We start from the raw sequence: 113549 nt of genomic DNA on the forward strand, positions 1-113549 counted from the left end.
CTGTCGGTGCCGCTGGACCGGGTCGCTTTCGCCAACTCGGTGTTCTGGCAGGCGCTCCAGTTGTCCCTGGCGGTGCTCGGTATCGGACTTGCCTTTGTGATTCTCGCCGCGGCCATTGCTGACGTGATCGATGACCTGCGTCGCGAACGCGATTTTGACCCGTTGACCGGTGTCTTGAACCGGCGCGGCTTCGAAGAACGGGTGTCGATGCTGCTGATGAAGAGGCAGGGCGGCACGACAGCGCTGGCACTGTGCGATATCGACAACTTCAAGAACATCAACGATAGCCATGGCCATGACGTGGGCGATAACGTCTTGCGCGAAGTTGGCCAACTGCTGCGTACTTCGGCGCGCAAACGGGACATCGTCGGGCGCCTCGGTGGTGAAGAGTTCGCTGTGCTCCTGCCGGATACCGATGCCCGGGAAGCTTACGAATGTGCCGAGCGCTTGCGGGCGGCTATCGAGAACGGTACGCCTGTCACGCGCGATACGGTCGGGCCGGTCACCGCGAGTTTCGGTGTCGGCAGTCTAGGCCCCAGGGAAACCTGGCAGGATCTCTACAAGCGCGTAGATACCTTGCTTTACCAGGCGAAGCGAACCGGGCGCAATCGCACGGTGGCCGATGAAGTTCCGGGTCGGATCGATAGGCCCGCCGAGGTCCAGTCATAGGCGGCGAGCGCGAGCCGGGGTTGCTAGCGTGAAATGATCCCGTGATCGATGGCGTATTTCACCAGGGCCGCGGGCTTGTCGATGTTGAGCTTGCGGCGGATGCTCAGGCGATGGGTTTCGACGGTGCGCACGCTGATGTCCAGTTCCCGGGCCATTTCCTTGTTGTTCAGCCCCTGGACCATTTTGTACAACACCTGACTCTCGCGCGGCGTCAGCTCGTTGTCGGTGGTTGGGTCGGTGGCCAGCCGTTGGGCGATCTCGGCACTGTAGAAGGTGCCACCGCTGATGATGGCTTCAATGGCCGCGATGATTTCCCGCGAAGGGGCATTCTTGAGCACGTAGCCACTGGCGCCGCAGCGCACGGACTCACTCACATACTCATAATTGTCGTACATGCTCAGGATGAGGATCTTGAGGTTGGGGTATTGCTTGCCCAGCAGGCGGGTCAGTTCAAGTCCGTTCATGTCCTTGAGACTGATGTCCATCAGCAACAGGTCCGGTTGGCAGCGCCCGACCATCTCGATTGCCTGTGCACCATTCTCGGCTTCGCCCACCACGTCCAGTTGGGGCATGACGGACAACAGGGCCCTGATGCCATCGCGGACCAGGGAATGATCATCGACCAGCGCGACGCGGATCACAGAGGGCAGGTTCATCGGCAGGTGCTCTTGTCAGGTTGGGCGCGCATCAGCTTTGTGTCGCCATCATGTTCATGGGCAGCAGGATATCCAGCTCGCTTCGTCCCGGCACCGAGGTCATTTCCAGCCGTCCGCCGAAATGCTCGACCCGCTCACGGATATTGCGCAGGCCGATGCCGGCGTGGCCACGTTCGACCTGCGGTACGTTGAAACCCATCCCGTCGTCCACCACCGTCAGGCGCAAGGACTGGCCGGACCCGAACAGGGTGATGCCGACACTTTTCGCCCCGGCGTGACGCTCGATATTGGTCAAGGCTTCCTGAGCAATGCGAAACAGCGAAACCGGTGCTCCATTTTCCAGGCGGCAATCGAATTCGTTGCTTTTGTACGACACTTCAAGCCCGCTGCGTTGCTGGAATTCGGCCGCGAGCTGGCCGATGGCGGCGGACAGGCCCAGGGTGTCGAGCAGGGAGGAGCGCAAGTCGTGGGAGATGTTGCGGATCTCGCCAATGGCTTCCCCCAGCCGGTCTGTCGCGTTCTTCAGGATGCCCAGGCCGTTTTCCTGCCCCTTTTCGAGGACGTGACTGGCCAGTTCAAACTGGAATTTTATCGACACCAGTAATTGGCTGATGCCGTCGTGCAGCTCGCGTGAAACTCGCGCGCGTTCCTCTTCCTGCAAGCTGACGATGCGCTGGTTCAGTCGTTGCAGCTTTTTGTCGGCCAAGCGATGTTCGCTGACGTTGAGGGTCATGCCGCCGGCAAACACCAGCAGGACCGCCACCAGCGCAATGGCTGCGATGGCCTGCATGGTGGTGTGGATGCCCTGGGCCACTTCAGCGCGGGCTTGCTGGGTGGCGCGCTCGACATCCTCCAGGTAAATCCCGGTCCCGAGCATCCAACCCCAGCGATCCAGCATCACCACATAGGCCAGCTTGTCGGTCACCTGGCCGGAGGAGGGCTTGTTCCATGCGTAGCGCTGGAAACCTTCGCCGGATTCAGCGCTCTTGAGCAATGCCTGGATCACCGGCAGCCCCTGGGGATCTTTCATGTCCCAGAGGTATTGGCCCACCAGTTCGGACTGCCGGGCATGCATCAGGCTGCGCCCCTGGCGGTCGTAGACGAAGAAATAGCCATTGATGCCAAAACTGAGCTTGCGCAGCTCCTCCAGCACCTGCTGCTGCGCGCGTGCGTCGCCCTGGCCGTTGTTATACAGCGGGGCGATCAGGCTTTGCGCCATTTCGACGTAGTTTTTCAGCTCCGCGCGCTTGCTGGCCAGGATGCTGTCTTCGATCAGTTGCGCCTGTTGATCACCCAACTGGCGATTAAGCGAGATCACCAAGGCGCAGATGACGGCAATCGCCAGGACCAGGGGCAGAATTCCCAAGGCGACGATTTTGTGTTTGAGCAGCATGTGTACTCCTGTCCGGACTCAACGGGGGGAGGCGAATGGTCGGCATCATAACGCTGTGGGAGCAAAGCTTGCTCGCGATCGCGACGGATCAGCCTGGACTGTTGCCAACAGACCCAGCGTTATCGCGAGCAAGCTTTGCTCCCACAGTCGTTAGCCTGCATTGGCTTTGCATGGGCTCACACAGAGGGATTCCACGAGAGTCTACGTAGAACTACGTAGATGGCCCGTACGTAGTACTGCGGATTTATTTATTGACGGCTTCCACGGATATTGGGCCGGCTCCGAATAGTCGGGGCACACTATAAAAACAATCGCCGCAATCCACTGGATATCGGCAGGAGACACGCAATGACAACCCGTCTGGTTAAACACCTTGCCTGGTTTGCCGTGGCTGTTCTGGGAGCTTGTGCGTTGAGTGTCGTGGCCTTGCGCCGCGGCGAACCGATCAACGCCCTCTGGATCGTCGTCGCAGCCGTGGCCATCTACCTGGTCGCCTACCGCTACTACAGCCTGTTCATCGCCAATAACGTGATGCAACTCGATGCGCGCCGGGCCACCCCCGCCGTGCTCAACAACGATGGCCTGGACTATGTCCCGACCAACAAACACATCCTGTTCGGCCACCACTTCGCGGCCATTGCCGGTGCGGGGCCGCTGGTCGGGCCGGTACTGGCGGCGCAGATGGGCTACCTGCCCGGTACGCTCTGGCTGATCGCCGGGGTGGTGCTGGCCGGTGCCGTGCAGGACTTCATGGTCCTGTTCCTGTCCACCCGTCGCAACGGTCGCTCCCTGGGCGACATGGTCCGCGAAGAGATGGGCCGCGTTCCCGGCACCATCGCGCTGTTCGGCTGCTTCCTGATCATGATCATCATCCTCGCGGTGCTGGCGCTGATCGTGGTCAAGGCCCTGGCCGAGAGCCCGTGGGGGATCTTCACGGTGATGGCGACCATCCCGATCGCGATGTTCATGGGCATCTACATGCGCTACATCCGCCCGGGCCGCATCGGTGAAATTTCCCTCATCGGCGTGCTGTTGCTGCTGGGCTCGATCTGGCTCGGCGGGCAAGTGGCCGCAGACCCGGTCTGGGCCGAGGCCTTCACCTTCACCGGCGTGCAAATCACCTGGATGCTGATCGGCTACGGTTTTGTTGCCGCGGTGTTGCCGATCTGGCTGATCCTGGCGCCGCGCGACTACCTGTCCACCTTCTTGAAGATTGGCACCATCGTCGCCCTGGCGATCGGCATCCTGGTCACCATGCCCGAGCTGAAAATGCCGGCACTGACCCAGTTCACCGACGGCACGGGCCCGGTGTGGAAGGGCGGATTGTTCCCGTTCCTGTTCATCACCATCGCCTGTGGCGCGGTTTCGGGTTTCCACGCGCTGATCTCTTCGGGCACCACGCCGAAGATGCTCGATAACGAAGTCAACGCCCGCTACATCGGTTACGGCGGCATGCTGATGGAGTCGTTCGTGGCCATCATGGCAATGGTCGCCGCTTCGGTGATCGAGCCGGGCGTGTACTTCGCCATGAACAGCCCGGCGGCGATCGTCGGCGGTGATGTGGTGAGCGTGGCGCAGACTGTCAGCAGTTGGGGCTTTGCAATCACCCCCGAAGCGCTGCAGGCGGTGGCCAATGACATCGGCGAGACCACCATCCTGGCCCGTGCCGGCGGTGCGCCGACGCTGGCGGTGGGGATCGCGCAGATCCTGCACTCGGTGTTGCCGGGTGAGAACACCATGGCGTTCTGGTACCACTTCGCAATCCTGTTCGAGGCGCTGTTCATCCTCACGGCGGTAGACGCCGGCACCCGTGCCGGGCGCTTCATGCTGCAGGACCTGTTGGGCTCGTTCGTACCAGCCCTCAAGCGGACTGAATCCTGGGTCGCCAACCTGATCGCCACCGCCGGCTGTGTGGCGCTGTGGGGCTACCTGTTGTACCAGGGCGTGATCGATCCGCTGGGCGGCATCAACACCTTGTGGCCGCTGTTCGGCATCTCCAACCAGATGCTGGCCGGTATCGCCCTGATGCTCGGCACCGTGGTACTGATCAAGATGAAGCGCCAGCGCTACGTCTGGGTGACCATGCTGCCGGCGGTCTGGTTGCTGATCTGCACCACCACGGCGGGCCTGATCAAGCTGTTCGACGCCAACCCGGCGATCGGCTTCCTGGCCCTGGCGCGCAAATACAACGATGCCCTGGCCGCCGGCCAGATCCTGGCCCCGGCCAAGAGCATCGAGCAGATGCAGCACGTGGTGTACAACGCTTACACCAACGCAACGCTGACGGTGTTGTTCCTGCTGGTGGTCTTCAGCATCCTGTTCTACGCGCTCAAGGTCGGCATCGCTGCCTGGGGTCACAAGGAACGCACGGATAAAGAAGCGCCCTTCCAGGCCGTGCCGGACGCCTGAATCGAGGATTGCAACGATGTTCAATGACTTGAGTCGCCTCGGTAAATACCTCGGTCAGGCCGCCCGCCTGATGGTCGGCATGCCCGACTACGACAACTACGTCGAGCACATGCAAAGCAAACACCCGGACAAACCGCTGATGGACTACGAGGCGTTCTTCCGCGAACGCCAGGAAGCCCGATACGGTGGCAAGGCGGGACCCAAGTGCTGTTGATCAACTGATTTCAGGTTGATGAGGTAACCCTGTGGGAGCGGGCTTGTTCGCGAAGGCGTAGGGTCAGTTACGATGATGTTGACTGACCCACCGCCATCGCGAGCAAGCTCGCTCGCACAGTTGTTTTGGGGTGGCCTCGGGATTTGCATACACCACCGATCCCCTTGTGGGAGCGAGCCTGCTCGCGATGGCGTCGGGTCAGTTACGATGATGTTGACTGACCCACCGCCATCGCGAGCAAGCTCGCTCCCACAGTTGTTTTGGGGTGGCCTTGGGTTCGCATACACCACAGACCCCTTGTGGGAGCGAGCCTGCTCGCGATGGCATCAGGTCAGCAGCATTGATGTTTGCTGATCTACCGCTTTCGCGGGCAGGCTTGCTCCCACCGTTGTTTTGGGGTGGCCTCGGGATGTGCATCAGCACCGAACCAGGTGCAATGCATCACTCTGCCAACAGCACCGCTGCATCGAACCCGACCCGCAAATTGCCCCAATGGCGGCCGCCGAAGAAGAACGGTACGTCGATCTCGGTCATGATTTCCCCGGTATCGCGCAGGTAGGTCTGGAGCAGGAAGCGTTGGGTGTTGCCCGCCGCGCGCAGGCCGATCGGGTCGTTGAAGATGCGCTTGTTGCGGCAAACGGGCAGGTCGACGGTGCGGTCACCGGTCGGTTGTTTCGAAACCCAGCTGTTGTTCACTGGGCAATAACCCTTGGTGTCGACGATGAATGAGACTTTGCCGCCCGGGGTGCTGCGGGTGAGTTTGTCGCATTCTTCCTGGCAGACTTGGGCAAAACGCTCGGTGTAGCTGGTCATGTATTGCTTGGGATCGGTGCCGGGGATCAGTTGGTAGTTCTGATCGAACAGGTTGAGGCCATCCTGCTGCAGCGCCTCCAATTGGACCTGGAGGCCGTCGCGGCACTGGCTGGCCCGGGTGATGGCGGCATCCAGCTTGCCATGGCCGAGCACGAACCGGCCCAACAATGCCTGGACCTTTTCAGCGACACCGGACAAGTCACGGGTAGCCGTTGCCGAATGCTGCATGCGCTGGTCAATCGACTGGCTGTCGGCATGGATCTGCGTAACCCGTTCGTTGATGCCCGTGTTGGATTCGGCGAAAAGCTGGATATGGGACGCGATATCGGCCAACTTGCCATTGGTGGATTCGAAGTCGCCGATCATGCTTTCGAAATGGCCCGAGGCACGCTCCACGACTTTCTGGGTTTCCCGGGCGCTGTGGCTGATCTGGTTGGTCTGTTCATGTGTGGAACTGACTTCTTCGAGCATGGCGTCGATGTTTCGTGAGATGTCGTCGGTAGCCCGGCTGACATTCTGCGCCAAGGTGCGCACCTCATCGGCCACCACGGCAAACCCCCGACCGCTTTCACCGGCCCGGGCGGCTTCGATGGCCGCGTTGAGGGCCAGCAGGTTGGTTTGGGCAGAGATCTGCTGGATCAGCCCAACGATGGACTTGATGCTCGAAGAACGTTGGTTCAGGGCGCCTACCAGCGTGGCGAATTCATTGAGGCTGCTGGAGATTTCACTGATGTTGCCCGTCACTTCCAGCAGTTCTGCATAGGAGTCGCGGGCCATGCTCAGGTTCTGCGCAGTGGTGCTGGAAATGCCCTGAGTCTGGCGCGAGACTTCTTCGATGCGACCTACGGCGGTGTTGCTCTGGTCCATCACTTCCTTGGCGAAGCGGGCCTGGTGAGTAGCGCTGTCGCTGGAGTCGCTGATGTTTTTCAACGAACGCGCCGATTCGACCGCAATGTGCACGGTCAGCGCCTGGACATTACTGATGATCTCCCGCTGCTTGGCCAGGAAGCGGTTGCAAGTGTCGGCCAGCACGCGGATTTCGTCGTGGGTCACCAGAGGCAGGTCTTTGGACAGGTCGCCTTCGCCGCTGGCGATCTCCTCGAGCGCCTTGGTCATGGCCGTGACGGGGCGCACGATGAGGTGGCGAAAGTACCAGACCATGAAGCTGATCATGCACAGCGTCAGCAGCGCGCCGAAGAGCAGGGCATGGGTGAGGCTGTCGAGCCGGCCTTCGACTTGCCCCAGCAGCGCGGGGTCCAGTTGCGCAGTGTGCAACTGCAGCACAATGTCGGCGCGGGCACTGACTGCCACCCAGTAAAGCAAGCCACTGACCACGACCAGCAGGAAAAGGCTCGACAGCTTTTTGGTGAGCGTATCGAAAAACTGCATCTCGATAGACTCGTACAAGGCCTTTAGCGTCTGCATCCGTTGCTCCCGGGTAAAAAATCACTTTGATTGCATACATTCGACCGCGCACGGCAAAGCTTTAGGGAAATGGGCGATTTGATATCACTGCGGCGGTTTCCGCGATCTTTAACCCGTCCCAGTAGGTGAGGGAACGCGGATGTCAATATCCAGAGTGGCGAAGGTAGACGAAAGTCGTACTAGCGCTCTGCCCAGCGACTGCTACGGTTTGAGTGGAAAACAATAAAAACAACGGGAGTTGATTTCCATGTCCACTCAAAAGCAACAGGCTGCGCGTGCCTACTGGACGGAGAACCTGCGCTGGATGCTGGTATTGCTGGCAATCTGGTTCTTGGTGTCGTTCGGCTTTGGCATTTTGCTGGTTGACCAGCTCAACACCATCAGCTTCTTCGGTACGCCCCTGGGATTCTGGTTTGCCCAGCAGGGGTCCATCTATGTCTTTGTGCTCGAGATCTTCTTCTATGTCTGGAAGATGAATCAGCTCGATCGCAAATATGACGTCCACGAAGACTGAGGCCGACGAGCATGGATACCCAAACCCTGATCTACCTGTTCGTCGGTGCGTCCTTTGCGCTCTATATCGCCATTGCCATCTGGACGCGCGCCGGCTCCACCAGCGAGTACTACGTCGCCAGCAAAGGCGTGCACCCGGTACTCAACGGCATGGCCACCGGGGCCGACTGGATGTCGGCCGCCTCGTTCATCTCCATGGCCGGGATCATCGCCTTCGCCGGCTATGACGGCTCGGTCTACCTGATGGGCTGGACCGGCGGCTATGTGCTGCTGGCGATGTGTCTGGCGCCGTATCTGCGCAAGTTCGGCAAGTTCACCGTCCCAGAGTTCGTCGGCGCGCGTTACTACTCGCAGACGGCGCGGGTGGTGGCGGTGATCTGCGTGATCTTCATTTCCTTCACGTATGTGGCAGGGCAGATGCGCGGTGTGGGCATCGTGTTCTCCCGTTACCTGGAAGTGGATATCAATACCGGCGTGATGATCGGTATGGCCATCGTGTTCTTCTATTCCGTACTGGGCGGCATGAAGGGCATCACCTACACGCAGGTGGCGCAGTACTGCGTGATGATTTTTGCCTACATGGTGCCGGCGATCTACATCTCGATCATGATCACCGGTAATCCGATCCCGCAACTGGGCTTCATCAGCGAGGTCACCGGCTCCGGCCAGAGTGTGATCGAGCGGCTCAACGGGCTGGGTGCGGAACTCGGTTTCACGGCCTATACCGACGGCACCAAATCGACCACCGACGTGTTTTTCATCACCATGGCGCTGATGGTCGGTACTGCGGGCCTGCCTCATGTGATCGTGCGTTTCTTCACCACCCCGACAGTGCGTGATGCGCGCAAGTCAGCAGGTTACGCACTGCTGTTCATCGCCATCCTCTACACCACCGCACCGGCCGTGGCGGCTTTCGCGCGCACCAACCTGCTGACCTCGATCCCCAACGTCAGCTACGCCACCGCGCCAGCCTGGTTCAAGACCTGGGAAAATTCGGGGCTGATCGCCTGGGCGGACAAAAACAATGACGGCATCATCCAGTATGGCCCGGGGGCAGCCCTGGTCGGCGCGCCGAGCTTCACGGGTGAACGCGGAGCGAACGAGCAGCGGCTGCTGAGCAACCAGGTTTCACCAGTGGCCAACGAACTGTATGTCGACAACGACATCATGGTTCTGGCCAACCCGGAGATTGCCGGGTTGCCAGGCTGGGTCATCGCCCTGATTGCCGCCGGTGGCCTGGCGGCGGCGCTGTCGACGGCAGCGGGGTTGCTGCTGGTGATTTCCACATCGGTCTCCCATGACCTGCTCAAAAGCAACATCATGCCCAGGATCACTGAAAAGCAAGAGTTGCTGGCCGCCCGGATCGCCGCTGGCGTGGCGGTACTGATCGCCGGGTTGTTCGGCATCTACCCGCCGGCATTCGTGGCCCAGGTGGTGGCGTTCGCCTTTGGACTGGCGGCGTCCTCGTTCTTCCCGGTGATTGTCATGGGGATCTTCTCCAAACGCATGAACCGCGAAGGCGCGATCGCCGGGATGATTGTGGGGCTGACGTTTACATTCACCTACATCGTCTACTTCAAATTCATCAATCCGGCGATGAACACTGCCGAGCACTGGTGGCTGGGCGTATCGCCGGAAGGCATCGGCACCCTGGGGATGCTCTTCAACTTTGCGGCCGCGGTAGTGGTGTCACGCTTTACCGCGCCGCCGCCGGAGCACATTCAGCACCTGGTGGAAGATATCCGGGTTCCAAGGGGGGCGGGTGCGGCCATCGATCATTGATGTGCGGTAAGCCCTGATAACAGGGGTGGGAAACGAACAAAGGCGCCGGAGTGATCCGGCGTCTTTTTTTTGCGCGGGTCAAGCGGGAAAGCGTTAGAAATATTTACTGGGAATCATTCTCAAAGTATATTCTCTCTCATTAACATCCCTCTGTGAGTGCTGCGTCTTGAATCGTTCCACCCCTCTCGCTACCCGCAACGCCTTTTTCAAAGGCGTGTTGCCAACGCTGTCCTGCTGTTTCATCGCAAGCCCTTTGTGGGCGCAGGACATTCTCGAACTGCCAACCACGGACATCCAGGGCAGTCGCATCACTCAGGACGAAGGGTACACGGCGTCGCAAGCCAGCACCGCGAGCAAAAGCGATGTACCGATCAAGGAAGAGGCGCAGTCGATCAACGTGGTGACCCGGCAGACCCTGGCGGACTATCAGGTGCGCTCGCTGGGCGATGCGATGAAATTTGTCAGCGGCGTCAGCCAGGGCAATACCCTGGGCGGTTCGCGGGATTCGTTGGTCAAGCGCGGTTTCGGCACCAACGATGACGGCTCGATCCTGCGCGATGGTGTGCGTTCGAACCTGGGACGCAACTTCAGCGCCACCACCGAGCGGGTCGAAGTGCTCAAGGGCCCGGCCTCGATGTTATACGGCGCGCTGGAGCCCGGCGGCCTGGTCAACATCATCAGCAAGAAACCCGAATACACCCAGAGCACGACGCTGAGCGGCTCGGCCTACAGCGAAGGTGGCGGCACCATGGCCCTGGATACCACCGGACCGCTGGGCGATACCAGCCTGGCGTATCGGTTGATTGCCGAGCGTGGGCATGAGGATTATTGGCGCAACTATGGCGTCAACGAGAGCACGCTGGTGGCGCCGTCCCTGGCCTGGACGGGTGAGCGGGCCTCGTTGAACCTCAGTTATGAGTACAACGAATATTCCAATCCCTTCGACCGCGGCACCGTATTCACCGACGGGCATCCGGCCGACATTGACTACAACAAGCGCCTTGATGAGCCTTGGGCCAAAAGCGTGGGGATTCGCGAAACGGCGACAGCGCGGTTTGAGTATGAGCTGAGTGAAGCGTGGAAGACCCGCGTGACCTATGGCTGGAACAATGATCGGTATAGTCTTTCGATTGCGCAGCCCAATTCGCTGACGGGTAATAATTTGCGCCGTGCCGCCAACGGTGCTCACTATGACGATGAAACCCGCTACGCCAGCTGGGATTTCATCGGCAGGCAGCAATTGTTTGGTCAGCGTCATGACCTGCTGGTTGGGGCTGACAATCAAGTGTCTGACCAATTTCGTGGCAAGACCTACCGCAATACTGCTCAGGGTGGTTTCGACATCACTTCGCCGACCTACGGCAACCTGCCAGAGCCAAGCCAGATCAGTGCTCCCCAAAGCGACCTGAGTAACCAGTTGACCTCCAGCTCCGTTTATCTCAAGGACAACTGGCACCTCGACGACCACTGGATTCTAGTCTTGGGTGGCCGCTACCAGCATTACGATCAATACAGCGACCAAGGTTTGGGCAGCCGTTATGTGGTCAACCGCGATGACAACGGCGACGCTTTTGTACCGTTCCTGGGACTGGTCTACAAAGCCACCGACAACCTGTCGCTGTATGGCAACTACAGTCGCTCCTTCAAGCCCAACGATGACGTGGACGATGCCGGCAACACCTTCGATCCAGAGGAGGGCCGCAGTTATGAAATCGGCGCCAAATACGACCCGCTACCGGGCCTGAACATCAACCTTGCGCTGTATGACATCGTGAAGAAGAACGTCGTAACGTCCTCCACGGTCAATGGCGTCACGTTGGCAGAAGCCGCCGGCAAAGTCGGCTCCCAAGGTCTGGAACTCGACGTCACCGGTCGTCTGGCCGAGCGTTGGGATCTGATCGGCACCTACGCCTACACCCACACGGAAATCCTCGACGATCCGGATGACGAAGGCCACCGCCTGGCCAACGCACCCAAGCACACCGCCAGCCTGTACCTGACCCACCACCTGAACGTGCCTGCCGAATTCGGCGCCTGGCACGCCGGCGCCGGTGCCCGTTACGTCGGCGAGCGCGCCGCCAACAACGCCAACGATTTCTGGCTCAGCAGCTACACCGTGGCTGATGCCTTCCTGCGCTGGGAGTCACCGGTATTGGGGCACAAGACCTCGTTGCAGTTGAACGTGGACAACCTGTTCGATAAACATTACTACCCGTCTTCCACCGGCAGCCAATTGCAGGTCAATGTCGGCGAACCGCGTACCGCCCGCCTGAGTGCCAGCGTGACGTTCTGAGTGCGCTGTACTGAAAACAAAAAATGCCCGGAACCGAGTTCCGGGCATTTTTTTATTCGGGGCCAGCGGCTAAGCCAGTGTGCGGCCAACGGGTACCTGCGTGATGTCACGTTTAGCGCCCGCCCTCAACGCGTGGCGCAGCTTCAGCGCCGGTCGCTCAACGCAGTAATACGACAAGCCACTCAATGCCAGCGACAACACCAGCACCAGTGTAATCATCAGGGCGCTGTACTCAACCGGCCAGAACGCCCGCAATACGTACATCACCACAAAATGGTTGAGGAACACGCCATAGCTGATATTCCCCAGAAACTCATCCATCCAGTGATGCTTGAGCCTGCTGAGCACATGCACCGCCGGCACACCCAAGACTATGCCCAAGGTTACTTCTGCGTTGAAGGGGCGGCGGGGAATGAACCCGACAACAATGGCCAGGAACATTATCGCTGCCACGACCGTGGTGATGGAGGCGACCCATAGTCCTTTGGGCTGGGCGTGGTACAGGTAGCTGCCGCACAGGAAGATGAACAACACGCCCGGCAGTAGACGGTAGCCGTAGATGTCGGTGTTGACGTAGCCCAGCGAGGCGACCAGGAAAACCGTTACGGACACCGCGAACGCAATGCCTCGGGCCTTATAAAGGATCAGAAACGGGATCAGCAGGTAAAAGCACATCTCCAGCCCCAGAGACCAGCCAGGTGGCAGGATCTCCGGCACAGTGATGCCGAACATATAGAAACCCAGCGGCACGATGGGCAGGCTGGTGGCGATGTTTTCGATTGTCAGCGCCGCCGCCTGTGGCGTGCCCGGCAGCAGGAAATGAATCACCGCGCAGGAGAGGACGAAATACAGAAGGAACTGCGGGTAAAGTCTCAACAATCGGTCAAGGTAGAACAGGCCGATTTTCCCTGGGACGTTGTAGCTCCTGTCGATCAAGGGCGTCATCACAAAACCGCTGATAATCAGAAACGACACCACGGCAACAACGCCGGGGTTGAAGCCTACGAACATCACGCCCATGTGGGAAATCGCCACGAGCATGGCCAGCAGCAACCGATAACTCCCCACGCCCATCATCCTTAATCAGAGTTGATCCGTTGAACGGTTAAGTTATTGGGGTTTATCGGCGCTGAACAGAGGTTTGCGGGGCGGCGACGGGGAAGTGGGGGAATTTGGCAGATATGACATCGTTGTCTCAGTCAGGCCGCCATCGCGAGCAGGCTCGCTCCCACATTGGCCGCGGGTGTTCACTCATTATGTGAACGCCATAGCCCCCCTGTGGGAGCGAGCCTGCTCGCGATGACGGTGGAACTGACCCCGTGGGTTCCAGGGTTGGATATCAATTGAAGGCCGGCACCACCTGCTGGATAAACAGCTCCAGGGACTTCTTCTTCTCGGCATGGGACAGGCTGTTGTCGCACCAGAAGCTGAACTCATCCACGCCCAGTTCCTGGTAATACTTGATCCGTTCGATGATCTGCTGCGGGGTGCCGATCATGGTGTTCTTGCGAATGTTCTCCAGCTGGAACTCCGGACGCTCGGCGAATTTTTCTTCCGGGCTTGGTGCCAGAAAGCCGTTGACCGGAACTTGCTTGTTGCCGAACCAGGCATCGAAGGTGCGGTAGAACTTGGAGATTGCCTGGGCGCCGATTTTCCAGCCTTCGGGATCGTCGGCGGCATGCACGTGGGTGTGACGCAGCACCATCAGTTGTGGACGCGGCACGTCAGGGTTGTTGTCCAGGGCAGCCTGGAACTTGTTCTTCAGGTCCAGGACTTCTTCATCACCCTTCATCAGCGGCGTAACCATGACGTTGCAGCCATTGGCGACGGCAAAGTTGTGGGAATCCGGGTCGCGGGCGGCGATCCACATCGGTGGATGGGGTTTGCGAATCGGCTTGGGCACGCTGGTGGAGGTGGGGAATTTCCAGATTTCGCCGTCATGGGCGTAGTCGCCTTGCCACAGGGCACGCACCACCGGGACCATTTCCCGCAGAGCCTGGCCGCCGGAGGAGGCGGGCATGCCGCCCGCCATGCGGTCGAATTCCACTTGATAGGCGCCCCGGGCCAGACCGACTTCCATGCGGCCATTGCTGATCACATCCAGCAGCGCACATTCGCCGGCCACCCGCAGCGGGTGCCAGAACGGCGCGATGATGGTGCCTGCGCCCAGGTGAATCGTGGTGGTCTTGCCGGCCAGGTACGCCAGCAATGGCATCGGGCTTGGCGAAATGGTGTACTCCATGGCGTGGTGCTCGCCGATCCACACGGTGCTGAAACCGCCGGCCTCGGCCATCAGGGTCAGCTCGCTCAGGTTTTCGAACAACTGGCGATGGCTGACGCTTTCGTCCCAGCGCTCCATGTGTACGAACAGGGAAAATTTCATGGCGCTTTCTCTTATGGTTGGCGATCGGTTCAGGCGAGGACGGGCAGGGCGCCCATCTTGCCGTGGCAGTAAACCAGCGGCCCTGGTGTGTGTTGCGGCACGATCAGGTTCTTCACGGCCCCGACCATAATGGCGTGGTCGCCGCCTTCGTATTCGCGCCACAGTTCACATTCGATGATGGCGGTGGCGTTGCTCAGCAGCGGGTTACCCAACTCGCTCAGGGTCCATTCGATGCCCTGGGCCTTGTCCTTGCCTTTGCGGGCGAATGCGTAGGCTTCGTTCTGTTGTCCACCGGAGAGCAGGTGAATGGCGAAGCGCTTGTTCTTGATCAGCACCGGATAGGAATCGGAGCTGTAGTTGGGGCAAAACAGCACCAGGGCCGGCTCCATCGACAATGAGCTGAAGGCACTGGCGGTGAGGCCCACGATGTGCCCGTCGTCATCGAGTGTGGTGATCACTGTCACACCGGACGGAAACGAGCCCATGACTTGTTTGTAAACGCTGGCATCGATCATTTAGCAGTCCTCGTACGCAATTCGGTTATGACGCGGTTCCTCAATGAGCCCCGGCGGCCTTGTTGAGGTCGCTTTCGGCCCATTGGGTGTAGACGCACGCATCGGTCGTGGCCCAGCGCACGCGCACCGGGTCGCCGGTCTTGAGGGGCATGCCGGCGGCGGAAAGCGCTTTGACCGTCATGGCAGTGCCGCCCGAAGTCACCACGCTGCAGGTCTGGCTCTCACCGAGAAACAGCACCTCGACGACCTTGGCCGAGACCTCATTCCAGCCGGCCGCCAAGGGCTCCTGGGCGGCTTGTTCGACGCTCAGGGCCAAGGCTTTTTCCGGGCGCACCATCAGCAATACAGCCTGATCGCTTTGCAGACCGGCGGTCAGGCGAATAGACAAGGACTGGTCTTCAAACGTCGCCACCGCGTTGCCCTGGGCCTTGAGCTTGAGAAAGTTGGAATTGCCTAGAAACGAGGCGACAAAGGCATTCGGTGGGTTCTGATAGAGGTCGTAGCCGCTGCCCAGGCCGACGATCTTGCCGTGGCTGAAGATGGCAATGCGTTGGGACAGGCGCATGGCTTCTTCCTGGTCGTGCGTGACGTAGACGATGGTGATGCCCAGGCGACGATGCAACTGACGCAGTTCATCCTGCAGGTCTTCGCGAAGCTTTTTGTCCAAGGCGCCGAGAGGCTCGTCCATCAACAAAATGCGTGGTTCGTAGACCAGCGCCCGGGCAATCGCCACGCGCTGCTGCTGGCCGCCGGACAGTTGCGAAGGGCGGCGGTGGGCAAATTGCTCAAGCTGCACCAGCTTGAGCATGGCGTCGACGCGACGATCACGTTCAGCAGCGGCCAGTTTGCGGATCGCCAGCGGGAAGGCAATGTTGTCACGCACCGACAAATGCGGGAACAGCGAATACCGTTGGAACACCATGCCGATGTCGCGTTTGTGGGGTGGAACGTTTACCAGGGATTTGCCGTCCACCAGGATCTCGCCACTGCTGGGGGTCTCGAACCCGGCCAGCATCGACAGCGTGGTACTTTTGCCCGAGCCGCTGGAGCCCAGAAAAGTCAGGAATTCACCGTCCTGGATGTCCAGGGAGATGTCGTCCACGGCAGCAAAGTCGCCGTAGTGCTTGTTCAGGTTGCGCAGGCTGACCAGAGTCTTGTTGTTCTGTTGTGCGGGGTCTTTGACGGCACTCATCGTGTTCTCCTAGGCGCTCAGGCGCTGATTTCATTGCGCCGGCGCAGGGCGGCGGCGATCACCATCACCAAAACCGAGAGGCCGATCAGCAGCGTCGAAGCGACGGCGATCACAGGCGTCAGGTCCTGGCGCAGGGTGGTCCACATCTTTACTGGCAGGGTTTGTAAGGTCGGGCTGGCCATCATGACGCTCAGCACCACCTCGTCCCACGACACCAGGAACGCGAACAGGGCACCGGCGACCATGCCTGGGCGGATCGCCGGGAAGGTCACCTTGAACACCGCTTGCAGGCGTGAGGCGCCGCAGATCACCGCAGCGTCCTCAATGGACTGGTCGAACAGCTTCAACGAATTGATGATCGAAATGATGGTGAACGGCAGCGCGACGATGACGTGGCTGACCACGAACGCGAACATCGTGCCGGTGTAGCCGAGTTTGAGAAACAGCGCGTACACCGCCACTGCGATGATCACCAGTGGCACGATCATCGGCAGGGTGAACAGGCCGTAGAGCATTTCCCGGCCGGGGAAGCGTCCACGTACAAGGGCAAATGCGGTCGGCAGGCCCAGGGCGACAGCGCAGACGGTGGTCAGTACCGCGACCTTGAGGCTGGTCAATGCCGCGCTCATCCAGTCGGGATTGGAGAAAAACTGGCCGTACCATTTCAATGTCCAGCCCGGTGGCGGGAAGACCAGCCACTGGGACGAACCGAACGACAGCAGCACGATGAACACGATCGGCAACAGCAGGAACAGCGCAATCAGGCCAGTGGTGAAGTACAGACCGAACCGCATGCGCCGGCTCATGGCATTGGGGGTCAGGAGCATGACGGCTTACCTCGCGTTGCTGGCACCCACCGGGGATTCCGGCTGGAGCTTCAGGTAGAAGTAGAACAACACCAGGGTGATCACCACCAACAAGGCAGCGCCGGCACTGGCCAGGCCCCAGTTGAGGAACGACTGCACCTGCTGGATGATGAATTCGGGCAGCATCATGTTCTGCGCACCGCCCAGCAACGCCGGGGTCACGTAGTAACCGAGCGACATCACGAACACCATCAACCCGCCGGAGAACAGACCCGGCCGGCACAGCGGCAGGAACACCCGGAAGAAGTTGGTCCACGGGCTAGCGCCGCAGATGGAGCCGGCTTGCAGGATCATCGGGTCGATGGCCTGCATGGTCGCCTGCAACGGCAGGACAATGAATGGGATCATGATGTAGCTCATGCCGATGACCACGCCGGTGAGGTTGTGCACCATCTCCAGCGGTTGGTCGATGATGCCCAGCGCCATCAGCGTCTTGTTGATCACCCCGGAGGCTTGCAGCAGCACCAGCCAGGAATAAGTACGGGCCAGCAGGCTGGTCCACATCGACAGCAAGACAATGTTCAGCATCCAGCGGCCCCAGCCTCGAGGCACCAGGGTGATGGCCCAGGCCAGGGGGAAGCCCAGCAACAGGCTGAACAGCGTCACCAGCCCGGCTACCGAAAAGGTGTTGAACAACACCCTTGCATAGGCCGAATTGGCGAACAATTGCTCGTAGTTGCCCAGCCCGGGCACCGGTTCCAGCACGCCACGCAGCAGCAACCCAATCAACGGCGCCAGGAAGAACAGGCCCAGGAACAGCAGGGCGGGGAGCAGATTGCCGGCCCCGCGCCAGCGCTGTGCCAGCGACGGCGTTTGCGCGACCATCGCTGCCTTGGCGGTTGCCGCGCCGGCAGCGCCAGGGGCGCTCCCGGTGCGAGGAGTTGCCGTTGCCGAAATTTTCATTTCACCAGCCATTCGTTCCACCGTGTCGCGATGTCCTGACCGTTCTTGGCCCAGTACGCGTAATCAAGTGTGATCTGATCCTTGGCGTGGGCGGTCGGCAAGTTGGGAGCGAGCACCGAATCCAGGCGTGCGATGCTGTCGACGTTGACCGGCGCGTAAGCGGTCAGGTTGGAAAAGTCCGCCTGGCCCTTGGCGCTGCTGGCGTTGGCCAGGAACTTCATGGCCGCGGCCTTGTTTTTCGAGCCTTTTGGAATGACCAGGATGTCGGCCATGACCAGGTTTTGTTTCCAGCTTACGCCGACGGGGGCGTCGTCCTGCTGCAGCGCATAGATACGGCCATTCCAGAACTGCCCGATGCTGGCTTCGCCGGAGGCAAGCAGTTGCTGGGACTGGGCACCGCCGCCCCACCAGACGATGTCTTTTTTGATGGTGTCGAGTTTTTTGAAGGCGCGGTCCAGGTCCAGTGGGTAAAGCTTGTCCGCTGCAACGCCGTCGGCCAGCAGAGCCAGTTCAAGCACGCCAGGGCTTGGCCACTTGTACAGGGCGCGTTTGCCAGGGTAGGTCTTGGTGTCGAACAGCGCGGACCAGTCCTCAGGTTTACCGGAACCGAGCTTGTCTTCGTTGTAGCCGAGGACGAACGAGAAGTAGAACGAGCCGACGCCGTGATCGGACACGAAGCGTGGATCGATCTTGTCGCGTTCGATGACCGAGAAGTCCAGGGGTTCGAGCAAACCCTCAGCGGCGGCGCGCAAGGCAAAGTCCGCTTCGACATCTACCACGTCCCACTGCACGTTACCGCTTTCGACCATGGCCTTGAGTTTGCCGTAGTCGGTCGGACCATCCTGGACCACGGTGATGCCGCTGGCCTTGCTGAACGGGGCGGCCCAAGCCTGCTTCTGGGCGTCCTGGGTGCTGCCGCCCCAACTGACGAAGTTGATGCTTTCGGCCGCCATCGATGCCTGGCTGGTAACGCTCAGCAGACCTGCAAAAAAAATTGCGGCTGCACTTTTCTTCAACACCATTTTCACGCCCTCATTGTTGTGTTTATTGAGCGGGCTTGTGTTTACCCGCTTATCGGGAGCTTCAGGTCCATCTGGCCTTGCAGGCGACCGGGCCAAGGGCTGGTTTCGCGTGCTTGCCCGGTTGGGTGCACTTAGCTGGAGTGGCCGGTCTATGGAATATCATATTATGGTATTCCAAACTTTCTGCAAGCATTTTGCCGTACCGGCTATCTGTCTTGCCGGGATTTCTGCAATCTCTGTGGGAGCGAGCCTGCTCGCGATAGCGGTAGACCTATCGGTCTCAAATGTTGACTGACACACCGCTATCGCGAGCAGGCTCGCTCCCACAGAGGACGGTGGTGCCTCATGCTTATCCGGTAAAGGGAATACTCTCCACCACCTCCAGGTCATACCCCGTCAACCCCGCGTATTTGAGCGGCGGCCCCAGGTGCCGCAACTTGCCGACGCCCAGGTCCTGGAGAATCTGCGCACCGGTGCCTACTTCAGAATAGATGCGCGATTGCGACCGGCTGAACTGGCGTGGCGGCTGAGTCAGCTGCGGGACGCGCTCGAGCAACGCCTGGGACGATTCGTGATTGGCCAGTACGACCACCACGCCGCAGCCTTCTTCGGCGACCCGTTGCAGGGCCGCCCACAGCGTCCAATTGGAAGGCCCGTTGTATTCGGCACCCACCAGGTCCCGCAGCGGGTCGATCACGTGCACTCGCACCAAGGTCGGTTCTTCCCGGCGAATATCGCCCATCACCATCGCCATGTGCACACCGCCTTCGATGCGGTCTTCGAAGGTGAATAAGCGAAAGGTACCGTGCACCGTGGGCAATTCGCGTTCACCGATGCGCACCACGGTGTGCTCGGTGCTCAAGCGGTAGTGGATCAGGTCGGCGATGGTGCCGATCTTGATCCCGTGCCTGTGGGCAAAAATCTCAAGGTCAGGACGGCGGGCCATGGTGCCGTCGTCGTTCATCACTTCGACGATCACCGACGCCGGTGTGAAGCCTGCCAGGCGCGCCAGGTCGCAACCGGCTTCGGTGTGACCGGCGCGGGTCAGCACGCCACCTTCCTTGGCGCGCAACGGAAAGATATGGCCCGGCTGCACCAGGTCTGCGGGACCGGCGCCGACAGCGACCGCCGCGGCAACGGTGCGCGCGCGGTCGGCAGCGGATATGCCGGTGGTCACGCCAACGGCCGCCTCGATGGATATGGTGAAGGCGGTGCTGAAGACACTGCCATTGCTGGGCACCATTTGCTCCAGGCCCAAGCGCTGACAGTGTTCGTCGGTCAAGGTCAGGCAGATCAATCCGCGCGCTTCGCGAGCCATGAAGCTGATGGCTTCGGCGCTGCAGCGGTCGGCGGCCAGCAACAGGTCGCCTTCGTTCTCCCGATCCTCGTCGTCAACCAGGAGCACCATCTTGCCTTGTCGGTAGTCTTCGATGATTTCTTCGATGCTGTTGAAGGCCATGCTGGAATTCTCGGTGTCAGGTTAAAATACCTGTGGTATACCATAATACAGAATAAACCGAGAGGTCACTATGAAGGCGTACTGGATTGCTCATGTAGATGTCACCGACCCCGATCAATACAGCCAATACACCCAGCGGGCGCCAGCGGCGTTTGCTCTGTATGGCGGACGGATGCTGGCCCGGGGCGGGCGTAGCAAGGCGATGGAAGGCCGGGCCACGCCGCAACGCAGCGTGGTGATCGAGTTCGATTCTTACGAGCAGGCGCTGGCCTGTTATCACTCGCAGCAGTATCAGGCGGCCAAGCGCTATCGCCTGGACGTAGCCAAGGCTGAGGTGATCATCGTCGAGGGTATTGCGCCCTGAGGCCTGTCAGCGGATGAAATGAATCTTGCCGCTGTCGTCGTTGCCAATGTAGATGCCGTAGACCCCGGCCTGGCGTTCCTCGATGTAGCGTTCGAGGATCTGGCGGATGGCCGGGTAGTAAATACTGTCCCACGGAATATCTTCAGGGGCGAAGAACTGGCAAGCGAGGGTTTCCGGGCCGAACTGGCCAGTGATCTCCAGCGCGATGGCGCGAAAGATGATGTACACCTCGCTGATTTTCGGCACGCTGAAGATCGAGTAGGGCGAGAGAATGTCCGCGCGAACGCCGGTCTCTTCCCAGACTTCGCGCAGTGCCGCCTGCTCGGTGGTCTCACCGCCCTCCATGAAGCCCGCCGGCAGCGTCCAGGTGCCGGGGCGCGGAGGAATTGCGCGCTGGCACAGCAGGTACTTACCGTCCTGCTCGATGATGCAGCCGGCAATGATCTTCGGATTCACATAATGGATATAGCCACAGCCACCGCACATCAGGCGTTCGTGGGTATCGCCCGCTGGAAGGCGGTGACTCAAGTCGCTGCCGCCGCACCTTGGACAAAAGCTGGGGCTGAACATGATCAGCGACCTATGCGAGGTTCTTTGAGGGCGATGGGCGCCGTGATTTCAGGGATGTCGCCGGTTTCTTCCTGCTGGCGCTTGAGGTACTCCAGGGCGACCTTGGCGGCGGCGCGCACATGGTCGACACAAGCCTGGTGGGCGGCCAGGGGATCGCCACTCTTGATTGCCTCGACCATGCGTTCCATTTCCTGGTTGCTGCTACCGCGACGGTTCTGCTGGGACACCGAGGTCGCCCGCAGATAGCTGATCCGGGCCTGCAACTGGCGCAACTGAGTGGCGGCAACATGGTTGCCGGAGCCTTCCAGCAGCACATCGTAGAAACCCTGTACTGAATCGATGACCTGTTGCAGTTCGCCGTCCTTGAGGGCCTTGCGGTTCTCCTCCAGGGCTTTTTCCAGCGCTTTGATGTCCTTGTCCTTGGCCCGCAGGGTGAACAGCTGAACGATCAAACCCTCGAGTACACAGCGCAGTTCATAGATGTCGCCGGCATCGGCCAACGTGATGATCGCGACTCGTGGGCCCTTGGCATCGGCGAATTCCACCAGCCCTTCGGATTCGAGGTGACGCAAGGCTTCGCGCACCGACGTGCGGCTCACGCCCAGGCGATCGCACAGATCGCGTTCGACCAGACGATCTCCCGGCAGAAGCTGGAAATTCATGATGGCGCTTCGCAGTTTATCCAGCACGATTTCGCGCAGGGTAACGGGGTTGCGATTGACCTTGAAGCTGTCGTCGAGTGGCAGGCGTTTCATCGGGTCCGCTCTGTAATGTGGCTGTCCATGCAGAAGGGGCAAGAGGCTTGCCCGCTCAGATCAAACAGCCGAGGGTTAACTGGAGGCCTCGGCATCGGCTTCGGCGAAGGCTTCACGGGCGAGCCGGAAACTGTCTACGGCAGCAGGGACGCCGCAATAGATGCCGACCTGAAGCAGAATTTCGCGTATTTGCTCACGACTCAGGCCGTTACGCAAGGCGCCACGCACATGCAGCTTGAGTTCGTGCGGACGATTGAGCGCCGAGATCATGGCCAGATTAATCATGCTGCGTTCCTTGAGCGATAAACCCTCACGGCCCCAGACATGGCCCCAGCAGTATTCGGTGACCATTTCCTGCAAGGGGCGAGTGAAATCGTCGGCGTTCTCGATGGAGCGGTTGACGTAGTCCTCGCCCAGCACTTGGGTGCGGATCTTCAGGCCTTGTTCATATTTGTCGTTGCTCATCGTGGTGTGCTCTCAACATCGTCGATAGAGGTTGGTTGTGCAGTTGCACGTCTGCTTGGCTCATGCCGGCTCCTGAGAAAATGGGGCGCTCCCACATTGGATCTGCGCCCGGAAGACTCAGGCCAGCACCGGCAGTGGGCCGAGCTTGCCTTTGTGGTAGATCATCGGCGTCACCGGCTGCTCGGGCAGGATCAGGTTTTTCACCGCGCCGACGATGATCGCGTGGTCACCACCATCGTATTCGCGCCACAGTTCACACTCGATGATCGCTGTGGCTTTGCTCAGCAGCGGGTTACCGCGCTCGCTCAGGTGCCAGTCGATACCCTTGGCCTTGTCCTTGCCTTTTCCGGCGAAGGCATAGGCTTCGGCGGTCTGGTCGGCGGACAGCAGGTGGATCGCGAACTGTTTGCTGTCACGCAGGATCGGGTAGGTGTCGGAGGCGTAGTTGGGGCAAAACAGCACCAGCGCCGGGTCGATCGACAGCGCGCTGAAGGCGCTGGCGGTGATGCCGACGATATTGCCGTCTGGGTCCAGGGTGGTCACCACCGTGACGCCGGATGGGAACGAACTCATGACTTCTTTGTAAATGCCGGGCTCGATCATTTCTCAGGACTCCTAGCGCATCACGAACGGGTCAGGCATGGGCGCCTGAGAGAGATTGATCCACACCGTTTTGAGTTCGGTATAAGCGAGCACCGAATCGATGCCGCTCTCGCGTCCGTAGCCGCTGTTCTTGAAGCCGCCAATGGGCGCCATGGCCGAGACCGCGCGGTAAGTGTTGACCCAAATGATCCCCGAACGCACGTCCCGGGCCAGGCGATGGGCGCGGCCCAGGTCGCGGGTCCAGATACCGGCGGCGAGGCCGAACTGCGAGTCGTTGGCAATCGCCAATGCCTCGGCTTCATCCTTGAAACGAATGACCGACGCCACCGGGCCGAACACTTCTTCCTGCATGATCTTCATGGAGTTGCGGTCGCATTCGAACAGGGTCGGCTCGTAGAACCAGCCTTCGCCCAGGTTCGCTGGGCGCTTGCCGCCCAAGCGAAGACGAGCGCCCTCAGCGATAGCGTCGGCCACCAGACCTTCGACCACTGCCAGTTGCTGCGCGGTGGCCATCGGGCCCATCTCACTGGCATCTTCCTGAGGGTTGCCGATGCGGATGCGCTGGGCCCGCTCTACCAGGCGCGAGACGAACTCATCGTAGATTTCATCCTGCACCAGCAGTCGCGAACCAGAGACGCAACTCTGTCCCGATGCGGCGTAGATCCCGGCTATCGCGCCATTGATGGCGCTGTCCAGGTCGGCGTCGGCGAAGATGATATTGGGTGATTTTCCGCCCAGCTCCAGCGACAGCTTGGCGAAGTTTTCAGCACTGCTGCGCACCACATGCCGGGCCGTGGCGGCGCCACCGGTGAAGGCGATCTTGCGCACCAGCGGATGACGGGTGAGGGCGGCGCCGGTGCTCGGGCCGTAGCCGGTGACGACATTGACCACTCCCGGCGGTATTCCGGCTTCCAAGGCCAGGCGAGCCAGCTCCAGGATGGTGGCCGAAGCGTGCTCGGAGGGTTTGATCACGATGGTGTTGCCGGCCGCCAGCGCCGGGGCTAGCTTGATCGCGGTCAGGTACAGCGGACTGTTCCAGGGAATGATCGCTGCAACGACGCCCATCGCTTCGTGCACGGTGTAGGCAAACAGGTCCGGTTTGTCGAGGGGCAGGGTGCCGCCCTCAAGTTTGTCGGCCAGACCCGCGGTGTAATGGAAAAACTCCGGCAGGTAACCGACCTGCCCGCGGGTTTCACGGATCAGCTTGCCGTTGTCGCGGCTTTCCAGTTGGGCCAGTTGTTCTTTGTTTTCAGCGATCAGGTCGCCCAGACGCCGCAGCAGTTTGCCGCGAGCGGTGGCGGTCAAGCCACGCCAGGCAGGACTTTCGAACGCCGTCTGTGCAGCCTGCACGGCGCGCTCGACATCGGCTTCGTCGGCATCGGGCAACTCGGCCCAGGGCTTGGCCAGGGCCGGGTTCAGGCTTTCGAAAGTCTTGCCGGACAGGGCATCGACCCATTCACCGCCGATGCACATCGAAAAGCGTGCGAGTGTCATGCAACGATCCCCTTTATTGGATTTTGTCGGGTATTTGCGCTGTCGAGAAATTCCAGCAGCAACTGGTTGACCAGGCGCGGCGATTCTACCGGCATCATATGCCGCTGCTCGTCAAGCACGGCAACCGTTGCACCGGGAATTCGCTCGGCCAGTTCACGGGCCATTTCCGGCGTCGAGCCCGGGTCCAGTTCGCCGGTGGCAATCAACGTTGGCACCGTGATGCTGCCCAGGTCGTCGGCGCGGTACATATCCTGGGTGGCAAACAGTTCATAGGTGGTCAGGTAACCCTGAGGATCATTTCCTGCCAGGGTCTGGCGCAGGGCGGCAATCTGCGCCGGGTTGGCGGCCTGATACTCGCGGCTGAACCAGCGTGACAGCGCGGCCTCGGCGTTAGCGTCCGGGCCATGTTCGGCGGCCTGGGCGGTGCGGGCGATGACCCCGGCACGCTGCTCGGCGCTGCGGTTGAATACGCTGTTAAGGACCACCAGGCCTTGCAGGCGTTGCGGATAATGCAAGGCAAACGCACGGGCCACCAGGCCGCCCATGGAGAAACCGATCACTGTCGACTGGGGCACTTGCAGGTGGTCGAGCAGCTCCACTAACTGGTCGGCGTAACCCAGCAGGCCGGTGCCGCTTTCGGGACGCGGACTGGCCCCGTGACCAAGCATGTCATAGGCAATCACGCGGTATTTTGTGGCCAGGCCAACGATCTGGCCGCCCCACATTTCTTTGTTCAGGCCCACGCCGTGGATCAAGACCACGGGCTGGCCTTGGCCGGTCGCCAGATAACTGGTGCCGGCCGGGGTGAGTTCAGCGGTGAGCCGAATCATGGAGCGCTCCTGCATGCCTTTTTTATAGTGGTTGCCCAGGCTGGATCACTGCGCCTTCTCGGCGGCCAGTTCTTCCAGATCGATGTAGCGATTGCCGATGCGCGGGTGCAGGCGACCGCCATCGGCGCAACCCAGCACCACAACAATTTCGTCGGCGCGTGGTGCATCCTCGATCTGCATTTCCAGGGTGATGTAGTGCGAGCGCAGACCTTCGTCGTCCTTGTGCATCATCGGGATCTGGATCGAGGTGCCGGGGCCGCCACGTTTATTGGTGAAGCTCAGGTAGCTCTTGGCTTTCACCGCTTCACGGTAATGGTTGCCAAAGCGCAGGGTGTGGATCACGGCCGAGGCGTGCTCGATTTCACCGTCGGCACCCACCACCGCGGCCTTGCCATAGGCTTCGATTTTTTCCGCGCCACCGATGATGCCCACCAGACGCTCGACCATCAGCGCACCGAGGTCGGAGCAGTTGGCGCGGATTTCCGGTTTCAGGTCTTCAACGAAGCCACGGCCCAGCCAAGGGTTTTTCATCACCACCGCCAACCCGACCATGGTCACCGGCTTGTCGGTGGCCTTGCCGCCTTCGATAAAGGTTTCTTCGACATAGCTGACGATCTTGCGAATTTCGAAACTCATGAGCTGCTCCGTAGGAGGGTGGAATTGGTCTGTGCGTATGATGGTATACCATAATACTACTGGCGCAAGTGTCTGCTTTGAGTTTGTTCGCAGGGAGGCGACAAATGGCCGAGCCGGATAGTGAGGGGCGTGGGGGGGGGCTGTGATCGCTGAGCGCTCTGCCTGATGAGTGCTTTAATCCTGAGTGCGGGATAAGTCTCTTGCTTAAAAAGGAGAGTCGCTTTTGAGCGCTCTGAAGGGCGGTGAGTATAAATTTCCCTCTTTCGGGGCATTACCGACCTGTTACCTGACTTATTGCACCGATTCGACTCGTTCGGGCGCATGTAGGAAAAAGCTGAAATAAACGTTTCAGCGTATAAAGGAGCGTATGTCGCAAAAATGAAACTAAATATCGCGGGGGCGTACATCTACGACGGTTTCTCCAGCAATGTCCTGGTGCACCGGGCTTAGGCACAGCCTTTGCTAGAGCTCAAGAAAGTAGGCCACTACAGCGCGGGGTTATCAGAGGAGCATTCACGGCGCAGATTTAATCAGGGGGCGCACGTCATCCAGACGCAAAGGCCAGATCAGAGACCGGTGCAATCGAGGTACTCAGAAAAACAGGGCTCATTAAAACAAAGCAAGGCCGGACCATTGGAATGACGAAGTGATAAAAAATGCCGTGTAGAACGCGGCTGGGAGTTGGCTATGCCCCAAGCTTTTTTTAATGAAATGTATGATGCAAAGGGTGACTGCCGCCCGCACTATCAAGCCTTCTCGCGCTGGCTGGCGGACACGCCGCTGGAGCTGCTGGAACAGCGGCGTCGCGAAGCCGATCTGCTGTTTCATCGAGCCGGTATCACCTTCACCCTTTACGGTGACGAGCAGGGTACCGAACGATTGATTCCGTTCGACATTATTCCTCGCAGCATCAAGGCCAGCGAATGGAAGATGGTCGAGCGTGGCTGCATTCAGCGGGTCCAGGCCCTGAACATGTTTCTGGCCGACATCTACCATGGGCAGCGGATCCTCAAGGAAAAAATCATTCCGGCCGAGCAGGTGCTCGCCAATGAGGGTTATCAAATCGCGATGCAAGGCCTGGACTTGCACCGAGGCATTTATGCCCACATCGCCGGTGTTGACCTGGTTCGCGACGGTGATGGCAGTTATTACGTGCTGGAGGACAACCTGCGTACGCCCAGCGGCGTGAGCTACATGCTCGAAGACCGCAAGATGATGATGCGCCTGTTCCCCGAGCTCTTCGCCGCCCAGCGCGTGGCGCCCATTGATCACTACCCGAATCTGTTGCTCGACACCCTCAAGAGTTCAAGCCCCCTGGACAACCCGACCGCCGTGGTGCTGACCCCCGGTCGTTTCAACAGTGCCTATTTCGAACATGCGTTCCTGGCTCGTGAAATGGGGGTGGAACTGGTGGAGGGCGCCGATCTGTTCGTGCGCGACGACCATGTCTACATGCGCACCACCGCAGGCCCCCAGCAGGTGGATGTGATCTATCGCCGCCTTGACGATGATTACCTCGATCCGCTGTCGTTCAACCCCGACTCCATGTTGGGCGTCCCCGGACTGATCGCCGTTTACCGGTCAGGCAACGTGGTGCTGGCGAATGCGGTGGGCACGGGCGTGGCCGATGACAAATCGATCTACCCTTACGTCGACGAGATGATCCGCTTTTACCTCACCGAAGAGCCGATTCTGAAGAACGTGCCGACCTGGCAGTGCCGCAAGCCCCAGGATCTGTCCCACGTGCTGGCCAACCTGCCTGACCTGGTGGTCAAGGAAACCCAGGGTTCCGGCGGTTACGGCATGCTGGTAGGGCCGGCAGCTACAGCGGCGCAGATCGAAGACTTCCGCGCACGCCTCAAGGCCCGCCCCGAAGCCTACATCGCCCAACCGACGTTGAGCCTTTCCACCTGCCCGACCTTCGTCGAGAGCGGTATCGCCCCGCGCCACATCGATCTGCGTCCGTTCGTGTTGTCGGGCAAGGAAACTCGCCTGGTGCCCGGCGGGCTGACCCGCGTGGCACTTCGCGACGGCTCGCTGGTGGTCAATTCGTCCCAGGGTGGCGGCACCAAAGACACTTGGGTAGTGGAGGACTAAGACATGCTTTCAAGAACCGCTTCGGACCTCTACTGGATGTCCCGCTACCTGGAGCGCGCCGAGAACCTGGCGCGCATGCTCGAAGTCAGTTACTCGCTGTCGCTCATGCCCCAGGCCGGGCGCAGCGACGGGCATGCCGAGCTGGCGATGTCGTTGCTGGCGGCCGGCACGCTGGACGATTACAACGCCCGTTATGACGCGCTGAACACCGAACGCATGTTGCATTTTTTCGCACTGGACGAAACCAACCCCGGAAGCATCTACAGCTGTCTGCGGGCGGCGCGGACCAATGCCCATGCGGTGCGTGGACGCATCACCGCCGATATGTGGGAGAACATCAACGCCACCTGGCTGGAGATGCGCAACATTGCCAGCAATGGTCTGGGCCGCTACGGCATCAGCCACTTCTGTGAATGGGTCAAGGAGCGCTCGCACCTGTTCCGTGGCGCGACGTCGGGCACCATCATGCGCAACGATGCCTATAGATTCATTCGTCTGGGAACCTTTATCGAGCGGGCGGACAACACCCTGCGTCTGCTGGACGCCCGCTACGAAATGTTTGGTGAGGAGTCGGAAGAGGTCAGCGACAACTCGGCACGCGGTTATTACCAGTGGAGCGCCTTGCTGCGGGCGTTGTCTTCGTTTGAAGCGTTCAACGAGATCTACCGCAATGCGCCCAACGCCGAGCAGGTCTCGGAAATGTTGCTGCTGCGCGCCGACGTTCCGCGCTCGTTGCATGCCTGTATCGAGGAGCTGGACCAGATCCTCTCCAGCCTGCCGGGCAACAATGGCCGCCCGGCCCAACGCCTGGCCGCTGAACTGAACGCGCGGCTGCGTTACTCCGGCATCGACGAGATCCTGGCATCGGGCCTGCATCAATGGCTGACCGACCTCATTGGCCAGATTCGCCACCTGGGCCAGACCGTTCACGAGTCTTATCTGGAGGTGGTATGAAACTTTCCATACGCCACGACACGACCTATAGCTATGCCGATGAAGTGTGCACCAGCATCCAGTTCCTGCGCTTGACTCCCAAGGACACTCAGCGCCAACGCATCCTGCAATGGCATCTGGAATTGCCACGTCTGGTGCGCAGCCAGCTCGACCCCTACGGCAACATCCTGCATGTGATGACCATGGACGAGCCCCATGGCGCTCTGGTGCTCACGGCTTATGGCGAGGTGGAAATCCATCAGGCGGTGCAGATGGAGCCGGACAGCCAGTCACCGCTGCCATTTCTGCGCCCCAGCCGCCTCACCCAGGCCGATGATGCTCTCGCGGCCTTTGCTGTGGAGCAATGCGCAGCCCGACGTGATCGCTCGGCGCTGACCGATTTGATGAACGGCCTGGCTGCCCGCATGCCCTACAGCCCGGGCACGACCGAGGTCAGCAGTACCGCCGCCGAAGCCTTCGCCGGGGGCGTGGGGGTTTGTCAGGATCATACCCACGCATTTCTGGCCTGCGCGCGTAGCCTGGGGGTTCCGGCGCGCTATGTCTCCGGTTACCTGTGCACCGAAGATGAAAGTCATCTGGCGAGCCACGCCTGGGCTGAAGCCTGGCTGGAGGACGGCTGGTACAGCTTCGACGTGACCAATCGCCTGACCTGTCCGGATCGGCATTTGAAACTGGCGGTCGGCCTGGACTACCTCGACGCCTGTCCGGTACGCGGCATGCGCCGCGGTGGCGGGGCAGAGCAGATGCACGCGCGGGTGCAGGTGAACTCAATGGTTCAGGTGCAGCATCAGTAGGCGAGGAGAGCACTGAGACCCAAGCCCATGTGGGAGCAAAGCTTGCTCGCGAAGACGGCGGCACAGTCAGTATCGATACAAGCGGGTCACCGCAATCGCGAGCAAGCTTTGCTCCCACAGGTTTGACCCTGGTTACCTGAATGTTCGCTGGCTTATAGTGAACGGCCTTTTCACGTCTCCAGGGAGGAGCCGCATGTCCGAGCCTTCGATCAGCCTCACTCGCTTCAATGAAGCTCATATCGGTGGGGTCACCGCGCTCTACAACGACCCGGCGGTCGCCCGTCAGATGTTGCAGATGCCTTTCCAGTCCCCTGAAATCTGGCGCAAGCGTCTGGGTGGGGATGACGAGCGTCAGGTAAAACTGGTGGCGCTGCATCAAGACCAAGTCATCGGGCATCTGGGGCTGGAGCAGTACTCGCGCATCCGTCGGGCCCATTGCGGCAGCCTCGGCATGGGCGTGGCTGTCGCCTGGCAGGGCAAAGGCGTGGGGTCGATGCTGCTGGCCGCCGCGCTGGACGTCGCCGACAACTGGATGAACCTGCGCCGGGTCGAGCTGACGGTGTACGCCGACAATGAAGCGGCCATCGGCCTGTACCGCAAGTTCGGCTTCGAAACCGAAGGCCTGCTGCGCGACTACGCCGTGCGTGACGGGCGATGGGTGGATACCCAGGCCATGGCGCGGCTGCGCTGAAGGATCCGTCTGCTCAGGCATGTTGGCATTTGCGTACGCCCGGGTCTTTAACCTGTCATCATCGTGCTTTGCAGCATCCCTTATACAGAGGAACAGCGCATGGACGATGTACAGCAGCTAGGCGAGATGCTTCGTCATTACGCAGACAGCGAAGCGCACAAGAAGCAACAGCACGAAGCGCAATCGGCGGTGTGGGCCGCGCAGATCGAGGCGTTGTACGGGCAGATCGAGCAATGGCTGGCGCCGGTCCTGGCCCCCGGCCTTCTGACGCTGACCCGTGAGGCGTATGTGGCCCACGGGCCGAGTGTTCCGGCAGAAACCTCCGGCTTCAAGACAGAAAAGCTGACACTGTCCATCACTGGCAAGCCGGTGGAATTCATACCCGATGTAATGGGGGCCGGCGGGCAGATTTCCCTGGCGATCATGGGGCTGACTGCAACGCGTTACGGCAGCATCTCGCTGGTTTGCCTGCCGCCTTCGTTGCAGTGGCAATGGCGTCGAACCAACGGGTTGAAGGATCCGGATACTTTTACCTTCGACGCGGACTTTCTCGCGCAGCAATTGCAGAGCCTGATACCCCGCGAGCGCGGCTGAAGGCGGTGGCGAGCAAAGGGCTTGCCCAGTGACTTGTTCCTGTCGGAGCAGGCAAAACCGCGCCCATTGGCTATACCTGTAATTCCCGGCCCCGTTTCGTGTGGCTTACAGGAGTGACAGCATGAAGTTTGCGTCAATGATTGGCACCGTGTGCATGGCCTCGCTTGCCCTGGCGGGTTGCTCCAGCAAGATCACCCAACCGGATGAGTACTCCGGCTTTCTGGGTGATTACAGCCGGCTCAAGGAGGAGAAATCGCCGTCGGGGGCCGAAGTGATGCGCTGGGTTGATCCCACGGCAGACCTGAGCAAATACACCAGCCTTTACGTCGAGCCGACACAGCTTTACCCCAAGCCGCAGCCGACCGTGAAGATCCCCCAGGCCACCTTGTCCGGCATTACCGGTTACTACGATCAGGCGCTCAAGCGGGAAGCGGGCAAATCCCTGCCCCTGGCGACCGGCCCTGGGCCCGGAGTACTGGTGATGCGCGCGGCCATCACCGCCGTAAGCAGCAAGACCGAGGGCCTGAAGCCTTATGAAGTGATTCCGATCGCGCTGGTGGCGGCCGCGGTCAGTACCGCCAGCGGTATTCGCGACCAGGAAACCACCTTGGGCACTGAAGCGGTATTTCTCGACGGCGGCAACAATGCAGTGGTCGCCCAGGTGGTGCGCAAGGGCACGGGTAAGCCGTTGTCCAACGAAGCCCAGGTGATGAAGCCCGATGATGTCAAAGGTGTGATCGATGGTTGGGCAGCGGACTTGCATCAGTCGTTTCTGAAGCTCAAGGCTAAATAGCGCACAGGCGTCGCTGTAGGCGCTGGCGAAGCCTGCGATCTTTCGCTCTAGACTCAATTGGCAGGGCAAAGATCGCAGACTCGTTGCACTCGATAGCTCCTACACCGCCAAGCCATGACTTTTTATGTCCAACCATAGGTCGCAGAACCATTTCATGGTTAACTCCGGCCTCACCATTTTCAAACCTGTCAGAAGGAATCCGTTCATGGCTCAAGTCACCCTCAAAGGCAACCCGGTTCAAGTCAACGGCCAGTTGCCACAAGCCGGTTCCAAGGCGCCAGCCTTTTCCCTGGTAGCCGGCAATCTGTCCGACGTTTCCCTGAAGGATTTCGCCGGCAAGCGCAAAGTGCTGAACATTTTCCCAAGCGTCGATACCCCGACCTGCGCCACCTCCGTGCGCAAGTTCAACGCCCAGGCCAACGAACTGAGCAACACCGTGGTGCTGTGCATCTCGGCTGACCTGCCGTTCGCCCAGGCGCGTTTCTGCGGTGCCGAAGGCCTGGAAAATGTCCAGAACCTGTCCACCCTGCGCGGCAGTGAGTTCATCGAGAATTATGGCGTGGCGATTGCTGATGGCCCGCTCAAAGGCTTGACCGCCCGTGCCGTGGTGGTGCTCGACGAAAACGACAATGTGCTGCACAGCGAGCTGGTCAAGGAAATCGCTGAAGAGCCCAACTACGACGCTGCTCTAGCTGTACTGAAATAAAGTATTTATTACAATTGTTAACGGCCTGGCCTTGTCCAGGCCGTTTTCATTTGTGCTTCAAGACCTTAGCCAACTACGCGATAGGTAAGCCCAAGGTAAATTGCCGGTAAAGGCGCTTTTCTAAATACCCGCCAGTGCTTATCGTTCAGCCTCCCGTAAAAGAAGCCCACGCGCCCAATGGTTGATCATTCCATGCAATCCTCTGTTTCCCACAAATCCCGTCGCTGGCTGTTTGGCCTGGTCGTCGTATTGATCGTCGCGGCGCTGGCCTGGAAGTTCTGGCCCGCCGGCACGGACCAAAAGCCCGGAGCAGGGCAAAAAGCGCCTGCTGAACAGGCGGGGCGGTCGGGCGGGATGCGGCCAGGGTTTGGGGGGGCGACAGGGCCGGTACCGGTTCGGGTAGCGCCGGCAGTCACCGGTGATTTTCCGCTTTACTACAAGGCGTTGGGCACCGTCACGGCCCTCAATACCATCAACGTGCGCAGCCGGGTGGGTGGCGAGCTGGTCAAGATCGCCTTTGAAGAAGGGCAAATGGTCAAGGCTGGAGACCTGCTGGCTGAAATCGATCCGCGGCCATACCAGAACGCCTTGCTCCAGGCCGAAGGCACGCTGCTGCAGAATCAGGCCCAACTGAAAAATGCCCAGGTAGACCTCGAGCGTTATCGTGGCCTGTATGCCGAGGACAGCATCGCCAAACAGACCCTTGATACCGCCGCCGCCTTGGTGGGCCAGTACCAGGGCACGGTCAAGACCAACCAGGCGGCGGTCAACGACGCCAAGCTCAATCTGGAATTCACCAGGATCCGGGCGCCGATCTCCGGTCGGGTCGGTTTGCGGCAACTGGATGTTGGCAATCTGGTGGCCGCCAACGACACTACCGCGCTGGCGGTCATCACCCAGACGCAACCCATCAGCGTCGTGTTTACGCTGCCGGAAACCAACCTTGATACCGTGCTTGCCCGCTATCGCAGCGGGGCGAAGCTGCCAGTGGAAGCCTGGGACCGTAGTGACCTGAAGCTGCAGGCCAGCGGTGTACTGCAAAGCCTGGACAACCAGATCGATATCACCACCGGCACCCTGAAGTTCAAGGCTCGCTACGATAACCGCGACCAGTCGCTGTTCCCCAACCAGTTCGTCAATGTGCACCTGTTGGCCGACACCCTCAAAAATGTAGTCCTGGCGCCGACCGCTGCGATTCAGTTCGGCACCAACGGCACCTTCGTCTACGCCCTGGATGGCGATAAAAAAGTCACCATCAGAAAGCTGAAGATCGGCGCCAGCGACGGCGAACACACCGTAGTCACCGAAGGCCTGGCCGCAGGTGATCGAGTAGTGCTAGAAGGCACCGATCGCCTGAAGGAAGGCAGTGAGGTGGATGTGGTCAACGACAGCCAGGACGTGCCCACCACGCCGACCGAACACCTGCAGGGCAAAACGGCGGCGGCCCCGGCTGAACCGGCCGTGGCCGACAAGGCGAAAAAGGGCGGCGCATGAACCTCTCGCGTCTGTTCATCCTTCGCCCGGTCGCCACCACCCTGAGCATGCTGGCCATCGTGCTGGCCGGTCTGATCGCCTATCGGTTGCTGCCGGTGTCGGCATTGCCCCAGGTCGATTACCCGACCATCCGCGTGATGACCCTGTACCCGGGCGCCAGTCCCGACGTGATGACCAGCGCCGTGACCGCCCCTCTGGAACGGCAGTTCGGGCAGATGCCGGGCCTGACGCAAATGGCGTCCACCAGCTCCGGCGGCGCGTCGGTGATTACCCTGCGTTTCAGCCTCGACATCAACATGGATGTCGCCGAGCAACAGGTGCAGGCGGCGATCAATGCGGCCACCAACCTGCTGCCCAACGATCTGCCGGCCCCGCCGGTGTACAACAAGGTCAACCCGGCCGACACCCCGGTGCTGACCCTGGCGATCACCTCCAAGACCATGTTGCTGCCCAAGCTCAATGATCTGGTGGACACCCGCATGGCGCAGAAAATCGCCCAGATCAGCGGGGTCGGCATGGTTTCGATCGCCGGCGGCCAGCGCCAGGCCGTGAGGATCAAGGTCAATCCCGAGGCCCTGGCAGCCGCAGGTCTGAACCTGGCGGATGTGCGTTCCCTGGTCGGCGCCTCCAACGTCAACCAGCCCAAGGGCAACTTCGACGGACCGACCCGGGTCTCGATGCTCGATGCCAACGATCAGTTGACCTCGCCCAAGGACTACGCCGAGCTGATCCTCGCCTATGCCAACGGCGCTCCGTTGCGCCTCAAGGATGTCGCGCAGATCGTCGATGGCGCCGAGAATGAACGCCTTGCCGCCTGGGCCAACGAAAATCAGGCTGTGTTGTTGAACATCCAGCGCCAGCCGGGGGCCAACGTCATCGAGGTGGTAGACCGGATCAAGGCCTTGCTGCCGAGCATTACCGACAACCTGCCGGCCGGCCTGGACGTTACGGTGCTGACTGACCGCACCCAGACCATTCGCGCTTCGGTCACCGACGTACAGCATGAACTGCTGATCGCCATCGCCCTGGTGGTCATGGTGACGTTCCTGTTCCTGCGTCGGGTCAGTGCCACGATCATTCCGTCGGTGGCTGTACCGTTGTCGCTGATCGGCACGTTCGGCGTGATGTACCTGGCCGGTTTTTCCATCAACAACCTGACGCTGATGGCTCTGACCATTGCCACCGGTTTTGTGGTGGACGATGCCATCGTCATGCTGGAAAACATTGCCCGCTACATCGAGGAGGGCGAAAGCCCCATGCAGGCCGCGCTCAAGGGCGCGAAGCAGATTGGCTTCACTTTGATTTCGCTGACGCTGTCGCTGATCGCGGTGCTGATCCCGTTGCTATTCATGGCCGACGTGGTTGGGCGCTTGTTCCGCGAGTTCGCCATCACCCTGGCGGTGGCGATCCTGATCTCTCTTGTGGTGTCGCTGACCCTGACGCCGATGATGTGTGCCCGGTTGCTCAAGCGCGAGCCCAAGGAGCAAGAGCAGGGGCGTTTCTACCGCGCCAGCGGCGCCTGGATCGACTGGATGATCGCCGCCTACGGTCGCAAGTTGCAGTGGGTGCTCAAGCATCAGCCGCTGACCCTGCTGGTTGCCGTGGGCAGCCTGGTGTTGACGGTGGTGTTGTACCTGGCCGTGCCCAAGGGGTTTTTCCCGGTGCAGGACACCGGGGTGATCCAGGGTATTTCCCAGGCGCCACAGTCGATTTCCTTCGCCGCCATGAGCGAGCGCCAACAGCAGCTGGCCAAGGTGATCCTGGCCGACCCTGCGGTGCAGAGCCTGTCTTCCTACATCGGCGTGGACGGTGACAACGCCACGCTCAACAGTGGTCGCTTGCTGATCAATCTCAAGCCCCACAGCGAACGGGATGACAGCGCCACCGAAATCATCGCCCGCTTGCAGCCGCAACTGGACCGGCTGGTGGGCATCCGCCTGTTCATGCAACCGGTGCAGGACCTGACCATCGAAGACCGGGTCAGCCGCACCCAGTACCAGTTCAGCCTGTCTTCGCCGGATGCCGAGTTGCTCAGCCTCTGGAGCGATCGCCTTGTCGAAGCCTTGGCCCGGCAGCCGGAGTTGACCGACGTCGCCAGCGACTTGCAGGACAAAGGCCTGCAGGTCTACCTGGTGATCGACCGCGACGCCGCGTCTCGCCTGGGCGTATCGGTGGCGGACATCACCGATGCACTGTATGACGCTTTCGGCCAGCGGCAGATTTCCACCATCTACACCCAGGCCAGCCAGTATCGGGTGGTGTTGCAGGCCCAGGCTGGGGAGCGTATCGGGCCGCAGGCGCTGGATCAGATTCACGTCAAGACCACCGATGGTGGCCAGGTGCGACTGTCGAGCCTGGCCCGCGTCGAGGAGCGTCAGGCCCAGTTGGCCATTGCTCACATCGGCCAGTTCCCGGCGGTGATGATGTCGTTCAACCTGGCGCCCGATGTAGCCCTCGGGCACGCGGTGGACGTGATCGAGAAGGTCCAGCAGAACATTGGCATGCCGGTCGGGGTGCAGACCCAATTCCAGGGCGCGGCCCAGGCGTTCCAGGCCTCGCTGTCGAGTACCTTGCTGCTGATCCTGGCGGCGGTGGTGACCATGTACATAGTGCTCGGCGTTCTGTACGAGAGCTACATCCACCCGATCACGATTCTCTCCACATTGCCCTCGGCGGCCATCGGCGCCTTGCTGGCGCTGATCATCAGCGGCAATGACCTGGGCATGATCGCGATCATCGGCATCATCCTGCTGATCGGCATCGTCAAGAAAAACGCGATCATGATGATCGACTTCGCCCTCGACGCCGAACGCAACCAGGGCATGGACCCGCAGACGGCCATCTACCAGGCCGCGCTGCTGCGTTTCAGGCCGATCCTGATGACCACACTGGCGGCCCTGTTCGGTGCGGTGCCATTGATGCTCGCCACGGGCTCCGGCGCCGAACTGCGCCAGCCTTTGGGGCTGGTGATGGTGGGTGGGTTGTTGGTGAGCCAGGTGCTGACGTTGTTCACCACGCCGGTGATTTACCTGTATTTCGACCGCCTGGGGCGCCGCTTTGCCAAGCCTGATGGGGAAGAGGTGCGGGTATGACGGTATCTAGCGGCAAGCTAAAGCCTGTGCACGACTTGCTTTTCTCTTGCAGCTTGCAGCTTGAAGCTTGGAGCTGTCACCCATGAACCTCTCCGGCCCTTTCATCCGTCGCCCCGTAGCGACCATGCTGCTGAGCTTTGCAATCATGCTGCTCGGTGGCGTGAGCTTTGGCTTGCTGCCGGTTGCACCGTTGCCGCAGATGGATTTTCCGGTGATCGTGGTCCAGGCCAACTTGCCGGGGGCCAGCCCCGAGGTGATGGCGTCGACGGTGGCAACGCCGCTTGAGCGTTCCTTTGGCGCCATCGCCGGGGTCAACACCATGAGCAGCCGCTCCAGCCAGGGCTCTACCCGGGTGATCCTGCAATTCGACCTGGACCGCGACATCAACGGCGCGGCGCGGGAAGTGCAGGCGGCCATCAATGCCTCGCGCAACCTGTTGCCCAGCGGCATGCGCAGCATGCCGACGTACAAGAAGGTCAACCCGTCCCAGGCGCCGATCATGGTGCTGTCGCTGACCTCGGATGTGCTGGAGAAGGGTCAGCTCTACGATTTGGCTTCAACCATCCTTTCCCAGAGCCTGTCCCAAGTGTCGGGCGTGGGCGAGGTACAGATTGGTGGCAGTTCCTTGCCGGCGGTGCGCATCGAACTGGAGCCGCAACTGCTCAACCAGTACGGCGTAGCCCTGGATGATGTGCGCAGCGCCATTGCCGACAGCAACGTGCGCCGGCCCAAGGGTTCGGTCGAGGACGCACAGCGCATGTGGCAAATCCAGGCCAACGATCAGTTGGAGAAGGCCAAGGACTACGAAACGCTGATCATCCGTTACCAGGACGGCTCGGTGCTGCGCCTCAAGGACGTAGCAAAAGTCACCGACGGCGTCGAAGACCGCTACAACAGCGGTTTCTTCAACGATGACGCAGCCGTGCTGCTGGTGATTAACCGTCAGGCTGGCGCCAACATCATCGAGACGGTCAATGAGATCAAGAACCAGCTGCCGGCGTTGCAGGCCGTGCTGCCGGCCAGCGTCAAGCTGAACCTGGCCATGGACCGCTCACCGGTGATCAAGGCCACGCTGCACGAGGCGGAAATGACCCTGCTGATTGCCGTGGCCCTGGTGGTGCTGGTGGTGTTCCTGTTCCTGGGCAACTTTCGCGCCTCACTGATCCCGACCCTGGCGGTGCCGGTGTCCCTGGTGGGCACGTTTGCGGTGATGTACCTCTACGGCTTCTCCCTGAACAACCTGTCGTTGATGGCGTTGATCCTCGCCACCGGCCTGGTGGTGGACGACGCCATCGTGGTGCTGGAGAACATTTCCCGGCACATCGACGAAGGCGTCCCGCCGATGAAGGCGGCCTACCTGGGCGCCGAAGAGGTGGGCTTTACGCTGCTGTCGATGAACGTCTCACTGGTGGCGGTGTTTCTCTCGATCCTGTTCATGGGCGGGATTATCGAGAGCCTGTTTCGCGAGTTCTCCATCACCCTGGCGGCGGCCATCGTGGTCTCGCTGGTGGTGTCGCTGACCCTCACGCCGATGCTCTGCGCTCGCTGGCTCAAGCCCCACGTGCCGGGGCAGGAGAATCGCTTGCAGCGCTGGAGCCGGCGCCTCAACGAGCGGATGGTCCGTGGTTACGCGCGCAGCCTGGACTGGGTGCTGCGCCATCGGCGCCTGACCTTGCTGAGCCTGCTGGTGACCATAGGGGTGAACATCGCGCTCTACGTGGTGGTGCCGAAAACCTTCATGCCTCAGCAGGACACCGGCCAGTTGATCGGTTTCGTGCGCGGCGACGACGGACTCTCGTTCAACGTCATGCAGCCGAAGATGGAAATCTTTCGTCGCGCCGTGCTGAAGGATGAAGCCGTAGAAAGCGTGGCGGGGTTCATCGGCGGCAACAACGGCACCAACAATGCCTTCATGCTGGTACGCCTCAAACCGATCAACGAGCGTGGTATCTCCGCGCAGAAAGTCATCGAGCGCTTGCGCAAGGAGATGCCCCTGGTGCCGGGTGGTCGCTTGATGCTGATGGCCGACCAGGATCTGCAGTTTGGTGGTGGACGTGAGCAGACCACCTCGCAGTATTCCTACATCCTGCAGAGCGGTGATCTGGCGTCGCTACGCCAGTGGTACCCCAAAGTCGCGGCGGCCTTCAGGGCCTTGCCGGAGCTGACCGCTATCGACGCTCGCGACGGCGGCGGCGCCCAGCAGATCACGCTGGTGGTGGACCGTGACCAGGCCAAGCGCCTGGGCATCGACATGGATATGGTCACCTCGGTGTTGAACAACGCCTACAGCCAGCGGCAGATATCCACCATCTATGACAGCCTCAACCAGTATCAGGTGGTGATGGAGGTCAACCCCAAGTACGCCCAAGACCCGAGCACCCTCGATCAGGTCCAGGTCATTACCGCTGACAGCGCGCGGGTGCCCCTGTCGACCATCGCGCATTATGAGAGCAGCCTGGAGGATGATCGGGTCAGCCATGAGGGTCAGTTCGCCTCCGAGGACATATCGTTCGATTTGGCCGAGGGGGTGACGGTGGAGCAGGGCACGGCCGCCATCGAGCGGGCAATTGCCAGGCTCGGGATGCCTGAAGACATCATCGCAAAAATGGCCGGCACCGCCGATGCGTTCGCGGCAACCCAGAAAAGCCAGCCGTTCATGATCCTGGGTGCATTGCTGGCGGTGTACCTGGTGTTGGGTGTGTTGTACGAGAGCTACATTCATCCGCTGACCATCCTGTCCACCTTGCCGTCGGCCGGTGTCGGCGCACTGCTGTCGATCTACTTGTTGGGCGGCGAGTTCAGCCTGATCTCGTTGTTGGGGTTGTTCCTGCTGATTGGCGTGGTGAAGAAAAACGCGATCCTGATGATCGACCTGGCGTTGCAACTGGAGCGCGGCGGGCAGTCGCCGCAGGACTCGATCCGCAACGCCTGCCTGCTGCGCTTGCGGCCGATTCTCATGACTACGCTGGCGGCGATCCTCGGTGCCTTGCCGCTATTGCTTGGCGGTGCCGAAGGCTCTGAGATGCGCCAGCCGCTGGGCCTGACCATCATCGGCGGACTGGTGTTCAGCCAGATCCTGACCCTCTATACCACGCCTGTGGTTTACCTTTATCTCGACAAACTGCGCCATCGCTTCAACCGCTGGCGCGGCGTGCGCACTGATGCTGCCCTGGAAACTCCGCTATGACCGACCGTTCGCTTTTCAATCTTGTCGCACCGCTGGCGACCGCCCGTGGCTCGCGGCTGCTGAGCCTGACGCTGTGCGTGGCGATGCTCAGCGCCTGCGCCATCGGCCCGGATTACCAGCGCCCGGTGGCCGCGGCGCCCGTGCAGTACAAGGAGGCTGAGGGTTGGCGCCAGGCCAATCCTAGCGACGCCTTGGCTCGGGGTGCCTGGTGGGAGTTGTACGGCGATGCCCGGCTCAATGGCCTGGTGGAGAAACTCAACACCTCCAACCAGACCGTGGCCCAGGCCGAAGCCCAGTACCGTCAGGCCCAGGCCTTGGTTCGCAGTGCCCGGGGCGCGTTCTTCCCCTCCGTTGAACTGACCGTCGGCAAGAACCGCTCCAGCCAGGGCACCGGCAGCAGTAATTCGAGCCTGAGCAGTTCGGCCAGTGGCATCCGCGACACCTACAGCGCCCAGGCCGGTGTCAGTTGGGAGGCGGACGTCTGGGGCAAGTTGCGTCGCACTCTGCAAGCCAATGAAGCCAGCGCCGAAGCCAGCTTCGCCGATCTGGCCGCCATGCGCCTGAGCCAGCAATCGGAACTGGTGCAAAACTACCTGCAATTGCGGGTGATCGACGAGCAGAAGCGCTTGTTGCAGACCACCGTGGACAACTATCAGCGTTCGCTGAAGATGACCGAAAACCAATACCGCGCGGGCGTATCCGGCAGGGATGCGGTGGCCCAGGCGCAGACTCAGCTCAAGACTACCCAGGCCGAGTTGATCGACCTGATCTGGCAACGTGCTCAATTCGAAAACGCCATCGCTGTGCTGATCGGCCTGCCGCCGGCCGAATTCAGCCTGGCAGAAACCCAGGACATCCCGACCCTTCCGCAAATCCCCGTGGCGCTACCCTCGCAGTTGCTTGAGCGCCGGCCGGACATTGCCTCGGCGGAGCGTTCGGTGATGGCCGCCAACGCCAACATCGGCGTGGCCAAGGCCGCCTATTACCCGGACCTGACCCTGAGCTTGAGCGGCGGTTACAGCAGCAGTACCTACGATAACTGGGTGAGTGTGCCGAATCGCTTCTGGTCGGTGGGACCGCAGCTGGCGATGACGCTGTTCGATGGCGGCCAGCGTTCGGCGGAAGTCGACCGCACCGTTGCGGCCTACGACCAGACGGTCGCCACCTATCGCCAGACGGTGCTCGACGGTTTTCGCGAAGTGGAAAACTACATGATCCAGCTCAAAGTCCTGGAAGACGAAGCCCGCGTGCGCCAGGAGGCCCTGGATGCCGCCCGCGAATCCTTGCGCCTGACCCAGAACCAGTACAGGGCAGGGCTGATCGCCTACCTGGATGTCGTCACGGTCCAGGCCACCGCGCTGAGTAATGAACGCAGTGTGCTGACCTTGCAGCAGAGCCGGTTGATCGCGAGTGTGCAACTGATCGCCGCATTGGGTGGTGGGTGGGATGGGCAGATGCAGGTGAGTGAGAACCCCGATTGAGTCGGCAACGCTGTCTTTTTAAGGGACAAAGATGAATGTGTGGCGAGGGAGCTTGCTCCCGCTTGAGTGCGAAGCACTCATAAAAATGGGGCCGCTACGCAGCCCAGCGGGAGCAAGCTCCCTCGCCACAGGGTGGATTTTCATTGCAGGCAGCCAGGTCCCGCTTTTGGCCGATGCACTGTCTACGACCCGGTGCGTTGACTTGTTATAGTTCAGGCCTCTTTTTCAGCCGGTAAAGGATCACTGCCATGTCGCAATACCAAGCGTTCACCGTCGAACTTGCAGACAATATCGCCCATGTGCAGATCAATCGACCGGACAAGATCAATGCAATGAACGCCGCGTTCTGGAGCGAGATCGTCGAAATCTTCCAATGGATCGACGACACCGACGAAGCGCGCGTGGTGGTATTGAGCGGTGCCGGCAAACACTTCTCCTCGGGCATCGACCTGATGATGCTGGCCGCCGTGGCCAATGAGCTGGGCAAGGACGTGGGCCGCAACGCACGCCTGTTGCGCCGCAAGATCCTGCAACTGCAAGCCTCGTTCAACGCCGTGGACAACTGTCGCAAACCGGTGCTTGCAGCGATCCAGGGTTATTGCCTGGGCGGCGCCATCGACCTGATTTCAGCCTGCGACATGCGATATGCCGCCGAGGATGCGCAGTTCTCCATCAAGGAAATCGATATCGGCATGGCGGCCGATGTTGGCACATTGCAACGCTTGCCCCGGATCATCGGGGACGGCATGCTGCGTGAACTCGCTTATACGGGGCGTACCTTTGGTGCCGACGAAGCGCGCAGCATCGGCCTGGTCAATCGTGTCTACAGTGATACCGCCAGCCTGCTTGACGGTGTCATGGGCATCGCTCGAGAAATCGCCGCCAAGTCGCCGATCGCCGTGACCGGTACCAAGGAAATGATCAGCTACATGCGCGACCACCGCATCGACGACGGGCTGGAATACGTCGCCACCTGGAACGCCGCCATGCTGCAATCGACCGACCTGCGCGTGGCCATGGCCGCCCATATGAGCAAACAGAAACCTGAATTTCAGGATTGATTGATCATGATTTCACGCTGGACCACCGCAGTACTCGATACCGATCTCCCGGGGGGCTGGGCCGTGGCCCGCAGCCCGGAAGGCTTTCTGTTCGATGACAACGGCGCGCTGTTTCCCCGCGACTGGCTCAAGCGCCAGGACCTGTCGATCCTCGCCGAGCATGGCATTGGCCACCTGGATGGCGAGCCGGTCTATCTGCTGGAACTGCACAGCGCACAGGACATCCCCGGCTGCAGTTGGAAGGGGCTGCGGGCCTTCATGCTCGAGGATGACCACACGCTGTACAAGGTCCTGGGCTATGCCGCGCAGATCGGCACCTGGGCTCGGGAGTGCCGTTTCTGTGGCAGCTGTGGCAAACGCATGGGCCAGATTGCCCGGGAACGGGCGATGTATTGCGATGCCTGCGATTTGCGGCATTACCCGCGAATCTCACCAAGCATGATCGTGCTGATCACCCGTGGCGATGAAGTCCTGCTGGCCCGTTCGCCTCGCTTCGTCACGGGGGTCTACAGCACGCTTGCCGGGTTCGCCGAGCCAGGTGAGTCCGCCGAGGATTGCCTGGTTCGTGAGGTGCGCGAAGAAGTCAGCATCGAGGTGAAGAACATTCAGTATGTCGGCAGTCAATGCTGGCCGTTTCCCCATTCGATGATGCTCGGCTTCCACGCCGAATATGCCGGTGGCGACATCGTCAGGCAGGAAGATGAAATCGAAGATGCCCAGTGGTTCAACGTGCACAACCTGCCGCCGCTGCCGGCCTCGCGTTCCATCGCCCGCTACCTGATCGACCTCTATGTGGCGCGGCGCTTAGGCCACGCTGAACCAGTGCTGCCAGGCTAGACGCACGGTCAAGCCCAGTACCACGGTGATAAATACAGGTCGGATGAATTTCGCGCCGCCGGTGATGGCGGTGCGCGCGCCGAAGAATGCCCCTACCATCACCGACAGCCCCATGCTCAGGCCGATGATCCACTCCACTTGCCCCGAAAAAATGAACACCGACAGCGCCGCGATGTTGCTGACGAAATTCATGCTGCGGGCCACACCACTGGCCTTGACCAGATCGATGGGATAGAGCAGCAGGCTGCTGACAGTCCAGAATGCACCCGTCCCAGGACCGGCCACGCCGTCGTAGAAGCCCAGGCTGAACCCCTGGGGCGCTTGCCAGGTCTTCTTGATCGGCGCATCGCTGTCCAGCGGCGCCTTGGGCGTGCCACCGAACAACAGGTACAGGCCACAGGCGAAGACGATCACCGGCAGCATCTTGTTCAGCCACTCGGCGGGCAGGTAATGGGCGACGATGGCGCCGGCCAAGGCACCGACCAGCGTGCCGACGAGGGCATGGGTCCACTGCCTTGGATGGAACAGCTTGCGCTTGTAGAACGTGAAACTGGCCGTGGCCGAACCAAAGGTCGAGCTGAGTTTGTTGGTGCCCAGGACCAGATGGGGAGGCAAGCCGGCGGTCAGCAGGGCCGGGGTGGTCAACAGGCCACCTCCGCCGGCAATGGCATCGATGAAACCGGCAATGAATGCGACGACGATCAGGATAGCGAGGGTGGTAAGGTCAACGCTGAGTTCGAAAGGCATGAAATGGGCTTATTTGGCAGGGCGCAGGTGACTGCGGGGAAGGCCGGTATGTTACCCATAAATGGGGCAGGGCTGCGACTGCCTCCATGGGTCCCTGAAGTCTCCGTGGCGAGGGAGCTGGCTCCGCTGGGTTGCGACGCAGGCCCAGAAGCCTTCGCACACCTATGTGGTTGTCGGGCGGAAGCTGGCCTTTGGACGAATTTTTTTTGAAATCAAGGGGTTGTCAGCCTAGGCAAATGAGTACATAATTGCGCCCATCGAACGCACTGGGACGTAAAAAATCTCAATGTTTTCAAGGAGATAGAGCTTCGTAAGCGTCTTGTTTCCTGATCAGGTTTGTACGCGGTTGATGTAGCTTTCTTGCATCAAACGTCTTGAGGCCGAATAGCAAAATGGTTATGCAGTGGATTGCAAATCCACCTACGCCGGTTCGATTCCGACTTCGGCCTCCACTTTAAAACAGCTCCGTAGATCCATGATTTACGGAGCTTTTTTATTTTCGGAGCAGCGACAGGTTTTGTCTTGAAAAGGACAGAAGCTACCTTGCTTCGCCGGGAAGGGATGTATATATTCCCCCCTCTTGCTGCACCAGCCTCGACTGGCATATCTGCTCCACGCTGATGTCCATAAGGTTGACCGCGCTACCGCCCGAATGGCGAAACTGGTAGACGCATGGGACTTAAAATCCCCCGCTCGTAAGGGCGTGCCGGTTCGATTCCGGCTTCGGGCACCATGAATATCAAGGGCTTGCATGACATACCTCATGCAAGCCCTTTTTTTTCCGAACATACTGCCTCCAATCAGGGCCGCTCCTACAATGGCGCCCATAAAATCGCTTCTTCCCAGGCTCATGCCGGTTCCCTATCGATTCACATTGAAGTGCGCACAGGGCGCGCGAACATAGCATTGAAAATACGCTGACCATAGAGGCCGACGGCCAGGCCGAGTACGATCAGGACCACCGCCAGTACTTTGCTCACCGGCACACTTTCGTTGAACACCACTACCGAGCCGAGCATGCCGAAGATCGGCACCAGCAGAGAGAGCGGCGCCACTGTGGAGACCGGATAGGTTTTGAGCAGCGAGTTCCAGATCCAGTAAGCGAACAGCGTATTGGGATAGACCTGGAACAGGATCGACAACACGGCAGTCGTGTTCACCTGACTGACAAGCGCGGTGTAGCCGGCGCTGCCGTTCACCGCGTAATCGAGGGCGAACAGCGGAATCGGTGCAAACGCACTGGACCAGACCAGAAAGCCGAAGACATCCTTGGTGCTGGCCTTCTTGTTGATGATGTTGGCAACGCTCCAAGACGCCGCGCCCACCAGTACCAGCAATACGCCGGTCAGGCTCACCGAACCGTCACTGATCTTGATGATGCACAACAGCCCCGCGAGGGCGATCAACATTCCCAGCACCTGGAAGCGGGTCAGCGCTTCCTTGACCACCCAACCGCCGAGCAGGATGGTGAAGAACGCGCTGAATTGCAGCACCAGCGACGCGATGCCCGCCGACAGCCCGGCCTTGATACCCAGATTGACCACGCCCCACAGACCAATGCCGAACACCAGGCCATAGCCGATGATGTAGCGCCACGGCACTTCGGGTTTACGGATGAAGAAAATCGCCGGTAACGCACAGAGACTGAAGCGGATACCCGCCAGGATGAACGGGTCGACGGTGGCCAGTCCCAGTTTGATCACAGAGAAATTCACACCCCAGATTGCCGTTATCAATACAGCCAACACTACGTGCAGTGGTTTCATGGATTATTTGCCTTGATGAAGGAGGTCGGTGTCACGCCGCGGAGGTTCAATTCGTACGTCGCCAACGTCAGCCTGTCATTAACCATGGTGCGGATTTCGCCCTGTTCGATCACGTCGAGCGTCATGTCCTCGGGTACGCCGAACATCACCGTGGCGGCGCTGCAGGTTGCCGGTGACAGCTCCTGTGGCACCGACGCGCGGAACGCCGAATCGTTGGAAAGTTACTTGGAAGTCAGTCCCAGGTAGAACCAGTACAGCAGGGCGACTGCGCTGATAGCGGCACCCAATATACAAACGGCGACCCAGCCAAAGTGTGCATAAGTATAAGTAGCGGCTATTGCACCCAGACCACTGCCCACCGAATAGAAGCACATGTAAGCGGCCACCAGTCGGCTTTGTGCATCGGGTCGTGCGGCAAAGATCAGGCTCTGATTGGTGACATGGACGGCTTGCACGGCGAAATCCAATAGCACCACACCTACCGCCATGGCGAACAATGAGTGTTCAACGAACGCCGTAGGCAGCCAGGACAAGGTCAACAGTGCCAACGCGACGCCCGTGGTGCGATTGCCGAGCCCTTGGTCGGCGAGCCGTCCGGCCCGTGCCGCTGCCAGCGCACCGGCCACACCGGCGAGTCCGAACAAACCAATCTGCGTGTGTGTCAGCGACAACGGCGGCGCGCTGAGTGGCAGTACCATCGACGTCCACAACACACTGAACGCGGCGAAGATCAGCAGGGCGAAGGTGCCCCGGACACGCAATGTGCGCTCGGTCAGGTACAACTGGAACACCGATCGCAGTAATTGCCAGTAGCCGCCTTTCGCCGGTGGCGTGGTGGAGGCAGGCATGGTGCGCATCAGCACCAGTGCCATGCCGATCATCAGGGCGGCTGAGACAAAATAAACACCGCGCCAGCCGGCCAGATCAGCCACTGCACCGGAGACGAAACGGGCCAGCAGAATTCCCAGCACCACGCCACTGGTCACGGTGCCGACGGCTTCGCCACGCTGCTCGGGACTCGCCAGCGAAGCGGCGTAGGCAACCACCACTTGCACCACGACCGCCATCATGCCCACCAGCACCATCGCGCCGAGCAACATGCCCCAATCCTGCGACACGCCAACTGCGCATAGGGCCAGAGCCGACAGCAGCATTTGTGTAAGGATAAGTTTCTTGCGATTGAGCAAATCACCCAGCGGAACGATGAACAACAATCCGACAGCATAACCGGCTTGTGTCGCGGTCACTACGACACCAATCGTGCCCGACGAAACCGACAGGCTGGCAGCCATCGACTCCAGCAAAGGCTGGGCGAAGTAGACGTTTGCGACCGCCATGGCGCAGGTAATTGCAAAAAGAAAAGTCTGATAGCGACTGAGCTTGGAGGTGTCCCGGGTTTGGGGTGCTCGCGTGTGCCCACCGCTGTATTTTTCGGCTTCGATGTCCATCTTTACCGGGGCATGAGACTTGAGCGGCATCACTCCTTCCTTGGAATATGTGGTTTCGAAAGGAAACCGATTCGTTGATTTCTATCAAATGAAGTTGTTAAATGCAACCAAATTTATAAAACATTTTCGTCTGACGTTAGAAACTTTCCCCCCCTTCCTACTGACTCGCCTCCAGGAGACCCATGGCCAGACAGGAATTACTGGCGCAGAGCGAATGCCCGGTCGCTCGCACGCTTGAAGCGATCGGAGATCGCTGGGTATTAATGATTATTCGCGACGCGTTCGACGACGTTCGCCGCTTCAGTGAGTTTCAGAAACGTCTTGGTCTCGCCAAGAACATCCTCACGGTCAAGCTCAAAATGCTCGTCGAGTTGGGCGTATTCAACATCCAGCCGGCATCCGACGGCAGTGCCTACAAAGAATATGTGCTGACTGAAATGGGGCGCGCGGTGTTTCCCATCGTCGTCAGCATGCGCCAGTGGGGGGAGCGCTACTTGTTCAACACAGGGGAGAGCTATTCAGTGCTGCTCGACAATGAATTGTCGGAGCCGGTAGAAACCATCGCCGTACGTTCCAAGGCGGGCAAGGTGTTAACCCCGGCCGATTGTCATCGACGGGTCGTCAAGCGCTGGGGTTGACGCGAGTCGAAACGACTGGTCGACAGCAACGGATCGCCGATCAAGTGGTCCGAGGCGCCGAAGAGTTGGCTGAATCGAACGAAGACCTGACCGACCATCTAAAATCAAGGGTTTGCGAGCGAAAGCTAATGCAAACCCTTGTTTGTTTCTGCTCCGTGAAACCATCTTATCCAAGCTGCGCTCACAACCTGCGCCGAAATGCCTCGAGAATCTCCCGCGTGCCCTTTTTCATTTGCAGTTGCGCGATAGCGTCCAGCGGATGCCAGAGGCAGTCGCTGATTTCATTCTGTGGCCGGGCGGTCTTTGAATCGGTGACCGCGGCTTCGAACACGTGGTGTTCGGTTTCACCGTCGCTGATGCGCATCAGATAAAGCAGGTTGTGCGCGTCCAGCCCGGTCTCTTCTGCCAACTCGCGTAGTGCCGCCCCAGCATGGGTTTCGCCGCGCTCAACGGTTCCACCAGGCAATGTCCAGCGGCTGTTGGCCTTGCGCACGAGCAAGATGTGGCGATCTTCCTCGCAGATGACGGTCGCTCGAATTTTCATGGCCTTGCTCAATCCGTGACTGTCATTAAATTGAAATATAACTGCAATATTTGAGCCCGATGTCATACGGACTGTCCACTACAGTTTTTACCGGGGCCTCTCTGTACGACCGCGGCAATCGGCGAAAGACTGAACTTCATTTCAAGCCTGCACTCGCTATCTGTCAGGACTGGGCATTAAACCGATCATCGCCTCGACTGAATCAGCTTGGAAAAAACGTATCCATGTTGGGTGGATAGCCAACCTCGGGTAGAGGGGAAGTGAGAAGACATGACCACGGTTGAAGACTTCAAAATCAAATCCCACGAGCTTCTCGTGGAACTGGACGCGGCCACCTCAGAAATGATGGCGCTCGTCGACGCACATCAAACGAGCGGGGTGATTTGGGAGCAGGCCGTCCAACGCCAGCATGACGCTTATGAACGGTGGGTCGCCTATCTGAATGAGCGTGGATAGACGCAAGTTCGGGCGGGGGGACGCGATGGCAGATTCTTTGAACGGACCGTCAGGGGGTGTGCCTAAACCATAGACCTTAAGAGGATTGGACCATGTCTGAACTAGCCAGCTATTTCTGGATCGGCGTTGTGGTGCTTTTGCTGCTTGTGGATCTGTGGGCGATCATCAGTGTCTTTCGCAGTGACAAGACTGTCGGGACCAAGGCGGGATGGGCGCTGTTGTTGATCATCTTGCCTGTGGTGGGCCTGGTCATCTGGGGCGTTGCCGGCCCTCGCGGTGTGAAGGAAGGCCCGTCGTCGCCAGAGCACAGCAAAGGTTAGGGACCCTTCATTGGTTTTTCCAGCGCCCACCGGTGGTTTCGCAATCTTTCTGTGCTTGCGCCAGTTGCTCGGTGTTGTAGTAGTACCGGGTGACTTGCGCATCGTCAGGGATGTTGGCTGACTCGCCGCCACGGTCCTTGCTGGTTGAGTGCGGATTGGCCAGGGATTCCTGAGTCAGCCGGGCCTGGCACGTCGCTACATAGCCTTGGGCGCAACGTTCGACCTGGTTCTTTTCAGTGCTCAGTGCACCTTTGCTTTCGTTGCTGCACGACCAGCCAATCGCCTCGGCTGGCACGCCTTTGTATTCGTAACAACTATGGGTTTCGATCTTCGGTATCGCTTGGCTCTGGGACCGAGTGATTACATCGCAGCCTTGCGCCATGGCGACGGCAGGGCAGGCACAGGCGATCAACAGCAGGATTCTGGCGTACATGGTGTTCTCCCTCTAGCGGCTTTGCTCCGATACATATCCATATCGAGGCGCAAAGAACGCCAGCGTTCCATCGGTTTTCCAACCGGTAGAGCTTGGGGAAGAGCCTGTGCAGCGCAATGCGTTAGCGGAACTTGGGCAATGGTCGCTCGGCGGGCTTGAGGGACGTCAGCGCGCTCTGGATAGAGGGGGCGTCTTTTTCGATGTCATTGAGACGATCCCGGATGCGCACGGCGGTAGGGTGTCCGCCCTGGTGGTCGACCCAGTCAGCGATTTCTTTGCAGGCTGCCGCCAATCGCGCCTGACGCGATTCCAGCAAGGTGAGCACGGTGGTGATGGACTCTTTTTCAGACATGTCGCACCTCCATTGAGTGTGTATAGGGCAGCACAAAACCCGCCAGCAGCGGGTTGTACCGATAATTAAGCGTAGTTGAGTTGTTTCGGGTCTGGCGAAGAAAACGGCGCACGGCCGGACGGCCGGTGCGCCAAAGAGGGGTTGCGGACTCAGCCTGACTCTTTTACCCAGGCCGGCGCGACACTGGCTCGCCAGCGCACGTCGGTAATACCGTATTTTTCTGCCAGTGGTTTTGACACCCGCTTGACCTTTTCCCTCCCGAATTTGGGGATGCGCCCGACACCCGCGTCGCAACTGGCCCAATGCCAGGCTTCGGAATTGTTCATCACTTCTGCACGAATGATGAATGACTTGGGCTCGCCATGGAGCATGTAGTCGATGATGTAAAGCGATGGCCCGCCCATAAATCCTCCCTAATTAGTTCTATACGGATGGATGCAGAGGCGGGCGGAAAATTCCATCGGATCTCCAGACGGTCAAAATCGGGGGGGGCGCGGCGAGGCTCGCGGTCGGGAACCAAACCCGGTTAACCTTCTCCAAGCTGGGCTTGGGCACCAAGGGCCATGGATCGTAGGCGAGTCAGTGCGATCACCATAAAAGGCACACAATGAAAATCTTCGCCAGGGTGTTGTCTCTCGTAGCCCTTGCCAGCGCTTTGCTGGGATGCATTGGCGCTCCCATCGAGCTGACTGCGCAGACCGAACAGCGCCTTCGCACGCTGCCGCCGATCCGCTTTCTGCTGACGTTCGATGACGGGCCCAGCGCATCATCTTTCTGGAACCCGAGCATGGGCGTGCTCGATGCCCTGGCGCAAAACCCGGTGCAGCCGGGGATCAAGGCGGTATTTTTTGTGCAGACTCGAGCGTCGCGGGCCGGTGGCAGTGATATCGGGCGTTCGGTGATGCGTCGTGAACAGCAGGAAGGGCATGTGCTGGGCTTTCATACCGCGACCTCCGGGCACAGCAACCACCGGTTCCTCAGCCCAGATGAACTGGAACAGTCGCTGCTCAATGGGAGCGCCGACATTGCCGCCATCACGGGGGCAGCTCCCAGCCTGGTGAGGCCGCCGTTCTGGAGCTTCGACACCCGCACCTTCGCGGCCTACCGGCGCCATGGCCTGCACATGTTGCTCACTGATCTGAGTGCCAACGACGGCAAAGTCTGGGGCATCACGGCGAGTCCGAGACGGCGAATCAACCTAATACGTCAGCTCAGCGAAGTGCGTGAACGTATCGCCGGCGGGCAGATACCTGCCGTTGACGGGGTCATTCCGGTGGTGGTGACCTTTCATGATCTCAATCGCTACACCGCGCGACACGCCCGGGAGTACCTGCAGATTCTGATCGACGCTGCCCAGGCGACTGGGGTGAAGACCGACACCAAGCCATTTTATGACGACCGTCAGGCGCTTGAGCGAGCAGCGCTGGCTCGCACCGTCAAAGACGGCACCGAGCCGGTGCAACTGCCTGGGTTGTGGAACAGGTTGTGGGGTTCGGGCTCACCCTGACGAGTATGCCGCTCCCGGGAAATTGCGACGCCCGGTTGATGCCCTGGTGCCAACTGAGTGTAAGGTAAGGGGCGTACCTTAGGTTTATCTAGCAGGAGGTAACTATGAGTGCTGCGATGCTAACGAAAGTGCACATCAACGGTTATGACGTACTCAGTGTGAACAGCGGCCCATGGCGGGTCTGCACCCAAGTGGACCGGCTTGGCTCCTTTGCTTCCCGTGAGGAAGCGCTGGCTTACGCGGCGGCGTTGCCGGTACGCAGAAACCGAAGCGAGCGATCGGCTAACACTAAATAGCAGCGCTAGAAGGTCGTGTTCGCAGGTCAGAGTTGGCTGCACGCGCGCAACCCCGAAGGATGCTGCGCACGCAGCCAACTCGCCCCAGTGGTTCAGGTATTGGCCAGTTCCAGCGGGATCTCCAGAGTGAACAAGGCCCCTTGACCAGGCCCATCGCTCTGGGCGTAGAGACGACCATTCATTTCAACCGCGGCCAGAGCACAGCTGTGCAAGCCAAATCCATGGCCGTCCTTGCGGGTCGTGAACCCGTGGTTAAAGATTCGAGCCTGGTTCTGCGGCGCAATACCCTCACCTCGATCCTTGACGCTGAGGCGTAATGTACTCTCAGCGACGATCTGGATCCCTAGCGTCATTTCCCGCGGATGCCCGGAAACATTCGACATTGCGAATTTGGCGTTGCTGATCAGGTTGATCAGGATCAACAGCAACCTGTGCTTGTCTCCCAGGATGGTGGGGATGTCCTGAAAATCCTTGATGACCGTGACATGGTGGCGGCTCAGCGCGCCTGCGTTCATGCGTAACGCATCTTCAAACAGATCCCTGACATTGAGCGGCTCGATCAATCTCGCGGCGCCAGCGTAGGTTTGTTGGGTGGCGACGATTTCCTTGATGTGGTCAATGCTCTTGGTCAGTTGTGCCAGCTCGTCAATGAGCAGTCCCTGTTCGGCATTGATGGACTCGACCAGCTCATTGAAATAACGAGGCAACAATTTGCCTTTTTCATCCAGGGTAATGAAACGGCCCAAATCCTCGGCATGCTCATTCATCATTTTTACCGCTTTGCCCAGACCGAGCGTCTTGCTGTTTTTCAACTTGCGGGTCACCAGGTCCGCCGAAATATTCACGCTGTTGAGAACGTTCCCCACGTTATGCAACACGTTGGTCGCGATCTCGGCCATTCCCGCCATTCGCGCCGCCTCCACCAGCTCACGTTCGGCCTGCATCAACTCGCGAGTGCGATCTTCCACCCGTTCTTCCAGCCGTTCATTGGAGAATTGCAGTTCCTGGTTAATCTGAGTGATGAGCGCGGAACTGCGAACCAACCGCGCAGCAAGGTAGATCATCAAAATGGCCATGAGGCCGGCGCATACAGCCAGATAGATGTGATATTGGCGTTCGGTCTCGGCGGTCCTGCGTTGGGTTTCGTTCAACAGCTCGTTAATACTATCCAGCTCTTGAGCGACCGGGATCACACTGATGCGGTCAATGAGGTCATTGACGATCGGTTGTTCCTGGATAATTGATTCGACATGTTGTGTCAGCGTGGTAAAGGACGGCTGGTAGGGCTGGGGCAGTTGGGCCATGTATTGCTCCAGCGCATTGAGCTGGCTCCTTACTTCTTCGGCCTTGTCCGAGGTGACATAAAGGGCGTACTCAAGCGTTGTCAGAGTCAGGTCAAGGACACTGGAGGCAATCTCTAGGCGGTTTATCGGAGTGTCGGCGTCCATCTCCCTGAGCCGTGTCTGGATGTCGTCCTCGGCAAGTGGCAGCGCATCCAGAGCGGTGCGTAAGCGGGTGTTGTGTTGCTGGAACTGCTCCACCAGCAGGCTTTTGTTCTTCACCGCCTCCACATAACCCTGGCGCCTGGACGCCCAAAGGGCCGCCAAAGGGCCAGAATTGTTGAGCTGCTCCAATTGCTCCCATCGACTGGCCGCTTCAGGTGGCGGGGTCAGCGACAGGTTGTTATTGATGCCGATCTTCTTTCGCAGGATTTTGACGTTCCAGTTGGCGTCGGATTGTTTGAGTTGGCGGATGAAATCCCGGGATTCGAAATAGGTGGAGGCGTCGTAGGTGTAGGACTTGACTAAAAAGAAAATCAAGGCCGAAAACACAGCAAGCGCGACAGCCAATAAGGCGGGCCATTTATATTTTTTAATGAGAGTGGTCACGCGGTCCTCCCGTCAAGGCTCTTGATCGGGCAGATCGGTGAGTTGCCAAGACAAGGCAGGATTGCGGCGCTTGGGACGATGGGTGGAGTGTTTGTTTGGTGTTGTATAGGTGGCGTGGGTCTGCTTTTGCCTGGGTGCACGTTGAGCTCCCTGCTAACGGTGGCGTGGTACGTCAATGACGTGAGTGTAGCGCTAAGGAGGCGGGGCGATGGGGGAGGCTGGCGGCGGGCGCAGATTAAGTCGGCCGCCACAATGGCGGCCGACTTTTGGCTTGGTCTATTACAACGGTCACAGCTCAGGAATGAACCGGATAATCCACATATCCACGCTGGTCGCCACCAAAGAATGTGCTCGGATCCGGCGCATTGAGTGACAACCCTTCGCGAATTCGCCGTGGCAGATCAGGATTGGCCAGAAACGGCCTGCCGAACGCGATGATGTCCGCGCGGCCGTCGATCAGCGCCTGTTCTGCCGTCTTTGGATCGTAGCCGCCGGCGATCATCAGTACGCCGTCCCAGGCTGCACGCAACTGACCGATAATGGCATCCCAGCGCGGATCGAAGTTCTCATCTTTTACAGTGCCGACGACGGCGGGCTCGACGAGGTGCAGGTAGGCCAAGTTCCAGTGGTTCAACGAACGCACGATATGGCCGAATGTAGCCTCAGGGGTTTCATCACCCATGCCCATGAAGCGCCCCATGGGTGTCAGACGCACGCCCACGCGTTCTGGACCGACCTCATCGACTACGGCAGCCACCACTTCCAGTAACAGGCGAGCACGATTTTCCAGGCTGCCGCCGTAACGGTCAGTGCGCTGGTTACTGTTACTGTTGATAAATTGATCCAGCAGATAACCATTGCCCGCGTGAATTTCCACACCATCCATTCCGGCGTTCATCGCATTGCGTGCAGCCTTGCGGTAGTCGCTGATAATGCCGGCGAGCTCCGAGGTTTGCAGCGCTCGTGGCACCGGCACATCACCCCAGACGCCGTGACCATCGGTATCGACAATGAACGTCTTGCCAGGTACGGGTAATGCACTCGGGGCAACCGGCAGCGCGTTGTCGGGCTGAAAACTGGGGTGCGATACGCGGCCCACATGCCAAAGCTGCATGAAGATCAAACCACCCGCCTCATGCACGGCGTCGCTGACTTCGCCCCAGGCCTGCACCTGTTCATCGCTGTAGATGCCCGGCGTCCAGGCATAACCCTGGCCCTGTCGGGATATTTGCGTCGCTTCGGTGATGATCAAGGCGGCGCTTGCACGTTGGCGGTAGTACTCGGCATTCATCGCTGTCGGAGTGTCGCCCGGTTGCCCGGCGCGAGAGCGTGTCAGCGGTGCCATCGCCACACGGTGGGCAAGTGTGTACGGACCTAATGCGATGGGACGAAACAGATGTGGCGTCATGGTGTTCTCCAATAATCGAAAAGTGCAGGCAGGGTGGCGTCTGACCTGGGCCAGGCACTGGCTGTACTTAAGTTAAACGGCGCGATGACGCCTGATAATCCACACACTTCGCCACGCTGCATTGCGTGATTTGCAATGCAGCGTGGGTTCATGACGGCTGCTGCGAGCGAGTCAGGGGAAGGTTCAACCAGCGCCGCCCTGTGGCATTCGCGATGGCATTGCCAATGGCCGCAGCCATTGGTCCCTGGACGATCTCGGCGGCGCCGAGAAACGGTTGTCCCGGTTGATCGAGCAGATGGACGTCGACCTTTTTGGGCACTTGCGAAAAGCGCAGGATCGGGTAACCACTCCAGTCGTAGCTGCGAATGCCTCCGGGGTCATAGGCGACTTTTTCATACAGCGTCCAACTGGTTGACTGGACGACCCCCCCTTGCACTTGGTTGCGCAAGCCGTCGGGATTGACGATCTGCCCAACGTCCACGGCTGTGACGACGTGATCGATCTGCACTTCGCCAGTCTGAGGGTGCACCTGAAGGCGCACCGCGATGGCGCAATACCCCATGATGTTTTTGTAGCGGGCGAACGCGAAACCTATGCCCGCGCCAGGAGCGCTGCTTCTTTGCGGCCAGGCAATGGCGTCGCGAACTCGCTCCACCACGGCTCGCGCCCTGGGATCGGTCAGATGGGCAAGGCGCAAGGCAACTGGATCGACTTCGGCCTTGATGGCCAGCTCATCCATGCAGGCCTCGATTGCGAAAATGTTGATGTGCGCGCCGAGTGAACGCATGGCCGATGTGCGAAATGGCATCTCGGTAACGAAGTTCATGTCGATGCGCGTCGAGCCCAATGTGTACAGGGGCACCGCGTTGCGATCGCCGTCGCCTTCGGGTTGTGCGATAGGCACCGAAGGCGCAGAGATGAAAGGGCGGGCCAGCAGCCGCGCCGGCAGCAAGCGTCCGGCATTGACGATGCGTTCGTTATGAGGCGTGGTCCATAGCTCGCAGTTCCAGTCCTGCAGTCGACCCTGCGCATCAAGGTTGGCCTGGACCTCGGTAATCATCGCCGAGCTGTAGGGCTCCCAGAGATTTTCCTGTTCGCGCATCCACTGCACCCGAACCGGGGTGCCCGGTAGTCGCATGGCAATCAGCGCCGCGTCGGCCGCTGCATCGTCCGCGCCGTTGTGACCATAGCAACCCGAGCCTTCGGTGTGGATACAACGAACGCGCTCGGGTGGCAGTCCTGTCATTTCGGCAATCCCGGCGCGCAGGGGGTACACACCCTGTGTGTGGGTCCAGACCGTGAGGGTGCCGTCCTTGAGCCAGGCCACGGCGCATGACGGGCCGATGGAGCCGTGCATCAAATACTGTTTGGTTACGCGCGCGCGGTAGCTATGGTGGGGCACGTCTTGCGGGGTACCTTCATGACTGATTGGATAACGGCGTGAGGGGAGCCGTTCGAGCAAGGTATGGATCGATCCAGACTCGGGGATTGCCTGACCACCACTCCAATAGGCCGACTCGTATCCGCTGCGCATGGCCTTGATCGCTTGCCATTCATCAAGCGCCACCACGGCCAGATAATTACCATCACGAATCACTTGCACGACCCCGGGCAGCATCTTGATCGATTTCGCATCGAAGACCTCCAGCCTGCTGCCGGGACGCGGCGGGCGGATGACTCGCGCATGCACCATGCCTGGCAGACGAATGTCTTGAACGAACGCGGCACCGCCGCTGACTTTGGCCGCAATATCCAGCCTTTGCAGCGAATGGCCGATCAGCTTGAATTGCGTCGCCGGCATGACCGGCGATTCGGCCTTGGCGTAGAGGTGCAGATCGACATTCTTGACGGCGTCGGCATAGCTCATTCGCTGCCCGGTGGGGCCGAGAATGATGCCTTGCTCGGTGCTCAGCAGTGCCGGCAATACCTCCCAGCTACGCCCGGCCGACTCCAGCAGTAACTCACGTACCTGCGCCGCCGCGTTGTACAGCGCGGTCCCACTGTCGAAAATACTGTGGCTACCGGCGGTGTAGCCTTCGTTAGGTGTCAGAGCCGTATCGGCGGTAAGCAAATTGATCGCCGCCGGGGAGACTTCCAGGCGTTCCGCGGCTATTTGCAATAGGGCTGTCTTGACGCCGGTGCCCAACTCAACCTTGCCGGTGTAGACGGTGATGCCATCTGCGCCGACCCGGATCCAGGCATCGAGATAGGGGTTGGTGCGCAGGCTGCCGGGCAGGTCCGGCGCCCGCACTACCGTGCCAAGCGTATCAACTTCGGTGTCTGCCCATGCGCGTCGGGTCATCGGCGCGAGGGTGAATGCCATCAACAAGGCGCCGCCCTTCAAGAAGGCGCGGCGACTGTGAGTCATCTCTTTAACCTGCGTCATAGCGAACTCCGGTTTTGCCTGGCTACAAGGCTGATCGCGTCGATAATTCGCAGGTGGGTTCCGCACCGACACAGGTTGCCTGCCATGTACTGGCGTATGGTCTGTTCGTCCGGGGACGGATTGCTTTCCAGCAATGCCTGGGCGCGCATCAACATACCGGCGATGCAGTAGCCGCACTGGGCCGCCTGTTTATCGATGAAGGCCTTCTGTAAAGGGCCGGGGCGCTCGACGGTGCCGAGGCTTTCAACCGTTCTAACCTGTTTGCCGTCAAGGCCCGCGCAGGGTGTCACGCAGGAAAACACAGGCTTGTCATCGACAATGACGGTACAGGCACCGCATTGGCCCAAGCCGCACCCGTATTTGGCGCCATTGAGCCCCAGGTGATTGCGCAGCGCGTAGAGCAGCGGCATGTCAGGTTCCAGCTCCAGTGTCTGGGGCGAGCCGTTGACATTGAGAGTGACTTGGGTCATTTCGTCTCCTGGCGTATCGCTTCAAGGGTGGCAGAAAGGTCAGTCCAGGGTTGGTCGGGACTGGCCTGGTGGCGCAGGTATGACGCCAGGGCTGAGAGTTGGGCGTTGTCGAGGCTGGCGGCAAACGGCGGCATCACCGGACCCGGCACGCCCGGGATGGCCGGGATGCCATCGAGTACGGTTTTCAGGAAGTTGCGCGCGCTTGAGGCTTGTAATGCTGACGTACGATTCAACGCCGGACGCCCGTCGATTTCGCGCATCGGTGCCGCCGCGCCATGGCAACCGGCACAGGCGCTGGCGAAGAGCATGGCGCCACTGGCTTGGGCGGCGGGCTCGGCGCTGGCAGCATCGGGATGGATTTCCCTGATCACAGCCCTGCCGGGCAGACTCAGCAAGTACTCGGCAATCGCCTCTGCATCGGCCACCGGCATGCGTGCCAGGCCAAGACTGACCGCACGCATCGGTCCAGCCGCGGTGCCATGCCCCTCCACGATTTCCGCGCGAAGGTAGCGCACCAATTGCTCAGTGCTCCATGCGTTTGCACCACGGGCCATGCCGAGTAGCGAAGGCGCTTGCCAACCCTCCACGGAACCGCCCGCCAGGCTTTCGCCGCTCTTCTGGGCACCGAGTAAGTTCAGAGGTGAATGACACCCTGCGCAGTGGCCGGGCCCTTGGACCAGATAACGCCCGCGATTCCAGGCTTCAGATTGTCGTGCTACTGGCGTGAGTGGCTTGGCGTGCAGGAACAGCAGATTCCAGAATGAGACTAGCGGGCGGATGTTCATCGGGAAGTTCATGTCGTTTTGCATGGCCGGTGAGTCCACGGCAGGGCCGCTCATCAAGTACGCATAGGCGTCAGCGATGTCGTCTGTGGTCATGCGCCGGTAATGTACGTATGGAAAGGCCGGGTAAAGGAAGTGACCATCGCGTGAGATCCCTTCGCGCATCGCCCGCTCGAATGCCGGCAGCGACCATTGGCCAATTCCGGTCTGCGGATCCGCAGTGATATTGGTGCTGTAGAGCGTGCCAAACGGCGTTCTTAGCGGCAGGCCCCCCGCCATGTATTGGCCCCCGGGTCGTGTATGGCACACCGCACAATCGCCCGCCTCGACAACGCGAGCACCGCGTTGCAATTGTGCGGAATCGAAGGTTCGCGGACGCTCGATGGGAGCTATCGCCGGACGCCACATCAGCATCACGGCCCCGATCGCGCCTACCGAAGCCAGGACCACGGCGCTGATCCATAACGGCTTGGCTCTGATGAAACTGCCCTTCATGAAAATGCCCGGTGCCGCAGACGCGCGGTCGCAAGTGATGATGAGTTGGGGGTCATGAACAGCTCCTCGGTCAGCCTGGGAAGGGCGCCGGAGGAGAGACCTCTGCGCCAAGTGCCGAAGGTAAGGAAGGTGTGGCTGTTGGAGTATCCGCGGATCGCGCAATAGCCTGTTGCGCCAAGCGCAAGGCGAGTGCGCGTTGCATATGGCGCATCACTCAATTGCTCATGGGGTGGATTCTGCGGATCGACCGCTGCCTTTAGCCTTGACGCCACTTTCTCGAACTCAACGAGGTGTCATCATGCTCACGGGTAACCCGGCGGCAACGGCCAAGGCCGAACAATCTGCTTCACTCTCTGGCCTGATGGTCGCGTTCCTGGCGTTTTGCTGCGGCGCGGTCGTTGCCAACCTTTATTACGCTCAGCCAATTGTCGAACTGATCGCGCCGCAGATCGGCCTGTCCAGCGCCAATGCCAGTCTGATTGTTTCGCTCACACAGTTTGGTTATGCGTTGGGCCTGCTGTTGCTGGTGCCACTGGCCGACCTGATGGAAAACCGACGCCTTGTCGTGGGTTTTACCCTCGCTGCGAGCGTGACCCTGTTGTGTGCCGGTCTGACGCATTCGCCGTCGATGTTCCTCATATTGTCCTTGCTGATCGGTCTTACCTCAGTGGCGGTGCAGATTCTTGTGCCGCTGGCGGCGCATCTGGCGCCGGAAGCAACGCGTGGGCGCGTTGTTGGCAACATCATGAGCGGGCTGTTGCTGGGCATTCTGCTGTCACGTCCGCTGTCGAGCCTGCTGGTGGAAGTGTTCGGCTGGCGCGGGGTGTTTTTCAGCGCCGCGGCACTGATGGCCGTCATCGCCGTGATTATGGCGACTGCGCTGCCGCGGCGTGTGCCGACTCATCAGGCCACGTACCCGGCGTTGATCGGTTCGGTGTTTGCGCTTGCCCGTCGCCACCCGGTTCTGCGGCAACGTTCGTTGTATCAGGGCTTATTGTTCGCCAGCTTCAGCCTCTTCTGGACCCTCGCGCCCATCGAGCTGATACGTAACCACGCGTTCAGTCAGGCGCAGGTTGCGATTTTTGCGCTGGTCGGAGCCGTCGGTGCAGTGGCAGCACCGATTGCCGGGCGCTTGGCCGATGCTGGGCATGGCCGCCGCGGGACGCTGGCTGCACTGCTGTTGGCACCCGTCTCGCTATTGATCGCGGCGCTGCCTGGCAGCAGTTACCTCTGGCTGGTGGTGTGTGCAGCGCTGCTGGATTTCGCCGTGCAACTGAACATGGTGCTGGGCCAACGAGAGGTGTATGCCATCGACCCGCACAGTCGCGCGCGCCTGAATGCGGTTTACATGACCAGCATCTTCGTGGGGGGTGCCTTGGGCTCGTTGGTGGCGAGCCCACTGTATGAACATTTCGGCTGGAACCTGTCTGCCGTGACGGTGGCATTGTTGCCTGCTCTGGCTTTGCTAATGTTTCTGGGACGTAAGGCAGAGGCCTGAGCGCCAGGCGTCGGTGAAAGGTGTGAGGTGCGTTCGTACAAGACGGCGCGAGACGAGTGATGCACAATCGTCTGCGTTCCTTTTCGACCGGATTGCACCTATGGACAAGCTGCTGGCATTGAAGATGTTTGTTGAAACCGTGCGTTGTGGTGGTTATTCCGCCGCGGCACGCAAACTCGGCATCTCGACATCTTCGGTGACACGCCAGGTGGCAGGACTCGAAAATGAGTTGGGCGCCAGTCTTCTTAACCGTACGACTCGCAACACCAGCGTTACCGTCGCTGGGCAAACCTATTTCGAGAAGGCCGTCGCCATTCTCGATGCCATTGATCAAGCCGATGCCGTAGTCGCCGACCGTGGCATCGAGGCCCAGGGACGCCTACGGATCAGCGTCCCGGTGGAGTTTGGTCGACGAATCATCGCGCCGCATCTGGGTCGATTGCTTGCTCGTCATCCAGGACTCGAAATCAGCGTGTCGTTGAGCGATCAGGTCAGCGACCTGCTGAGCGAACAGATCGATGTGTCGGTGCGTCTCGGATCGTCGGTGGTCAGTGAGGATATCGTCAGCAAACGGGTAGGGGCCTTCCAGCGCTGGGTGGTGGCCAGCCCGGACTATCTGAGTCGTCACGCGGTGCCGTCTCATCCCCGTGACTTGCTGGAGCTACAATGCCTGCGCTTCGATTACGGTGGTTCGCACCACCACTGGACGTTCCAGGGCGAGGACGAAAGCATCCAGCTCAACGTCCACGGTCGCCTGCAAAGCAACAACGCCGATATCCTGCGTGAAGCGGCGATCGCCAGCGGCGGGGTGGCCTTGCTGGCCGACTGGCTGGTACGTGACGACGTCGCCGCCGGCCGGCTGGCACGGTTGCTGGAGCATTATGAAGTCAATCCCGGCAGCGCGAGCAGTTGTATCAATGCCCTGTATTTACCCAATCACCGGGGCTCCAGCCGGATCAATGTGTTCATTGATTTTCTTGAGGAGATCCTCGCGCCTGATCGATTGGATAACCGCTAGCGCCAACTCAGGTGCGTAGTTTTCTGTCGGGAGAACCGGGGTGGCACAACAGAAAACGCATGCGCCAGAAACGACAAAGCCCTGATTAATCAGGGCTTTGTCGTATAAAGATGGCGGAGGCGATGTCCGCTATTTCTACGTATTTTGAGTTCTATTGCTGTCTGGTTGTGTACTAAAAAATCGTTATTAAACATGTAGATACTAAGTTTTTTGTCTTTTGTATTCCAGCGGACGTTACCGAAAGCCATCATCCAAGGTGTGGGCTGGAGTGTGGGCTGGAGCTGATTTAGATTAGGTCATCGTCCTTAAAAAGATGAGGTGACGCATGGCTTCACTTACGACAAAGGCGGTGGAGAAAATAGTCAGGGCCGGCTTGCCTGGCATGACCAATGACGGTGATGGGCTGTATCTGAGAGTTGGCCCTACAGGCTGCGCCAGTTGGCTTTTCCGCTACAAACTCTCAGGAAAGAGCCGATACATGGGCTTGGGGAGGCATCCTGAGACAAGTCTCGCGGTAGCTCGGGAAAAAGCTGCTGATGCTAGAAGGCTGAGCAGATCTGGAGTCGATCCAATTGCGAGTCGAGATGAGAAGTTGGAGCGGAAAAGGCTGGAAAAAGAAACCAGATCATTATCAGAGGACAAAGCCCCGACCAAACAGATAACCTTTAAGGAGGTTGCTCTCGATTACATCGCTGCCCATAAGGCGGGCTGGAAAAATGCCAAGCACGCTCAGCAGTGGAAGAACACGCTGACTACTTATGCGTTCAAGGTCATAGGCGATCTTCCCACGCAGGAGATAGGCATTGAACATGTGCTGAAAATCCTCAAACCGATTTGGACAGAAAAGCCCGAAACCGCCAGCCGTTTGCGAAACCGTATCGAACTGGTCCTCGATGCAGCAAAAGCTCGAGACCTACGCGTTGGAGAAAACCCCGCTCGATGGCGAGGACACTTGGACAAGCTTTTGCCTCCCCGCCAAAAAGTACGTGCTGTAAAACATCACGCAGCAATCCCATGGACCGATCTTCCCGCCTTCGTGGCGACTCTTGAGAAAGCAGAAGATCTGAGTTCTAAAGCCGTAAACTTCACGATCCTGACTGCCTGCCGAACCAGCGAGGTGCTGTTAGCTACGTGGGCGGAGGTTGATCTCGTTGCAGGGATATGGACTATTCCAGCGTCGCGAATGAAAGCGGGGAAAGAGCACCGGGTTCCACTGTCGAAAGCCGCATTGGATCTACTGATCGGTCTACCTCGCGTAGAAGGGAACAATCATCTGTTTCCTGGCGCAAGAAAAGGGAGGCCTCTGAGCAATATGGCGATGTTGATGGTGTTGCGTCGAATGAAGCGCAACGATCTCACGACTCACGGATTCCGTTCGACTTTTAGGGATTGGGTTAGTGAGGTCACTCACTATCCTCGAGAGGTCTGCGAGCAGGCGCTTGCACACACAGTAGAGAATGCGGTTGAGGCTGCTTATCGCCGTGGAGATCTTTTCGAGAAACGACGGCGGTTGATGGATGATTGGGCGGGATATGCCAAGGGTATCCAGATAAAAAGTAGATAGAGCACCTGGGAGAGTGAGAGTGGGTCAACAGATCTCAACCATGCTGCTGTTTCTGGATGGCTTACGGGGTGGCATATTGATATCCTAGCTGCCTGAAGCAGTCATGGAGCGAGTGAGAGTAATTTAGCTTGCTATTTATTTTCTAGAATAGGCTGAATATTTTCGCATGGTAAGTGCTAGTTGTAAGTTGAAGGATCCGTTTCCGGTACAGTTGTTGGCAGACTTAAATCTGGGAAATATGGATGGGCATAGAGATGAGCTAACTAAAGATATATTTATTCTAACTAGGTCTGTCATTTCATTTCTGGATGATAAGCATTCGATTATTTCTGGTCCGTTCGGCTCTGGGAAAAGTGCCATTTTTAATCTGCTTAAGAACGGTAGTGGTCTATTAAAGACCTATGCTGATGATCTTGTGGTGACCATCGATGAGCAAATTCAATTTCAAGAGCTAAAAAATGATTCTGAGACTTTTTTTCCGAATCTTTCCGAGAGGCTGAAGTATCAGCTGTTGTGGAAATTTCAAACTTGTAGGCGGGTGTCGGAAGAAATCGCAAAACTCGAAAACTTCCCAGTTGGTGAAAATGAGGAGTATTTGGGTGAGTTTCTGAATCGAACAGGTGGGCAAGGAGGTTATCTTTCAGTAATGGCAAGATTGAAGGATCTTGCAAGCAAGTTTTCGTTTAAAATAAATGCTAAGTTGTCTGATGTTCCTGTAGATGTTGAGCTTTCAAAAGACTCCTCTAAAACGACTAAGAGAATTGAGTTAAATCTCGATGCGGTAATCATGCATGCGTCGCGCTGTATTGAAAAGCGCGGGCTTCGCCAAGCTACGGTTATAATTGATAAGATTGATAAATTTGTAGCTGGTGAAGAGTATCAGACGCAAAGATCTTACATTGAGTCGTTGTTGCAGTTGGAAGACGATCTTTATGGTGAAAAAAAGATCAGGTTCAAAATATTTATTCGCTCTGATTTGTATGACCGTTTGGATTTTTCAGCTTTAGGGCCTGATAAGGCAGAGGATAACACTCTTAGATTGGTTTGGAGTAAGGAGGAGATAAGGTCCTTCCTTGCTAAACGTATATATAATGCCCTCGCGCAGCGAGGTGTCTGGGATTTGGATCGTATTATTGAGTCATCAGATCTCTCTGATTACTCACTTCGATGGTATGAACGACGCCTGTTGAAAGACAAGACCATCGGGGTAAGCTATATAGCAGCCCACATCTATAGCAAGCTTTTGGGTAGAAAGCCAAATCGGCGGACTTTACATGAGAAGGTTGATCTAACTGTTATCGGAAAGCTCTTCTTTCCCGAGCTCCTTCATGAGTGTCCGGATGGGAAGAAAAAAAGCATTTCCTACCAAGACTTTTTGGATACGCATTTTTTAGATGGTAATAATAGCTGTACTCCTCGGTATATGCTTGTTTTCTTGAAGGAGTTATTTGAAGAGGCAAATAATTATTATTTGAAAAGCCCTAATGTCATTGTTACACCAGTTTTGCATGGGGGGGATTGGGTGTATAAACTCTTGACTCCTGAGTTGGTGTATGGCGCGTACTTGAAGGCTAAGGAAAAATACATAAGGCATATTGCAAAGGTTGATGATAAATGGGCGCAAAATATTGCGGAGCTGCTGGGGAAAAAAAGTAATAAAAAAACATTTGACTATAAGTGGATTAGAAACAATATAACGTTTGTGGGTGATGCGAATGATCAGGCGTTAAGTTTTTTGATTTATCTTCAAGTTATCGGTTTTTTCAAGGTTAGAAAGTTCGACGTGGATATTAGGAAAAGATTGTTCGAATTGCCTATCCTTTACAGTAGTGCATCGGGTGCGGTTGAACACGATATTTGAGTTTGGTTGTAGGTGGTTTTTGTCTTATGGAGTGTCAGCAGGGCACTTCCATAGACATTATTTGCAGGGAATAAGCTTTTCTAAGCTTTTTACCGTTGGTGTGCTATTTGTTTGAGGTGGGGCGGACAAGATCATCGCCTCCGCTTCCGAAGTTTTTCTCCAAGCCTCAATCAATCGGGTAGTACCTCCATGATAAGCAGTACCTCATCGGATCAAGAAATCGAAAAATTCCTTCGAGTGGTGAAGAACGATGCCAGTTCGGATGCGGTTCTTGCTGCACAATTGGCGAAAATATACGTTGATTCGGGTGAGTTATATTTGCCAGGCTCAGATTTGGTGGCAGATGTAGCATCCACAGGAGGGCCATCTTCATTGAGTACACTTTTGTGCCCTTTGTTTCTTCGGTCAGCGGGATTGGCAGTGCCAAAGCTAGGTGTTCCAGGTCGCCCTGCGGGAGGTATCGATAGCCTGGCTCAAGTCGACGGATATAGAGCAGGGCTTTCGTCAGCAGATCTTGTTAACATAATGCAGACTACCGGCTATGCGCACTTTTTAGCGGACGGGCGTTATGCCCCTCTCGACGCACGTGTTTTTAAACTACGGCAGTTGCATGGAGCTCAGCAGGTCCCCACTCTTGTCGTAGCGAGTTTGCTTTCAAAGAAAATAGCCGTTGGGGTAAAGCTTGCCGGGCTAGATGTTCGTGTCGCACCACACGGAAACTTTGGCCTCTCTTGGAGCGACGCGCGCCACAATGCTGAGCTCTTTGTTAATTCAGCAAAAATTCATGACATCAAAGCGTACCCAGTTTTGACCGATGGGCGATTCCCTTATCAGCCTTACATTGGTAGGGGCGAGGCTCTCGTTGCATTAGACTCCATCTTTGTCGGATCAGCCTCCAAGGGACTCGCTCGTCACTTTGAACAATGTCGACTTCTGTCCCTTGCCGTAACGCCCCAAGATTTATGTGGGCGCGTCGCAACGATTGGTCCGCGTGAGCTCCAGAGACATTTTCTTGCTAATCTGATCGCACAAGGTGGTTCGTTGAAGGCCTTTGAGCAGAGGGTCCAGTTGGTGAAGTCGAAGCATATCTATGAGCTGCGTGCATTGGATAACGGATTTTTCTCGGTTTTTATGGAGGGGGTTCGGCAAACATTGGTGCACTACCAGGTGAAGGCTGAGAAGCAGAGCGATAGATTTTCTGATCCTGTTGGAGTGATCCTGCTTTGCGAGTCAGGCGAATGGGTTCGGAAGGGGGATGTGGTGGCAACGGTGCGTGTTGCTGACGTTAGACATAAGCAGCGCGTTATTCGTGAGCTCAGCACTTGGATTTGCAAAACGTCCCCTACTCCGTTAGGCGTTCTGGGCGAAGGAGTGTTTTAAAAATGAGTAAGTACTGTTGTTTTTTCTGCCCAGCAAAAGACTATACGGAGAAAACTCTGGATCAGTCATGCCCGGTTTGTGGCCGAACCTACGGATTCGTACTGAAAAGTCGCCCAGTGCGTATTGGAGACTACGATATCACCCGTGATCTTGGGAGAGGTTTCTATGGTGCCGCGTTTGTCGCGGAGCGCGGACCGTTTAAGAAGAAGTTTGTTCTAAAGATCGCACCTGTCGAGTTCTATACTTTTTCGCCAAAACCTCCTTCGAAGAAGAGACTCAGTTGCATGCGCGGCTTGCAGAGGCAGCAGAGCATGTCGTGGGAATTATCGACCGCTTTGATGAGGATGTCGTATTTGCCGATGAAACATCTTTGCGATGTCACGTCACCGTACTTGATTTTGTGAACGGGGAGCTTTTACGAGACTATATTGATGGAGCGATGGCTCCAAGTGCTGCGACTATATGCCAAATTGCCATTGACCTGCTGCGAATCCGAGCAGAATTCGAAACCAACGAGCTCAACCACAATGATCTCCACGCGGAGAATCTAATTGTTGAGGAGCTTCCCCCTCAAGCTCGTCGTCAGAATGCTATCGACGATTCCATAAGGGTCAAGGCCATAGACCTTGGAAGTATCTCGGATGAGAGCAAGAGTGGTAATGAGCGATTTGGTGATTTGCTTTTCATTGCTACTCATGTCGACTCGTTACTCAATAGATTGTTGTCTAATCCCTCGGAGCTTGATGATCGGGATTTTCGAACTGCGTTGGCATTGCAGAGTATCGTACATGGCCTGCTTTCTGACGCCCAGAACCTGCGTCAGCCAAACTCCCATGACTTAATTACGCAGATTGAGGATGCCTACTATCGTGCCGCACAACCTTGGCGGCCATGGAGCGCGCCACTCAAACTTAAAGGATTCGCAGATCATTACAACGCTCAGACTCTTGTGTCTTGGGACGTGCCGCGGCTTCTAGTTGACCCAGAGGGGCGTTGGCTGTCCGAGGTCACCAAACCAGGGCCTCAGATCATCACTGGGATGCGTGGCTGCGGCAAGACGATGCTGCTTCGGGCACTAGACATTCACGCTCGGGCTGCAGTAGGTGAAAACGAGACCGCAGAGGACGCGATTGATAGGATTCAGGATGACGGGTTTGTGGGGCTCTTCGTGTCGGCGCAACGATTGTTAGACCTTCGCCAATCCACGGCTAAGCTTGAACATCGTCTTACGCGGCTTTTTGTTTATTACGCTCTGCAAGCGGCAAGAGCGCTAATGCATCTCAGGGATCTAAACGCGCGAATTGTGCTTCCTAATGCTCATATTACTCTCGCGACAGCTGTTTCGGGCTATTTAGAGTGTGGGGGCGGCCTAGAGGATGTGTCATCAATAGATGACCTAGAGCGTCGCCTAGAAAAAATCGCCGTCCTTACATCAAGAGGGAGTACCGATTTTGTAGTTAAACAGGCTCCTGCCGATGTTTTTCAACATCTGGCGGAGCAGTTTCGAACCTGTAGCACTATAACCGCAGATTCGTCGGTTTTTTTCTTGCTCGATGACGTTTCTACTCGCTACCTCGAACTCGAACGCATAGATGAAATTCTTTCAGCACTGCTGTTCCAAAGTCCGACATGTGCATTTAAGTTCACGTCTGAATGGCAAACAATTGAGCTGGGCCTCCGATCCCCGGGAAGAATTCATCCTATTCGAGTCGATCGCGATTTGGCGGTATTCGACCTTGGCGCGGATGTTTATGAAACTATCAACTCGTCGGGCAAGGGTAAGGGTGAGGATTTTGTTGAGAGAATTCTCCAGCAACGCGCCAACTTCCATATTTCACATCCCAAGTACAGTCCAAGGAATCTATTAGGCGATGTGCCGCTTGAGCAAGTTGCTAGAGAGATTGCATCTTCTAGCTCGACATCGAAGGAAAAGAAGCAGGCTTATCGCGGTCTCTCTTGTCTGACCAGTGTTTGTGTTGGTGACATAGGTGACGTAATTAAGCTGTATGAGGAAATTATCAAGCGCGCCTCAGCGAACCGAAAGCACATGACGATTCCGATTTCAGAGTCAATTCAAGCTGACTGTTTTCAGGCTATTAGCTCTCGCAGATTGTATGACTTGAATCGGCGAGGGGGGTATTACAAAAACCACGCTCTGGCGTTCGCCCAAGCAGCACATGATCTGTTGACTCGCTCTTATCGTGAGGGTGTGAAGAGTAGTCAGGCTTCGCCGAGATTAAGGCAGTACTCATCGATTTACGTCAGAGTAACTACGGAAGACCAAGAAAGTTTAAAACAGCAGATTGATCAACTTCGCGAACTTATTGATGCTGGTGTTTTTGTTTATGCAGGTGGAGCTCCACGCACTAAGACAAAAGACTCGAATCCGATGCAGCAGTTTAAGCTGAGCTATCGAAAGATCTACGGTTTGGCTGCATTCATCGGACTTGCGGATAGAGACAGATTTGAGCTTTCAGGGGAGGACCTAGGAGAGTGGCTGGGTAAGCCTGACAAGGATATCCTCCTTAGAAATCAAATTAAAGGTGAAGTGGAAAGCGGTGTTGCAGGCGAAATAAATAAGGAACGGTTACTTCCACCTCCACTTGTAGTGCAAACGGAAGAGAAGAATTTTCAAACAAGTTTGTTCCAAGAAGGGGTAGAGCTTGAAGTGGATGATACCCCTTCTCCGTTGGGCGGTTCGTTCTCCAAACGCATCGATGTAACCGTCAGTGAAATCACTGCGGAAAGTCTTGAATCCTTGCCTATCAACGGCGTGCTTACGGGGCTTGGCTTTGAAGACCGGACTTTAGCCTCAAATCAGCTTCTAGCAAGTCACGTCAAGTCGGGTACTGTCTACGCGATACGATATGACTTTGCCGAACGAGCAGAGGTTATACGCGCTGCGTGGATAGCGTCTGGCCGAGATTTGTGTGAGTTAGAGTATGCAACCGCTGTACTGGCTCTACCGCGGATGCAAGGTTTGTCATTAATTGATGTTTCTGGCCTGCCAAAATCCATCATATTTTCAGCGATTCAGAGAGAGCTCAGAGAAAAGGGGCGGGTACTTGTAAGTCATATGTCTGCTGAACAACACTATCCGTTGCAAGAGGATCTACAACATCTATTTTCAGTGGAGCAAGCCGAAAATCCAATAGCCTTCTTAGAAAGTCTGGGGCGTGTGCTTAAGGGGGAAGAAGGCCCTTACGCTGATGTGATGCTCCTTGATGAGGAGGTCGATCTTTCCCGGAGTAGAGCTCTCTTGGCATTCGCATCAGCGAAGCACGAGCGTCTGTCGTCACTATTAGATAAGCGTGAGTTCGACTATGTCGAGATCATCACTCCTATTGGGGATGAGCCGCGAGCAAAAGTAGCAAATTATGCTGCCGATTTTGTTTGTCAGAATTTTCAAAACTCTAAGGTCATGCGAGTTGAAGGTCAAGATCTTGGGAAAATGGTGGAATACCTAGATGCCCGATACCTGGATATATATAGTTCAGCGGGTGCAAATGTCGAGCTTGGGCTCACAGGTTCCAAGATGCAAGCGGTAGCTGCCGCGGTCCTTAGCTCTAGACGGAAGATTGCTCAGGCTTGGTACTTAAGCCCCGCGAAATTTGACGAAACGCGGTTCTCAAAAGGAGTTGGTGAAATGCGGATTTACGACATTTCCGTTAGTCGACCTTAAGGGGGATGTGCTAATTGAGATGTTCAGTTTTGTCAGACTAACTCGATGAGTTGAGGGTTGGTGGCTTAACAGATTTTACGGATTTCCGCGTTTTATTTTGGTGAGTGAAAGCTCTTTGCGGTAGTTGTTAGGTTGTTAAGAAGGAGCCGAATTGTGACAGAAGAAGTGATTTTGCAACTATGATTGGTTCAGCTCATACAGGATAGGGAATTGATCGAATGACAGTACGCTCCATTAAGGCGCTCGTGAGCGAATTAGAGCAGTTTGAACCGGGTAAACCGCTCCTGCACTATATAACACATGCCCGATTTCCTAATTTTAAGGGGCTCGAGCGAAACACTAGGATTGATTTTTCTTTTCCGCTCACTGCTCTCGTTGGTGCGAATGGAATCGGTAAGAGCTCAATCTTGCATGCTTTGCATGGAATGCCTGAAGGGGAAAGCACAGCAAAGTTTTGGTTTTCGACAGCGTTAGATCCAATACTAAATATCGTCCAAGACCCGCCACGTTATATATATGGACACTGGCATGAAAGCTATAATGGATCGGTAGAGACGCGCAAAGCCCGCGTTTTTAGCAAAAAGCGCGAATATGAGTACTGGGAACCCACAAAGGCAACAAAGCGTGATGGAATGGAGGCAATACCCTCTAAATCCTACGTCAGGAAGGATAAGGATCGATGGAACGCTGTCGAACGTGATGTTGTTTATATGAACATGAAAGTGGTTATTGGAGCCTTTGACAGGACATTCAACTTTGGTAGAACTACGGATCAGCTTTCAGCCAAGCACGCAGAGATGCGCGCCGGTGCTACCAAGCTAAAAAGTGTCGTTGATCGTCAGGCTACTAGTTGGTTCGTTGGTGGGGGCAGAGAGCGTGTTTTCGAGAATCGGCCATTAAATGCTGTAGAACTTCGCAATGTCTCCAGAATTCTCGGGCGCGAATACAATTCTGCGCAGTATATCCGCCATTCTCTCTATCCCGACCAAAAAGGAGGAGACGTCAGCGTAATTTTTGATCGAGGATTTAAGTATTCAGAAGCATTTGCAGGTAGCGGAGAGGTAGCTATTGTCAGTTTGGTTGTGCGAATTCTGAGTGCGCCAAAATACGCCCTTGTATTGCTTGACGAACCTGAGACATCGCTGCATCCGGGAGCACAACGTGAGTTGTTGCGCTTTCTCCTCGAGGAAATTAAAAAGAAACATCTTCAAGTTGTGGTATCAACCCACTCAATCGAGTTTCTTGAAGAGCTGCCTCATAATGCGATAAAGGTGTTCGAGGACAATGGCTACGGCAAGTCCCGTGTACTGAATGAGTGCTCGCCTTATGTAGCACTGAATCGATTAGGTAGGCCGGCCACTAATAAAAAACGTATATATGTAGAGGACCGGCTTGCGCAAGCTCTCATAGAGCGTGCAGCAGAGGGGTTGGATGCAGGTGAGCGAAGTGTAATTGAGATTGTAGTGGCTCAAGGTGGGGCGCAAGGCATTCTGGCAAATCAGGTACCAACCCACATTACGGCCGAGACTGATTGCTATGTCCTGCTTGATGGCGACCAGAGGAAGGTGGATCACTTCACTGATCCAGACGGCCTATCTCCCCAAAAATATGAAGATCTTGAGATCATCATCAAGGATGAAATTGGATGTAAACCAGCGTTCGCTCTGAACGGTGGACGTGATCTTGCAGGTAAGGCTCAAGATAAAATCCAGAAACAGCTCCAGTACTTGCGTTGGATCCGCTCGCGCCTTGCTTTCTTGCCTCGGTTATGCCCTGACGCAGTGTTGCTCAGCGCTAAAGAAAGCGAAGGACTGATGAGTTCTGCGCAGATTAAGGACGCGCTGTACGCGAAAATAGGTGGGGATCAGACGCCCGATGGATTTCTTGGCGTTGCGAAGTATCTATTGAGGCAGTTGTCGGATGATAATGCTGACCTATGCGCAATTCGAGCTATCTTGAGGCGTTGGTTGGATCAACCAGGGTGAGAGCCCGGTACCTGATAAAAGCTATTTTTTGTGAAACGGAAATGATGCGAGCTATAACTGAAGTCCCGAAACTCACTGCTCTTGACCTGTTTAGCGGCTGTGGTGGCCTGAGCGAAGGACTCCAACAAGCAGGCTTTCGCGTTGCTGCAGCTGTAGAAATAGACAGCAAAGCCCAAGAAACCTACTCACTAAATCATCCCAAGGTGAAACTCTACGCAGAGGACATCCGAAATTTGGATGCGGAGGTGGTACTAAAAGAGGTGGGCTTGCGTCGAGGGGAGCTGGACCTTTTAGCGGGATGTCCTCCTTGTCAAGGGTTTTCTAGGCTTCGTACAAAGAACAAGGGGGCATCTGTATTCGACCCGAGAAACGACCTAGTTAGTGATTTTTTGCGTTTTATCCGGGAGATGCTACCTAAGAGCATCATGATGGAGAATGTTCCTGCATTAGCAAACGACAGTCGCTTTCAAAAGCTCTGCATAGCCATCGCCGATCTTGGTTATACGTACGTGGTTCAGGTACTCGACGCCGCCGACTACAATGTCCCGCAGCGACGAAAACGCCTGATTTTGCTAGCCTCGCGCGTACATGTACCGGCAGTTGCCGATAAGCAAATTGACAGAGTCACAGTGCGTCAAGCTTTCGCTGGCATTGGAGCGCGTTCAACGACAACAGATTTGCTGCATGCAATGCCTGAGCGTCGCTCTCCCAAGGTGATGGATATGATAAAGCAGATTCCAAAGGATGGGGGGAGTCGCATGGACTTGCCCATTGAGTTTCAATTGGAATGTCACAAAAAGGCTAATGGTTTTTTTGATGTATATGGACGAATGTCTTGGGATGATGTGGCCCCCACCATTACAAGTGGCTGTTTTAATCCCTCAAAGGGACGTTTCTTGCACCCATCTTATAATCGAGCTATAACTTTGCGAGAGGCTGCAATTTTACAAGGATTTCCTTCTAACTACCAATTTGTTACCTCTCATGGGAAGGAATCAATAGCGTTGATGATAGGTAATGCTCTTCCTCCGCCATTCATTGCCGCGCATGCATTTGCGTTGCATAAAGGTATCGTGGCTTCAATGAGGGATGCACAACATGAACATTCCGTTATATAGATCAAATAGATTTTGTCATAGATAGGCAGACTTTACAAAAGTAACTCTAAGTTACTCCAGCTCGTGGAGCTAAGACGATTACTATCGTCACGACTGCAACAGCTATTCCAGGGTAACGGAGTGCGAGGGAGAAATTTTTCTTTGTGCCATTACCTTACCTCGAGTATGAGGTAAGGGTTGCCCGGGGGGAGTGATTCGAAGATTAGCTCAGGATCTTTGAGTAAATAGCCTTTGAGTTTCGCCTTCTTTCGTGGGCCTTCAACGTGGCAGGTCCAGATATTCAGTCCATCGGCACGCTTCCTGTGGGCTTTTAGTTTCTCAAACTGCTTCTGCGCCCAACGCCATTCTTCAATCTCTTGATCAGACCCCTGTGAGATACCAGGAAACTCCTGAACGTAGCGTTGGAAGAGGCCAGGTGTGACCAGAAATACGCTGCCACACACTGTGTGGATTTTAGCTTTGCTGTCATTGATGATCAGCTTGTGATTCTGGATGCCTGCCTTGACCCAATTCAGGAATGCCTGGCCAGGGTTATCCGAAGGGAGGGTTGAAGTCTCGAGAGCGCTTTCTGACGGTGCATCACTGGCCTCAGGTTCTGCCAATTCGAACATATCCAGCAACGTTCCGAGATAGTCGGCATCCTCCATCGCCAGTGGCTCGGGCTGCGATGGGCTTTGTGTTGATCTCGTACTGACTGCCTTGGGGGCTGGTGGTGATACCGGAGCGTCGGACGGGAGGTCATCGAATGTAACGCTCACCGTGCCGCTGAAAGTTTCAGGGCGGTCTTCACTTCCCCAAATCAACGATGGTTGTAGTCGCAGAAAGGTAAATCTCTGCTGCCAGTTGCCCTGTGCCACGAGCGCAGTCCAGATAGCTTTGCCTTCTGGAGTCGACTCGACCAGCCCATGCGACTGCAGTTCGTCGAACACGGCAATGTTGGACGTGGGGATGCCCTCAATCGACTGCGACAGCACATAGGCCCGCAGCTTGTCCGTGACCGTCTTGCTGACCAGCCACAGGGCGTCTTCAGTCAACCAACCCGCGGCACCCGGCTGGTTGAGTTTCAGCTCGTGCTGGACCAGATGACGCAGTCCGCTGATCAAGTGGTGTTGCAACGAATGAATCGGCGCGTGCAGCGCCTTGCTCGGGTTGCCGCCGATGTTCTGCGCGGTGGAGACGCGGTCGGCCTGAATGACCAATTCGCCCAGCACGCCGGCACGTTCGTACTGGCCCGCCAGGACATACAGCAGGCTGGCCCACAGCGATGGAAATCCACTCAGCCAGTCCAAGATTGGTCGGTCAAGAATCTGGGTGTAAAGCAAGCCTGCGGCAGCACCGTGCAAATGATAGTCACGACCCTTGAGGTAACGAAAACGGTAGGGCTGATCCAGTGGTCCCTGCCAGGGATGCCAGGGACTACCATCCTGGCGTTCGACCAGCAGGTCCACGGCGATCTTGCCGATGTCATGCAGCAGGGCGCCATAGGCGATGCCAGCCGACCAGGCATCGGTCTGGGCGGCTTGGTCTTCGGGCGCGGCGCCGGTGGGAAGCAGATACGACTGACGCAGTTTCAGACTGCACGCGACCAGTTCCAGTCCATGGTCGAGCATGCCGCCGAGATACGCATGGTGATGCGTCTCGCTGGCCGGGAGTTGCTGGACCTGTTCGGCGTAGCGATGGATCGGATTTAAGTAGAGCTGGGTGAATTGGGCGTGGGAGAGGGCGGTGTATTGCCAGATGCGATCGAGTAACTGACGGCGGTGTTCCGATGCTAACAAGCTGTGGGCCGACTCGATGGACAGGTAACCTTCGGCGACGCTCACGGTCGGTGGTGGAGGGGGCTTGTGCCTTTTGCGGCGAAACAGGCTGAGCATCGTGACCTCCGGGAAGTGGCTGGGTCAGTGGCCTTTTAGCCTTTTCGGATAGGGCTCTTACCCTTGAGTCCCCATTCCCTTCCAACCCTTACCCGTCCTTTTGGCTCGTGTCCCTTTGTGCCGCAATCGGAATACCGATTTTCTCCAAGTACCGTTTTGCAGCGGAGCTTGGAGGGAGCCGGTAGATGCTGTGTCATGATTTCGCTGATCAGGGGGCAGGCAATGATCCAGTGTCATCCGCCGACTAAGAATGATCGGCGAGGTGGTACCGGTTCCCAGCAGTGGGGCGGTCAAATCAACGATCTGATCGAAACCGGAAGCAGTGACCCAATCGCGCTATCAGCGTATTGGGTAGCCGTATTCGGCCCTGTTAGTGAGCGTGTATCGCAACGTGCACTTTTTTGAAACACGAATGTTCCGATCGGATAGTTCGCTCAATAACCTTCTGCCGCTCTGAGCTCCTACCTAGCGCCGACAACCTTCAGCTTGGGAAGATCCTGCGCAATCCAACTCTGAGTCTAAGTTCTTAAGCATCGGCGATGGATAGCAAGCTTTCGAATTGGCGTGGTAATTGCCTGCAAGTTTGGCACTCATATGTCGTACTTGGGGAAGTGAATGTCGCTATCAAGCAATTCTATGCAGTTATCCTCCGCCGAAAAGCGCTGGTTACCTTGGTTTGGCAAGACCGGAAAACTGGCGATGAGCTGGTCCTGCCGACTCAATCGGTCTGCCTACCCGGTGATTGAGCAAACATTCGAGGCTATTGCCGAAACCCGAGTCAAACTGCTGCACAACTGGACTCGGGAGCAGTGGGAACACTTGGCCGAACTGGCCGCGACCCTTAGCCGCGACTTCTCCCATCTCGACAATCATCCGCTGCTGGACAAGCTCGGCCAGGCCGAAGACTTTTCCGAACTCTTTGTCGTCGATACAGGCGGCGCAGTTATTGTATCGACCTGGAGTGGTCATGGTAAAAGCAGCCCCTGCAATCCCAAGGCACTGGCCGAAGGTTTGAAGGCTCCGTTTCTCCACGGCCCCTACAGTGACCCTCTGACCTTGCAGATTGGTCCCTCATCATCGCGCTTTCACGATGAGGTCACGCTGATGTTCTACCAGCCCCTGAAGGCTGACGGCAAAGTACTTGGTTATCTCTGCGGCCGCGTGCCGAACGATGTCTTGGGTGACCTGATCCAGCGTGAGGCCGGGCATATTTTTGCCGAGTCGGGGGATAACTACCTCTTCATGGTTCAGTCTCGCTTCGATCCGGCGATCCAACCTGGTGTCGCACTGTCCCGCTCACGCTTCGAGGACGGTACGTTCACCCACGGTGAGAACCTCAAGAGCGGCGTACGTACCCCTTGGAAGAGTGTGCAGATACAGCGCCACACCGAACTGGAGCTGCGCTTTACTGACCCGGCGACCCAACAACTGCACCCCGGTGTACGAGAAACCATTCGCACCGGCTCCAATCTGTTCGTCACCTATCCCGGCTACTCGGACTACCGACACATTCCGGTCGTCGGCAAGGGCGTTACTTTCCAACTGCCCGGTTCGCCTGACCGCTGGGGTATGATGTGCGAAGCCGATCTGGAGGAAGTCTATCGACGGCGCTCGCTGAGTTACGGGTTGATGAAACCTTACCTGGCAACAATGGCTGGCTTGTTCGCCTGCAATTTCCTGGTCCAGCACTACAGTGGTCTGGAGCAGAGCCTGATTGATGCTTGCGAGATTTTGAGCATGCTGACGGCTGCGGTCCTATTCAGCACTTTTGGTCCGAAGCGGTTGGCTGCGCGTCTAAACGAAATGACCGGTGTGATCAGGACCATCGCTGAAGGCGAGGGCAATCTGCGGCAGCGCCTTGATACCTCGCGAATGGCCAACGATGAAACCGGAGATATGGGCCGTTGGATCAACAGTTTTATCGACCATCTGGATGCGGTCGTCGGACAGGTGATCAAGGCCAGCCACAGCGTCGGAAAGACCAATCAGCTCATGCTCGGACGCAGCCAGGAAGCCAGCCTCACCTCCGGTGAAGTCGCGGATGCGGTGCATCGCATGATGATCATTGTTGAAGAGCAACTGGGCGAGATCCAACAAGCCTCGGCCAGTGCCGAACAGATGAAACAAGCGATGGATGAAGTGGTCAGCCGAGCCCGCGAGCAGTTCCTCGCAGTGCAGGTAGGTACTCAGTCAATTCGCGATGTCGTGGAGCGCTCTTCTTCGAGCGTGCAGTTGCTTGACAGCCGGATGGCACAAATCGGCAATATCACTGGCCTGATCAGTGACATCACCAATCAAACCAACCTGCTGGCGCTCAACGCTGCCATTGAGGCCGCCCGCGCGGGCGAACATGGTCGTGGTTTTGCGGTGGTAGCTGATGAAGTCCGAACCCTGGCTTCGCGTACATCCCGCGCTGCGGATGACATCCGGCAGATGATCGAAGGTCTGCAAAGCGAAACGCAAAAAGCCGTGGGTTTTATGGAAAACGGCGTCAAGGATGTTGACAGCAGCCTGCGCCTGGCCGAAGAGGCATCCTTAGAAAATGTGCAACTGCATCAGGCAGTGGAAAGTATGTTTAGCATCATCCAGCAACTCAATGAACGCAGCCTCGACTATGGCAAAACGATTAAGCAGGTCGACCAGTCGTCCGCCGTGATGCGCCAGACGGTGATCGTGCTGCAGAGCAGTGCAGAAACGGTAAGGCTCGACGCCAACAAGTTGCAAAAGCTGGTGGGGCTGTTCGAGGTGAGCAACAACTCCCGGCAAAGTGCTGCTTGAGGCTTTGTCGCGTACTTCAGAGTACGGCAGATCGGTGAAGTACGTGGTTGATCCGGGCAGCCATCGAAGCGCTGGCTCATGTCTTTTGGTGAGGACCCAGCTAATAAAAGACTGAGATATTGCTCACTCTCTTGCTGTGCGGCGAGTACATCGATGATCTAGTTAGTGTTGGGTAAGGAGAACTCGGTACACTGCGGTGCATATTTTTTTGAGTCCTATCATGACCCTCACTGATGCCACGCTCGTGCTGCTGCTCGCGGCACGTATCCATGGGACAGACGAAGCCGTCAGGGCCTCGGCGAAGAGCGTGGTTAAGAAGTTGCCGCGCAGTAAACGCGATCTGATCTACAAGGTGATCGACAGCCGAAGTCCGCTCGAGCTGGTGGATTTTCTGGCGCAGAACCTGGATGCGGAATAACGTGCTGCGGGTGTGTGCCCATATCTGATTCTTTGCGTCAGAGTCCCGCGGCTTAGGACTTCTGTTTTCTGGGAGCAGAAAAAAGAGCCCAACTCGCGTTGGGCCCTGTGAGGCGTTTGCTGCGGTGAGATAACAATTAAGCTCCATCGTTCATGCATAGTGAGTCATCCAAGACCGCTTGCTTCAGTTGCTGCTCCAAGTTTATTACATACTCCGAGGCGCTTCGGGCCTGGCCACTGGCACGAAAGATCGCGCGCTTGTCAGCCTTGAGCTGGCCGAGCCAGGAATCGATGTAGCCCTCGTGCCGCAGCGCTCCCTGTATACCGGTGTAGGCGCATAAAAAGGCAGCGCCCATTTCGGCGATCAACTCCTCAAACGCGTAGCCTGGCGAGCCGAACGGACAGGATGCAGTCACCCCTTCGCGCTGCAACCGAGAGTGGTGCCCAGTCCAGTGCGTCAGCTCGTGCAGTGCGGTGGCGTAATACCCACCTTCATCGTGAAATTGCGCTTTTGTCGGCAGTTGGATGAGATCCCTGATCGGGTGGTAAAAGGCTTCGTCGGCAGATAGATGAACGATGTGTGCGCCAGTTCTTAACAGCAGATTTTCCGCAGCGCTGTTGGCCAGGAAGGGATCAGTCGGTTCTGTGTCGATCAGTATTTCATCGTAAGTGTCGAGCCCTTCTGTTTGCTCGATGTTGAACAGGAAATGCGTCCTGAGGATGCCAAAATGAGTGACCTTGGGTTGACCGTTTTCATCAAGTACGGGTTGGCCTGATTCGGTCTGTTCCTCGCGCTCCATCGGCTTGTAGAGTACCGCCAGGGCGCTGTGCTCACCCTTACGGATGTTCCCGCCGGCCTTTTTGGCTTGGTTGAAGGTCAGCCAACGATCTTGAGTGAACCCCTGCAATCGGGCCTCGGCCCAGAGCAACGGTAAATTGATACCGGAATAGGGACGGCGCGTGATGGCGTTGATGGGATAGGGGTGATGATGACCGACGTAAGCTGAGCCACTTGAGGACCAGGGTTTGATCCAGGGGACAACGCCTTGGTCTAAAGCAGTAACGATCTTGTCAGTCACGTCTTGGTAGATATCGCGCATGGTATTTTCCTCGAGAGAAAACGGAGGAACGCCTTGCCCGTCGGGGAGGGTTCCCCGGTTGGGTGATGGATAGATTGATGCAGGTCTTGCATGCTGTCCGAATGTGGATTTGAGCGCCGAGTACGGTTATGTGCGTTTAGCGTTAGCCTCTCCTGCAAGCGCTATCAGCAAGGCGCCAGGCTGACCCGGTTCTTGGAGTAGGCTGAGACTCAATTGCAGCAACGGGTCGTGGTCTAAGTGATCTGTTGGTTCAATGTGGACTACATCGAACAGCACATAGGGCTCGTGTGGAGAGGCCAGGTGAGCCTCGAAGGCTGCGCGCAATACGTGGCTCAGCCGATCGATTTGCAGCTTCTCAGAGTGATCGGAGCGCTCGAGCAGTACTGCGCGTTGCCACGCGCCAGGAGTGAACACGATGGGCAGCCGAAGGGTGTTCAGTGTTTCCGGTGTAAGTGAGTCGGGCATGGTATGTCTCCGGTGAAAACGCGAAGAAACCTGTCCCGTGCGGGGAAAGATTTCCCCGCAGTGGGTTGAAGAAAATCAAGAGGGCTTACCTCACGAGCAGAGCTCGAAAGGCGCTCTGGAGAGCAGTAGGCGTTCATCACCGTAGAAACGGTCACCGTGCGAGCCACCGAACGCTAATCGCACTTGGGGGAACCATCACCGAAGTGATGTAGCCTTGAAGGCTCTGGCTACCTGGGCAGGTGCTGTCGATGACAGCGATCTGTACCTTGTATTTAGCCGGACGACTTATATGGGTCAATCACTGTAGAGACGCTGTTTCACGGGACTTGTCTTCTGACTTCCAGTGAAGATTTTTCGGCTGGGCACTGATAAGCGGTCAGGCACGGGCCGTTTTCAGTAGTAGGCTATTACTCTTGTCTCAACCATGAAAGCGCTCAGAAGAGGGCGAGACCATGCCGACTCAGCAACCTATTCAGAATTCACGTGCCCACCGCTGGGCGTACGCCTGTGGCATGTCGGTAAAGCGTGGTTACCATAAGTTGAAATCGTTTGAGTCCTGCGTGGCTGAGCGTGCGGTGACGGCAGGTATACCTGCGGGTAATTTACTCGTTCGCGGGAGCTTTCTGATTGCCAAACTGGCATTGATCGGAGGTTTGCTCCTTGTCAGCGTTTGGCTGGTTACTTTTTTTGTGATGATGTTGGCTGTCATCACTTTGATATGGTTCAGGGCTTTTGTTGGTTCCGATCATCAAGAGGAAAGTCCAGGGCCAGACTACCTGGGTGCTGATCTCTACATCGGTGACTTCGACGACAATGGGCATTATATAGGCGACAGCAAGTCATCTAATTGAGCGCTTAGCAGCACCCAATGTTTGATCCGTACCTTTACTCGCTGAATCACTTGCGGCTTTGCTACCGTTCGCCAACATGCCTTGAATCCCGTTGCCGACTGAATATCCTGCCCAGCTCATGGCTCCTAGAAACAACATCGGTAGCACGATGAACATCGCCCCCATCACATACTCAATTACCTGCGCCGTGACCGTCCCATCCATAAACCCGGATGTGGGCAGCGATAACAGCACTTGATTGGAAGCCGAAACTTGGTTGTACAAGGTGTCGAGCATGCTGGAGTCGACCCAGCGCGCCAGTTCCCACCAGAAGGTCAGGATGTGCAAGGTGAATAGCGCGAACGTCACCGTCATGACGGTCTTCAACTGGTAGGTACTGACCAACAGAATCAGCGGCAAGCTGATGATGACGCCCATGATCAGAAAAGCCTGCACCATCGGCAGGGCGGCGCGTAGTGCATTCATTGCGGGAAAATTACTGAAGGAACCCAGTGCCAATCCGGTATTGGTGGCCAGGTTATTGAGACCCTGATTGATCGAGCCGCCGCGGGCACTGGAGCCATAGTCCTGGTACACCTGTCCGGGCGACATGGACATCGATTGCTGGCGCGGGCTGACCAGCTCACGCAGGGTGGAATCCTCGATCTCGTTGCTCGAACGACCAGTCAACCAACCTTTCAGCTGAGTCAGCAGCGAGGGATCGACCTGCTGGATCAAGCGCTCGCGCAACCCAACGCCGCTATCACTCCACCACTGCTTGCAGGTGGGGTAGCCCGCGCCATTCTCCAGCCGAGGTAAGGAAACATCGCGGCTTTCGTCATACGGCCAACTGACTCGCGGTGTGCGTGAACGATCCGTATCGTAGTAGCCGGGCGTGTCGAGAAAATAACTTGAGCCGATCCAGGACGCGTCGTGACTTTGTACCTTGTCCAACTGCGGACGGTTGGTGAACAACCGAGAACGGGAATAGCCATAGCAGTCGCGGGTGAAGTCGGCGACTTCCTGCAGCAGTACCTGGCTGTCGATGCGCGAGCTGTCGATCTCCATGCGCATCTGCCGGATATCCGGTGCGCAGGGGATGGTAGCCGTGGCCGCCGCGGTCACACCTTTGCTCAAGGCATGCACCAGAAACCACCAGATCGGTACGTTGGCGGAGTGTTCGCCAATAGTATTGAAGGTCGTCCCCCAGGCGGTTTCCGTCGGTTTGGCCACACTCACGCCGCAGCGCTGACTCGCCGCATCATCGAACGTCATTGACGAGAGGCTCAACGGAAAGACTGGCGCGCAACCGAATAACACGACGATGTAGGCCAGCCACAACCGGTTCTCGATCCGCGGCACCGAGAGCAGTCCCTTGTTGCCTTCATCCGCGCCTTGCTGACGGGCAGACAACCATTCCTGCAAGATGATTGCACCAAAGGGCGCGGCGAATAGCCCGGTGTCGGACAGGACACTCCAGAGGCCGTTGTTGATGATCCAGGCCAGCAGAGAGAGGTAAAACTCCAGGTAGCTGTTGGTGCTCATGAGCATGGTGGTGACCTCACAGTCGGGTGAGTTCGACGCAGGTAAAGAACACGAGCCCTAATGCTCCGATGCATTTCACGCGCAGTCGATCCTGTGGTCGATGTCGGTAGCGCCGAAGCAGATCCCACCAGAACGCAAAGAGGGCGGCGTAGAGCAGGGCGCGCCACCACCGAAGATAAGGTCGTGCGGATTCGAATGCCTGCTGCCAGACCTCGAATCTACCCAGCGCAGTGCGGCCGATCCAGGCGACCAGTGCGGCGGTCAGGATCATCACCGCGGCAATCCCCAGACCTGAAAGCAGAGTGAATAGCGGTGAGCGTTTCATGGCTCACTTGCGCCTAACGTCAGCATCATTGAGTCGGCCCGGCTCAGGGTCGCCTTGCTCGACGGTACGCGAAGCATCGGCACCACCCGCATGTCGATCGAGCACCAGGCTGGCGGTATTGGTGGCGAGCATCTGCCGGACCTGCAGCTCGGTTTGTAGCAGACGTATTTCGCGCTCCAGGGCGTCGATATTTTTCGTCAAGGCTGTCTGGGCCGGCTCGGCTGAAGCGATGTTCGGTTCGTGACTGCCTGCCAGCAGGGTGCGCAGTAGCAGGAGCGCCTTATCGAGTACGCTGGACAGGGCCGTCTCGCTGGCCAGGCGTCGCGCCAGCAGATCCTGGTCGGGATCGTCGCGCAAGGCTTCGATCACGCCACGGGTCACTGGCAGTATTGGACTCGAGGCTTTAGCCAGATTGTCAGGGGTAGGCGACAGTGAACCGGACAGCAGCCCTTGAAGGGCCTTGAGACGTTCGCTGTAGGCCTCCTGGATCAGCGGTGTCAATCCGCTGCCAGCGGTAGCACGAAGGGTTTCGCAGGCGTCGCAGGTCGAGACTTCGCTCTCGCCCAACACGCGAACGGCCCATTCGGACTCCTCTTGGGGAGAGGCCCAGGTCTGGCAAATAGCCCCACCCAGGCAATCACTGCTACTGATCGAGGCACTGTCATCCACCGTACGGTTATGCAGCAGGTTGTAGCCCGCGCGCACTACGTCGGAGGTCACCCGGATGGGTGTTTGCCCGCTACCTCCAGCCTTCTGGCCGCCGACCCAGGACACCCCGTTGTTGCCGTTATGGGTCTCGGTATTTTTCACCGCAGCCACTGCATCACCGCCAGATTGCTCCAGATTGCCCTGCATTTCTTGGTTCTTGGCCAGAGCGCCCCATCCGGCTTGACCGACCTTGTCCGCCATCTTTTCGGCCATGGCCTGGCAGGTCAGCTTGGAGCGATCGAAGTCGATACGACCTTGCATCACGCCGTTACTGAGCAACTCGTAGAGACCGGGGTTGGCGCGCTGGATGATCAACGCAGGCAACGACATCACCGCTTGGGTCGCGTTTTGCACGATGCTACCCATGATCTGCTGGAAACCTTCGGTGACGCCGTTCAACTGGTTTTGCAGGGTGTTGGTGAGGCTCATGTTTCCGCACATCAAGTTCGCTCGCCAGGACCCGCCGACACCGAGACCACTGGGTCGGTAGAGCGAGCTCGGTGAGCCCACTGCCGAGCCGCCACCAATGGTATACATCACTCGGTCGTCGAGTACTTCGCCTTGAGTGCCCAGGCGGTAATCGCCCTCGGCGGCGTGGGCATGCGTGGCCATAGCGAGCAGTCCGTAGAGCACCAGACTCATCGTGCCCAACCAGAGTCGCGCGAGAAGCCGACTCATGACGCACCGCCTTCGAAGTCGATGCTGAACAGAAAGCTCTGTCCCTCACGTTTGCAGCAGCTGTAGGGCCGCCACAGCGACCAGGCGTAGCCACCATCCGTGCTCTGCACCGGATCACTGGGGAAGATGGCGCACGTGGGCTGAACCTGGGGGTAGAGCAATTGCCATTTGTGGGTCGAAACGTCGTTTTCAACGATCGGGCCAGGTGGCCAGTAGCCGTCGCGTTTGGCGGGCGTGAGCGGTAAGTACACATGCGGCTGCCAATTGCGGGTAATCACATCGCCGGCCCGTTGCGCCATGACTGCGGCCGCCTTGAAGTCGTCGGGCTGTACCAGAAAGCCCTGCCGGGGATAGACGTTGCCCCACATGTTTCCGGAAGCCTGACGTCCGATTTCACGGATCCCCGGCATGAGGGATTCGGGATAGAAACTTTCCGGGATGCCATGGCGCCAGGCCAGTGAGTCTAGGGTACTCAGGTAGTAGGGCATGAAGGCAGTTGCACCGCTGGCGCAAGCATAACCAGATTGAGACGCCAGTTGCGTGGCGGCCCAGCCACCAGGGTGGCCGATGCCATCAACGTTCTTGAAGCGGGGCAGGTTGTCGCGGTGGGTGTTCGGGGTGATCAGGTTGCCGCCGCCTTCAGCACCGCTGATGGGAGAGGAGAGGGTGGCCATCTCGGTCCAGGGGTTATTGCCGGTGGTGGCGTAGCTCGAGACCACCAGCTCAGGAATGAAATGACGAACCTTGGTCGAGGTTTTGACTGTGCAGCCGAAGGGCGTGCAGAGGAGCCAGAAACAAATGCCGATGACCCTGTAGGCGAGGCAATTTGGCGACAACACCGAGGACGTGATGCTGCTGGTATCCAGCGCCACGCTTGGCCCGCACGCCAGCAGGATGCTCAGCGCCAAAGGTCGTAGCTTCTGGGGCGCAATTGACGGGCATACGACAGGCATGATCCAGGCTCTTTGGGCTAATGGCCTGGACACGTTCAATGATTGAACCTACACCGTCAGTGATAAAGCTGAAGCTGGCGTTGTCGGTTTACAAGGATTTTCAGGGCGACGAGGTGGCTATTCGATGCTCAGCGCACGGCGAAGGGAGTCTGGCTCGATAAGTAGCTGATCCGTCGTAACCTCGAGAATATTGGCGAGCTTGCATAGGACCATCAGCGACGGATTGCCCGTGCATCGTTCGATTTGACTGACGTAGGTACGATCCACCTCGGCCATGAGCGCTAACTGCTCTTGGGTAAGGTTCTTTATGCGTCGCATCAAGCGGATGTTTTCCGCCAGTTGCAGACGAAGCTGTTCGTAGTCTTGAGTCATGCGCGCAAATTGCGCCTTGAGGGACTCTCAATCCACGGGATATAGTCTACATTGGTATTGATCTAGGCCATTTGATGCTCATGCCTGTTATCGAGCGTTCATTTGGTTCCGTTATGATTTCGAGGCTGGGTCCAGCGTCTAACAATAAAATCAGAACTCTAGGGTGTGTATGGACGAAAACTACATTTCAATTCCTGCGGCGGATGGTTGCCCAAGTCTTCTGACACCTTGGGGCAACGAATTTGCCCTAATGATCGAACGTGGCGTGCAATGCGCTCAGGTTTGGCTTGATACGCCCGGCGAGATTCCACTGTGGTGGGAACTGGCGCAAACACGCAAGACGTTTCCTGTTGGCGACTGTCAAGATGCTTTTGAAGCCGGATTCCTGTTGAGGATTCAGCAGCGGCTTCGAGGCGCATCGCAATAACTTATCCCTCGCTCTAGAGCGCGATACCTGAATAGATTTCCCTATGCAGGTTCTATTCCTCGCGCTCTATCGATCCGTTCGGCTACCCGGTAAGCCGCTTCCAACTCTGAGCAGCCATTCTCTTGCATCAGTGTCCAGCGCTCGGCTTTTTCCTCGGGCTCTGTCATGGCCAGGGCGAGATAAAGACTGGGCGGCACGGCTCGAAACAGCGTTTCGAGTTTTTTCGACAGCACGACCCCCTCGGTGTATTTGCCCGGCTCCTTGCTGGCGGAGAGCAACAAGGCTTTCTGTGCCGGCGTGAGTTTCTTGAAGCGAGCGATTTCTTCGATTTCCGCCGGTGGCATGTTCAAGCAAATCCACCACTCGATCATGTTGAGCATGGTCTGCGCGGCAGTGGGGAAGTCGGCAAGGTTCTGCGTGGCGAGCCAGAACCAGGCGCCAAGCTTGCGCCACATCTTAGTGCCCTTGACCACGAACGGTGCTAGCAACGGGTTCTTGGTGATGATATGGCCCTCGTCGGTGACCATGATGATCGGTCGGCCCAGGTACTGATCGCGCTCGGCGAGATTGTTCACGGTGTTCATCAGGCTGATGTAGCTGATGGACATTTGGGCTTCGTAACCTTCACGAGCATAGGTGGCCAGGTCGACAATGGTTACATCGCTCTCGGGCCAAGGCGTGCCCTCGCGATCGAACAGTTCGCCCTCGAAACCCTGGCAAAACAGGTCGATGGACTCGCCCATTTCCTGGGCACGCTCACGACGCTTCTCCGGCAAGTGCGTGTCAGCAGCTACGCGCAGCAAGGCGTCGCGCACGTCGCGAGTCAGTACCTGGCGACCCGCCGCGACACACGTCTGCGCCGCATCCAGGATGCACTCGCGGATCAAGCTGCGATCGGCCCGACTCAGGCGCGCCTCTTCCTTGGCCTCGCCACCGGTGATCATCAGGCGAGCGGTGATTTCCAATTCGCCAAGAACATCGCGTTGGTCTTCGCGACTGGCTACCGCCTCATCGTCCAGCTCATCAATCGACAGACTCGCCACCTGATCCGGTTGCTCGACCAGGCGCCAGGCATCGACAAAGGGCGCGAGGCTGACCGAGGCACCAGGTTTCAATTGGACCTTATTGACTGACAGACCTTGTGTCGCGAAGTAATCGCCCTGCAAGCCGAATGAGTTGCCGGCCTCGACGATAAATAAGCGTGGGCGGTACACCGCCATGATCTGCATCAGCAGGGTGACTAGGGTGGCCGACTTGCCGGCACCGGTGGGGCCGAACAACAGCAGATGGCCGTTCATGGCCCGGTCCAGCCGTGACAGAGGGTCGAAGCTCAGTGGCGAACCGCCGCGGTTGAACAGGGTGATGCCCGGGTGGCCGGTGCCGGTGCTGCGACCCCACACCGGAACCAGGTTCGCCAGGTGCTGGGCGAACATCAGCCGCGTGTACCAGTTGTGCGTGTCGCGGGCCGGGTTGTAAGCCATCGGTAGCCAACGCAGGTAACTGTTGCAGGCGGCGACTTCATCGCCTTCGCGTACCGGTTGCAGCCCCGCACCCAGCAGCGCGTTGGCCAGGCTGACCGAGCGCTGGTGCAATTGCTGCTCATCGTGACCGCGCACGTAAAACGCCAGGGTGCCCCGGTACAGCTTGTGCTGGCGGCCGATGATCGCGCGAGCCTCTTCGACATCCTGACGGGTCTGGGTCGAGGCCAGGTTTTCACCGATGGCTTTGCGGGCCAGGCGGTTCAACTGCTCCTCAAGTACATCCTGCGGTTTGACCACCAAGGTCAGACTCATCACCGTACCTGCGGGTAACTGGTCGAACAGTGCGTTCACCGCATCGCCCTTATGGGTTTCGCCGGTGAGTTGGCCAATCAAGGGTGCCCGCCGCAGTTTGTCCACCACCATCACCCGGTGGGGCTGATCGTCGAAAAACCAGAGTCCGCATTGCACATCCGAGCGCGGTTCGTTGAAGAACAGCCGCTCGGCAAAGTCGTGATCGAAGGGCAGTTCCAGCGACTCGCCATCGCCCGGCTCCGGATAGACTACGCGGCGGTAGAAATCCTCGGGTGCTTCATCGGTGAGCGTGGGGGCCGGATTGAACCAGGGCAGCAGCCAGGCATACAGACCTCGGCCATCGACTCGCGTCGATTGCACCCCGCACGCATGCAACGAAGCAGCGATACGTTCGCAAGCCTGATGCAGGGATTGCACCGGGGTGAGTCCCGTCTCCTCAGCGTCAGACTCAAGCCAGCGATAGACCACCAGGCGCACCCGTCGGTTATTGCCACGCCAGGGAAGGCGCGTAACCACCTTATCCTCAAACAGACCACCTGGCTTGGCAATGGCCTTCAGATGACGGCGGCTGAGCTCCAAATATGCCTCGGTGAAGACCGTGCCTCGCGCGCTGTCCCGAATATAGCCAGTGAGCCGGTTCAGGTAGGGGGTGAAGTCGTTGTCGTCCTGACAGAAAAACTGCGCCACCCAAGGTGCTTGATCCAGCTCGTCAAAGCTATCCTGCAGGGCATCCTCAAGGGCATCGCGGGCCGCCATCAACCAATCGGGTTCGCGCCCTTCAGTGCCGATGGGCAGTAACTCGAACACCGCACTCACCGAGCGATTGTCATCGAGGAGAAAACACTGTTCGGTGTCGAGGTATTCGACCCAAGGCAGGTGATCGGTGAAGCTGGGGTTGTGCGCGTATAGTGCGGCTTCATCAGCCAAGGTCGCGCGAGGGCGCAATGGATTGCGCCAAGCTTTCCACGCAGGAGTTCGGTTCCCCGAATCGCCGGTACGCACTACAAGTCTTCCTGGCGTTCACCCGGAAATGCGTACTGCACACGTTGGTAAAACGGAAAAACGGTCGAGTAGCCCGGGACCGGTGCCTGCTCGGTACCGCTTAGGTGCGGATACACGTACAGCACCAGATCGGGATTGGGCAGGCGAGGGAACAGGTTACGGATCTCGTTTGTCGCTGTGCGCGTGTACGGTTCTTGGAGTGAGGCGGAGAAATCTGCCTGGACCAGCGGACGCCGTAACTGCTGCCGAGCATCCAGCAGTTGCTGCTGAGTGCCTTGCGAACCGGCACCGTTCCAGATGTCCAGCATGGTTTGCTCGCCATGGGGCAAAAGCGTGTCCTTGTCGGTGGAACACCCCGTCAGGACCCAGCAGAGCAAGCTAATCCAGGTCAGGCAGAGAAGCATGGTCTTTTTCATGGCGAACGCTCCGGCCCTTGGGCTCGTAGTCGATGGTGATCTCCTGGTCGAGGTGCAGCGCGACTTGGGCGGCAGGTGGTACGTACACGGCAGCAAAGGCTTCGCCATACAGTTTGTTCACCCACTCGCGGATGTCGCTGACCCCACCACTGAGAATTGAATTCAGTGCGCTATTGCCACTGCTATTGGTGACCCCGAGCGTACTGCCGCCCGAACTGATCACACTGCTATTGTTCTGCTCATCCCCAAGCAAGGCGGCGACACCGGCGCCGGCCGCGGTGATCAGGCTCTGGCTGCCGAGGTATTGCTGGGCGTTCGAGCGGCGCTCGCCAGCGATGCAAGGAATGCCATACGGATCGGACAGGTAACCGAGCCCACCGCGGATCTTGTCGGTGTTCGAGCTCTGGGTAGTGGAGGCATTACGGCTGGCTACTGCTTTCGGCTGAGGCACCGTGCGGATGGTGCCATCGGTAAACACAAAGGTAATTGACTCGACCTGTCCGCGTACGCAGGACAGGGTCCAGTCACCGGACGCCGTACCGCTCATCACGGCACCCGCGACGTCCGGCAGGTCGATGCCGTTGGCGGTCAGGTTCTCCGGACCGACCAGCACCTTGAAGGGATAGGGGTCATTCACGGTGCCGTCCACCGGGACTCGGCCGATCAGCGCGGTCATGGCGACCGAGCCCATCAGCGTGGCGTTTTCGGGGATCGTGTAGACCGGCTTCGCGCCTTCGGTACGATCAATGGATCGCGTCAGGTCGCGCTCACCCTTGGTAACTGCACGTAGCTGTTTCTGGCTGCGATCAATCGCGTTGTCTTTCAAGCCTTCCAGAGAGTTGAAAGCGGTAGGCAGGCTCAGTGCGGAGGAAGTCGTGGTTTTGCCTCTGGCGTCGGTGGACGGAGCATCCGAGGGTTCAATCCACTGCAGCGCATCATTGGTAGAGTGTCGCCCTTCGAACTGAGCGCCGTCGCCGGGCTCAAGCCCCAATCCGATCGGCATGTCCTTGCTTTTGCCAGCCAGCCCCGACAACTGTTCCTGCAATTGCGTCAGCAGGCCGCGAGCCTGACGACTGTCTTGTTCCGCTTTGAGTCGGGCCTCGTTGGCTTGGCGGCGGCCTTCGTCGACCTGCTGGGTCACACTGCCAAGCGCGGTCTGGATACGCGAATCGACACTGTTTTCCCGCTCGCGTAGGCGGTTGTTTTCCGTCTGCAGTGAGTCATTGTGTTTCTTCAAACCGAGCATGTCGCTGCGCATGGCCTTCACCTGGCCGACCAGGGTGGCGACGGTGTCGCGTGGGGTATCGCCCGCAATGCCGAGCGACTTGGCTTGCTCGGCGGATAACTGAAGGTTGCCCTGATCAACTGGGTTTTCTGGAGAGCGAGTGCTGCCACCCGCGACCCAGGTTTTCAGGATGATCAACACCACGGCCAGCAGCGCAGCCGGTACCAGCCATTTGAGCAAGGCGTTAGCTTTCATCGTCAGCACCTCGCGCAACGGGCGGGAGCAGCACGGCGTGTTCGAGGCCGGTACCGCGAGTGACAAGGTAGGCGATCGTGGTGTCTTCGGCACTGCCGACCGGCCCGAGGAAAGCATGCTGGAAGGCCGCGGCGAACAGCTTGGCCTGAAGCCGGCGCGGATCGAGTTGCACCGTCGCTGGACCACGATTGCGCAACTTCACCGCCGTCACCCAGTAATCACCGAGTCGCCAGGCGGCGATGGGCGTGCTGGACACGTTTTCGGTCGGCAGCAAGGTCGGCAGTTCAGTGCGCAACTTAAGCGGTACGCGGCGTATGCCGGGCAGGGACTCCACGGTGCGCAGCGGCGCGTACAGGCTTTGCGCGGCATAGCGCGTCAAAGCGACCGGGATCGGCGTGCGCTCTGGAGCAGGGACGGTGCTAGATTCAGCCTCGGTAGTTTGCACCTGAGCATTCTTGAGAATGCGCACGGGCTCCAGCGGTTGATCGCCGGGTGTGGCCGCGATATCTAGTAGGATGATCTCGCCCGTCGCGACTGATTGCAGTTGCAGTCGGGTCGGTGCAATGGCTTCCGACGCTCGCAGGTACAGCGTGCCGCCGGTTGATTGCACGCGCAGCTTGCCCGTCAGGGTTGAGGGCACACCGACTCGAACATCCTCATCGACAAAGACCACCCGCTCCTGATTGATCACCAGTGGGACCGCAAGGGGGAGGCGTTCCCAGTGCATCAGTTCGACGGCCTGTGCTGCAGCTCCCAATAGCATCAGTGCGGCGGTGAGTCCCAGGGTAGAAATCCGCTTCATGGCTCACCTCCAGGCAGGGAGATTTTTTGCGGAGTGCCCTGGTAACAATCCAGTGCCAGCCCCCACTTATTGCGCTCGGGATCCAGGTCGAAACGCACTACGCGTAATGGATAACGCACCACCACCCGTTTCACCGGTTCCGCGGCGTAATACTCATCGGCATTGAGGTCGAGCCTGACCAACCAGCTGTCGCGGTCGAGTTGCTTGACCCTGAGTTCCGGATCCTCGCTGTAGCCTCGGCCCAGAATTTCGTAGACGCCACGCACCCGCTGGCGCAGTTCGCCAGCGGCCTTGCGGTACTCGTAGTCGCCGTCGAGGAAGGCCTTGCAGGCGGGTGTCAGGTAGGACTGCAAGCCATAGATGGCGCGGCGATAATCCTGCTCGCCATCCGAGGGCCAGCGGTTTAGTTGGCCAAAGATGTAGAGGGCAAAGGCATAGACATTCTCTGAGGGAATATCCCACCACTTGCGAGTGCTGCCCGAGCGCAGATCTGGCGGTACATGTACGGTCAGATCGGTCGGTGCCGAGCGCCAGCCATACCAGAGTCCGGCACAGACCAGGGCAAGGATCATTACCGCCAGGCGCAGGCTGAAGATATGGGCCTGTTGGGCATCCACCTTATTCCGAAACTGGCTCATGGCTGCCACCGGGACAGGGCAGGACGCAGTCGACGCGAACGACGAACCGTCCAGACGCCGGTGTGGAGGATCAAACTACCGCGACCCAGGCGCCAACGGCTGGCCAGGACCCATTCGAGCTTGCGGTACAACCAGGTCTCGGGGCGAGCCCGTTTGGCTCGGCGCAGTAGCGTGCCACCGGCCAATAACACCAGCGCCATGCCGGCGATCATGCCGGTCGGCGCTATGGCAATGGAAGCGGTGGCAATCGCTAGAGGAACGCCCAGCAGCAGGCCAATGACGGCGCCGGCGCCGAGTGCTACCCACATCTCATCATTGGTCAACCCTCGCAATACGGCGGGATCACGATTGAGTCGCTCTGGAAGAAAGACCAAGGTGCCGTCGGCAAGGCGTTCGATAGTGTCGTTCATGCCGACCTCACAGAATGGCGGCCGCCTTGGTCAGGAACCAGATGATGATCACCACCAGCAGGGCACCGATGCCGACCACTGCACCCAAGTCCTTCCAGGTCTTTCGTTGGTTTTGCACGTCGGCGTACACGGTCAACGAGTGCCACGCCACCCCCAAGAAAGCGAGTAGGGCGATCAGCAGACCGAGCAGGATGCCGCCGTCGTAGGCATAGTTTTTGATCGTCTCGATCAAACCGGAGCCTTCGCCGCGCGAAGGGGCTTCCATGGTGGGGAGCTCGGCTAAAGCCAGGCTTGGGCCGAGCACCAGCAGCAGACCGATCAAGCGTTGAGTTGCACGATTACGCAGGTTGTTTTTCAGGGGGACAAGACACTTGAACATGACTGCGATCTCCTGGATTAGGACAGGGTGAAGAACATTAGGACGATTAGGGCGAGCAAGACGCGTGCGGCGCTGCCACCGAAGGCTCCAAAGCGCACACTGCCGGCTGCCCAACCCCGGTAGGCCGTCCACATCACCCAGGCACACCAAAGCAAAGCCAGAACCAGAACCAGGGACAGCCACAGCGTCGAACTGCTCTGTGCCGAAAAGCCGGAGGCGTTTTGGAACGCTGCGATCTGAGCGTCAGTCATGCTCATGGCGAGGGCTCCGCAGGCGGAGTGTCGAAGCGATAATCACCGACCAGTTCAATGGGATCGCGGGGTTGCGCACGGGAAGGGAACAGATAGCCCTGCACACCTTGGCGGATATGCTGAATGTCTTGGGAGAGGCGGGGGTAGTCGAAGCGATAGCGATCGTCTAGTTGAGACGCGCTGGCTGCCTCAGCTCGTTCCGCAAGGCGTTCGATAATGTCGAGTTGCTGCTGGACTAGGCTGAGCTGTTCCTGCTCATGAGCCGATGCGGCATAGCCGCTGCCATGAGCGATGGCCAGTGAAAGGAGTAAAAAGCAACGAAAGACGGTAGTCGACATGATGCTGGTCCATGTCATGTGGAGATGGAGCCAGCATCAAGTTAGCGGTTGAATTTTTCAGCAGTAATTGCGAGAGGTGATGTATCGCATTTTTGGAGGCGAGCGGAAGAAGTTTACCCACACCTACACCAGCAATCGATTGGGTGAAAAAGAGAGCCCAGTCTAGCAATCCTTCCCCATTAGTAATGTGTTGCTCATAAGGCAATGAGTGGATTCACTTCTGCTTAAAGCGCGTATGGGTGACGAAGAGTCAATCATCGCTTAGCATGGAGGCGTTCACTTCTCATTTCCCTAACTCGAAGGAAGTTTCACATGTCTCGTTTGGCTGAATTTCGCAAGCTTGAACAACAACTGGCCGAACAGCTCGCAGAGCTCGAGTCGATGAAAAGTGACTCCGGTCTGAAAAAAGAAATGGAATTTGAGAGCAAACTACGTGCGTTGCTTGGCGAGTACGGCTTCAGCTTGAAGAACATCATTGGCATCCTGGATCCAGAAGCTGGCCGTCGTACCTCGACACCAATAGCTACCCCCGTAAAGGCAGTCCGTAAGGCTCGCGAAGTGAAGATTTACAAGAATCCAAACTCTGGTGAGATGATCGAAACCAAGGGAGGAAATCATCGACAACTGAAAGAATGGAAAGTCGAGTTTGGCGCAGACGTGGTTGACTCGTGGCGTACTCAGTAAGATCGGTTTGATGACCAAGGGCCTGTAAGGGCCCTTTTTTATCGGTGAGAATGATAAATCCAGAGTGCAAGTCTTGACCCGGTCCTGCACCAGTTTAATTGCTGGTTAGATCCTTGAATTTCGCCCAAATCTTGGAAGCCTGCATTTCATCTGATGCTCTAACCCATAATGGGAGTCGAGGACGACCTCTAGCAGTTTTATTTGCATTCGTATGGTGTGTCAGTTTTCGGTCGCTGGATAACTATCCTGGCTGAACGGGGTATGTAAAGAAAAAACTGGTTTTTCCGAATCAGAGATACTTCTTGAATGTCGTTGCCGTGATTGCCGTAACGATGCCGAGCATCAAAGCACAAGGGAAAAACACAGCCATGGGATTGAGCGAAAAGGGTAGGGACAAGTAGATAACCCAGGGCACGATCAGCAGTGGTATCACGGCTCGTTTAGCTCGATGGTAGACAAAGCTACTTTCTCGCCCTGCGCCAAATTTACGTAGGTCCCGGCGCATCAGTCCATCGACAAAACCAGTGAACATGGCCAGCAGAAACAGGGGGATGGCCAGGACCAGAATGGTTAGGCGCACCACGAAGGTAAAGGTCACATACACAGCCGCCAGCACGAAATCCTCAATGGTTACGTAGAACTGGTTGATCCACTCCCAGAAGCCGTTGCCATGGCTCGGCACCCGCGCCTGCTGGGCAAAATCTGCAAAGCCGGTCTTGACCAACAACCACTGATTGAGAAAATCCAGTACCTGGATGATCGTTTGCCCAGGCTGCTGGAGGATGAGTGAAGATTTGAAGTGTTCGCTAAGCCAGCCCAGTTCATTGGTCAGCATGGCCTGGCTGTGCCGCCAGCCCTGATCGCCCCAAAAGAACATTAGGCCTGCAATCTCGATCAGGATCGAGAACAGCAACGAGGCGATCAGTACACCGATAATGCGTAAAACCAAGCCAATCGCCGAGACGATTAATCCTGGGTGCTGTATCGGTTGTGGCGGCGTGTTCTGAGCGGAAGTCGCCATCGTTCACTCCATTGCGCGCCGCAGAGTTGATGCCGTCACGGCGCCTTCCGAAGGTGTGTTTGCTGAGTCGAAACCTAGGTCAGGTAGGGCTACCCCACCTGATCCAAATCGAAGTCAATTGTTGGCCCACCACCGCTTGCGCTCCACCATTGCCCCGCCTGCTCGTTGTAAACCGCCCGCATTCGCTGGGTGAGCTCCTGCAGGTCCTTGGGCATGGCATCGTCGTTGGAGGGTTTTGGCAACGGCATGCGGACTTTCCAGAGCTGCCCACCGGCCTGGAAGGAGAACATTTGCCCCTTGGGTAAACTGACGATATGAGCCGGCTCGATCAAGGGCACGCTGGTGCTACTGACGCGGTCTTGCGAGGAGGACGTGAAGTCCGTGTTGGCCTCAGGATCGGAGGTGTCGGTGGCGCCCGACACCAGGGTCTTGGTCAGCACGTTAACCTTGGGCAACTGTTGGGTGAGCAGTTCCGCAGTGGCGGTTTCGCGCACCCGCAGCATCTGCAGGGTGTTGAAGTTGCCAATAACCTGGCCAGCTTTAGCGCGATTGCCGATACGTGCTTCGATATCGCTTAGGGTCTGGGTGTAGGCGGTTACCTGGATACCGGCTCCGCCGCCCTTATTGATCAGCGGGATGAATTCATCACCCATCAACTCGTTGAATTCATCTGCGTGGAGGTTGATCGGCAACTTGTCACTGTTGTTACCCGATTGGGGCAGGCCATGGTCGATGCCGTGTTTGTAGATGTGTCCGGCGACCGAGACCAGGTCGGCGAACATGGAGTTGCCCACAGCGGCGGCCACCTCGGCGTCGGTCAGCGCATCCAGACCGACGTAGACGATGCCGCGTTTTCGGATGATTTGCATCCAGTCGAAGATTGGCCGCGGGTCATCTAAATCGGTGTAGTTGGGGGCCAGTAACTGTGCGGTCTTGCCGGTGGTGAGTTTCTCCAGCAGCGGCAGTAGCGAAGCCACGATTTTGTCGAAGTAAGTACGGTCGTAGCGTACCGCCGAACGCAGTCCGTCCAGTACCGGATCAAATACCCGTTTCACCGCCAGGTACTGCTCGATGGCCACCACGCGCTTTTCGCGCCCGACCATATGCCGGGGAATGTTCTTCTCGGTCAGCTTGCCTTCAAGTTGGACGATCACCTCCCAGGCCTTCGGGTCGGTCTTGGCGAAAAACTGCTGGGCATATTCGATGAACAGTGCGTCGATGTTGACCACATGCCGTTGGATCTGCAGGTAGTCCGGGCGTCGACCCAATTCGATCAATGCACGGGCGATGATGTTGACGAAACGCCAGGCGAACTCACGGAAGGCCGCTGAGTTACCTTCACCACTGAGCTGCCCAGCGATGCGCGATGCCACCTCCGAGATGCGTCCGAAGCGTCCCACGGCGTTGTAGCGGGCGGAGATCTCCGGCCAGCCCAGATGGAACACATAAAACTCCTTTTCCCGACCGGCCCGTTTGGCTTCGACGTACATGCGCTTGAGCAGGTCGGCATCGCCCTTCGGATCGAAGACGATCACTACCTCGTGTTCAACGCGGTGTATGTCCTGGGTGATGTACACCTCGGCGAGTCGCGTTTTGCCAACACGGGTCGTGCCCAGCACCAGGGTGTGTCCGACCCGTTCGCCCAGCGGCAGGCTGACTTCCGTTTCGTCGGGCTCGACCCCGTGTAACAGCGGTGAGCCACCGACTGGGGGTAAAGGGCGCAACGGATTAAAGGCGCTGTCCCAGGCGGTGACACGGGCCAGTGTCGAGAACGGAAACGGTGCATGTTCCAGGCGCCGTTCGAGTGCTCGGGCCAGGCGGTAACGGGGCGGTTGGTCGACATAATGAGCGACCGCCGGATCCTGGGCCTCGACCAAGCGCTGGGTGTGCAGGCGGGTCCAGCGAAAGCCACGACCCATGAACAAACGCTTACGGCTGACTGGAATCTGTCGGCTGGTTAGTTCGTAGCGAGGCAGCCGGCGGATATTGCGCCGATAATGCAGCACCTCCCAAGCTTGTCTCAGCCGGATAAGGCCGAACAGGGCATAGGCAAACGCTGCAACCAGACCGATCTCGGGTGACAGGGCCACAGCCCAGGGCGAGTACACGCACAACACCGCGGCGGCGATGCAGATCGCTACGGTGTACAGCTCCACCGCTGGCCGGAGCTTGGACTCCATCGCATGCTCGGCCATGACCTGGACTCACTGTTCCAGTGAGGTGGCGGTGATCAAGACGGGGTAGTGCTCAATCTCTAGGCGGGCGGCGATGTCGTTGCCGTTGACCGGCAGGATGGTGATGTCCGGAGCGGCTGCGCGAATTCGGGCCAGGGCTTCAGCATCGGTCACTTCGACGGCCAGGCCGGCCGCACCGATTTTCTGCAGTTCAGCCGCGCGTTGACGCAACCAAGCCAGGGATTGGGGATCCTCACCGACCAGGAAAAATGGCCGCAATCCCGGCATGTTCAGAGCTCGGGGCGTGATCTGACCGGGGCTCAAGTGAGCGCTACGGACGGGCAGTATCCAGGCTTCATCGGCAAACGTGGATAGGTCCGCATGCATGACCCGATCAGGCTGGGTCTTGTTGTTTACTGGCGGCCTGGAAACTTGAAAATGGGGTCGGGTGAAGTCGCTAGCCGCTTCCCTGACTACGGTTGGTTTCGCCTGGGCCACAGTTGCCAAAAGCAGGATGCAATAACAGACAATGGGGATTCGCTTCATGGTGGTATGCCCTGTTCAAAGGAAACCAGCAACCGTTCGAGTTGCCGGGAAAAGCCGGCGCGGTAACGCGCGGCCGGCGTTCCTCCTGCCGGGCGGTGATAGCGCCCAGCAGCTGACACCCAATTACCGGTGGCGGCGTGATGCTCTCGTAACAGCGCAGCGGTCACGGCGAGATTTCGGTAGGGATCAAGGGCTTCGCAAGGGCTGGAAAAACGTTGTCCGTGGTAACCCAGGTTGGTTTGCCCGAGACCTGCATCGACCCGCTTGGCGTCATGTCGGGCGAGTGCCTGAAGCAAGGCGTGACATGCGGTCTGGCGAGTGGCGAAGCGGTAGGGTGTTCCGGCGATGTTCAGGGTCCAAGGCCAGGGCAGCAGTCGACTATGGACGCGGGTACCACTCTCCTGCAGGGCAATCGCGAACAGTACCGTAGAAGGGATGTCGGCGTCATGCGCTGCCAGTTGGTAGGCAGGAGGCGGAAGTTCGTCAGCCTGGACGGCGAGCATCGTCAGCATGAGCGCAATACCACTCAGTCGAAGCGTTGCCATTGTCCATTCACCTGTTGGAACGTGGCGGGCAACGGCCCCGGGGCACCCAGGCTGAACCAGCGACCACGGTCATGGTTCAAGGTGATCTGCTGGCGTTGGACCTTGACCGGATCGATGTCCGCTTGCCGAGCCCAGCTACGGACGCGTTCATCCTGGCCTTGGCTGCCCACCAGGTAGATATCGAACGCCGTGTCGCTGCTTTGCAGACGCTGCGCTTCGTCGGTGCACGCCGGGCAGTGGTCCTCCACAAACAGGGCCTGGCGCGGCATGACCGATGAGCTGGCAGGGGGCGGGGACGCCATGCTCTGGATCGGCAGCAGCCCGGGAAACAGCTTGGTCCAGGCCGCGGTGTAAGCGTTTTGGTAAGCCAACTCGCGCTCGGCGCGTTTGGCTTCCAGCGCTACCTGTAATTCGGCATAGCGCTGGCGCTCTTGGTCGGTCTGGGCTTCGACCCCGAGTGCGGTCAACGGATCGAGGTTCGGGCTCCAGAAACCGCGCGGGCCGGCTTGGATCTGTTCGAAGCGCGTCCACTCCTGCTCCGTCAGACCCCAGCTCGCCGCCTGTTCAGAGTCAGAGCGCCCCAGGGGAGCGGACTGCGTGTCCTGGATCCGTGACTGTGTCGTGACGGGGTTACCCATTGCAATGCCGATGGCCAGTAGCGAAGCGAGACAGACAACGGTGGGCAGTAGCACTCGGTTCATGATCGCGTCTCAAGGGAGGTGCACGGTCTGGTCTGGCTGAGCGGCCACTGCGAAGATGGCTGAGTGCGGTTCCAGCACTTTCAGGTACCAGGCTCCGAGCTGCTCACCGCTATGCAGCAGCCGAACATCTATGAGCGAGCGACTGTTATGAGGTGCGACTGCCAAAAAGCGCTCGCCACCACGGGACTCGACACTCAACACTGAGAACGGTGGCGAAAGCGGGACGGGCTTGGGGCGAGCCTTCTGTTTCGGCTTGGGCACGGAAGAGATTGGTGGTGGGGGTGATGGCTGGGGCTTGAGGTCCAGGAGCTGCTGCTCGACCTGTTCAAGGCGTGCGCGCAGCACAGTCAGGTCTGCTTGGGTGGCGCGGGCTGCGAGACCATCGCGCAGTTCCTGTATCTCTTGTGCCCACTGATCCAATATCGGATCGAGGGTATTGGCCTGTTGCTCACCGGAATCGACCATTTGCTTCAGGTCTTTCAGCGCGTACTGCAGTTTTTCCTGTGCATCCTTGAGGGCGTTTGCATTACGTTGCAGGGTGTCCAGGGTTTGTTGGTATTGCGTGTTCGTGCTCTGCAGTTCGGCTACGCGTTGATACTGGTTATAAAAACCGCCGCTCAGCCCGGAGACCGCCAGGAACATTAAGCCGACAATGAGGGTTTGAAACGTTGAGGCCTTCATGGGCGTGCCCCCGGCTGATGGGGCGAGACGGGTGTGATCAGCGTGACGCCGGCATCCGTTTTCTGCTGTTCGAAGCAGACCGAACGGCTGACTTCATCGGTCGTGAGTTGCCAGGCGGGGCCAGCGAGCACTTGTAGCGCGCTGCGCAAAGAGATCGGACCGAGCCGGTAATGGGCTGCGGGCAGGGGCCGAGTAAAAAGTACCTTCACTGGGTCGGCAGCAGGGCAGAGCGAATAGCCCGAGCGCTGTAGCACGTAGTGCATCGCCTCCTGTACCGAAGGATTCAGGTTGGACGGTATGCTCACGTCAATGATTTGGGCGAGAAGATTGCGTTGTTCCGTGGAGGACTCGGTGCTGACCAGCGTATAGCGGCCATGGTGGAGTTCCGCCGGATGATGCTCTTCGGCTGTGCCCGTCGGGAGCTGGGCTCGATTGGAGCCATTGTTGATCGCTGGAGTGGTCGGCAATGGGCTGGGGATTGGTGCGGTGCAGGCGCTCAGCAAACCCAGCAGGCAGACAGGCGTGAAAAAACGCTCCATGGAGAAAACCTCATGTCAGATTCAGTGCAGAACCTGACATGAGGTGAAGGAGCGATTCAGTGAGAAAGTTGATTCATGGTGGGTCGTGTTAACGCTGAACGCGTTGCTATTCATCAAAAATGGCGAGCCCATCCAAGGCGGCAGCGTCGGGGTCGAAGATCAACAATCGCACATCTGCCAATGCCGCCAGATACAGCACATTGACCAAGGCTTCCGGTGTGTCGGCTTCGAGTTGTTCTTGTTTGAGGGTTGAATAAGGTTTGCTCTCAATGTTCAGCAGGTTGTCGTCCGTCCATGGCGTGCCGATCAGTTTGCACCCGATACCGCAGCAGTCTGGCAACGTGAACAGCTCGAACAAGAGGCCGGTTTGTCTCTGCGCGGAGTGACTAACCCACTCCTGCAGATAAAACATCGCTTCTTCGGGAAGGTGTGCGGTACTGATTTCCCAGGCTCGACTGTAGTGTCCCGTTTCGAAGCTTAGGCGATGGACCATGGCTTGGGCTTCTTCCAGGGAGTACAGGTCGCCGACGTGATGCCGCTTGTTGTGCACTTCGCCCATCACGGCGTAGATCACTTGGCGCACCAGCCCGGTGGACTGGCAGCGCTCATCCAACTCCTCCGGAATGGATTGGCCTTCGCTGATCAAGGCGAAATCGTCATTGAATAGACAGGGGAACAGTTGCAGTTCATCGTCGGGTAGATGGGCCTGTGAGTCGTGTAGTGGTCGAAAGCAGGGAGGGCAGTCGTCTTCGTAGGTGATCAGTAGCAGTCGTTCGATATGCAGGTTGTCGTAGCCGCGAGCAAATGGGTTGGAGGCTGCCGGCAGGGCTGGATCTTGGGGTGTGGGGTTCATGAGCGTTCTCCAGGATGAAAATGAATAAGGCGCCCGAAGGAGCCTGTGAGGGTTACAGCCAGCCATATTCGGCCAGGGAAAGCGGACGACCTTCACCCACGATGAAGTGATCCAGTACGCGCACTTCGATCAAGGCCAAGACCTCCTTCAATCGGGCGGTCAAGACGCGATCCGCCTGGCTGGGTTCCGTGCAACCAGAGGGGTGGTTATGAACAAAAATGGCGGCCGCAGCGTTATGCACGAGGGAGCGTTTAATCACTTGGCGGGGGTAAACGCTGGCGCCATCGATGCTGCCGTGAAAGAGGACTTCAAACGCCAGCACGCGGTGCAGGGCATCGAGAAAAACCACACCGAAGACTTCATGCTCTTGTTGCGCAAGGTGCAATTTTAGGTATGAGGCCACTGCGTCAGGTGACGTCAGGATAGGGCCGCGGGTAAACAGTCGACGATCCAGAATATGCAGCGCTTCGTCGATCAACTGGTTTTCTTGAACAATGCGATCAACCTCGAAATCCGAAGTCTCGATCAGGGTGAGTTGGGTGCTCATGGCGGTACCTCCAAAGGGAACAATCAGGGGTACACGCCCGAGGGGAGTGGTGTCCCCGAGGTGGATATAGAGTTGCGGGTGTTAGCCGATGGCGTGCTATTTACAGCCGAGTGAATCGGTGGCGTTGACCGTGTAGGTGTGAACCACAACCGTCGCAGGGCAATGGGGAAAAGGCTTTTATTCCCCAGCCGGTTTCGGGAACGAAGTCGGCACTGATGGGCATTAACCGAACCAGTCCACGATGGATACCCGCGATGCGTTTCTCGATTTCATCCGTCGTGTAGTAGAGCGATAACGTGCTGTAGTCCTCGTAAGCAGTAGCGAACAGGCAGTCGTCGCAAAGCCAGAAGGATTCCATGATGGTTCTCCTGTGCGGATTGAAGAAAAGGCGCTCGAGGGAGCGCCTTGATGTGGAACATCGTGGACTGTTCAGGCGGACTGAACGGTACGGGTGGGGTCACGGCGGGCCGTGCGGGGAGTGGGTGGAGATTCAGGTTCGACCCGAGCCTCCGTTGGGTTTTCGATCTCTTCAACTTCGGCATCTGCCGATGCTGGGGATGGCTCACTGTTTGGCGCTTGCTCAGCAGGTGCTGTTGCTTCCTGCCTGGCGGGCGCTTTGTACTCGAATGTGCCGTTGACCTTGATCCAGTCGATGAACAGCAAACGACCTTTCAGGCTGGCGCCCGGTTGACCTTGTTTATCGCCTTTCTCGTAGAGAAACGGATCGATCCACAGGTCGCCGATACGGAACGACAGCAAGACCTTTTTCTCGGCGTTGACGGTATCCATATAGAGACGAATCAAGCGTTCAGCTTCGCCCCCAGCGACTTTGCAGTCGAAGCGGGTGTACTCCACCGCATCGGTGGCGCCGTGCAGGGCTGCGATATCGCAGGCAATGAATGGCTGGCCGCGGCGGACTTGGACTTCACGAACACGGTTAAGGTAGCCGATACCGACGGTGTGCAGATTGAAGTAAGTGGTCGCTTCTTGGGATTGGTTGGCGTGGGCCATGGTAGTTCTCCTGTTTCAAGGGAAAATGGTGGCGCACAGACCCTGACGGGGAAGTGAGCCCCCGTCAGGGTGGGTAAGGTGAAGTCGAGCGATGAACGACTCTCCACCGGCAAGCCGATGACGAGCAGAACGATGCGTCTGGGGGAGTAGCGGTGCAGCAGATGAATGTCTGCGTTGGTGATCCGCAGGCATGGGGTAGTGAGCATTCATCACCGCTGAAGCGGTAATCGCGCGAGCTTCCGAACGCTGATCGCACTTGGGCTGGGCTGTCAACGACAGCGAACCACGCCCTTTGTATAAGCCCCTCACAGGGGAGCGTCAAGACGCTGCAACCCGATTTTTTATGGCCGGAACACAGTAGTAGTCACTGGACTGAAAAAGTGAAGAGTGGGCCTGGTGGGGGTGCCAGGCGAGGAACAGAAAAGCCACCTTTGGCGGTCTTACGCAGCCGACAAGCTCCTCGAAAAACTTGGTTTAACTGCGCCATGATTCGCCAACCGACCCTTGTCATGGCCTGGGTCGGAACATGCAGGCACGCATCCGCGCACAAAGGGTGCCCAGTGTTTCCCCGGTGGGCTCCGGGACTGAATATGATCGCCGAAGCGGATGACCGCTGTTGTCTGGCAGAGGCAACAGTGGTCATCCGCCATCACGATCAGGTTTGAGCACAAAGCGGGAATGAAATCCCACAGAAGAGAAGGCTCCGAACTCTAAGAGTTCGACCGAGCTACCCGGAGCGAATCGGTCTTGGGTCGCCGTTGGCGATGATCCTGAGGCACTACAGCAGAGAGGATGGGACGACGTCAAGGCGATGTGCGCGGCCTAAAAGATCGACCAATATTCCTGCTGATATCCATTGCGACTTCATGGGCATGACGTATCTTTTCTGATCGGCACAGTGCCCTTGCAGTCCGGGTAGTGGGTGCATGACCAGAACGGCCCTGATTTTCCCTTTCGTCTGAGCATTGAGGCGCTACAAATGGGGCAAGCCGGTCCGGTTTCGACCGGTAACGCCAAGGTGAGCGCTCGGCAGTGTTCGACCAATTGCGCAATCCAGTTCGCCTGCTTGGCGACGAATGCATCCAGGTTCAGGCGTCCCACCTCGATTTCATCCAGGGCCTGCTCCCAGATCGCGGTCATGCCCGGATCCGCGATTGCCGCGGGTACCGCCTCAATCAGGGTATGGGCCGCTGCGGAGGCCATCAAGGCGCGTTTTTTCTTCAGCAAATAACCGCGATCGATCAAACCTTTGATGATGCCGGCGCGCGTAGCTTCGGTGCCGATGCCGGTGGTGTCCCGAAGCTTCTGTTTCAGACGCGGGTCGTTGACCAGTTTGGCCACGTTTTTCATCGCCTTGATCAGGTCGCCCTCGGTCAGCGGTTTGGGAGCTTTGGTGCGCATAGACTTGAGTTCGACGTCGTTTACTGCGCACTGCGTACCCTGTTGCAAGACGGGCAATACTTGATGCTTTTGACTGGGCTCATCCTCCTCGGTGTCGTCGGAGAGCAAGCCTTTCCAGCCTTGGACCAGGATCTGTTTGCCAACCGCGGTCAATCGTTCTTTGCCACACTGCAGTTCGACCTGGGTTCGATCAAACTCATTGTGCGGCAGAAACTGCACGAGGTAGTGGCTGCGGATCAATTCGTAGACTTGGCGTTCTTGTTCGGACATCCGCGCCAGGTTCGCTGGTTCGGTGGTGGGGATGATGGCGTGGTGCGCGGAGACTTTGGCATCGTTCCATGCTCGTGAGCGCAAGGATCGATCGAGGCTTCCGAGTACGGTCCGCAGTGCGGGATCCGTTTTGAGCAGGGCATCGAATACCGCGGGCACCTCGTCGAACATACTCGCTGGCAAATAGCGGCAATCGCTGCGCGGGTAGGTGGTGGTTTTGTGGGTTTCATACAGGGCTTGGGCAATATTCAGGACTTCCTGAACGCCGAGTCCCAGCTTGCGCGAGCAGACTTCCTGCAATGTACTCAGGTCGAAGGGCAGGGGTGGCGGTTCTCGGGAATGCTCCGTCTGCAGCGAGAGTACTGTGGCGGTCTTACCACAAGAGATCGCTTGGACCGTTTGACTGGCCAGCGCCTGGTGCAGGCAACGACCGGCCTCATCTCGTCCCGAGCTTGGTGGTTGCCACGACGCGATGAATGGTTGCCCCATTGAGGACAGTTGCACATCCACTTCCCAGTAGGGCACCGAGACGAAGCTGGCAATCGCGCGATCACGATCGACCACCAGACGTAAAGTGGGTGTCTGAACGCGTCCGACTGACAATACACCGTCGTAACCCACCCGCCGACCGAGGAGGGTAAACAAACGACTCAGGTTCATGCCGATCAGCCAGTCGGCGCGGCTGCGGGCGAGGGCTGAGTGGTAGAGCGGGAAGGTTTCCTGGCCGGGCTTCAGCGAGGACAGTGCCTTGCGAATCGACGCATCGTTGAGTGCGGACAACCAGAGGCGCTGAACGGGGCCTCGATACTGGCAAAGCTCCAGTAACTCGCGAGCAATCATTTCACCTTCGCGATCGGCGTCGGTGGCGATGACGACGGTGGTGGCTTCGCTGAGCAGACGTTTGATGACGTTGAACTGTGCCGCGGTCTTGAGTTTGACCGCGACCTGCCAGTGCGCGGGAATGATCGGTAGATGGTCCAACGACCAGTTCTTGTACTGCGTGCCATAGGCTTCGGGCGGGGCAGTCTCCAGCAGGTGGCCGATGCACCAGGTGACGGTTGTCTGTGTGCCGATCAGGCAACCCTCACCACGTCGAGTGGCCCCGAGCACCTTGGCGATGTCCCGACCCTGGGAAGGTTTCTCGCAGAGGAAGAGGCGCATAGAACTGCTCCGGATTGAGTTCGGAGCAGTGTGGTTGGAAACAGCAGTGGCGAGATATGAGAAACCTGAATGGCAGGTTCCTCACATTAGATGGTGAGGGCAGGCTTGAATGGGCCGAGGCGGCTACCCGTTTGTAGTGTGGACGACAGGTGGATCTTCACGAGTAGCGAGTAACGACAGGCCAGCCACTTCGCGCAGAGGCGCAATTTTTATGCCTGAAGTCTGTCAGTCCGACGGTGGTTGCCCTCTGCGTTTTTTGGGTTTCGATGCAGGTGAACTGGCCTGCTCTGTATGTTGCCCGGCGTGTGTCGCAGATGCCGCCGGCTCACTGGAGCGTTCCCGCATGACCACACTGTGCAACCGGTGAGGCAGGATGCCGACTCGACGAGCCTCGATCTTGAAGGTCACTCGCGCATTGTCTTCGCTGTCCTCCCACTCATCGCGCACGGTGCGGCCTTCGACCAGCACGCGCATGCCTTTCTGGTACAGCGTGCTCCAGTGTTCAGCCTCGCGGTGCCAGAGCTCGACCGGCGCCCAATAGCCGCCTCGATCTTCATAGCTGCCTTCGCGTGGCACAGGGTTGTCGAAGTACACATTCAGCCGTAGCAAACGCCGTGGCTCGTCATTGCCTGATGGAAACTCCTGGAACTCTGGCGCACTGCCGATATTGCCTTCGCCGACGAAAAAAGTGCTCATCCTGATACCTCCACTGCGGTTGTGAACTGGCGCAGTAACCGTTCGGCACTGGCCATTTTGATCGCGCAGGTCGTGGCCTGGCGGTAGAGCGAATGCACCACGCTCATCTGCAGGTTCAGTGCAATGCGCTCGCATTCGAAACGGTGCAACCCCTCGCGCACGACCTGCGGCAGGGTCTTGTTGCAGACCTGTCGTTCCCAGACCGAGACTCCCATACGGGTAAAGTCACGGGTACGCCAACGCAAAAAAGTGCTGCCAGCGCTGGTGTTCTGCAACACCAATCGAATATCCAGCAGTGAGTAAGGGGGCTGTCCGGCTTGCTGCACCACAGCCTCCATCAGATGACATAACTGCGCCTCGATTTCCCTCGCCACCTGCGCCAGCTGCTCCAACTCCCCCTTACCCTTAAAGGGCTTTAAAAGGCCTTTTAGGGAGGCGGCGTGTTCGAGCTGTCGATAGGCATCGGGTGTCAACGTTTCGAAGGGCATTGGTTGAGCCGGAATCATGGGATTCATGCTTTGTCCTCCGGCTCATCCACTGTCGCAGATGGCACTCCCACTTCCTCTGCCAACGCGTCAGCATCATCCACTGCCACAGCACCACGACGAATGATCGGTGGCGCGAACTGGGAGCGGTGATGACCCTCGAGGATGTCCATGGGGGGCAACCCCAATTTATCGACGGCCGCCAAGGCACGGGCGTTGTTCGCCGCCATGTCGCCGCGGGTGACGCCGGCATGCCGATAGCGTTGCGCCTGGCCGAACAGGCTGCGCAGCAGATGGGCACCGTCGTCGATCCAGGCTTCCATGTCGATGCGGCCGATCAAAGCGGTGTGATGGGCCAATAGGGTCCGGCGCACCAGGGTGTCGTAGTCGGTCAGCAGGTAGACCGCCAGAAAACCCAGCTGGCTGCCGATGTACAACGGCAAGGTGACGGGGTGGATGTTGAGGTTGTCGCCCATGTCGATTTGTGTCGGCAGGTCCTGCCTGATCCGATCCAGTTGCTGAGTCAGTTCCAGCATTCCAGCTTTGGCCTGCATCAGTTTTTCTTCGAGTTGCACGATGGCCCAGTCGGCATAGGGATCGTCCTGGGCCGCGGTTTGTTTGATCAGGTTGGTGACACTGATGTAGCCGGCCATGCCCATGATCGAGTGGACGCCTTCGCGTGCAGTCCGGCCTTGCCAGATACGGGCAGCGTGGTGGGTGTGCAGGGTCAGGGTGATGCTGCTACGCAATGAGCCCAGGTTGAGTTGGTAGTGATCGGCCACGGTGTTGTCCTCGCATAAGCTTGGACGGGAACGTTGCGACAGATGAGGGTCAAGGGCAGCCAAAAAGCTGAATGCGGACTGTTCGGTTTGGTGTGAGAGGGTGAATTTCGCAGGCGTTCGCGATTGACGTCACTGGCATCATTTTCATGGTTGGTGATGGCTGTATCGGTCGAATTGCGCAGGTTCGGCTCTTTGCGATCTCACCATGGAGCTCAGTAGATTTGATGCCACTGGCATCAAATCTACTGACGTCCAGGGCGTTTTTCGCGCAATTGGCGTAGCTCATTCAGGCACGCTTGGGCGAGGGCGGAGGCGGGCTCGCCCTGTTTCCGGGGGGGACGTGAGGATGCAGCGGGAGGTGGCTTTGCAACGGGGAAAGGCTCTGTCTGACCTGCCCAAGGACGAAAGTCGCCTTTCAGTGCGCGCTGGATCAGGCCCATCAGATAGGCCGCTGGCTTGCGGATACCTCCGGCCGTACAGCGTGCACCGGCTTCGTTGAGCACCGCCTGACGATCTGCTGGTTTGAGCTTGTTCAGCGCCATGGCGACAGCCTGACGCTCGCTTGGACTCAGCAGCAGCGGATCGGGCCAGTTCAGGTTATCCACCGCTGGGGTCGCGCGCGGTACAGTACAAGTACTTTCTTTTAATACAGTACAGGCGGCGTTCGGATTCCGAACTGCGTCGGAAACACGGGCGTGCAAGCCCGGTTCGGAATCCGAACGTGGTCCCACACGATTCCGAACGCGGTGATCGCCACCCAGTTCGGAATCGTGTAATGCATCATCGGTTGCCTGATCCAATCCTTGCCGCGTCCAGTGTTCGCCCCAGCTGTCGAGCCGCGTCGGTAGTCGACCCTGATCGATATCCGCGTCTTGGCGGACTTCTTTCCAAATGTGCTGGGCGACAATCCGCACCGCCTTGGTGTTATGGCTGAGGCAATGTCCGACCAGCTCCAGGTAATCCTGATCCAGCTCCATGGCTTCGGCGGGGGTTAACGGCTCATCGTGCAGGACATACAGAGAGCCTTGAAGACGTCCGCTGAGCTGATCGCGCCCGCGACTCACCAAGCTGAGCCAGCGCGTCAGCCTGAGCATGGTCAAGACGCGAGCGATGGTTTCACGGGAGGCTGACGCGCCGTAGGGCACGCTCGACAGGTAAGGCTGCAAGTCCTCATAGCGCGGGGTGACCACGCCCTGGCCTTGCAACATGAGTCGAAACACCTGCCAGGCATTACGCTCCAATGGCGTCAGCCGACTATCCAACAGCAGCCGACGTGGCACGACGTCGTGTGATTGGCCACTGAACAGAAAGCCAGCCTGCAGAGCCTGATTAGAGGGTTGTTCAGTGGTAGGGCGTGCGGGCCAGTGTTCACTCAGCTGCTGGGTGCATTGCTGCAGGACACGCTGCCAGCGACTGGAAGGGGCGGTGTTCATGTGCCGTTGCTGTACTGGTCGATCTGCTGCCAGACGATGGTCAAACTGATCTGCTGTTCTTCGGCCAGCATCATCATGGCGTCGAGCTGATCCTCGGTACCGTCATGAGCGCGTAGCTGGCACCAACGCTGCCAAAGTGCATGTTCCTGCGCTTCGCTCAAATGCTGAGGGCGGCCCTTGCGGGTTTCTATCTTGAGCAGACGTCGGCGCAGGGCAGTTTCCGAATGCGCCAAGCCGAAGCGCTGATACATGATGGTGCTGCTGGCACCCAGCTTGAGCGCTCGGTTGATCAAGCGTTCGTTCTGCTCGTCGCGTTCGGCTTGCTCGATCAGCCGATGCAGCACCGGCGAGTCAATCTTGACCTCAACCCAGGGTACGGTGGCATGGGCCAGGCGCGACAGGGTGGTGGGCGGTAAGGATTGCAACAGGTAGATATCGTCCTCACCCAGTCCGAGTGCTTTACAGCGTTGTAGATTGCCCAGGCGCAGCTCGTGGAGCACCTGAGTCAGCATGGCCTGGTTGAGCACATTGAAGGACAGGTTCATGGCAGCTCCTTCGGTGAGTCGTTTTCAGGGGCAAGCGTTAAGTCGATCAGGCGACGGGCCAAGCGGATGAGGCGATACAGTTTGATTAGCAGACTGTCGGGCAGTCGCTCCAGCCCCACATCCACGGCGGGACGATTTGTCAGCGGGAGTTGATAGACCCCCAACAGCAGCTGCCCGAACAGGGCTGAGGGCAGTTGCTTGCGATCCTCCCAGTTCACGTCGTCTTGAGCGCGCAACAGGGCCAGGAGTAGTAGGTGAACGCCGGTCGCACGAGGCGCGGCAAGATCAACTCGCTCGATGTTGAGGGCGAAGCCTAAGCCAAGCGGCTGATCGATGATGCTTTCGGGGTATCCGGCATAGGCCGCCATTTCTCGTGCCAGTCCAGCAATGGCTAAACGCAGTTGTTCGGGGTTATCCAGTGTGGGTGCGATGGTCCAGATGTCGTCGATCGCGCATGCCTCGACGGTCGGTGTTACTTCGGTGGAGCTCTCGCGATTGATCTGTTCGCGAATCTGTTGAACGCGTGACGGAGGACTGACCGCTGAGGCGACATTCGTTTCAGGCGGTGTGATCAGTTCCTCTCGCGCTGTTCCGGTCTGCGTTATGGGCTCGGTTGATTGGGGACTGGACTCGGAGGAGGGCGATCGTGCCGCGGCTTCATCAACGCTCGGCAGATGACTGTTCTCTGAAGGCGTGGTGACGACAACACCAGGCGTCGAGAAGACGCGTTGGGTATCGCTCAGCTCCAGGGCCAACATACGGTAGGACTGTCCGAGTAAGCGGCTCATGCGTTCGAGCAGTTCATCCTGGATCTGCTCAAGATCGAAGGATTCGGGATCGGCATCGAAGTCGCCCAGGGTGCCGAGCCAAAATTCGGCAAACGCAACGGTGGCGGTTGGGTAACGGTTCCAGGTTCGCTCTGCCTGGCTACGCAGAGCGATCAGGCGTTCAATTTGGGGCTTACCCAATCCGGCATACAGGGTTTGTGGAATGGCGGGCAGTAAGTGTTCGAGGGTGTCGAGCATCCGGCTGATGTGTGACTGCGAAATGGGATACCCCCCAGCGGCAAGACGTCGTGCCAGCTCACGTTGCGAGAGTGCTGCGCCATCTGGTTCGAGCATGGCTTTGAGTTTGGCTACCGCCAGAGCACGTTCGATGAAGGTGAGTTGGCCGTGCATATCGCTTTCGGCCAGATGGCCGAGTAGGGCGGTGATTTCATTGCTCCAAGGTCGGAACAGGCAATGAATGCGAAAAAAACGTTCGTCGTGGGTTTCCTGCCACAGCTCGCCGAGAATAGCCAAGCGCGTATTACCGCCGTTGCGGATGATGAAATAGGTTTCACCCGGGCGGCGGGTAATCGGCGGTGGTTGATCCAACCCGCGTTCACGGATCGAGGCTTTGATATCGTCATACAGCGGATTACGGATGAAACGCGGGTTGTGTTCGTAAGGCCGCAACTGCTCCAGCGTGACCAGCATAGGCGTGTCGATGAGTGGATCGGACAGTTGCTCCAGTTCCGGACCGCGAGGGAAGTGGTCTTGGTGCAGCTTGTCGGTGATCTCCTCCTGACTGAGCTTCTTCATCTGAACAACCTCAGTTAACCCCGGTTACGCAAATGGTCGCCGACCTCGAACTTGACGATCTCGGCAGTTCCCGAACCTTCGAAATGTCGGGAGAGCTCTGCGAGGAGCCAACCCATGGCCGAGCGCCCACCCTGCAGGCGAAACACCACAGTGCAGTACTCTTCGCAAGGTGGGTGGTGTGGTCGAATGGATGGTTGAACGATGACGGGAAATTGATCCAACATCAAAAGACTCCTGGCCAAGCGTTGTTGGCATCAAGGTCGATAAAAAATGATTTGGCGAGAAATACCGGTTTGGTGATTCGTCTCATCCCGCGCACCTGCTCACCGTAGAGATCGCTTCGCGCCATTCCGGAAACAACTCGGTGGCCAGCGCTTGCATGGTTTCCAACGCGGATGGCGATGACTGGCGCGTCTCGATTCGATGGACCGGAAGGCCGAGGGAGGCGGCATTGAGATAAGCCACTCGGTCTGGAACTACGGTGTCCAGAATCGAGACATTGGTAGTCTCGGCGAAAGTCTCGCGCAGGCCACGGATGATCATTCGGGTGTCCAGCCGAATGACATTCACTTGGTTCAGCAGCAACCGCAACGGTGGCAGTGGAATGCCTAGATGACGGAACGGTTCGAGCTCGCTCAGTAGTTTCAAGGTGCCGCGGCTCAGCTCGCGGGCAGAAAGCATCTCCGGTGTGACAGGCGAGAGGGCGAGATCGGAGGCCAGGATGGCCATCTCCAGCAGTGCGCTACGTGCACCTTGGGTGTCGATCAACAACAGGTCGTAACGGGGGCGGAAATTGTCGAGCAAATTGCGCAGCCGTAATCGTCCGTCAGGGGCATGCAGCAGCAATGTACTGAGGCTACCCTGGCCATCGTTGGAAAGGATCAGGTCGAGACCGACGACCTCCGTCGTGGAAACTATCTGTGCAGGATCTGTCTGATTGAGTGCAATGAGCTCGTACGCACCAGCCACGGCTTTCTGACTCAAGGCATAATAGCCGGAGAGGGTGGGCTGGCTATCCAAATCCAGCAATAGAACACGCAGGCCTGCATCCGCCAGCAAGCCGCCGAGATTGGCGGCCACTGAAGTTTTACCCACGCCACCTTTAGTGGAAACCACTGATACCACACGCACGGCATTAGGCCTGTTGGCCTAAACGCTCAACGACCCACCGTTCGATCTCCACTGAGTCCCAGCCTACGGCACGCAATCCAATGCGTTTGGCTTGAGGGAATTTACCTTCCTTCATTAAGTTGTAGATGTGCGCACGCTTGAAGCCGGTTTTCCGCTCCACCTCCTCACGCCGCATGATATGGCGTTCGACCCATGGTTGATCTGCTTCTGCGATGGATGAGGTTTGGCTGGACATGATGGTCACTCCTGGCGCCGCCTGGCGCGTGATGGGAAGTGGCCTGTATTGAATAGCAGAAAAGCGAGGGAGTCATTGCACTGCAATCGAGGGTATTGCAGTGCAATGCCATGACTCAAGTGGTTTTTTTGAGGCTACGGTTGGCCGCAGCAAACTTCTCATCCAGCGTTCGTTTGCTGAGACCGGGAATGTCTTTATGGCGCGCAGTCACGGCGTCAACAATCGCAGATTGATTTTTGAACACGGAAAGTGGTTTGCCTGCGGGCGACACGTCCAAGACGGTGTTGACCAAGGCGCCTATGATCTGCAGGTAGGTGTGTTCACTACGTTTGCTGAGCTGTCCCTGTGTTTTGACTAACGCTTTCAGGCTTTCTTGTTCAAGTCCCAGTGCCTGTAGATCAACCTCAATATCTTGGAGCTGAAGTTGGAGAGTGTTCCGCTCTCGCAGGAGGGCATCCCGCTCGGCTTGGAGTGCAAAGTAAACACCCAGGCTGAT

Annotated in this window: 108 protein-coding genes and 2 tRNA genes (2 of these 110 cut by a window edge); 40 read left to right on the forward strand and 70 right to left on the reverse strand. The window is 58.1% G+C overall.

Going from position 1 to position 113549, the window contains the following annotated elements; all coding sequences use genetic code 11:
• Positions 1-669 carry the 3' portion of a GGDEF domain-containing protein gene (locus QOM08_RS12015; RefSeq protein WP_316913004.1) on the forward strand. The gene continues 492 nt to the left of window position 1, outside the view, so 669 of the gene's 1161 nt are visible here — the last part of the coding sequence; its start codon lies beyond the left edge, outside the window; its stop codon occupies positions 667-669.
• Between the two features lie 23 nt (positions 670-692).
• Here QOM08_RS12015 and QOM08_RS12020 read toward each other — a convergent pair whose 3' ends face one another.
• Together QOM08_RS12020 and QOM08_RS12025 are read right to left on the reverse strand one after the other, a co-directional pair.
• A complete protein-coding gene (locus QOM08_RS12020; protein ID WP_047229883.1) occupies positions 693-1325 on the reverse strand; it encodes a response regulator in 633 nt (210 codons plus the stop codon).
• Positions 1326-1356: 31 nt separating this feature from the next.
• Entirely contained in the window at positions 1357-2718 is a 1362-nt protein-coding gene (locus QOM08_RS12025) for a cache domain-containing protein (protein WP_092398613.1), read from the reverse strand.
• Positions 2719-3066: 348 nt separating this feature from the next.
• On the opposite strand from QOM08_RS12025, the gene QOM08_RS12030 reads away from it, so the two are divergent.
• Together QOM08_RS12030 and QOM08_RS12035 are read left to right on the forward strand one after the other, a co-directional pair.
• The gene (locus QOM08_RS12030) at positions 3067-5127 is read left to right on the forward strand and encodes a carbon starvation CstA family protein (protein ID WP_076385097.1); all 2061 of its coding nucleotides are present in this window, start codon (positions 3067-3069) and stop codon (positions 5125-5127) included.
• 16 nt (positions 5128-5143) lie between these two features.
• A complete protein-coding gene (locus QOM08_RS12035) occupies positions 5144-5341 on the forward strand; it encodes a YbdD/YjiX family protein (protein ID WP_047230563.1) in 198 nt (65 codons plus the stop codon).
• Between the two features lie 441 nt (positions 5342-5782).
• Here the strand turns inward: QOM08_RS12035 and QOM08_RS12040 are convergent, their stop codons facing one another.
• Positions 5783-7579, reverse strand: coding sequence for a methyl-accepting chemotaxis protein (locus tag QOM08_RS12040; protein WP_076385095.1), 1797 nt, complete (start codon positions 7577-7579; stop codon positions 5783-5785).
• 247 nt (positions 7580-7826) lie between these two features.
• Between QOM08_RS12040 and QOM08_RS12045 the strand changes: the two genes are divergently transcribed.
• From QOM08_RS12045 to QOM08_RS12055, 3 genes are all read left to right on the forward strand, one after another.
• Positions 7827-8093 carry a DUF4212 domain-containing protein gene (locus QOM08_RS12045; RefSeq protein ID WP_047230535.1) on the forward strand — a complete coding sequence of 89 codons (267 nt, stop codon included), beginning with the start codon at positions 7827-7829 and terminating at the stop codon, positions 8091-8093.
• 11 nt (positions 8094-8104) lie between these two features.
• Positions 8105-9874 (forward strand): sodium:solute symporter family protein, encoded by a 1770-nt coding sequence (locus QOM08_RS12050; protein ID WP_139050406.1) that lies wholly within the window; start codon positions 8105-8107, stop codon positions 9872-9874.
• 166 nt (positions 9875-10040) lie between these two features.
• Entirely contained in the window at positions 10041-12167 is a 2127-nt protein-coding gene (locus tag QOM08_RS12055; protein WP_316913005.1) for a TonB-dependent siderophore receptor, read from the forward strand.
• 69 nt (positions 12168-12236) lie between these two features.
• On the opposite strand, the gene QOM08_RS12060 is transcribed toward QOM08_RS12055, so the two are convergent.
• From QOM08_RS12060 to QOM08_RS12090, 7 genes are all read right to left on the reverse strand, one after another.
• A complete protein-coding gene (locus QOM08_RS12060; protein WP_316913006.1) occupies positions 12237-13244 on the reverse strand; it encodes an acyltransferase in 1008 nt (335 codons plus the stop codon).
• A gap of 262 nt (positions 13245-13506) precedes the next feature.
• On the reverse strand, positions 13507-14550 hold the full coding sequence (locus QOM08_RS12065; RefSeq protein WP_316913007.1) for an LLM class flavin-dependent oxidoreductase: 1044 nt from the start codon (positions 14548-14550) through the stop codon (positions 13507-13509).
• Positions 14551-14579: 29 nt separating this feature from the next.
• Complete coding sequence (locus QOM08_RS12070) at positions 14580-15065, reverse strand: flavin reductase family protein (protein WP_047226625.1); 486 nt, start codon at positions 15063-15065, stop codon at positions 14580-14582.
• 40 nt (positions 15066-15105) lie between these two features.
• Entirely contained in the window at positions 15106-16257 is a 1152-nt protein-coding gene (locus QOM08_RS12075; RefSeq protein ID WP_047226624.1) for an ABC transporter ATP-binding protein, read from the reverse strand.
• 17 nt (positions 16258-16274) lie between these two features.
• Positions 16275-17084, reverse strand: a complete 810-nt coding sequence (locus tag QOM08_RS12080) for an ABC transporter permease (protein ID WP_053125546.1) — start codon at positions 17082-17084, stop codon at positions 16275-16277.
• 6 nt (positions 17085-17090) lie between these two features.
• On the reverse strand, positions 17091-18026 hold the full coding sequence (locus tag QOM08_RS12085; protein ID WP_047226622.1) for an ABC transporter permease: 936 nt from the start codon (positions 18024-18026) through the stop codon (positions 17091-17093).
• Entirely contained in the window at positions 18023-19048 is a 1026-nt protein-coding gene (locus tag QOM08_RS12090; protein ID WP_047226621.1) for an ABC transporter substrate-binding protein, read from the reverse strand. The genes QOM08_RS12085 and QOM08_RS12090 overlap by 4 nt, the downstream gene beginning before the upstream one ends.
• Here QOM08_RS12090 and QOM08_RS12095 point away from each other — a divergent pair.
• On the forward strand, positions 18963-19343 hold the full coding sequence (locus QOM08_RS12095; RefSeq protein ID WP_196304596.1) for a hypothetical protein: 381 nt from the start codon (positions 18963-18965) through the stop codon (positions 19341-19343). The two genes, QOM08_RS12090 and QOM08_RS12095, sit on opposite strands and share 86 nt — an antisense overlap.
• 54 nt (positions 19344-19397) lie before the next feature.
• Here QOM08_RS12095 and ribBA read toward each other — a convergent pair whose 3' ends face one another.
• Entirely contained in the window at positions 19398-20507 is a 1110-nt protein-coding gene (gene ribBA / locus QOM08_RS12100; protein WP_047226620.1) for a bifunctional 3,4-dihydroxy-2-butanone-4-phosphate synthase/GTP cyclohydrolase II, read from the reverse strand.
• A 70-nt stretch (positions 20508-20577) separates the two neighbouring features.
• On the opposite strand from ribBA, the gene QOM08_RS12105 reads away from it, so the two are divergent.
• On the forward strand, positions 20578-20871 hold the full coding sequence (locus QOM08_RS12105) for a DUF1330 domain-containing protein (protein WP_047226619.1): 294 nt from the start codon (positions 20578-20580) through the stop codon (positions 20869-20871).
• A 6-nt stretch (positions 20872-20877) separates the two neighbouring features.
• Here the strand turns inward: QOM08_RS12105 and QOM08_RS12110 are convergent, their stop codons facing one another.
• From QOM08_RS12110 to QOM08_RS12140, 7 genes are all read right to left on the reverse strand, one after another.
• Positions 20878-21441: an NUDIX hydrolase gene (locus tag QOM08_RS12110; protein ID WP_047226618.1), complete on the reverse strand. Its 564-nt coding sequence runs from the start codon at positions 21439-21441 to the stop codon at positions 20878-20880.
• A 2-nt stretch (positions 21442-21443) separates the two neighbouring features.
• Positions 21444-22196 (reverse strand): GntR family transcriptional regulator, encoded by a 753-nt coding sequence (locus QOM08_RS12115; protein WP_316913008.1) that lies wholly within the window; start codon positions 22194-22196, stop codon positions 21444-21446.
• Positions 22197-22271: 75 nt separating this feature from the next.
• A complete protein-coding gene (locus tag QOM08_RS12120; protein ID WP_047226643.1) occupies positions 22272-22661 on the reverse strand; it encodes a carboxymuconolactone decarboxylase family protein in 390 nt (129 codons plus the stop codon).
• A gap of 117 nt (positions 22662-22778) precedes the next feature.
• Entirely contained in the window at positions 22779-23264 is a 486-nt protein-coding gene (locus QOM08_RS12125; protein ID WP_047226616.1) for a flavin reductase family protein, read from the reverse strand.
• 12 nt (positions 23265-23276) lie between these two features.
• Positions 23277-24758 (reverse strand): aldehyde dehydrogenase, encoded by a 1482-nt coding sequence (locus tag QOM08_RS12130; protein WP_107322613.1) that lies wholly within the window; start codon positions 24756-24758, stop codon positions 23277-23279.
• Positions 24755-25588 carry an alpha/beta fold hydrolase gene (locus QOM08_RS12135; protein ID WP_107322612.1) on the reverse strand — a complete coding sequence of 278 codons (834 nt, stop codon included), beginning with the start codon at positions 25586-25588 and terminating at the stop codon, positions 24755-24757. The genes QOM08_RS12130 and QOM08_RS12135 overlap by 4 nt, the downstream gene beginning before the upstream one ends.
• 45 nt (positions 25589-25633) lie before the next feature.
• Positions 25634-26224: an amino acid synthesis family protein gene (locus QOM08_RS12140; RefSeq protein WP_047226613.1), complete on the reverse strand. Its 591-nt coding sequence runs from the start codon at positions 26222-26224 to the stop codon at positions 25634-25636.
• Between the two features lie 687 nt (positions 26225-26911).
• Here QOM08_RS12140 and QOM08_RS12145 point away from each other — a divergent pair.
• The 13 genes from QOM08_RS12145 to nudC all read left to right on the forward strand — a co-directional run bounded on the left by QOM08_RS12145 (position 26912) and on the right by nudC (position 44005).
• Complete coding sequence (locus QOM08_RS12145; RefSeq protein ID WP_076385079.1) at positions 26912-28321, forward strand: circularly permuted type 2 ATP-grasp protein; 1410 nt, start codon at positions 26912-26914, stop codon at positions 28319-28321.
• Positions 28322-28324: 3 nt separating this feature from the next.
• On the forward strand, positions 28325-29275 hold the full coding sequence (locus QOM08_RS12150; protein ID WP_047226611.1) for an alpha-E domain-containing protein: 951 nt from the start codon (positions 28325-28327) through the stop codon (positions 29273-29275).
• Positions 29272-30069 (forward strand): transglutaminase domain-containing protein, encoded by a 798-nt coding sequence (locus QOM08_RS12155; protein WP_047226610.1) that lies wholly within the window; start codon positions 29272-29274, stop codon positions 30067-30069. Before QOM08_RS12150 ends, QOM08_RS12155 begins: the two co-directional genes overlap by 4 nt.
• 193 nt (positions 30070-30262) lie before the next feature.
• Positions 30263-30760 carry a GNAT family N-acetyltransferase gene (locus tag QOM08_RS12160; protein ID WP_316913009.1) on the forward strand — a complete coding sequence of 166 codons (498 nt, stop codon included), beginning with the start codon at positions 30263-30265 and terminating at the stop codon, positions 30758-30760.
• Positions 30761-30859: 99 nt separating this feature from the next.
• Positions 30860-31354: a hypothetical protein gene (locus QOM08_RS12165; protein ID WP_139050390.1), complete on the forward strand. Its 495-nt coding sequence runs from the start codon at positions 30860-30862 to the stop codon at positions 31352-31354.
• Between the two features lie 121 nt (positions 31355-31475).
• A complete protein-coding gene (locus QOM08_RS12170) occupies positions 31476-32147 on the forward strand; it encodes a DUF3313 domain-containing protein (RefSeq protein WP_047226606.1) in 672 nt (223 codons plus the stop codon).
• Positions 32148-32352: 205 nt separating this feature from the next.
• The gene (tpx, locus tag QOM08_RS12175; RefSeq protein ID WP_047226605.1) at positions 32353-32853 is read left to right on the forward strand and encodes a thiol peroxidase; all 501 of its coding nucleotides are present in this window, start codon (positions 32353-32355) and stop codon (positions 32851-32853) included.
• Positions 32854-33030: 177 nt separating this feature from the next.
• Positions 33031-34347: an MdtA/MuxA family multidrug efflux RND transporter periplasmic adaptor subunit gene (locus QOM08_RS12180; RefSeq protein ID WP_047226604.1), complete on the forward strand. Its 1317-nt coding sequence runs from the start codon at positions 33031-33033 to the stop codon at positions 34345-34347.
• Complete coding sequence (locus QOM08_RS12185; protein ID WP_188251668.1) at positions 34344-37439, forward strand: MdtB/MuxB family multidrug efflux RND transporter permease subunit; 3096 nt, start codon at positions 34344-34346, stop codon at positions 37437-37439. Before QOM08_RS12180 ends, QOM08_RS12185 begins: the two co-directional genes overlap by 4 nt.
• Positions 37440-37521: 82 nt before the next feature.
• Complete coding sequence (locus tag QOM08_RS12190) at positions 37522-40626, forward strand: efflux RND transporter permease subunit (RefSeq protein ID WP_316913010.1); 3105 nt, start codon at positions 37522-37524, stop codon at positions 40624-40626.
• Positions 40623-42107, forward strand: a complete 1485-nt coding sequence (locus QOM08_RS12195) for an efflux transporter outer membrane subunit (protein WP_316913011.1) — start codon at positions 40623-40625, stop codon at positions 42105-42107. The genes QOM08_RS12190 and QOM08_RS12195 overlap by 4 nt, the downstream gene beginning before the upstream one ends.
• Before the next feature lie 248 nt (positions 42108-42355).
• Positions 42356-43168 (forward strand): crotonase/enoyl-CoA hydratase family protein, encoded by an 813-nt coding sequence (locus QOM08_RS12200; protein ID WP_047226600.1) that lies wholly within the window; start codon positions 42356-42358, stop codon positions 43166-43168.
• 6 nt (positions 43169-43174) lie between these two features.
• Positions 43175-44005, forward strand: a complete 831-nt coding sequence (nudC, locus tag QOM08_RS12205; protein WP_047226599.1) for an NAD(+) diphosphatase — start codon at positions 43175-43177, stop codon at positions 44003-44005.
• On the opposite strand, the gene QOM08_RS12210 is transcribed toward nudC, so the two are convergent.
• Positions 43973-44752 (reverse strand): TSUP family transporter, encoded by a 780-nt coding sequence (locus QOM08_RS12210; protein ID WP_139050385.1) that lies wholly within the window; start codon positions 44750-44752, stop codon positions 43973-43975. The genes nudC and QOM08_RS12210 overlap by 33 nt on opposite strands.
• Positions 44753-45130: 378 nt before the next feature.
• Here QOM08_RS12210 and QOM08_RS12215 point away from each other — a divergent pair.
• A tRNA-Cys gene (locus tag QOM08_RS12215) sits at positions 45131-45204 on the forward strand.
• Between the two features lie 194 nt (positions 45205-45398).
• Positions 45399-45485 (forward strand) — tRNA-Leu (locus QOM08_RS12220).
• A 136-nt stretch (positions 45486-45621) separates the two neighbouring features.
• On the opposite strand, the gene QOM08_RS12225 is transcribed toward QOM08_RS12220, so the two are convergent.
• From QOM08_RS12225 to QOM08_RS12235, 3 genes are read right to left on the reverse strand one after another with little or no spacing between them, the layout of a single operon-like run.
• On the reverse strand, positions 45622-46518 hold the full coding sequence (locus QOM08_RS12225) for an EamA family transporter (protein ID WP_316913012.1): 897 nt from the start codon (positions 46516-46518) through the stop codon (positions 45622-45624).
• Complete coding sequence (locus QOM08_RS12230; protein WP_257220788.1) at positions 46515-46709, reverse strand: hypothetical protein; 195 nt, start codon at positions 46707-46709, stop codon at positions 46515-46517. The genes QOM08_RS12225 and QOM08_RS12230 overlap by 4 nt, the downstream gene beginning before the upstream one ends.
• Before the next feature lie 30 nt (positions 46710-46739).
• Positions 46740-47996: an MFS transporter gene (locus QOM08_RS12235; protein ID WP_139050383.1), complete on the reverse strand. Its 1257-nt coding sequence runs from the start codon at positions 47994-47996 to the stop codon at positions 46740-46742.
• Between the two features lie 152 nt (positions 47997-48148).
• Between QOM08_RS12235 and QOM08_RS12240 the strand changes: the two genes are divergently transcribed.
• Complete coding sequence (locus QOM08_RS12240) at positions 48149-48604, forward strand: winged helix-turn-helix transcriptional regulator (protein ID WP_139050382.1); 456 nt, start codon at positions 48149-48151, stop codon at positions 48602-48604.
• A gap of 181 nt (positions 48605-48785) precedes the next feature.
• Here the strand turns inward: QOM08_RS12240 and QOM08_RS12245 are convergent, their stop codons facing one another.
• Positions 48786-49148 carry an NUDIX hydrolase gene (locus QOM08_RS12245; RefSeq protein ID WP_047226597.1) on the reverse strand — a complete coding sequence of 121 codons (363 nt, stop codon included), beginning with the start codon at positions 49146-49148 and terminating at the stop codon, positions 48786-48788.
• Positions 49149-49418: 270 nt separating this feature from the next.
• Between QOM08_RS12245 and QOM08_RS12250 the strand changes: the two genes are divergently transcribed.
• Positions 49419-49604 carry a hypothetical protein gene (locus tag QOM08_RS12250; RefSeq protein ID WP_047226596.1) on the forward strand — a complete coding sequence of 62 codons (186 nt, stop codon included), beginning with the start codon at positions 49419-49421 and terminating at the stop codon, positions 49602-49604.
• A 92-nt stretch (positions 49605-49696) separates the two neighbouring features.
• The gene (locus QOM08_RS12255) at positions 49697-49924 is read left to right on the forward strand and encodes a PLD nuclease N-terminal domain-containing protein (RefSeq protein WP_092397840.1); all 228 of its coding nucleotides are present in this window, start codon (positions 49697-49699) and stop codon (positions 49922-49924) included.
• A 7-nt stretch (positions 49925-49931) separates the two neighbouring features.
• On the opposite strand, the gene QOM08_RS12260 is transcribed toward QOM08_RS12255, so the two are convergent.
• The 3 genes from QOM08_RS12260 to QOM08_RS12270 all read right to left on the reverse strand — a co-directional run bounded on the left by QOM08_RS12260 (position 49932) and on the right by QOM08_RS12270 (position 51113).
• Entirely contained in the window at positions 49932-50357 is a 426-nt protein-coding gene (locus QOM08_RS12260) for a hypothetical protein (protein WP_047226594.1), read from the reverse strand.
• 121 nt (positions 50358-50478) lie between these two features.
• Positions 50479-50709, reverse strand: coding sequence for a hypothetical protein (locus tag QOM08_RS12265; protein WP_047226593.1), 231 nt, complete (start codon positions 50707-50709; stop codon positions 50479-50481).
• A gap of 149 nt (positions 50710-50858) precedes the next feature.
• On the reverse strand, positions 50859-51113 hold the full coding sequence (locus QOM08_RS12270) for a DUF6555 family protein (RefSeq protein ID WP_047226592.1): 255 nt from the start codon (positions 51111-51113) through the stop codon (positions 50859-50861).
• A gap of 203 nt (positions 51114-51316) precedes the next feature.
• Here QOM08_RS12270 and QOM08_RS12275 point away from each other — a divergent pair, with 203 nt between their 5' ends.
• Positions 51317-52216, forward strand: coding sequence for a polysaccharide deacetylase family protein (locus QOM08_RS12275; RefSeq protein WP_188251672.1), 900 nt, complete (start codon positions 51317-51319; stop codon positions 52214-52216).
• A 388-nt stretch (positions 52217-52604) separates the two neighbouring features.
• Here the strand turns inward: QOM08_RS12275 and QOM08_RS12285 are convergent, their stop codons facing one another.
• From QOM08_RS12285 to QOM08_RS12305, 5 genes are all read right to left on the reverse strand, one after another.
• The gene (locus tag QOM08_RS12285) at positions 52605-54401 is read right to left on the reverse strand and encodes a DAHL domain-containing protein (RefSeq protein WP_310662526.1); all 1797 of its coding nucleotides are present in this window, start codon (positions 54399-54401) and stop codon (positions 52605-52607) included.
• Between the two features lie 295 nt (positions 54402-54696).
• A complete protein-coding gene (locus QOM08_RS12290; RefSeq protein ID WP_047226588.1) occupies positions 54697-55809 on the reverse strand; it encodes an alkene reductase in 1113 nt (370 codons plus the stop codon).
• Between the two features lie 148 nt (positions 55810-55957).
• Positions 55958-58195 carry a xanthine dehydrogenase family protein molybdopterin-binding subunit gene (locus tag QOM08_RS12295; protein WP_047226587.1) on the reverse strand — a complete coding sequence of 746 codons (2238 nt, stop codon included), beginning with the start codon at positions 58193-58195 and terminating at the stop codon, positions 55958-55960.
• Entirely contained in the window at positions 58192-58665 is a 474-nt protein-coding gene (locus QOM08_RS12300) for a (2Fe-2S)-binding protein (RefSeq protein WP_047226586.1), read from the reverse strand. The genes QOM08_RS12295 and QOM08_RS12300 overlap by 4 nt, the downstream gene beginning before the upstream one ends.
• Positions 58662-59942 carry a c-type cytochrome gene (locus tag QOM08_RS12305; protein ID WP_080962871.1) on the reverse strand — a complete coding sequence of 427 codons (1281 nt, stop codon included), beginning with the start codon at positions 59940-59942 and terminating at the stop codon, positions 58662-58664. The genes QOM08_RS12300 and QOM08_RS12305 overlap by 4 nt, the downstream gene beginning before the upstream one ends.
• A 298-nt stretch (positions 59943-60240) precedes the next feature.
• Here QOM08_RS12305 and QOM08_RS12310 point away from each other — a divergent pair, with 298 nt between their 5' ends.
• The 8 genes from QOM08_RS12310 (at position 60241) to QOM08_RS12345 (ending at position 74048) form a co-directional block, all read left to right on the forward strand.
• On the forward strand, positions 60241-61440 hold the full coding sequence (locus tag QOM08_RS12310) for an MFS transporter (protein WP_139050378.1): 1200 nt from the start codon (positions 60241-60243) through the stop codon (positions 61438-61440).
• 100 nt (positions 61441-61540) lie between these two features.
• Positions 61541-62458: a LysR family transcriptional regulator gene (locus QOM08_RS12315; protein ID WP_107322533.1), complete on the forward strand. Its 918-nt coding sequence runs from the start codon at positions 61541-61543 to the stop codon at positions 62456-62458.
• 325 nt (positions 62459-62783) lie between these two features.
• Positions 62784-64022 (forward strand): tyrosine-type recombinase/integrase, encoded by a 1239-nt coding sequence (locus QOM08_RS12320; protein WP_316913013.1) that lies wholly within the window; start codon positions 62784-62786, stop codon positions 64020-64022.
• Between the two features lie 214 nt (positions 64023-64236).
• Positions 64237-65883, forward strand: coding sequence for a P-loop ATPase, Sll1717 family (locus tag QOM08_RS12325; protein WP_316913014.1), 1647 nt, complete (start codon positions 64237-64239; stop codon positions 65881-65883).
• A 189-nt stretch (positions 65884-66072) separates the two neighbouring features.
• Entirely contained in the window at positions 66073-67263 is a 1191-nt protein-coding gene (locus QOM08_RS12330; RefSeq protein ID WP_316913015.1) for a hypothetical protein, read from the forward strand.
• A 316-nt stretch (positions 67264-67579) separates the two neighbouring features.
• Complete coding sequence (locus tag QOM08_RS12335) at positions 67580-70945, forward strand: hypothetical protein (protein ID WP_316913016.1); 3366 nt, start codon at positions 67580-67582, stop codon at positions 70943-70945.
• Positions 70946-71163: 218 nt separating this feature from the next.
• Complete coding sequence (locus tag QOM08_RS12340) at positions 71164-72930, forward strand: ATP-dependent nuclease (RefSeq protein ID WP_316913017.1); 1767 nt, start codon at positions 71164-71166, stop codon at positions 72928-72930.
• Between the two features lie 41 nt (positions 72931-72971).
• The gene (locus tag QOM08_RS12345) at positions 72972-74048 is read left to right on the forward strand and encodes a DNA cytosine methyltransferase (protein WP_316913018.1); all 1077 of its coding nucleotides are present in this window, start codon (positions 72972-72974) and stop codon (positions 74046-74048) included.
• A 149-nt stretch (positions 74049-74197) separates the two neighbouring features.
• Here the strand turns inward: QOM08_RS12345 and mobH are convergent, their stop codons facing one another.
• The gene (gene mobH, locus QOM08_RS12350; protein WP_316913019.1) at positions 74198-75922 is read right to left on the reverse strand and encodes a MobH family relaxase; all 1725 of its coding nucleotides are present in this window, start codon (positions 75920-75922) and stop codon (positions 74198-74200) included.
• A gap of 2130 nt (positions 75923-78052) precedes the next feature.
• On the opposite strand from mobH, the gene QOM08_RS29085 reads away from it, so the two are divergent.
• Positions 78053-78700, forward strand: a complete 648-nt coding sequence (locus tag QOM08_RS29085) for a methyl-accepting chemotaxis protein (RefSeq protein WP_410479141.1) — start codon at positions 78053-78055, stop codon at positions 78698-78700.
• Between the two features lie 220 nt (positions 78701-78920).
• Positions 78921-79118, forward strand: a complete 198-nt coding sequence (locus tag QOM08_RS12360; protein ID WP_213551390.1) for a hypothetical protein — start codon at positions 78921-78923, stop codon at positions 79116-79118.
• 136 nt (positions 79119-79254) lie between these two features.
• Here QOM08_RS12360 and QOM08_RS12365 read toward each other — a convergent pair whose 3' ends face one another.
• Entirely contained in the window at positions 79255-80217 is a 963-nt protein-coding gene (locus tag QOM08_RS12365; protein WP_316913021.1) for an ArdC family protein, read from the reverse strand.
• A 126-nt stretch (positions 80218-80343) separates the two neighbouring features.
• Positions 80344-80682, reverse strand: a complete 339-nt coding sequence (locus QOM08_RS12370) for a hypothetical protein (protein WP_316913022.1) — start codon at positions 80680-80682, stop codon at positions 80344-80346.
• A 452-nt stretch (positions 80683-81134) separates the two neighbouring features.
• On the opposite strand from QOM08_RS12370, the gene QOM08_RS12375 reads away from it, so the two are divergent.
• Positions 81135-81533: a DUF3742 family protein gene (locus QOM08_RS12375; RefSeq protein ID WP_316913023.1), complete on the forward strand. Its 399-nt coding sequence runs from the start codon at positions 81135-81137 to the stop codon at positions 81531-81533.
• On the opposite strand, the gene QOM08_RS12380 is transcribed toward QOM08_RS12375, so the two are convergent.
• The 5 genes from QOM08_RS12380 to QOM08_RS12400 form a co-directional block, all read right to left on the reverse strand.
• Positions 81522-83063, reverse strand: a complete 1542-nt coding sequence (locus tag QOM08_RS12380) for a conjugal transfer protein TraG N-terminal domain-containing protein (RefSeq protein ID WP_316913024.1) — start codon at positions 83061-83063, stop codon at positions 81522-81524. The genes QOM08_RS12375 and QOM08_RS12380 overlap by 12 nt on opposite strands.
• A gap of 10 nt (positions 83064-83073) precedes the next feature.
• A complete protein-coding gene (locus tag QOM08_RS12385; RefSeq protein ID WP_316913025.1) occupies positions 83074-83382 on the reverse strand; it encodes a hypothetical protein in 309 nt (102 codons plus the stop codon).
• Between the two features lie 3 nt (positions 83383-83385).
• Positions 83386-84768, reverse strand: coding sequence for an integrating conjugative element protein (locus QOM08_RS12390; RefSeq protein ID WP_316913026.1), 1383 nt, complete (start codon positions 84766-84768; stop codon positions 83386-83388).
• Positions 84765-85721, reverse strand: a complete 957-nt coding sequence (locus QOM08_RS12395) for a TIGR03756 family integrating conjugative element protein (protein WP_316913027.1) — start codon at positions 85719-85721, stop codon at positions 84765-84767. The genes QOM08_RS12390 and QOM08_RS12395 overlap by 4 nt, the downstream gene beginning before the upstream one ends.
• A gap of 117 nt (positions 85722-85838) precedes the next feature.
• Positions 85839-86093, reverse strand: coding sequence for a helix-turn-helix transcriptional regulator (locus tag QOM08_RS12400; RefSeq protein WP_316913028.1), 255 nt, complete (start codon positions 86091-86093; stop codon positions 85839-85841).
• A gap of 169 nt (positions 86094-86262) precedes the next feature.
• Here QOM08_RS12400 and QOM08_RS12405 point away from each other — a divergent pair, with 169 nt between their 5' ends.
• Positions 86263-86520, forward strand: coding sequence for a LasR-specific antiactivator QslA (locus QOM08_RS12405; protein ID WP_082636668.1), 258 nt, complete (start codon positions 86263-86265; stop codon positions 86518-86520).
• 41 nt (positions 86521-86561) lie between these two features.
• On the opposite strand, the gene QOM08_RS12410 is transcribed toward QOM08_RS12405, so the two are convergent.
• The 9 genes from QOM08_RS12410 to QOM08_RS12450 are packed head-to-tail and all read right to left on the reverse strand — an operon-like array spanning position 86562 to position 94029.
• A complete protein-coding gene (locus QOM08_RS12410) occupies positions 86562-89315 on the reverse strand; it encodes a conjugative transfer ATPase (RefSeq protein ID WP_316913029.1) in 2754 nt (917 codons plus the stop codon).
• Positions 89315-89731, reverse strand: a complete 417-nt coding sequence (locus tag QOM08_RS12415; protein ID WP_316913030.1) for a TIGR03751 family conjugal transfer lipoprotein — start codon at positions 89729-89731, stop codon at positions 89315-89317. Before QOM08_RS12415 ends, QOM08_RS12410 begins: the two co-directional genes overlap by 1 nt.
• Positions 89694-91211, reverse strand: a complete 1518-nt coding sequence (locus QOM08_RS12420; protein WP_316913031.1) for a TIGR03752 family integrating conjugative element protein — start codon at positions 91209-91211, stop codon at positions 89694-89696. Before QOM08_RS12420 ends, QOM08_RS12415 begins: the two co-directional genes overlap by 38 nt.
• Positions 91201-92013: a TIGR03749 family integrating conjugative element protein gene (locus QOM08_RS12425; protein WP_316913032.1), complete on the reverse strand. Its 813-nt coding sequence runs from the start codon at positions 92011-92013 to the stop codon at positions 91201-91203. Before QOM08_RS12425 ends, QOM08_RS12420 begins: the two co-directional genes overlap by 11 nt.
• The gene (locus QOM08_RS12430) at positions 92010-92651 is read right to left on the reverse strand and encodes a PFL_4703 family integrating conjugative element protein (protein WP_177120871.1); all 642 of its coding nucleotides are present in this window, start codon (positions 92649-92651) and stop codon (positions 92010-92012) included. The genes QOM08_RS12425 and QOM08_RS12430 overlap by 4 nt, the downstream gene beginning before the upstream one ends.
• Complete coding sequence (locus QOM08_RS12435) at positions 92648-93061, reverse strand: TIGR03750 family conjugal transfer protein (protein ID WP_316913033.1); 414 nt, start codon at positions 93059-93061, stop codon at positions 92648-92650. The genes QOM08_RS12430 and QOM08_RS12435 overlap by 4 nt, the downstream gene beginning before the upstream one ends.
• A 7-nt stretch (positions 93062-93068) precedes the next feature.
• Positions 93069-93440, reverse strand: coding sequence for a TIGR03745 family integrating conjugative element membrane protein (locus tag QOM08_RS12440; protein ID WP_316913034.1), 372 nt, complete (start codon positions 93438-93440; stop codon positions 93069-93071).
• 17 nt (positions 93441-93457) lie between these two features.
• On the reverse strand, positions 93458-93697 hold the full coding sequence (locus tag QOM08_RS12445; protein ID WP_068933284.1) for a TIGR03758 family integrating conjugative element protein: 240 nt from the start codon (positions 93695-93697) through the stop codon (positions 93458-93460).
• Entirely contained in the window at positions 93694-94029 is a 336-nt protein-coding gene (locus tag QOM08_RS12450) for an RAQPRD family integrative conjugative element protein (protein WP_068933283.1), read from the reverse strand. Before QOM08_RS12450 ends, QOM08_RS12445 begins: the two co-directional genes overlap by 4 nt.
• A gap of 312 nt (positions 94030-94341) precedes the next feature.
• On the opposite strand from QOM08_RS12450, the gene QOM08_RS12455 reads away from it, so the two are divergent.
• Complete coding sequence (locus tag QOM08_RS12455) at positions 94342-94713, forward strand: histone-like nucleoid-structuring protein, MvaT/MvaU family (protein ID WP_316913035.1); 372 nt, start codon at positions 94342-94344, stop codon at positions 94711-94713.
• 289 nt (positions 94714-95002) lie between these two features.
• Here the strand turns inward: QOM08_RS12455 and QOM08_RS12460 are convergent, their stop codons facing one another.
• The 22 genes from QOM08_RS12460 to QOM08_RS12565 form a co-directional block, all read right to left on the reverse strand.
• Complete coding sequence (locus tag QOM08_RS12460; RefSeq protein ID WP_316913036.1) at positions 95003-95734, reverse strand: TIGR03747 family integrating conjugative element membrane protein; 732 nt, start codon at positions 95732-95734, stop codon at positions 95003-95005.
• Between the two features lie 89 nt (positions 95735-95823).
• Entirely contained in the window at positions 95824-97929 is a 2106-nt protein-coding gene (traD, locus tag QOM08_RS12465) for a type IV conjugative transfer system coupling protein TraD (protein WP_316913037.1), read from the reverse strand.
• A gap of 9 nt (positions 97930-97938) precedes the next feature.
• Positions 97939-98454, reverse strand: coding sequence for an integrating conjugative element protein (locus QOM08_RS12470; protein ID WP_316913038.1), 516 nt, complete (start codon positions 98452-98454; stop codon positions 97939-97941).
• A complete protein-coding gene (locus tag QOM08_RS12475; RefSeq protein WP_316913039.1) occupies positions 98451-98999 on the reverse strand; it encodes a lytic transglycosylase in 549 nt (182 codons plus the stop codon). The genes QOM08_RS12470 and QOM08_RS12475 overlap by 4 nt, the downstream gene beginning before the upstream one ends.
• Positions 98981-99700: a TIGR03759 family integrating conjugative element protein gene (locus tag QOM08_RS12480; protein ID WP_316913040.1), complete on the reverse strand. Its 720-nt coding sequence runs from the start codon at positions 99698-99700 to the stop codon at positions 98981-98983. The genes QOM08_RS12475 and QOM08_RS12480 overlap by 19 nt, the downstream gene beginning before the upstream one ends.
• Positions 99701-99709: 9 nt before the next feature.
• Positions 99710-100381, reverse strand: a complete 672-nt coding sequence (locus QOM08_RS12485) for a chemotaxis protein (RefSeq protein ID WP_316913041.1) — start codon at positions 100379-100381, stop codon at positions 99710-99712.
• Positions 100378-100920 (reverse strand): PilL N-terminal domain-containing protein, encoded by a 543-nt coding sequence (locus QOM08_RS12490; RefSeq protein ID WP_316913042.1) that lies wholly within the window; start codon positions 100918-100920, stop codon positions 100378-100380. Before QOM08_RS12490 ends, QOM08_RS12485 begins: the two co-directional genes overlap by 4 nt.
• Positions 100921-101026: 106 nt before the next feature.
• Complete coding sequence (locus tag QOM08_RS12495; RefSeq protein ID WP_316913043.1) at positions 101027-101773, reverse strand: ABC transporter substrate-binding protein; 747 nt, start codon at positions 101771-101773, stop codon at positions 101027-101029.
• A 52-nt stretch (positions 101774-101825) separates the two neighbouring features.
• Positions 101826-102320 (reverse strand): RadC family protein, encoded by a 495-nt coding sequence (gene radC, locus QOM08_RS12500; RefSeq protein WP_316913044.1) that lies wholly within the window; start codon positions 102318-102320, stop codon positions 101826-101828.
• A 100-nt stretch (positions 102321-102420) separates the two neighbouring features.
• The gene (locus QOM08_RS12505) at positions 102421-102678 is read right to left on the reverse strand and encodes a hypothetical protein (RefSeq protein ID WP_316913045.1); all 258 of its coding nucleotides are present in this window, start codon (positions 102676-102678) and stop codon (positions 102421-102423) included.
• Positions 102679-102749: 71 nt separating this feature from the next.
• The gene (locus QOM08_RS12510; protein WP_316913046.1) at positions 102750-103331 is read right to left on the reverse strand and encodes an STY4534 family ICE replication protein; all 582 of its coding nucleotides are present in this window, start codon (positions 103329-103331) and stop codon (positions 102750-102752) included.
• Between the two features lie 864 nt (positions 103332-104195).
• Positions 104196-106163, reverse strand: a complete 1968-nt coding sequence (locus QOM08_RS12515; protein WP_316913047.1) for a DNA topoisomerase III — start codon at positions 106161-106163, stop codon at positions 104196-104198.
• Between the two features lie 225 nt (positions 106164-106388).
• Positions 106389-106859 carry a single-stranded DNA-binding protein gene (locus tag QOM08_RS12520; RefSeq protein WP_316913048.1) on the reverse strand — a complete coding sequence of 157 codons (471 nt, stop codon included), beginning with the start codon at positions 106857-106859 and terminating at the stop codon, positions 106389-106391.
• Positions 106856-107374, reverse strand: coding sequence for a DUF3158 family protein (locus QOM08_RS12525; RefSeq protein WP_316913049.1), 519 nt, complete (start codon positions 107372-107374; stop codon positions 106856-106858). The genes QOM08_RS12520 and QOM08_RS12525 overlap by 4 nt, the downstream gene beginning before the upstream one ends.
• Complete coding sequence (locus tag QOM08_RS12530; protein WP_316913050.1) at positions 107371-108126, reverse strand: PFL_4669 family integrating conjugative element protein; 756 nt, start codon at positions 108124-108126, stop codon at positions 107371-107373. The genes QOM08_RS12525 and QOM08_RS12530 overlap by 4 nt, the downstream gene beginning before the upstream one ends.
• Before the next feature lie 242 nt (positions 108127-108368).
• The gene (locus tag QOM08_RS12535; RefSeq protein WP_316913051.1) at positions 108369-109559 is read right to left on the reverse strand and encodes an STY4528 family pathogenicity island replication protein; all 1191 of its coding nucleotides are present in this window, start codon (positions 109557-109559) and stop codon (positions 108369-108371) included.
• Positions 109556-110104, reverse strand: coding sequence for a DUF2857 domain-containing protein (locus QOM08_RS12540; protein WP_316913052.1), 549 nt, complete (start codon positions 110102-110104; stop codon positions 109556-109558). The genes QOM08_RS12535 and QOM08_RS12540 overlap by 4 nt, the downstream gene beginning before the upstream one ends.
• Positions 110101-111687, reverse strand: a complete 1587-nt coding sequence (locus tag QOM08_RS12545; RefSeq protein WP_316913053.1) for a ParB family protein — start codon at positions 111685-111687, stop codon at positions 110101-110103. Before QOM08_RS12545 ends, QOM08_RS12540 begins: the two co-directional genes overlap by 4 nt.
• Before the next feature lie 14 nt (positions 111688-111701).
• The gene (locus QOM08_RS12550) at positions 111702-111911 is read right to left on the reverse strand and encodes a hypothetical protein (RefSeq protein ID WP_316913054.1); all 210 of its coding nucleotides are present in this window, start codon (positions 111909-111911) and stop codon (positions 111702-111704) included.
• 82 nt (positions 111912-111993) lie between these two features.
• On the reverse strand, positions 111994-112818 hold the full coding sequence (locus QOM08_RS12555; protein ID WP_316913055.1) for a ParA family protein: 825 nt from the start codon (positions 112816-112818) through the stop codon (positions 111994-111996).
• Positions 112819-112822: 4 nt separating this feature from the next.
• Positions 112823-113053 carry an AlpA family phage regulatory protein gene (locus tag QOM08_RS12560; protein WP_316913056.1) on the reverse strand — a complete coding sequence of 77 codons (231 nt, stop codon included), beginning with the start codon at positions 113051-113053 and terminating at the stop codon, positions 112823-112825.
• 115 nt (positions 113054-113168) lie between these two features.
• Positions 113169-113549, reverse strand: partial view of a hypothetical protein gene (locus tag QOM08_RS12565; RefSeq protein ID WP_316913057.1) — the 3' portion only. It continues 369 nt past the right edge of the window; the window shows 381 of its 750 coding nt (coding positions 370-750); its start codon lies off the right edge, out of view; the stop codon is at positions 113169-113171.

Source organism: Pseudomonas sp. P105, assembly GCF_032614175.1.
Lineage (GTDB): Bacteria > Pseudomonadota > Gammaproteobacteria > Pseudomonadales > Pseudomonadaceae > Aquipseudomonas > Aquipseudomonas rhizophila.

Coding starts and splice junctions, on each gene's coding strand:
- QOM08_RS12130 (WP_107322613.1), bottom strand. CDS start 24,758: ATGACACTCGCACGCTTTTCGATGTGCATCGGCGGTGAATGGGTCGAT.
- QOM08_RS12080 (WP_053125546.1), bottom strand. CDS start 17,084: ATGCTCCTGACCCCCAATGCCATGAGCCGGCGCATGCGGTTCGGTCTG.
- QOM08_RS12430 (WP_177120871.1), bottom strand. CDS start 92,651: ATGAGCCAGTTTCGGAATAAGGTGGATGCCCAACAGGCCCATATCTTC.
- QOM08_RS12480 (WP_316913040.1), bottom strand. CDS start 99,700: ATGAACCGAGTGCTACTGCCCACCGTTGTCTGTCTCGCTTCGCTACTG.
- radC (WP_316913044.1), bottom strand. CDS start 102,320: ATGAGCACCCAACTCACCCTGATCGAGACTTCGGATTTCGAGGTTGAT.
- QOM08_RS12510 (WP_316913046.1), bottom strand. CDS start 103,331: ATGGCCCACGCCAACCAATCCCAAGAAGCGACCACTTACTTCAATCTG.
- QOM08_RS12150 (WP_047226611.1), top strand. CDS start 28,325: ATGCTTTCAAGAACCGCTTCGGACCTCTACTGGATGTCCCGCTACCTG.
- QOM08_RS12045 (WP_047230535.1), top strand. CDS start 7,827: ATGTCCACTCAAAAGCAACAGGCTGCGCGTGCCTACTGGACGGAGAAC.
- QOM08_RS12435 (WP_316913033.1), bottom strand. CDS start 93,061: ATGAACGACACTATCGAACGCCTTGCCGACGGCACCTTGGTCTTTCTT.
- QOM08_RS12240 (WP_139050382.1), top strand. CDS start 48,149: ATGGCCAGACAGGAATTACTGGCGCAGAGCGAATGCCCGGTCGCTCGC.
- QOM08_RS12295 (WP_047226587.1), bottom strand. CDS start 58,195: ATGACGCAGGTTAAAGAGATGACTCACAGTCGCCGCGCCTTCTTGAAG.
- QOM08_RS12075 (WP_047226624.1), bottom strand. CDS start 16,257: ATGAGTGCCGTCAAAGACCCCGCACAACAGAACAACAAGACTCTGGTC.
- QOM08_RS12275 (WP_188251672.1), top strand. CDS start 51,317: ATGAAAATCTTCGCCAGGGTGTTGTCTCTCGTAGCCCTTGCCAGCGCT.
- QOM08_RS12140 (WP_047226613.1), bottom strand. CDS start 26,224: ATGAGTTTCGAAATTCGCAAGATCGTCAGCTATGTCGAAGAAACCTTT.
- QOM08_RS12155 (WP_047226610.1), top strand. CDS start 29,272: ATGAAACTTTCCATACGCCACGACACGACCTATAGCTATGCCGATGAA.
- QOM08_RS12395 (WP_316913027.1), bottom strand. CDS start 85,721: ATGCCTGTCGTATGCCCGTCAATTGCGCCCCAGAAGCTACGACCTTTG.
- tpx (WP_047226605.1), top strand. CDS start 32,353: ATGGCTCAAGTCACCCTCAAAGGCAACCCGGTTCAAGTCAACGGCCAG.
- QOM08_RS12125 (WP_047226616.1), bottom strand. CDS start 23,264: ATGATCGAGCCCGGCATTTACAAAGAAGTCATGAGTTCGTTCCCATCC.
- QOM08_RS12540 (WP_316913052.1), bottom strand. CDS start 110,104: ATGAACCTGTCCTTCAATGTGCTCAACCAGGCCATGCTGACTCAGGTG.
- QOM08_RS12420 (WP_316913031.1), bottom strand. CDS start 91,211: ATGAAAGCTAACGCCTTGCTCAAATGGCTGGTACCGGCTGCGCTGCTG.
- QOM08_RS12320 (WP_316913013.1), top strand. CDS start 62,784: ATGGCTTCACTTACGACAAAGGCGGTGGAGAAAATAGTCAGGGCCGGC.
- QOM08_RS12315 (WP_107322533.1), top strand. CDS start 61,541: ATGGACAAGCTGCTGGCATTGAAGATGTTTGTTGAAACCGTGCGTTGT.
- QOM08_RS12515 (WP_316913047.1), bottom strand. CDS start 106,163: ATGCGCCTCTTCCTCTGCGAGAAACCTTCCCAGGGTCGGGACATCGCC.
- QOM08_RS12040 (WP_076385095.1), bottom strand. CDS start 7,579: ATGCAGACGCTAAAGGCCTTGTACGAGTCTATCGAGATGCAGTTTTTC.
- QOM08_RS12340 (WP_316913017.1), top strand. CDS start 71,164: ATGACAGTACGCTCCATTAAGGCGCTCGTGAGCGAATTAGAGCAGTTT.
- QOM08_RS12330 (WP_316913015.1), top strand. CDS start 66,073: ATGATAAGCAGTACCTCATCGGATCAAGAAATCGAAAAATTCCTTCGA.
- QOM08_RS12305 (WP_080962871.1), bottom strand. CDS start 59,942: ATGAAGGGCAGTTTCATCAGAGCCAAGCCGTTATGGATCAGCGCCGTG.
- QOM08_RS12400 (WP_316913028.1), bottom strand. CDS start 86,093: ATGACTCAAGACTACGAACAGCTTCGTCTGCAACTGGCGGAAAACATC.
- QOM08_RS12310 (WP_139050378.1), top strand. CDS start 60,241: ATGCTCACGGGTAACCCGGCGGCAACGGCCAAGGCCGAACAATCTGCT.
- QOM08_RS12195 (WP_316913011.1), top strand. CDS start 40,623: ATGACCGACCGTTCGCTTTTCAATCTTGTCGCACCGCTGGCGACCGCC.
- QOM08_RS12180 (WP_047226604.1), top strand. CDS start 33,031: ATGGTTGATCATTCCATGCAATCCTCTGTTTCCCACAAATCCCGTCGC.
- QOM08_RS12365 (WP_316913021.1), bottom strand. CDS start 80,217: ATGCGCGATATCTACCAAGACGTGACTGACAAGATCGTTACTGCTTTA.
- QOM08_RS12505 (WP_316913045.1), bottom strand. CDS start 102,678: ATGGAATCCTTCTGGCTTTGCGACGACTGCCTGTTCGCTACTGCTTAC.
- QOM08_RS12090 (WP_047226621.1), bottom strand. CDS start 19,048: ATGGTGTTGAAGAAAAGTGCAGCCGCAATTTTTTTTGCAGGTCTGCTG.
- QOM08_RS12085 (WP_047226622.1), bottom strand. CDS start 18,026: ATGAAAATTTCGGCAACGGCAACTCCTCGCACCGGGAGCGCCCCTGGC.
- QOM08_RS12110 (WP_047226618.1), bottom strand. CDS start 21,441: ATGTTCAGCCCCAGCTTTTGTCCAAGGTGCGGCGGCAGCGACTTGAGT.
- QOM08_RS12020 (WP_047229883.1), bottom strand. CDS start 1,325: ATGAACCTGCCCTCTGTGATCCGCGTCGCGCTGGTCGATGATCATTCC.
- QOM08_RS12210 (WP_139050385.1), bottom strand. CDS start 44,752: ATGCCTTTCGAACTCAGCGTTGACCTTACCACCCTCGCTATCCTGATC.
- QOM08_RS12545 (WP_316913053.1), bottom strand. CDS start 111,687: ATGAAGAAGCTCAGTCAGGAGGAGATCACCGACAAGCTGCACCAAGAC.
- QOM08_RS12270 (WP_047226592.1), bottom strand. CDS start 51,113: ATGGGCGGGCCATCGCTTTACATCATCGACTACATGCTCCATGGCGAG.
- QOM08_RS12520 (WP_316913048.1), bottom strand. CDS start 106,859: ATGAGCACTTTTTTCGTCGGCGAAGGCAATATCGGCAGTGCGCCAGAG.
- QOM08_RS12470 (WP_316913038.1), bottom strand. CDS start 98,454: ATGAAGCGAATCCCCATTGTCTGTTATTGCATCCTGCTTTTGGCAACT.
- QOM08_RS12250 (WP_047226596.1), top strand. CDS start 49,419: ATGACCACGGTTGAAGACTTCAAAATCAAATCCCACGAGCTTCTCGTG.
- QOM08_RS12165 (WP_139050390.1), top strand. CDS start 30,860: ATGGACGATGTACAGCAGCTAGGCGAGATGCTTCGTCATTACGCAGAC.
- QOM08_RS12030 (WP_076385097.1), top strand. CDS start 3,067: ATGACAACCCGTCTGGTTAAACACCTTGCCTGGTTTGCCGTGGCTGTT.
- QOM08_RS12190 (WP_316913010.1), top strand. CDS start 37,522: ATGAACCTCTCCGGCCCTTTCATCCGTCGCCCCGTAGCGACCATGCTG.
- QOM08_RS12360 (WP_213551390.1), top strand. CDS start 78,921: ATGACCCTCACTGATGCCACGCTCGTGCTGCTGCTCGCGGCACGTATC.
- QOM08_RS12245 (WP_047226597.1), bottom strand. CDS start 49,148: ATGAAAATTCGAGCGACCGTCATCTGCGAGGAAGATCGCCACATCTTG.
- QOM08_RS12070 (WP_047226625.1), bottom strand. CDS start 15,065: ATGATCGATGCCAGCGTTTACAAACAAGTCATGGGCTCGTTTCCGTCC.
- QOM08_RS12460 (WP_316913036.1), bottom strand. CDS start 95,734: ATGGCGACTTCCGCTCAGAACACGCCGCCACAACCGATACAGCACCCA.
- QOM08_RS12385 (WP_316913025.1), bottom strand. CDS start 83,382: ATGAAACGCTCACCGCTATTCACTCTGCTTTCAGGTCTGGGGATTGCC.
- QOM08_RS29085 (WP_410479141.1), top strand. CDS start 78,053: ATGGATGAAGTGGTCAGCCGAGCCCGCGAGCAGTTCCTCGCAGTGCAG.
- QOM08_RS12550 (WP_316913054.1), bottom strand. CDS start 111,911: ATGTTGGATCAATTTCCCGTCATCGTTCAACCATCCATTCGACCACAC.
- QOM08_RS12235 (WP_139050383.1), bottom strand. CDS start 47,996: ATGCCGCTCAAGTCTCATGCCCCGGTAAAGATGGACATCGAAGCCGAA.
- QOM08_RS12290 (WP_047226588.1), bottom strand. CDS start 55,809: ATGACGCCACATCTGTTTCGTCCCATCGCATTAGGTCCGTACACACTT.
- QOM08_RS12095 (WP_196304596.1), top strand. CDS start 18,963: ATGCTTTCGGCCGCCATCGATGCCTGGCTGGTAACGCTCAGCAGACCT.
- QOM08_RS12265 (WP_047226593.1), bottom strand. CDS start 50,709: ATGTCTGAAAAAGAGTCCATCACCACCGTGCTCACCTTGCTGGAATCG.
- QOM08_RS12450 (WP_068933283.1), bottom strand. CDS start 94,029: ATGTCGACTACCGTCTTTCGTTGCTTTTTACTCCTTTCACTGGCCATC.
- traD (WP_316913037.1), bottom strand. CDS start 97,929: ATGGCCGAGCATGCGATGGAGTCCAAGCTCCGGCCAGCGGTGGAGCTG.
- QOM08_RS12035 (WP_047230563.1), top strand. CDS start 5,144: ATGTTCAATGACTTGAGTCGCCTCGGTAAATACCTCGGTCAGGCCGCC.
- QOM08_RS12105 (WP_047226619.1), top strand. CDS start 20,578: ATGAAGGCGTACTGGATTGCTCATGTAGATGTCACCGACCCCGATCAA.
- mobH (WP_316913019.1), bottom strand. CDS start 75,922: ATGCTCAGCCTGTTTCGCCGCAAAAGGCACAAGCCCCCTCCACCACCG.
- QOM08_RS12185 (WP_188251668.1), top strand. CDS start 34,344: ATGAACCTCTCGCGTCTGTTCATCCTTCGCCCGGTCGCCACCACCCTG.
- QOM08_RS12200 (WP_047226600.1), top strand. CDS start 42,356: ATGTCGCAATACCAAGCGTTCACCGTCGAACTTGCAGACAATATCGCC.
- QOM08_RS12255 (WP_092397840.1), top strand. CDS start 49,697: ATGTCTGAACTAGCCAGCTATTTCTGGATCGGCGTTGTGGTGCTTTTG.
- QOM08_RS12390 (WP_316913026.1), bottom strand. CDS start 84,768: ATGAGTCGGCTTCTCGCGCGACTCTGGTTGGGCACGATGAGTCTGGTG.
- ribBA (WP_047226620.1), bottom strand. CDS start 20,507: ATGGCCTTCAACAGCATCGAAGAAATCATCGAAGACTACCGACAAGGC.
- QOM08_RS12415 (WP_316913030.1), bottom strand. CDS start 89,731: ATGAAAAAGACCATGCTTCTCTGCCTGACCTGGATTAGCTTGCTCTGC.
- QOM08_RS12490 (WP_316913042.1), bottom strand. CDS start 100,920: ATGGAGCGTTTTTTCACGCCTGTCTGCCTGCTGGGTTTGCTGAGCGCC.
- QOM08_RS12300 (WP_047226586.1), bottom strand. CDS start 58,665: ATGACCCAAGTCACTCTCAATGTCAACGGCTCGCCCCAGACACTGGAG.
- QOM08_RS12405 (WP_082636668.1), top strand. CDS start 86,263: ATGGACGAAAACTACATTTCAATTCCTGCGGCGGATGGTTGCCCAAGT.
- QOM08_RS12375 (WP_316913023.1), top strand. CDS start 81,135: ATGCCGACTCAGCAACCTATTCAGAATTCACGTGCCCACCGCTGGGCG.
- QOM08_RS12475 (WP_316913039.1), bottom strand. CDS start 98,999: ATGGCAACGCTTCGACTGAGTGGTATTGCGCTCATGCTGACGATGCTC.
- QOM08_RS12535 (WP_316913051.1), bottom strand. CDS start 109,559: ATGAACACCGCCCCTTCCAGTCGCTGGCAGCGTGTCCTGCAGCAATGC.
- QOM08_RS12145 (WP_076385079.1), top strand. CDS start 26,912: ATGCCCCAAGCTTTTTTTAATGAAATGTATGATGCAAAGGGTGACTGC.
- QOM08_RS12170 (WP_047226606.1), top strand. CDS start 31,476: ATGAAGTTTGCGTCAATGATTGGCACCGTGTGCATGGCCTCGCTTGCC.
- QOM08_RS12060 (WP_316913006.1), bottom strand. CDS start 13,244: ATGATGGGCGTGGGGAGTTATCGGTTGCTGCTGGCCATGCTCGTGGCG.
- QOM08_RS12455 (WP_316913035.1), top strand. CDS start 94,342: ATGTCTCGTTTGGCTGAATTTCGCAAGCTTGAACAACAACTGGCCGAA.
- nudC (WP_047226599.1), top strand. CDS start 43,175: ATGATTTCACGCTGGACCACCGCAGTACTCGATACCGATCTCCCGGGG.
- QOM08_RS12495 (WP_316913043.1), bottom strand. CDS start 101,773: ATGAACCCCACACCCCAAGATCCAGCCCTGCCGGCAGCCTCCAACCCA.
- QOM08_RS12345 (WP_316913018.1), top strand. CDS start 72,972: ATGATGCGAGCTATAACTGAAGTCCCGAAACTCACTGCTCTTGACCTG.
- QOM08_RS12260 (WP_047226594.1), bottom strand. CDS start 50,357: ATGTACGCCAGAATCCTGCTGTTGATCGCCTGTGCCTGCCCTGCCGTC.
- QOM08_RS12115 (WP_316913008.1), bottom strand. CDS start 22,196: ATGAAACGCCTGCCACTCGACGACAGCTTCAAGGTCAATCGCAACCCC.
- QOM08_RS12160 (WP_316913009.1), top strand. CDS start 30,263: ATGTCCGAGCCTTCGATCAGCCTCACTCGCTTCAATGAAGCTCATATC.
- QOM08_RS12525 (WP_316913049.1), bottom strand. CDS start 107,374: ATGAATCCCATGATTCCGGCTCAACCAATGCCCTTCGAAACGTTGACA.
- QOM08_RS12440 (WP_316913034.1), bottom strand. CDS start 93,440: ATGTTCAAGTGTCTTGTCCCCCTGAAAAACAACCTGCGTAATCGTGCA.
- QOM08_RS12445 (WP_068933284.1), bottom strand. CDS start 93,697: ATGAGCATGACTGACGCTCAGATCGCAGCGTTCCAAAACGCCTCCGGC.
- QOM08_RS12380 (WP_316913024.1), bottom strand. CDS start 83,063: ATGCTCATGAGCACCAACAGCTACCTGGAGTTTTACCTCTCTCTGCTG.
- QOM08_RS12050 (WP_139050406.1), top strand. CDS start 8,105: ATGGATACCCAAACCCTGATCTACCTGTTCGTCGGTGCGTCCTTTGCG.
- QOM08_RS12560 (WP_316913056.1), bottom strand. CDS start 113,053: ATGTCCAGCCAAACCTCATCCATCGCAGAAGCAGATCAACCATGGGTC.
- QOM08_RS12025 (WP_092398613.1), bottom strand. CDS start 2,718: ATGCTGCTCAAACACAAAATCGTCGCCTTGGGAATTCTGCCCCTGGTC.
- QOM08_RS12120 (WP_047226643.1), bottom strand. CDS start 22,661: ATGAGCAACGACAAATATGAACAAGGCCTGAAGATCCGCACCCAAGTG.
- QOM08_RS12485 (WP_316913041.1), bottom strand. CDS start 100,381: ATGAAGGCCTCAACGTTTCAAACCCTCATTGTCGGCTTAATGTTCCTG.
- QOM08_RS12370 (WP_316913022.1), bottom strand. CDS start 80,682: ATGCCCGACTCACTTACACCGGAAACACTGAACACCCTTCGGCTGCCC.
- QOM08_RS12065 (WP_316913007.1), bottom strand. CDS start 14,550: ATGAAATTTTCCCTGTTCGTACACATGGAGCGCTGGGACGAAAGCGTC.
- QOM08_RS12225 (WP_316913012.1), bottom strand. CDS start 46,518: ATGAAACCACTGCACGTAGTGTTGGCTGTATTGATAACGGCAATCTGG.
- QOM08_RS12135 (WP_107322612.1), bottom strand. CDS start 25,588: ATGATTCGGCTCACCGCTGAACTCACCCCGGCCGGCACCAGTTATCTG.
- QOM08_RS12425 (WP_316913032.1), bottom strand. CDS start 92,013: ATGAAGCGGATTTCTACCCTGGGACTCACCGCCGCACTGATGCTATTG.